The organism is Pseudomonas sp. TH21, assembly GCF_016651025.1.
GTDB classification, from domain to species: Bacteria; Pseudomonadota; Gammaproteobacteria; order Pseudomonadales; family Pseudomonadaceae; genus Aquipseudomonas; species Aquipseudomonas aylmerensis.
Genome location: NZ_JAEKEQ010000001.1, coordinates 1601098 through 1716058 on the forward strand (window position 1 = coordinate 1601098; position 114961 = coordinate 1716058).

104 protein-coding genes (2 of these 104 running past the window's edge) are annotated in these 114961 nt (G+C 58.5%); 67 read left to right on the forward strand and 37 right to left on the reverse strand.

What is annotated here, in order from left to right; translation table 11 throughout:
* Positions 1 to 1692: the 5' portion of a transglycosylase SLT domain-containing protein gene (locus JFU04_RS07160; protein WP_106804818.1), read on the reverse strand. Its footprint begins 237 nt before the window's first position; 1692 of the gene's 1929 nt are visible here — the first part of the coding sequence; the start codon lies at positions 1690 to 1692; its stop codon lies off the left edge, out of view.
* A 213-nt stretch (positions 1693 to 1905) separates the two neighbouring features.
* On the opposite strand from JFU04_RS07160, the gene JFU04_RS07165 reads away from it, so the two are divergent.
* Positions 1906 to 3828, forward strand: a complete 1923-nt coding sequence (locus tag JFU04_RS07165) for an ATP-binding cassette domain-containing protein (protein WP_201143744.1) — start codon at positions 1906 to 1908, stop codon at positions 3826 to 3828.
* Positions 3829 to 4009: 181 nt separating this feature from the next.
* Here JFU04_RS07165 and JFU04_RS07170 read toward each other — a convergent pair whose 3' ends face one another.
* On the reverse strand, positions 4010 to 4450 hold the full coding sequence (locus tag JFU04_RS07170) for a universal stress protein (protein ID WP_120447897.1): 441 nt from the start codon (positions 4448 to 4450) through the stop codon (positions 4010 to 4012).
* 105 nt (positions 4451 to 4555) lie between these two features.
* On the opposite strand from JFU04_RS07170, the gene JFU04_RS07175 reads away from it, so the two are divergent.
* The 7 genes from JFU04_RS07175 to JFU04_RS07205 all read left to right on the forward strand — a co-directional run bounded on the left by JFU04_RS07175 (position 4556) and on the right by JFU04_RS07205 (position 13332).
* On the forward strand, positions 4556 to 4993 hold the full coding sequence (locus JFU04_RS07175; RefSeq protein ID WP_065902016.1) for a hypothetical protein: 438 nt from the start codon (positions 4556 to 4558) through the stop codon (positions 4991 to 4993).
* A 530-nt stretch (positions 4994 to 5523) separates the two neighbouring features.
* A complete protein-coding gene (fadB, locus tag JFU04_RS07180) occupies positions 5524 to 7671 on the forward strand; it encodes a fatty acid oxidation complex subunit alpha FadB (RefSeq protein WP_065902014.1) in 2148 nt (715 codons plus the stop codon).
* A 29-nt stretch (positions 7672 to 7700) separates the two neighbouring features.
* Positions 7701 to 8876, forward strand: a complete 1176-nt coding sequence (gene fadA / locus JFU04_RS07185; RefSeq protein ID WP_065902012.1) for an acetyl-CoA C-acyltransferase FadA — start codon at positions 7701 to 7703, stop codon at positions 8874 to 8876.
* A gap of 97 nt (positions 8877 to 8973) precedes the next feature.
* Positions 8974 to 9210 carry a DUF1653 domain-containing protein gene (locus tag JFU04_RS07190; RefSeq protein WP_021490990.1) on the forward strand — a complete coding sequence of 79 codons (237 nt, stop codon included), beginning with the start codon at positions 8974 to 8976 and terminating at the stop codon, positions 9208 to 9210.
* Positions 9211 to 9324: 114 nt separating this feature from the next.
* Positions 9325 to 11946, forward strand: coding sequence for a type I DNA topoisomerase (gene topA / locus JFU04_RS07195; RefSeq protein ID WP_201143745.1), 2622 nt, complete (start codon positions 9325 to 9327; stop codon positions 11944 to 11946).
* 407 nt (positions 11947 to 12353) lie between these two features.
* Positions 12354 to 12875 carry a DUF6586 family protein gene (locus JFU04_RS07200; RefSeq protein WP_201143746.1) on the forward strand — a complete coding sequence of 174 codons (522 nt, stop codon included), beginning with the start codon at positions 12354 to 12356 and terminating at the stop codon, positions 12873 to 12875.
* A 223-nt stretch (positions 12876 to 13098) separates the two neighbouring features.
* Complete coding sequence (locus JFU04_RS07205; protein WP_010212068.1) at positions 13099 to 13332, forward strand: hypothetical protein; 234 nt, start codon at positions 13099 to 13101, stop codon at positions 13330 to 13332.
* Between the two features lie 412 nt (positions 13333 to 13744).
* Here JFU04_RS07205 and sulA read toward each other — a convergent pair whose 3' ends face one another.
* Together sulA and lexA are read right to left on the reverse strand one after the other, a co-directional pair.
* Entirely contained in the window at positions 13745 to 14218 is a 474-nt protein-coding gene (sulA, locus tag JFU04_RS07210; protein ID WP_065902006.1) for an SOS-induced cell division inhibitor SulA, read from the reverse strand.
* Positions 14219 to 14228: 10 nt separating this feature from the next.
* Positions 14229 to 14837 carry a transcriptional repressor LexA gene (gene lexA / locus JFU04_RS07215; RefSeq protein ID WP_003172575.1) on the reverse strand — a complete coding sequence of 203 codons (609 nt, stop codon included), beginning with the start codon at positions 14835 to 14837 and terminating at the stop codon, positions 14229 to 14231.
* Positions 14838 to 15100: 263 nt separating this feature from the next.
* Between lexA and JFU04_RS07220 the strand changes: the two genes are divergently transcribed.
* Positions 15101 to 15808 carry a TetR/AcrR family transcriptional regulator gene (locus tag JFU04_RS07220; protein WP_201143747.1) on the forward strand — a complete coding sequence of 236 codons (708 nt, stop codon included), beginning with the start codon at positions 15101 to 15103 and terminating at the stop codon, positions 15806 to 15808.
* A gap of 156 nt (positions 15809 to 15964) precedes the next feature.
* Positions 15965 to 16963, forward strand: a complete 999-nt coding sequence (gene nagZ, locus JFU04_RS07225; RefSeq protein WP_177410376.1) for a beta-N-acetylhexosaminidase — start codon at positions 15965 to 15967, stop codon at positions 16961 to 16963.
* 92 nt (positions 16964 to 17055) lie between these two features.
* On the opposite strand, the gene JFU04_RS07230 is transcribed toward nagZ, so the two are convergent.
* The 3 genes from JFU04_RS07230 to mfd are packed head-to-tail and all read right to left on the reverse strand — an operon-like array spanning position 17056 to position 23786.
* Positions 17056 to 19749, reverse strand: coding sequence for a DEAD/DEAH box helicase (locus JFU04_RS07230; RefSeq protein WP_106804814.1), 2694 nt, complete (start codon positions 19747 to 19749; stop codon positions 17056 to 17058).
* 9 nt (positions 19750 to 19758) lie between these two features.
* Positions 19759 to 20325 (reverse strand): CsiV family protein, encoded by a 567-nt coding sequence (locus JFU04_RS07235; protein ID WP_065901998.1) that lies wholly within the window; start codon positions 20323 to 20325, stop codon positions 19759 to 19761.
* Between the two features lie 11 nt (positions 20326 to 20336).
* Positions 20337 to 23786 carry a transcription-repair coupling factor gene (gene mfd / locus JFU04_RS07240; RefSeq protein ID WP_201143748.1) on the reverse strand — a complete coding sequence of 1150 codons (3450 nt, stop codon included), beginning with the start codon at positions 23784 to 23786 and terminating at the stop codon, positions 20337 to 20339.
* Positions 23787 to 24126: 340 nt separating this feature from the next.
* Here mfd and JFU04_RS07245 point away from each other — a divergent pair, with 340 nt between their 5' ends.
* Positions 24127 to 25590: a glyceraldehyde-3-phosphate dehydrogenase gene (locus JFU04_RS07245; protein ID WP_106804812.1), complete on the forward strand. Its 1464-nt coding sequence runs from the start codon at positions 24127 to 24129 to the stop codon at positions 25588 to 25590.
* Between the two features lie 172 nt (positions 25591 to 25762).
* On the opposite strand, the gene JFU04_RS07250 is transcribed toward JFU04_RS07245, so the two are convergent.
* Positions 25763 to 26296 carry a chalcone isomerase family protein gene (locus JFU04_RS07250; RefSeq protein WP_201143749.1) on the reverse strand — a complete coding sequence of 178 codons (534 nt, stop codon included), beginning with the start codon at positions 26294 to 26296 and terminating at the stop codon, positions 25763 to 25765.
* Between the two features lie 234 nt (positions 26297 to 26530).
* Here JFU04_RS07250 and sthA point away from each other — a divergent pair, with 234 nt between their 5' ends.
* The gene (sthA, locus tag JFU04_RS07255; protein ID WP_016975273.1) at positions 26531 to 27925 is read left to right on the forward strand and encodes a Si-specific NAD(P)(+) transhydrogenase; all 1395 of its coding nucleotides are present in this window, start codon (positions 26531 to 26533) and stop codon (positions 27923 to 27925) included.
* Positions 27926 to 27967: 42 nt separating this feature from the next.
* On the opposite strand, the gene JFU04_RS07260 is transcribed toward sthA, so the two are convergent.
* Both JFU04_RS07260 and JFU04_RS07265 read right to left on the reverse strand, forming a co-directional pair.
* Positions 27968 to 28690, reverse strand: coding sequence for a glycerophosphodiester phosphodiesterase (locus tag JFU04_RS07260; RefSeq protein ID WP_065901990.1), 723 nt, complete (start codon positions 28688 to 28690; stop codon positions 27968 to 27970).
* 43 nt (positions 28691 to 28733) lie between these two features.
* Positions 28734 to 29318, reverse strand: coding sequence for a PilZ domain-containing protein (locus JFU04_RS07265; RefSeq protein WP_201143750.1), 585 nt, complete (start codon positions 29316 to 29318; stop codon positions 28734 to 28736).
* Positions 29319 to 29412: 94 nt separating this feature from the next.
* On the opposite strand from JFU04_RS07265, the gene JFU04_RS07270 reads away from it, so the two are divergent.
* The 3 genes from JFU04_RS07270 (at position 29413) to JFU04_RS07280 (ending at position 32660) form a co-directional block, all read left to right on the forward strand.
* Complete coding sequence (locus JFU04_RS07270; protein WP_120447903.1) at positions 29413 to 30663, forward strand: lipoprotein-releasing ABC transporter permease subunit; 1251 nt, start codon at positions 29413 to 29415, stop codon at positions 30661 to 30663.
* A 7-nt stretch (positions 30664 to 30670) separates the two neighbouring features.
* Positions 30671 to 31354: a lipoprotein-releasing ABC transporter ATP-binding protein LolD gene (lolD, locus tag JFU04_RS07275; protein WP_162946070.1), complete on the forward strand. Its 684-nt coding sequence runs from the start codon at positions 30671 to 30673 to the stop codon at positions 31352 to 31354.
* Positions 31355 to 31415: 61 nt separating this feature from the next.
* Positions 31416 to 32660 carry a lipoprotein-releasing ABC transporter permease subunit gene (locus JFU04_RS07280; RefSeq protein WP_065901983.1) on the forward strand — a complete coding sequence of 415 codons (1245 nt, stop codon included), beginning with the start codon at positions 31416 to 31418 and terminating at the stop codon, positions 32658 to 32660.
* Between the two features lie 93 nt (positions 32661 to 32753).
* Here JFU04_RS07280 and JFU04_RS07285 read toward each other — a convergent pair whose 3' ends face one another.
* Positions 32754 to 34109, reverse strand: a complete 1356-nt coding sequence (locus JFU04_RS07285) for a heavy metal sensor histidine kinase (RefSeq protein WP_201146325.1) — start codon at positions 34107 to 34109, stop codon at positions 32754 to 32756.
* Positions 34106 to 34786 (reverse strand): heavy metal response regulator transcription factor, encoded by a 681-nt coding sequence (locus JFU04_RS07290; protein ID WP_065901979.1) that lies wholly within the window; start codon positions 34784 to 34786, stop codon positions 34106 to 34108. The genes JFU04_RS07285 and JFU04_RS07290 overlap by 4 nt, the downstream gene beginning before the upstream one ends.
* 157 nt (positions 34787 to 34943) lie before the next feature.
* Here JFU04_RS07290 and copI point away from each other — a divergent pair, with 157 nt between their 5' ends.
* Together copI and queF are read left to right on the forward strand one after the other, a co-directional pair.
* Positions 34944 to 35465, forward strand: a complete 522-nt coding sequence (gene copI / locus JFU04_RS07295; RefSeq protein WP_106804810.1) for a copper-resistant cuproprotein CopI — start codon at positions 34944 to 34946, stop codon at positions 35463 to 35465.
* Positions 35466 to 35531: 66 nt separating this feature from the next.
* Positions 35532 to 36362, forward strand: coding sequence for an NADPH-dependent 7-cyano-7-deazaguanine reductase QueF (queF, locus tag JFU04_RS07300; RefSeq protein ID WP_065901974.1), 831 nt, complete (start codon positions 35532 to 35534; stop codon positions 36360 to 36362).
* A 136-nt stretch (positions 36363 to 36498) separates the two neighbouring features.
* On the opposite strand, the gene JFU04_RS07305 is transcribed toward queF, so the two are convergent.
* Both JFU04_RS07305 and JFU04_RS07310 read right to left on the reverse strand, forming a co-directional pair.
* Positions 36499 to 36765, reverse strand: a complete 267-nt coding sequence (locus JFU04_RS07305; protein WP_065901972.1) for a DUF4404 family protein — start codon at positions 36763 to 36765, stop codon at positions 36499 to 36501.
* Positions 36766 to 36875: 110 nt separating this feature from the next.
* On the reverse strand, positions 36876 to 37484 hold the full coding sequence (locus JFU04_RS07310; protein ID WP_106804808.1) for a phosphatase: 609 nt from the start codon (positions 37482 to 37484) through the stop codon (positions 36876 to 36878).
* Between the two features lie 195 nt (positions 37485 to 37679).
* On the opposite strand from JFU04_RS07310, the gene JFU04_RS07315 reads away from it, so the two are divergent.
* On the forward strand, positions 37680 to 38369 hold the full coding sequence (locus tag JFU04_RS07315) for an MlaA family lipoprotein (protein WP_065901968.1): 690 nt from the start codon (positions 37680 to 37682) through the stop codon (positions 38367 to 38369).
* Positions 38370 to 38431: 62 nt separating this feature from the next.
* Here JFU04_RS07315 and JFU04_RS07320 read toward each other — a convergent pair whose 3' ends face one another.
* The gene (locus JFU04_RS07320; RefSeq protein WP_065901966.1) at positions 38432 to 38728 is read right to left on the reverse strand and encodes a PilZ domain-containing protein; all 297 of its coding nucleotides are present in this window, start codon (positions 38726 to 38728) and stop codon (positions 38432 to 38434) included.
* A gap of 276 nt (positions 38729 to 39004) precedes the next feature.
* Here JFU04_RS07320 and rssB point away from each other — a divergent pair, with 276 nt between their 5' ends.
* Together rssB and rssC are read left to right on the forward strand one after the other, a co-directional pair.
* Positions 39005 to 40186: a two-component system response regulator RssB gene (gene rssB, locus JFU04_RS07325; RefSeq protein ID WP_017737359.1), complete on the forward strand. Its 1182-nt coding sequence runs from the start codon at positions 39005 to 39007 to the stop codon at positions 40184 to 40186.
* Positions 40186 to 40668 (forward strand): anti-sigma factor antagonist RssC, encoded by a 483-nt coding sequence (gene rssC, locus JFU04_RS07330; protein ID WP_003172602.1) that lies wholly within the window; start codon positions 40186 to 40188, stop codon positions 40666 to 40668. The genes rssB and rssC overlap by 1 nt, the downstream gene beginning before the upstream one ends.
* A gap of 168 nt (positions 40669 to 40836) precedes the next feature.
* Here the strand turns inward: rssC and tal are convergent, their stop codons facing one another.
* The 3 genes from tal to JFU04_RS07345 all read right to left on the reverse strand — a co-directional run bounded on the left by tal (position 40837) and on the right by JFU04_RS07345 (position 44194).
* Positions 40837 to 41763, reverse strand: coding sequence for a transaldolase (gene tal / locus JFU04_RS07335; RefSeq protein WP_065901958.1), 927 nt, complete (start codon positions 41761 to 41763; stop codon positions 40837 to 40839).
* A gap of 380 nt (positions 41764 to 42143) precedes the next feature.
* Positions 42144 to 43139 carry a tRNA dihydrouridine(20/20a) synthase DusA gene (dusA, locus tag JFU04_RS07340; protein ID WP_201143751.1) on the reverse strand — a complete coding sequence of 332 codons (996 nt, stop codon included), beginning with the start codon at positions 43137 to 43139 and terminating at the stop codon, positions 42144 to 42146.
* A 392-nt stretch (positions 43140 to 43531) separates the two neighbouring features.
* Entirely contained in the window at positions 43532 to 44194 is a 663-nt protein-coding gene (locus JFU04_RS07345; protein WP_065901911.1) for a Wzz/FepE/Etk N-terminal domain-containing protein, read from the reverse strand.
* A 255-nt stretch (positions 44195 to 44449) separates the two neighbouring features.
* Here JFU04_RS07345 and JFU04_RS07350 point away from each other — a divergent pair, with 255 nt between their 5' ends.
* Positions 44450 to 44656, forward strand: a complete 207-nt coding sequence (locus JFU04_RS07350) for a hypothetical protein (RefSeq protein ID WP_065901909.1) — start codon at positions 44450 to 44452, stop codon at positions 44654 to 44656.
* Positions 44657 to 44694: 38 nt separating this feature from the next.
* On the opposite strand, the gene JFU04_RS07355 is transcribed toward JFU04_RS07350, so the two are convergent.
* Positions 44695 to 45882, reverse strand: a complete 1188-nt coding sequence (locus tag JFU04_RS07355; protein WP_106804803.1) for an MFS transporter — start codon at positions 45880 to 45882, stop codon at positions 44695 to 44697.
* Between the two features lie 493 nt (positions 45883 to 46375).
* On the opposite strand from JFU04_RS07355, the gene mqo reads away from it, so the two are divergent.
* Entirely contained in the window at positions 46376 to 48022 is a 1647-nt protein-coding gene (gene mqo / locus JFU04_RS07360) for a malate dehydrogenase (quinone) (protein ID WP_201143752.1), read from the forward strand.
* Between the two features lie 70 nt (positions 48023 to 48092).
* Here the strand turns inward: mqo and JFU04_RS07365 are convergent, their stop codons facing one another.
* The gene (locus tag JFU04_RS07365) at positions 48093 to 48929 is read right to left on the reverse strand and encodes a LysR substrate-binding domain-containing protein (RefSeq protein WP_201143753.1); all 837 of its coding nucleotides are present in this window, start codon (positions 48927 to 48929) and stop codon (positions 48093 to 48095) included.
* Between the two features lie 98 nt (positions 48930 to 49027).
* Here JFU04_RS07365 and JFU04_RS07370 point away from each other — a divergent pair, with 98 nt between their 5' ends.
* A complete protein-coding gene (locus JFU04_RS07370; protein ID WP_201143754.1) occupies positions 49028 to 49927 on the forward strand; it encodes a DMT family transporter in 900 nt (299 codons plus the stop codon).
* 131 nt (positions 49928 to 50058) lie between these two features.
* Positions 50059 to 50388 carry a YXWGXW repeat-containing protein gene (locus JFU04_RS07375; protein WP_157955096.1) on the forward strand — a complete coding sequence of 110 codons (330 nt, stop codon included), beginning with the start codon at positions 50059 to 50061 and terminating at the stop codon, positions 50386 to 50388.
* A gap of 55 nt (positions 50389 to 50443) precedes the next feature.
* On the opposite strand, the gene JFU04_RS07380 is transcribed toward JFU04_RS07375, so the two are convergent.
* From JFU04_RS07380 to JFU04_RS07390, 3 genes are all read right to left on the reverse strand, one after another.
* Positions 50444 to 50818: a hypothetical protein gene (locus JFU04_RS07380; protein ID WP_065901897.1), complete on the reverse strand. Its 375-nt coding sequence runs from the start codon at positions 50816 to 50818 to the stop codon at positions 50444 to 50446.
* A 71-nt stretch (positions 50819 to 50889) separates the two neighbouring features.
* Entirely contained in the window at positions 50890 to 51285 is a 396-nt protein-coding gene (locus tag JFU04_RS07385) for a PIN domain-containing protein (RefSeq protein ID WP_065901895.1), read from the reverse strand.
* Positions 51282 to 51539: an AbrB/MazE/SpoVT family DNA-binding domain-containing protein gene (locus JFU04_RS07390; RefSeq protein ID WP_065901893.1), complete on the reverse strand. Its 258-nt coding sequence runs from the start codon at positions 51537 to 51539 to the stop codon at positions 51282 to 51284. Before JFU04_RS07390 ends, JFU04_RS07385 begins: the two co-directional genes overlap by 4 nt.
* 145 nt (positions 51540 to 51684) lie before the next feature.
* Between JFU04_RS07390 and JFU04_RS07395 the strand changes: the two genes are divergently transcribed.
* Positions 51685 to 52077 (forward strand): RidA family protein, encoded by a 393-nt coding sequence (locus tag JFU04_RS07395; protein WP_201143755.1) that lies wholly within the window; start codon positions 51685 to 51687, stop codon positions 52075 to 52077.
* A gap of 1 nt (position 52078) precedes the next feature.
* On the opposite strand, the gene ppnN is transcribed toward JFU04_RS07395, so the two are convergent.
* On the reverse strand, positions 52079 to 53452 hold the full coding sequence (ppnN, locus tag JFU04_RS07400) for a nucleotide 5'-monophosphate nucleosidase PpnN (RefSeq protein WP_065901886.1): 1374 nt from the start codon (positions 53450 to 53452) through the stop codon (positions 52079 to 52081).
* A 151-nt stretch (positions 53453 to 53603) separates the two neighbouring features.
* Positions 53604 to 54428 carry an aspartyl/asparaginyl beta-hydroxylase domain-containing protein gene (locus JFU04_RS07405; protein ID WP_065901884.1) on the reverse strand — a complete coding sequence of 275 codons (825 nt, stop codon included), beginning with the start codon at positions 54426 to 54428 and terminating at the stop codon, positions 53604 to 53606.
* Positions 54429 to 54738: 310 nt separating this feature from the next.
* On the opposite strand from JFU04_RS07405, the gene fabV reads away from it, so the two are divergent.
* Positions 54739 to 55932 carry an enoyl-ACP reductase FabV gene (gene fabV, locus JFU04_RS07410; RefSeq protein ID WP_120447914.1) on the forward strand — a complete coding sequence of 398 codons (1194 nt, stop codon included), beginning with the start codon at positions 54739 to 54741 and terminating at the stop codon, positions 55930 to 55932.
* Positions 55933 to 55985: 53 nt separating this feature from the next.
* Here the strand turns inward: fabV and JFU04_RS07415 are convergent, their stop codons facing one another.
* Positions 55986 to 57218, reverse strand: coding sequence for an anthrax toxin-like adenylyl cyclase domain-containing protein (locus tag JFU04_RS07415; protein ID WP_201143756.1), 1233 nt, complete (start codon positions 57216 to 57218; stop codon positions 55986 to 55988).
* Positions 57219 to 57521: 303 nt separating this feature from the next.
* Here JFU04_RS07415 and JFU04_RS07420 point away from each other — a divergent pair, with 303 nt between their 5' ends.
* Positions 57522 to 58145: an HAD family hydrolase gene (locus JFU04_RS07420; RefSeq protein WP_201143757.1), complete on the forward strand. Its 624-nt coding sequence runs from the start codon at positions 57522 to 57524 to the stop codon at positions 58143 to 58145.
* Here the strand turns inward: JFU04_RS07420 and JFU04_RS07425 are convergent.
* Complete coding sequence (locus tag JFU04_RS07425) at positions 58142 to 59047, reverse strand: LysR family transcriptional regulator (protein WP_201143758.1); 906 nt, start codon at positions 59045 to 59047, stop codon at positions 58142 to 58144. The two genes, JFU04_RS07420 and JFU04_RS07425, sit on opposite strands and share 4 nt — an antisense overlap.
* Positions 59048 to 59150: 103 nt before the next feature.
* On the opposite strand from JFU04_RS07425, the gene JFU04_RS07430 reads away from it, so the two are divergent.
* Positions 59151 to 60320: an aspartate aminotransferase family protein gene (locus JFU04_RS07430; RefSeq protein ID WP_201143759.1), complete on the forward strand. Its 1170-nt coding sequence runs from the start codon at positions 59151 to 59153 to the stop codon at positions 60318 to 60320.
* Positions 60321 to 60359: 39 nt separating this feature from the next.
* Here JFU04_RS07430 and punR read toward each other — a convergent pair whose 3' ends face one another.
* A complete protein-coding gene (punR, locus tag JFU04_RS07435) occupies positions 60360 to 61274 on the reverse strand; it encodes a DNA-binding transcriptional activator PunR (protein ID WP_065901871.1) in 915 nt (304 codons plus the stop codon).
* A 122-nt stretch (positions 61275 to 61396) separates the two neighbouring features.
* Between punR and punC the strand changes: the two genes are divergently transcribed.
* The gene (gene punC, locus JFU04_RS07440; protein ID WP_201143760.1) at positions 61397 to 62587 is read left to right on the forward strand and encodes a purine nucleoside transporter PunC; all 1191 of its coding nucleotides are present in this window, start codon (positions 61397 to 61399) and stop codon (positions 62585 to 62587) included.
* 102 nt (positions 62588 to 62689) lie between these two features.
* On the opposite strand, the gene JFU04_RS07445 is transcribed toward punC, so the two are convergent.
* Positions 62690 to 63523: a nucleoside-binding protein gene (locus tag JFU04_RS07445; RefSeq protein WP_065901867.1), complete on the reverse strand. Its 834-nt coding sequence runs from the start codon at positions 63521 to 63523 to the stop codon at positions 62690 to 62692.
* Positions 63524 to 63681: 158 nt separating this feature from the next.
* Between JFU04_RS07445 and JFU04_RS07450 the strand changes: the two genes are divergently transcribed.
* Complete coding sequence (locus JFU04_RS07450; protein ID WP_201143761.1) at positions 63682 to 65184, forward strand: nucleobase:cation symporter-2 family protein; 1503 nt, start codon at positions 63682 to 63684, stop codon at positions 65182 to 65184.
* 100 nt (positions 65185 to 65284) lie between these two features.
* Here JFU04_RS07450 and JFU04_RS07455 read toward each other — a convergent pair whose 3' ends face one another.
* The gene (locus tag JFU04_RS07455) at positions 65285 to 66211 is read right to left on the reverse strand and encodes a proline iminopeptidase-family hydrolase (RefSeq protein ID WP_201143762.1); all 927 of its coding nucleotides are present in this window, start codon (positions 66209 to 66211) and stop codon (positions 65285 to 65287) included.
* 95 nt (positions 66212 to 66306) lie between these two features.
* A complete protein-coding gene (locus JFU04_RS07460; RefSeq protein WP_065901861.1) occupies positions 66307 to 67071 on the reverse strand; it encodes a LuxR family transcriptional regulator in 765 nt (254 codons plus the stop codon).
* 183 nt (positions 67072 to 67254) lie between these two features.
* On the opposite strand from JFU04_RS07460, the gene JFU04_RS07465 reads away from it, so the two are divergent.
* The 6 genes from JFU04_RS07465 to JFU04_RS07490 are packed head-to-tail and all read left to right on the forward strand — an operon-like array spanning position 67255 to position 73427.
* Entirely contained in the window at positions 67255 to 68142 is an 888-nt protein-coding gene (locus JFU04_RS07465; RefSeq protein ID WP_120447919.1) for a proline iminopeptidase-family hydrolase, read from the forward strand.
* Between the two features lie 3 nt (positions 68143 to 68145).
* Positions 68146 to 69093, forward strand: a complete 948-nt coding sequence (locus JFU04_RS07470) for an ABC transporter permease (protein WP_065901852.1) — start codon at positions 68146 to 68148, stop codon at positions 69091 to 69093.
* Positions 69090 to 69947, forward strand: a complete 858-nt coding sequence (locus JFU04_RS07475; protein ID WP_201143763.1) for an ABC transporter permease — start codon at positions 69090 to 69092, stop codon at positions 69945 to 69947. The genes JFU04_RS07470 and JFU04_RS07475 overlap by 4 nt, the downstream gene beginning before the upstream one ends.
* Positions 69944 to 70900: an ABC transporter ATP-binding protein gene (locus tag JFU04_RS07480; protein WP_106804788.1), complete on the forward strand. Its 957-nt coding sequence runs from the start codon at positions 69944 to 69946 to the stop codon at positions 70898 to 70900. Before JFU04_RS07475 ends, JFU04_RS07480 begins: the two co-directional genes overlap by 4 nt.
* Positions 70897 to 71931, forward strand: coding sequence for an ABC transporter ATP-binding protein (locus JFU04_RS07485; RefSeq protein ID WP_201143764.1), 1035 nt, complete (start codon positions 70897 to 70899; stop codon positions 71929 to 71931). Before JFU04_RS07480 ends, JFU04_RS07485 begins: the two co-directional genes overlap by 4 nt.
* Entirely contained in the window at positions 71913 to 73427 is a 1515-nt protein-coding gene (locus tag JFU04_RS07490) for an ABC transporter substrate-binding protein (protein WP_120447924.1), read from the forward strand. Before JFU04_RS07485 ends, JFU04_RS07490 begins: the two co-directional genes overlap by 19 nt.
* 133 nt (positions 73428 to 73560) lie before the next feature.
* Here JFU04_RS07490 and JFU04_RS07495 read toward each other — a convergent pair whose 3' ends face one another.
* The 4 genes from JFU04_RS07495 to JFU04_RS07510 form a co-directional block, all read right to left on the reverse strand.
* Positions 73561 to 74301 (reverse strand): YciK family oxidoreductase, encoded by a 741-nt coding sequence (locus tag JFU04_RS07495; protein WP_065901843.1) that lies wholly within the window; start codon positions 74299 to 74301, stop codon positions 73561 to 73563.
* 170 nt (positions 74302 to 74471) lie between these two features.
* A complete protein-coding gene (gene mupP / locus JFU04_RS07500) occupies positions 74472 to 75143 on the reverse strand; it encodes an N-acetylmuramic acid 6-phosphate phosphatase MupP (protein WP_201143765.1) in 672 nt (223 codons plus the stop codon).
* A 4-nt stretch (positions 75144 to 75147) separates the two neighbouring features.
* The gene (ubiG, locus tag JFU04_RS07505) at positions 75148 to 75846 is read right to left on the reverse strand and encodes a bifunctional 2-polyprenyl-6-hydroxyphenol methylase/3-demethylubiquinol 3-O-methyltransferase UbiG (protein WP_201143766.1); all 699 of its coding nucleotides are present in this window, start codon (positions 75844 to 75846) and stop codon (positions 75148 to 75150) included.
* Positions 75847 to 75910: 64 nt separating this feature from the next.
* Positions 75911 to 77242: a TRZ/ATZ family hydrolase gene (locus JFU04_RS07510; RefSeq protein WP_106804784.1), complete on the reverse strand. Its 1332-nt coding sequence runs from the start codon at positions 77240 to 77242 to the stop codon at positions 75911 to 75913.
* Positions 77243 to 77351: 109 nt separating this feature from the next.
* Between JFU04_RS07510 and mtnA the strand changes: the two genes are divergently transcribed.
* The 11 genes from mtnA (at position 77352) to JFU04_RS07565 (ending at position 90931) form a co-directional block, all read left to right on the forward strand.
* On the forward strand, positions 77352 to 78422 hold the full coding sequence (gene mtnA, locus JFU04_RS07515; protein ID WP_201143767.1) for an S-methyl-5-thioribose-1-phosphate isomerase: 1071 nt from the start codon (positions 77352 to 77354) through the stop codon (positions 78420 to 78422).
* Positions 78423 to 78846: 424 nt separating this feature from the next.
* The gene (gyrA, locus tag JFU04_RS07520) at positions 78847 to 81501 is read left to right on the forward strand and encodes a DNA gyrase subunit A (RefSeq protein ID WP_201143768.1); all 2655 of its coding nucleotides are present in this window, start codon (positions 78847 to 78849) and stop codon (positions 81499 to 81501) included.
* 243 nt (positions 81502 to 81744) lie between these two features.
* On the forward strand, positions 81745 to 82830 hold the full coding sequence (gene serC, locus JFU04_RS07525; RefSeq protein ID WP_201143769.1) for a 3-phosphoserine/phosphohydroxythreonine transaminase: 1086 nt from the start codon (positions 81745 to 81747) through the stop codon (positions 82828 to 82830).
* A complete protein-coding gene (pheA, locus tag JFU04_RS07530) occupies positions 82830 to 83924 on the forward strand; it encodes a prephenate dehydratase (protein ID WP_034096534.1) in 1095 nt (364 codons plus the stop codon). The genes serC and pheA overlap by 1 nt, the downstream gene beginning before the upstream one ends.
* A 9-nt stretch (positions 83925 to 83933) precedes the next feature.
* Positions 83934 to 85046, forward strand: a complete 1113-nt coding sequence (gene hisC, locus JFU04_RS07535) for a histidinol-phosphate transaminase (RefSeq protein WP_106804783.1) — start codon at positions 83934 to 83936, stop codon at positions 85044 to 85046.
* Positions 85047 to 85074: 28 nt separating this feature from the next.
* Positions 85075 to 87285, forward strand: a complete 2211-nt coding sequence (locus tag JFU04_RS07540; protein WP_201143770.1) for a bifunctional prephenate dehydrogenase/3-phosphoshikimate 1-carboxyvinyltransferase — start codon at positions 85075 to 85077, stop codon at positions 87283 to 87285.
* Complete coding sequence (cmk, locus tag JFU04_RS07545; protein WP_003172653.1) at positions 87282 to 87971, forward strand: (d)CMP kinase; 690 nt, start codon at positions 87282 to 87284, stop codon at positions 87969 to 87971. The genes JFU04_RS07540 and cmk overlap by 4 nt, the downstream gene beginning before the upstream one ends.
* Positions 87972 to 88090: 119 nt before the next feature.
* Positions 88091 to 89782 carry a 30S ribosomal protein S1 gene (rpsA, locus tag JFU04_RS07550; protein WP_065901832.1) on the forward strand — a complete coding sequence of 564 codons (1692 nt, stop codon included), beginning with the start codon at positions 88091 to 88093 and terminating at the stop codon, positions 89780 to 89782.
* A 160-nt stretch (positions 89783 to 89942) separates the two neighbouring features.
* Positions 89943 to 90230 (forward strand): hypothetical protein, encoded by a 288-nt coding sequence (locus JFU04_RS07555; protein WP_201143771.1) that lies wholly within the window; start codon positions 89943 to 89945, stop codon positions 90228 to 90230.
* 132 nt (positions 90231 to 90362) lie between these two features.
* Positions 90363 to 90659: an integration host factor subunit beta gene (gene ihfB, locus JFU04_RS07560; RefSeq protein ID WP_008437689.1), complete on the forward strand. Its 297-nt coding sequence runs from the start codon at positions 90363 to 90365 to the stop codon at positions 90657 to 90659.
* 29 nt (positions 90660 to 90688) lie between these two features.
* Positions 90689 to 90931: a lipopolysaccharide assembly protein LapA domain-containing protein gene (locus JFU04_RS07565; protein WP_201143772.1), complete on the forward strand. Its 243-nt coding sequence runs from the start codon at positions 90689 to 90691 to the stop codon at positions 90929 to 90931.
* Here JFU04_RS07565 and JFU04_RS07570 read toward each other — a convergent pair.
* Positions 90846 to 91175 carry a hypothetical protein gene (locus tag JFU04_RS07570; protein WP_201146462.1) on the reverse strand — a complete coding sequence of 110 codons (330 nt, stop codon included), beginning with the start codon at positions 91173 to 91175 and terminating at the stop codon, positions 90846 to 90848. The two genes, JFU04_RS07565 and JFU04_RS07570, sit on opposite strands and share 86 nt — an antisense overlap.
* An 834-nt stretch (positions 91176 to 92009) precedes the next feature.
* On the opposite strand from JFU04_RS07570, the gene wbpA reads away from it, so the two are divergent.
* From wbpA to JFU04_RS07665, 19 genes are all read left to right on the forward strand, one after another.
* Positions 92010 to 93323 (forward strand): UDP-N-acetyl-D-glucosamine 6-dehydrogenase, encoded by a 1314-nt coding sequence (gene wbpA, locus JFU04_RS07575; RefSeq protein WP_201143773.1) that lies wholly within the window; start codon positions 92010 to 92012, stop codon positions 93321 to 93323.
* Positions 93324 to 93403: 80 nt separating this feature from the next.
* Positions 93404 to 94354, forward strand: a complete 951-nt coding sequence (locus tag JFU04_RS07580; protein ID WP_201143774.1) for a Gfo/Idh/MocA family protein — start codon at positions 93404 to 93406, stop codon at positions 94352 to 94354.
* Between the two features lie 67 nt (positions 94355 to 94421).
* Complete coding sequence (locus JFU04_RS07585; RefSeq protein WP_342389433.1) at positions 94422 to 96308, forward strand: acyltransferase family protein; 1887 nt, start codon at positions 94422 to 94424, stop codon at positions 96306 to 96308.
* A 161-nt stretch (positions 96309 to 96469) separates the two neighbouring features.
* Complete coding sequence (locus JFU04_RS07590; protein WP_201143775.1) at positions 96470 to 97087, forward strand: acetyltransferase; 618 nt, start codon at positions 96470 to 96472, stop codon at positions 97085 to 97087.
* A gap of 53 nt (positions 97088 to 97140) precedes the next feature.
* Positions 97141 to 98319 (forward strand): aminotransferase class V-fold PLP-dependent enzyme, encoded by a 1179-nt coding sequence (locus JFU04_RS07595; RefSeq protein WP_201143776.1) that lies wholly within the window; start codon positions 97141 to 97143, stop codon positions 98317 to 98319.
* A 126-nt stretch (positions 98320 to 98445) separates the two neighbouring features.
* Positions 98446 to 100440, forward strand: coding sequence for a polysaccharide biosynthesis protein (locus JFU04_RS07600; protein ID WP_201146328.1), 1995 nt, complete (start codon positions 98446 to 98448; stop codon positions 100438 to 100440).
* Between the two features lie 123 nt (positions 100441 to 100563).
* Positions 100564 to 101646 (forward strand): glycosyltransferase family 4 protein, encoded by a 1083-nt coding sequence (locus JFU04_RS07605; protein WP_342389453.1) that lies wholly within the window; start codon positions 100564 to 100566, stop codon positions 101644 to 101646.
* A 14-nt stretch (positions 101647 to 101660) separates the two neighbouring features.
* Entirely contained in the window at positions 101661 to 102725 is a 1065-nt protein-coding gene (gene wecB, locus JFU04_RS07610) for a non-hydrolyzing UDP-N-acetylglucosamine 2-epimerase (protein WP_201143778.1), read from the forward strand.
* A 367-nt stretch (positions 102726 to 103092) separates the two neighbouring features.
* A complete protein-coding gene (locus JFU04_RS07615; protein ID WP_201143779.1) occupies positions 103093 to 103674 on the forward strand; it encodes an acyltransferase in 582 nt (193 codons plus the stop codon).
* Positions 103675 to 104757 (forward strand): DegT/DnrJ/EryC1/StrS family aminotransferase, encoded by a 1083-nt coding sequence (locus JFU04_RS07620; RefSeq protein ID WP_201143780.1) that lies wholly within the window; start codon positions 103675 to 103677, stop codon positions 104755 to 104757.
* Between the two features lie 107 nt (positions 104758 to 104864).
* On the forward strand, positions 104865 to 106112 hold the full coding sequence (locus JFU04_RS07625) for a lipopolysaccharide biosynthesis protein (protein WP_201143781.1): 1248 nt from the start codon (positions 104865 to 104867) through the stop codon (positions 106110 to 106112).
* Positions 106109 to 106720 carry an imidazole glycerol phosphate synthase subunit HisH gene (hisH, locus tag JFU04_RS07630; protein ID WP_201143782.1) on the forward strand — a complete coding sequence of 204 codons (612 nt, stop codon included), beginning with the start codon at positions 106109 to 106111 and terminating at the stop codon, positions 106718 to 106720. Before JFU04_RS07625 ends, hisH begins: the two co-directional genes overlap by 4 nt.
* Positions 106721 to 107467 carry an AglZ/HisF2 family acetamidino modification protein gene (locus JFU04_RS07635; RefSeq protein WP_201143783.1) on the forward strand — a complete coding sequence of 249 codons (747 nt, stop codon included), beginning with the start codon at positions 106721 to 106723 and terminating at the stop codon, positions 107465 to 107467.
* Positions 107468 to 107469: 2 nt separating this feature from the next.
* Positions 107470 to 108750 (forward strand): hypothetical protein, encoded by a 1281-nt coding sequence (locus JFU04_RS07640; protein WP_201143784.1) that lies wholly within the window; start codon positions 107470 to 107472, stop codon positions 108748 to 108750.
* Positions 108743 to 109894, forward strand: a complete 1152-nt coding sequence (locus JFU04_RS07645; protein ID WP_201143785.1) for an N-acetyl sugar amidotransferase — start codon at positions 108743 to 108745, stop codon at positions 109892 to 109894. The genes JFU04_RS07640 and JFU04_RS07645 overlap by 8 nt, the downstream gene beginning before the upstream one ends.
* Before the next feature lie 49 nt (positions 109895 to 109943).
* Positions 109944 to 111797, forward strand: a complete 1854-nt coding sequence (locus JFU04_RS07650) for a hypothetical protein (RefSeq protein WP_242485958.1) — start codon at positions 109944 to 109946, stop codon at positions 111795 to 111797.
* 20 nt (positions 111798 to 111817) lie between these two features.
* A complete protein-coding gene (locus tag JFU04_RS07655; protein WP_201143787.1) occupies positions 111818 to 113047 on the forward strand; it encodes a glycosyltransferase family 4 protein in 1230 nt (409 codons plus the stop codon).
* 8 nt (positions 113048 to 113055) lie between these two features.
* Positions 113056 to 113649 carry a sugar transferase gene (locus JFU04_RS07660; protein WP_201146330.1) on the forward strand — a complete coding sequence of 198 codons (594 nt, stop codon included), beginning with the start codon at positions 113056 to 113058 and terminating at the stop codon, positions 113647 to 113649.
* A 118-nt stretch (positions 113650 to 113767) separates the two neighbouring features.
* Positions 113768 to 114100, forward strand: a complete 333-nt coding sequence (locus JFU04_RS07665) for a ComEA family DNA-binding protein (protein WP_065901777.1) — start codon at positions 113768 to 113770, stop codon at positions 114098 to 114100.
* Between the two features lie 16 nt (positions 114101 to 114116).
* On the opposite strand, the gene JFU04_RS07670 is transcribed toward JFU04_RS07665, so the two are convergent.
* Complete coding sequence (locus JFU04_RS07670; protein ID WP_201143788.1) at positions 114117 to 114695, reverse strand: TetR/AcrR family transcriptional regulator; 579 nt, start codon at positions 114693 to 114695, stop codon at positions 114117 to 114119.
* A gap of 132 nt (positions 114696 to 114827) precedes the next feature.
* On the opposite strand from JFU04_RS07670, the gene JFU04_RS07675 reads away from it, so the two are divergent.
* Positions 114828 to 114961 carry the beginning of a GntR family transcriptional regulator gene (locus JFU04_RS07675; RefSeq protein WP_201143789.1) on the forward strand. Its footprint extends 511 nt past the window's final position, so the window shows 134 of its 645 coding nt (coding positions 1–134); it begins with the start codon at positions 114828 to 114830; the stop codon falls past the right edge of the window.

Genomic DNA, 114961 nt, shown 5'->3' on the forward strand with positions numbered 1-114961 from the left:
CTGGCTGTGTACCTGGCTCAGGTACGCGGCGCCGAGCTGGATGTTCTTGTCCGGGTCCAGTACCTGGGCCGGTGAGGCCAGCGGGATGCTGAACTTGCGCGCGGTGTCCTTGGCGGTGCCGGGCATCAGTTGCATCAGGCCGCTGGCGCCGACGCCGGAGCGCGCGTCATCCATGAAGGCGCTTTCCTGGCGGGTAATGGCAAACACCCAGCTGGAATGCAGGCCACGCACCTTGGCTTCGCGCACCAGGGTGTCGCGGTGGGCCATCGGGAAGCGGATGTCCAGGTCGTCCCAGTACTGCGCCTGGCTGATGGTGCGAATCGCCGGGAAGTACCACTTCATGTCATAGGCCAGCTTGGCCTGGGCGACCATTTCGTCGCGGTTGAAGTGACGGCTGACGTGGTACCACTCGCGGCGCCCGTCGACCACCTGGCCACGTGCGTAGAACTCCAGCGCACGGCGCACGCCTGGGGTGTTGCGCACTTTGTTGACCAGCGCCTGGCTCATCAGCAGTGGTTTGTTCTTCAACTGATACGGGGCCTTGGAGCGATCCGCGGCGAGGAAGCCATAGAAATCACGTTCCTGCGCGAGGTTCTTGTACAGCACCAGGGCTTGCGGGTTTTTCGGCTCGGCCAGTTCTAGGCTACGCGCCTGCCAGTAGCGCCAGCGGTTGGTGGTTGCCAGGTCTTGTGGGAGTTTGCGGGTCAGCTGGTAGGCATCTTCCCAGCGGGCCAGGCGCAGCAGCAGGCGCAGACGCCATTCCGACACAGTGTTGTCGCGCAGCTCCGGGTCGTACTTGGTCATCACTTCAAGGGCGCGTGGGTCGAAACGCTTGGCCAGGGTCAGGCCGATCTCACGGGCGATTGCCACTTTTTCGTCACGGGAGAAGTGCATGCTGCTGGCATAACCGTCGAGCAAGGCCATGGCCTTGTCGGGATCCTGGCGCGCCAGGCGGCGAAGACCCAGCCCGACCGCGTCAGACATGGCCTCGTTGGCTGGCAGGAAACGTGACGGATCGCTGAGCATGTCGGGCTTTTGCGCCACGTCCACCATCAGACGGCCCTGGGCGCCGAGGGTCGGCAGGGTTTTTACCAGGCTGTTGGCCAGCGCGTAGTTGCGGGCCTCGGCGGCCAGTTTGGCGCGGTCCCAGATCTTCTGTTCGGTGAGCTGGCCATCGGCGGCCCATTGGCCGAAGGTGGCGTCGCAGGCGGCCGGTTGGGATTTGCCGGTCATCCAGAGTTTTTCGGTGGTCTTGTACCCTTCGGCCTTCAGGTTGTGGGTGAGCTGGTACTGGCCGTGTAGGCAGTCCAGCTCGACGAAATTGAGCTTGGGGTCGTAGTACTTTTCAAAGGTCTGCCAGTCGCCACGGTCGGCGAGCCAGCGCAACCAGCGCAGCTTCATCCAGTTGGCCTGGGGCAGGTCGCCGTTCTTGGCGAGGAATTGTTCGATTTCCTCGTTGCTGGCGCTTTTCAGGCGCGCGGTCAGTTCGTCGTAGGCAAGGTAGGGCGTCAGCGGATAATCGGCCAGCGCCTGGCTGTATTGCATGTACGGGCCGGTATCGCCCTTGGCCAGCGCACGTTTGGCTTCATCGTAATATTGACGTTGGGTGGTGAGGTCCACGGCCTGGGCAGATTGAACGGCGGTGGCGGAAAGAAGCAGACAAGACAAGAAATTGAAAAGGCGACTGCGCATGAGACGTCCGTGCAGAGAAATCACGACTAGCACCGGCACCGCCGACACTGATTGCCCCTAGCTTAGCCTTTTGCCCGACGCCTACGAAAGCTTTGCCGGCCGGTTCGTTCAAGTTCGCGGCAAATGTCCTGCTGAACGTGTCAGCTGGGAAAATGCTGGCCGCATCCCCTCCTCAAGTCAGGTAGAATGCGCGCCCAGTTTTTGGAGAAGCGTATGACCCTGCTCAAATTCAGCGATGTGTCCCTTGCTTTCGGCGCTATGCCGTTGTTGGACAAGGTGTCCTGGCAGATCGCCCGTGGTGAGCGGGTGTGCATCATCGGCCGCAATGGCACCGGCAAGTCCAGCATGATGAAGCTGGTCAAAGGCGACCAGAAGCCCGACGACGGCTCTGTCTGGCGCGCCCCGGGCCTCAAGATCGGCGAATTGCCGCAGGAATTGCCGGTGGCCGACGGACGGACAGTCTTCGACGTGGTTGCCGAAGGCCTGGACGGCGTGGGCGCGTTGCTCGCCGAGTACCATCACCTGGCGCAGAACTGCGTCACCGAGGCAGACCTGGACAAGCTGATGCATGTCCAGCAAGACCTCGAGGCCCGTGACGGCTGGCGCTTGCAGCAACTGGTCGACAGCACCCTGAGCCGCCTGCAGCTGCCGGCCGACAAGACCCTTGCCGAGTTGTCCGGCGGCTGGCGTCGCCGCGTGCTGCTGGCCCAGGCCCTGGTCTCCGAGCCGGACTTGCTGCTGCTCGACGAGCCAACCAACCACTTGGACATCGGCGCGATTGCCTGGCTGGAAGAAGCCCTCAAGGATTTCCAGGGCGCCGTGTTGTTCATCACGCACGACCGCTCCTTCCTGCAGAACCTGGCGACCCGCATTCTTGAGCTGGACCGTGGTGGCCTGATCGACTGGAACGGCGACTACGCCAGCTTCCTGGTGCACAAGGAGGCCGCCCTGGCCGCCGAAGAAACCGCCAACGCCTTGTTCGACAAGAAGCTGGCCCAGGAAGAAGTCTGGATTCGCCAGGGCATCAAGGCCCGCCGCACCCGTAACGAAGGCCGCGTACGTGCCCTCAAGGCCCTGCGCGTTGAGCGCAGCGAACGTCGCGAGCGCACCGGCAAGGCCAATATCCAGCTGGATACCGCCGATAAATCCGGCAAGCAGGTGATGGTGCTGGAGAACGTCAGCTTCCATCACCCGGACGGCCCGTTCCTGATCAAGGACTTCTCGATGGTCCTGCAGCGCGGCGACCGCATCGGCCTGTTGGGCGCCAACGGTACCGGCAAGACCACCTTGCTCAAGCTGATGCTCAGCGGCCTGCAACCGACCAGCGGCACCGTGGAAGAGGGCACGCGCATCGACGTGGCGTACTTCGACCAGTTGCGTCACCAGTTGGACCTGGAAAAAACCGTGATCGACAACGTCGCCGAAGGTCGCGACTTTATCGACATCGACGGCCAGAGCCGCCACGTGCTGAGCTACCTGGGCGACTTCCTGTTCAGCCCGCAACGTGCCCGCACACCGGTGAAAGCCTTGTCCGGTGGTGAGCGCGCACGCCTGCTGCTGGCCAAGCTGTTCAGCAAGCCAGCCAACCTGCTGGTACTCGATGAACCGACCAACGACCTCGACGTGGAAACCCTCGAGCTGTTGGAAGAGGTGCTGCTGACCTTCAACGGCACTGTGCTGATGGTCAGCCACGACCGGGCATTCCTCGACAACGTGGTCACCAGCACCTTGGTCTTCGAAGGCGAAGGCAAAGTGCGTGAATACGTCGGTGGTTATCAGGACTGGCTGCGCCAGGGCGGCTCGCCGCGCCTGCTGGGCGTGACCGAGAGCAAGTCCGGCAAGGCCGACTTGACCTCCGCTGTGGTCACGCCAGTGGCCGCTGCGGCACCCGTGCAGGAAACCGCTGCGCCGGCAGCCAAGAAGAAACTCAGCTACAAGCTGCAGCGCGAGCTGGAAGCCTTGCCGGGTGACATCGATGCCAAGGAACAGCAGATTGCCGCCGTAGAAGCGGAAATGGCTGACGCGGGCTTCTACCTGCGTCCGGCAGCAGAGACAGCGAAGGTGATTGCTTCCCTGGAGACATTGAACCAGGAGCTGGAAGCGCTGGTTGAGCGTTGGGCCGAGCTGGATGCCTGATTGATTCGCGTGCATTAAAAAACCCGGTGTTCATTGAGTGAACACCGGGTTTTTTATATGAAGCACGATCCAAATGTGGGAGCGGGCTTGCTCGCGAAAGCGGTGTGTCAGTTACCAGATGCATCAACTGACAAAAAGCTTTCGCGAGCAAGCCCGCTCCCACATTTGATCTTCGTTAGGATTACGAGGCTTTGACCAGCTTCACCGCCAGCACATCACACGGCGCGCCGTGCAGCACGTCGTTGGCGGTAGAACCGAGCAGCAACGCCAAGCCGTGGCGGCCATGGCTGCCGACCACGATCAGGTCGCAGCCTTGTTCCTTGGCGAGGTGGTGGATTTCCTGGCGCGGTTGGCCGTAAGTGAGGTGGGAGTTTTTCTTGGTCACTTCCGGGTATTTGAGGATCAAGCGGTCCAGGCGCTCCTTGGCCTGGTCAAACTGCTGTTGCTGCAACTGGGAAAGATCCATGGGCACGTCACCGCCAAAAGCCATGGCCATCGGCTCGACGATGTGCACCAGGGAGAGTTTGGCGTTGCTGGCGACCGCGAAGGCGCGGGCGCGCTTGATCACTGGATCGCACTCTTCGGTCAGGTCGACAGCGACCAGAATATGTTCGTAGGACATGGGGCGTTCCTCCAGGGGACTGCAATAGATTCAGTATGGCTGCTTTCAAGCGGATGGGGTTGCGTCAGGTCAAATCCGCTCATCTAGAAATTCGGGAGTACACATATGACGGTCTGGATAGTGGTGTCAATCCTTGTGGTGGTTCTGAGCCCCCTCGCATGGCTGCGCCCGTCGCGCCATCAGAGCGGGCGCATGGCCCTGCGCATGGAGGCGCGCCGCATCGGCCTGGCCATGCAACTGGCGCCCCAGGAGTGGCCACACTGGCTCAAGCAGGAGCCGCCGAGCCCGTGTGCGCAGTACTGCCGGCCACGGCGCAGCAGCACGCCGACGATCTGGAGTTACTGGCAGTTGGAGCCGGGCGTGTGGGTCAACCAGTGGCGTGAGGTGTGCGTCGATGAAAAGTTGTTGCCGTATTTTGCAACGCTGCCGGCCAACGTCTACAAAGTCGAAGCCGACAAGCAGATGATCGCCTTGTACTGGGGCGAGAAGGGCGAGCCGAGTGTGTTGAAAGACATCGATGCGTTGCTCAAGGCGCTGGCCTGACACCTGTCCTCCCGGGCCTGGGCTCCTACGGTCGTCGTATTCGGGAGAAATAGCAGGCAATAAAAAGCCCGACATCATCATCGGGCTGGAGTTGGCCAGGCAGGCCGGTAAATCTGTGGTTCCCGCGACGGATGTTCATCCAGTCGCGTTACGGTTGTCGCTAGCCTAGCGGCATATCCCGTTCTGTACAGCCTTTTCCCACATCTTTTCTATTATTGATCTTGTGAACATTTGAATATTGACGAGTCGCCGGCTTAAGGTCGGGGTTCTGAAATGACTGGAAAGTCGCGTTTTTCCTAGCCTTTCGAGCGATTGACAATTGCCCGGAATTGGATGAAGGTGGCGTACCCAAATCAAACGGGCGTATGAATTGAGCGTTTGTCTGTCAGACCGCTCATACAGAATCCCGACTATCGCATTGGCGGGTGTGCCTGGCGGATTGGCATGAGCATTGACGCAACAGTCAGTGTCCAACCAGAGGCCAGCGTCCAGTGTGTACTGTTCAGCTTCCATATCGTGGAGATCAGTTGATGATTTACGAAGGTAAAGCCATCACGGTTAAGGCTCTTGAAAGTGGCATCGTCGAATTGAAATTCGACCTCAAGGGTGAGTCCGTCAACAAGTTCAACCGTCTAACCCTGAATGAATTGCGTCAGGCCGTAGACACCATCAAAGCAGATGCTTCGGTCAAGGGCGTGATCGTCTCCAGCGGCAAGGACGTGTTTATCGTCGGCGCTGACATCACCGAATTCGTCGACAACTTCAAGCTGCCCGATGCCGAGCTGGTGGCTGGCAACCTCGAAGCCAACAAGATTTTCAGCGATTTCGAAGACCTCAACGTGCCGACCGTGGCTGCCATCAACGGCATCGCGCTGGGCGGCGGCCTGGAAATGTGCCTCGCGGCAGACTTCCGTGTCATGTCGGCTACCGCCAAGATCGGCCTGCCTGAAGTCAAGCTGGGCATCTACCCGGGCTTTGGCGGCACCGTGCGCCTGCCGCGCCTGATCGGTGCCGACAACGCGATCGAGTGGATCGCCGCCGGTAAGGAAAACAAAGCCGAAGACGCGCTGAAAGTCGGTGCTGTCGACGCTGTAGTCGCCCCGGACAAACTGGCCGAAGCCGCGCTGAACCTGATCAAGGGCGCCATCAGTGGCGAATTTGACTACAAGGCCAAGCGTCAGCCGAAGCTGGAAAAACTCAAGCTCAACGCCATCGAGCAAATGATGTCGTTCGAAACCGCCAAGGGTTTCGTGGCTGGCCAGGCCGGCCCGAACTACCCGGCGCCGGTTGAAGCGATCAAGACCATCCAGAAGGCCGCGAACTTCGGTCGCGACAAAGCCCTGGAAGTGGAAGCGGCAGGTTTCGTCAAACTGGCGAAGACCTCGGCAGCCCAGAGCCTGATCGGCCTGTTCCTGAACGATCAGGAGTTGAAGAAAAAGGCCAAGGCCTACGACGAAATCGCCAAGGACGTGAAACAGGCTGCCGTACTCGGCGCCGGTATCATGGGTGGCGGTATCGCTTATCAGTCGGCGTCCAAAGGCACGCCGATCCTGATGAAGGACATCAACGAGCACGGTATCGAGCAAGGCCTGGCAGAAGCCGCCAAGCTGCTGGTCGGCCGCGTGGACAAAGGCCGCATGACCGCCGCGAAAATGGCTGAAGTGCTTAACGGCATTCGTCCTACGCTGTCCTACGGCGATTTTGGCCACGTCGACCTGGTGGTCGAAGCCGTTGTCGAGAACCCGAAGGTCAAGCAAGCCGTACTGGCAGAAGTGGAAGCCCAGGTCAAAGACGACACCATCCTGGCGTCCAACACCTCGACCATTTCCATCTCGCTGCTGGCCAAGGCCCTCAAGCGTCCGGAAAACTTCGTCGGCATGCACTTCTTCAACCCGGTGCACATGATGCCGCTGGTGGAAGTGATCCGTGGCGAGAAGTCCAGTGAGTTGGCAATCGCCACCACCGTGGCTTACGCCAAGAAAATGGGCAAGAACCCGATCGTCGTCAACGACTGCCCGGGCTTCCTGGTCAACCGTGTACTGTTCCCGTACTTCGGCGGTTTCGCCAAGTTGGTGAGTGCCGGTGTGGACTTCGTGCGCATCGACAAGGTCATGGAAAAATTCGGCTGGCCGATGGGCCCGGCGTATCTGATGGACGTGGTCGGCATCGACACCGGCCACCACGGTCGCGACGTAATGGCCGAGGGCTTCCCGGACCGCATGAAAGACGACCGCCGTTCGGCGATCGACGCGCTCTATGAAGCCAAGCGCCTGGGCCAGAAGAACGGCAAGGGCTTCTACGCCTACGAGGCTGACAAGAAGGGCAAGCAGAAGAAAGTGGCCGACCCGTCGGTGCACGAAGTACTCGCGCCAGTCATCTACGAACAGCGTGAGGTGTCCGACGAGGACATCATCAACTGGATGATGATCGCCCTGTGCCTGGAGACCGTGCGTTGCCTGGAAGACGGCATCGTCGAGACCGCCGCCGAAGCCGATATGGGCCTGGTGTACGGTATTGGTTTCCCTCCATTCCGTGGCGGTGCGCTGCGTTACATCGACTCGATCGGTGTGGCCGAGTTCGTTGCCCTGGCTGACAAATACGCTGATTTGGGCCCGCTGTACCACCCGACCGCGAAGCTGCGTGAAATGGCCAAGAACGGCCAGAGCTTCTTCGGTTAAGCGTCCCATACACTTGAGCGAGAATATTTATGAGCTTGAATCCAAGAGACGTCGTGATTGTCGACTTCGGTCGTACTCCGATGGGCCGCTCCAAGGGCGGCATGCACCGCAACACCCGCGCCGAAGACATGTCGGCGCACCTGATCAGCAAACTGCTGGAGCGTAACGTCAAGGTCGACCCGAACGAAGTCGAGGACGTGATCTGGGGCTGCGTCAACCAGACCCTGGAGCAGGGCTGGAACATCGCGCGCATGGCGTCGTTGATGACCCAGATCCCGCACACGGCCGCTGGCCAGACCGTCAGCCGCCTGTGCGGCTCGTCGATGAGCGCGCTGCACACCGCCGCCCAGGCGATCATGACCGGTAACGGTGATGTGTTCGTGGTCGGTGGCGTGGAGCACATGGGCCACGTCAGCATGATGCACGGCGTCGATCCTAACCCGCACATGTCGCTGTACGCGGCAAAAGCCTCGGGCATGATGGGCCTGACCGCGGAAATGCTCGGCAAGATGCACGGCATTACCCGTGAAGCCCAGGACGCCTTCGGCCTGCGTTCCCACCAGCTCGCCCACAAGGCGACCGTGGAAGGCAAGTTCAAGGATGAGATCATCCCGATGAACGGCTATGACGAGAACGGTTTCCTGAAACTGTTCGACTACGACGAAACCATTCGTCCGGATACCACCCTGGAAAGCCTGGCGGCCCTCAAGCCGGCCTTCAATCCAAAGGGTGGCACCGTGACAGCCGGTACTTCGTCGCAGATCACGGACGGTGCTTCGTGCATGATCGTGATGTCGGCGCAGCGGGCCCAGGACCTGGGTATCCAGCCGATGGCGGTGATTCGTTCGATGGCAGTCGCAGGTGTGGACCCGGCAATCATGGGCTATGGTCCAGTACCGGCCACACAAAAAGCCTTGAAGCGCGCAGGCCTGACCATCTCCGATATCGACTTCTTCGAGCTCAACGAAGCTTTCGCCGCACAGGCCCTGCCAGTGCTGAAAGATCTGAAAGTACTCGACAAGATGAACGAGAAGGTTAACCTGCACGGCGGTGCGATTGCCCTGGGCCACCCATTTGGTTGCTCCGGTGCGCGTATTTCCGGCACTCTGCTTAACGTGATGAAGCAAAATGGCGGCAACCTTGGGGTTGCTACCATGTGCATTGGCCTCGGCCAAGGCATCTCCACCGTCTTCGAACGCCTCTAAGCGTTGGGATGACGGAAGCCGGGGCCCAGTGCCCCGGTTTTTGTTTTTTGGAATTTTTAATATTTTTTTTCAACAAATTTTGTAAGAGGGCCAGAGCATGAAAGTCGAACCAGGGCTCTACCAACATTACAAGGGGCCGCAGTACCGCGTATTCAACGTGGCACGGCACTCCGAGACCGAAGAGGAAGTGGTGTTTTACCAAGCACTGTATGGCGATTACGGCTTTTGGGTACGTCCTTTGAGCATGTTCCTGGAGACCGTCGAAGTTGACGGCGAGCAGGTCCCGCGCTTTGCTTTGGTCCAGGCCGAACCCAGTCTTTTTTCAGGGCAATAACGGCAGGCCGCGCAGAATGCTGCGCTTGACCTCACCTTGTTGCCACTATATATAGCGTTGCCGCGACAGGCGCCAACTGCCTTTCACTTCTCGAATTCAGGAATTTTCCGATCCATGGGCAAATCGCTGGTCATTGTGGAATCCCCGGCTAAGGCCAAGACCATCAACAAGTACTTGGGCAACGAGTACGTGGTGAAGTCGAGTATCGGCCATATCCGAGACCTGCCCACCAGCGGTTCGGCTAGCGCCAGCAAGGAGCCAGCCGCCAAGCGCGGCAAGGCAACTGCGGGCGAAGGTCCGGTGCTCAGCCCTAAAGAGAAAGCGCGCAAGCAGCTGGTCTCGCGCATGGGTGTGGACCCGGAACATGGCTGGAAGGCCAAGTACGAAATCCTTCCAGGCAAGGAAAAGGTCATCGAAGAGCTGCGCCGGCTCGCCAAGGATGCTGACACCATCTATCTCGCGACGGACTTGGACCGCGAAGGGGAAGCCATTGCCTGGCACCTGCGGGAAGCCATCGGCGGTGACGACAGCCGCTACAAGCGCGTGGTGTTCAACGAAATCACCAAGAAAGCCATCCAGGAAGCCTTCTCCAAGCCGGGCGAGCTGGATATCGACCGCGTCAACGCCCAGCAGGCCCGGCGTTTCCTCGACCGCGTCGTCGGTTACATGGTTTCGCCGCTGCTGTGGGCCAAGATTGCCCGTGGCCTGTCCGCCGGCCGTGTGCAATCGGTCGCGGTTAAGCTGGTGGTGGAGCGTGAGCGCGAGATCCGTGCGTTCAACCCGGAAGAATACTGGGAAGTCCACGCCGACCTGGGGACTGCCAAGGGCGCCAATGTGCGCTTCGAAGTGGCCCGTGAAAAAGGCGAGGCCTTCAAGCCGCTGAACGAAGCCCAGGCCATGGCCGCGCTGGAGAAGCTCAAGGCCTCCAGCTACAGCATCGTCAAGCGCGAAGACAAACCGACCAGCAGCAAGCCGTCGGCGCCGTTCATCACCTCCACCCTGCAACAGGCCGCGAGTAACCGCCTGGGCTTCGGCGTGAAGAAAACCATGATGATGGCCCAGCGTCTGTACGAAGCCGGCTACATCACCTATATGCGTACCGACTCCACCAACCTGTCGGTTGACGCGGTGGCGATGGCGCGTACGTATATTGAAAGCGAATTCGGCAAGAAGTACCTGCCGGAGAAGCCGAACGTCTACAGCAGCAAAGAGGGCGCCCAGGAGGCTCACGAAGCGATTCGTCCTTCCGACGCGAACACCGAGCCGAGCAAGCTGAGCGGCATGGAACGCGATGCAGAGCGTCTCTACGAGCTGATCTGGCGCCAGTTCCTGGCTTGCCAGATGCTGCCGGCGCAATACCTGTCCACCACCGTCAGCGTGGGTGCTGGTGACTTCGAGCTGCGTGCCAAGGGCCGTATCCTCAAGTTTGATGGTTACACCCGCGTCATGCCGCAGATCGCCAAGCCGGGCGACGACGATGTGCTGCCGGACATGGCCCAGGGCGACACGTTGAAGCTGATCAAGCTCGACCCGTCTCAGCACTTCACCAAGCCACCGGCGCGTTATTCGGAAGCCAGCCTGGTAAAAGAGATGGAAAAACGCGGTATCGGTCGTCCGTCGACCTACGCCGCGATCATTTCCACCATCCAGGACCGTGGCTACGTCGCGCTGCACAACCGTCGTTTCTATTCGGAAAAGATGGGCGATATCGTCACCGAGCGACTGTCCGAGAGCTTCTCCAACCTGATGGACTACGGCTTCACCGCCGGCATGGAAGAGAACCTCGATGACGTGGCCCAGGGCGAGCGCGACTGGAAGAACGTGCTCGACGAGTTCTACGGCGACTTCAAGAAAAAACTCGAAGTGGCCGAAAGCCCCGAGAACGGCATGCGTGCCAACCAGCCGGTGATGACCGACATCCCGTGCCTGACGTGCGGCCGCCCGATGCAGATTCGTACCGCGTCTACCGGCGTGTTCCTCGGTTGCTCGGGCTACAGCCTGCCGCCGAAAGAGCGCTGCAAGGCTACCGTCAACCTTGTGCCGGGTGATGAAATCGCCGCCGACGACGAGGGTGAATCCGAGTCGCTGGTACTGCGTGGTAAGCACCGCTGCCCGATCTGCAGCACGGCGATGGATGCCTACCTGCTCGACGAGAAGCACAAGTTGCACATCTGCGGTAACAACCCGGATTGCGACGGCTACGAGATCGAGGAAGGCAGCTACCGCATCAAGGGCTACGAAGGCCCAAGCCTGGAGTGCGACAAGTGCGGCAGCGAGATGCAGCTCAAGACTGGCCGCTTCGGTAAGTTCTTTGGTTGCACCAACCCGACGTGCAAGAACACCCGCAAACTGCTGAAAAGCGGTGACGCGGCGCCGCCGAAAATGGACCCGGTGAAGATGCCTGAACTCAAGTGCGAGAAGGTCAACGACACCTACATCCTGCGTGACGGCGCTTCGGGCCTGTTCCTGGCCGCCAGCCAGTTCCCGAAAAACCGCGAGACCCGAGCGCCGCTGGTGCTGGAGATCGTGCCGCACAAGGATGAGATCGATCCTAAGTACCACTTCCTGTGTGAAGCGCCGAAGAAGGATCCCGACGGTCGTCCGGCCGTGATCCGCTACAGCCGCAAGACCAAGGAGCAGTACGTGCAGTCCGAAGTGGACGGCAAGCCTACCGGCTGGAAAGCGTTCTACGACGGCGGTAAGTGGAAGGTCGAAGACAAGCGCCAGGGCGCTTGATCGACGTGGTCGAGTAATACGACGGTCGCCTGAAACAGACTGAAAGCAAATGCCCCGACTTGTCGGGGCATTTGCTTTTGTGGTTATGCAAAAGGACTTTCCATTCAAGGCACGCAGGTTAGCTGTCAGAGAAATGAGTGACAGGTGACGGAACGTTCCCCATAAAGCTGACCACCTATTAGCCGGGTATTAGCCCGTCAATTATCTATAGGGCGCCATGTGAATGGGGTTGGAGACGCTGGTGATACCTGCAATTAAGGGCGCTGATGAGAAAGAGGTGTGCACCATCGTAGATAGTGTCTAAAGAGGGGCAGTGCCCGCCCTCTACTCCATGCTTGCAGTGTGGGCGGTTGATCCGTGACACTGTTAAGCCAGCATCACGCTTTTTCGTTGTGGAGACTGCCGTTATGGCCAACGAACTCTATACCCGTACCAACCAGAAAATTTACTTCGCGGGCTTATCCCTGGAAGCCCTCGGCCGCGCCGAGGAAGGGAAGGAGATGAATGCCATCGCGCTGGTCCAGGCGGGGCGTGAGGCGGCGTTGTTCCACCTGTACGGCGCGTTGCTGGGGCTGTGCCATGAAATCGCCGGGTTCTATCGCTTGCCCCAGGCGGGTTCGCCGCGCGCGGAAATGATCATGAACCGCGAAGTGCTGGAGGCCATGGCTATTCCTGAGCTGGCCGAGCTGGTGGAAATGGCCCAGAGCCCTGATAGCTGGGTGGCGCGCCTGCTCAAGGCGCATGCGGACATGTTCCAGCCACCGCGAATTCCCCACGTGCCCAAGGGTGACGTAACTCAGCCGTTGATCGTAGCGGTTGCGCTGGAAGAGGAAGAGCCCAAGCCCCTGAGTCGGGAAGAGCTGGAAGGCTGGCGCCAGGAGCTGAAAAAGATGGCCCTGCGCTTTCGTGAAGGCCTCAACGAGTGCTGAGGCGGCGTCACTGATTTACACCAGGACGGGCTTGCTCGCGAAGGCGGAGTGCCAGGCGTTTATAGGGCACTGATGCACCGCCTTCGCGAGCAAGCCCGCTGCCACATTTTAACCAAGGCATACCGGCACCATTCATCAAGCCGCAAAGAAACCTGGCCAGATCCTCAGCGATTCCGGGTGGATGACTGATATAATCCCGGCCTTTCGTGGAGAACAGACTTTTATGCCAACGTCCTTTCTGGAAATTGTTGAGTTGCCTGACGGCCGAATCGAGCTGCGCCGGGCTGAGGACGAGGGTTCTCTGGTTATTCTGGATTTTTCCGAGGACGCCAAGGTGTTCCTCCAAGGCCAGCACGTGGAAGTGGCTAAAGCCATGTTGAGCGTGGGCGTGCAGATGGCTGGTCGCCTGGCGGAAGGCGAGCCGGAGAAAGAAGACGGGCCGCGAGTGCTTCACTGAGTTCTGTTGTTAGCAGGCTTGTTGTGGCGGAGGCGGGTGTCTTGAGGGGCGCCAGATCTCTTGAGGTGAGTCAGGTTTGCTTTGGCGAGTAGGCTTGTTGAGGTGAATCGGCTTGCTGGTTAATCGGCGTGTTGTGGTGAGCTGGCTTGTGTGGCGAGCGGGCTTGCCTCGCGTTGGGCTGCGAAGCAGCCCTGGATGGATTCAACGCGATATATCAGGTATTCCACGGTGCTTGGTTTTGGGGCCGCTTCGCAGCCCAACGCGGGGCAAGCCCGCTCTCCACATATAAGCCCGCCCACCACATATAAGCTAAGCCCGGTTGTCACATAAGCCCGCTTGTCATAACAAGCCCGCCACTCATAGAGGTCGGCTCTTAAGATAAGCCCGCTCCTCACCAAGCTGAGTCTTCGTGTTATCCCAATCGAATATTCAAACTCTGCGCGTCGCCTGTGCGCGCTGCGCTGATCAGCTGTTGCTTGGCGGTGGCATTCAGTGGGTTCAGCCAGCTCACCACGGTGTGGCTACGGCCCAGGCGCAAGGCTTCGCAAGTCAGTTGCTGGGCGCTTTGCGTGCCGCGTGGCTGCAATAACAGGATGCGCTCGCGGTTGAGGCCCGCGTCCCGCAGCCAGGCCTGGGTCAGGCTGGCAGGCGGGGCGATCAGGGTCAGCCAGCGCGCGTCCTGTTCTTCGCTCAATTCGCGAAGGATCGGCGCCAGCAGGCTCAGGCAGCTCCCAGCTGCACCGCGCAACGACAATTCACTGAACGCCTCGGGTTCGGCACTCCAGGGCGCCTCGACCGCTTCCTTGAGGATCGGTGCAAGGGGTTGGGCCATGAAGGCCTCGAACAGCGACAGTTGTGTGTGTTGGGGGGTGTGCACGAGCTGCATGATGCCTCCTTTAGCGGCGAATGACGCCGACACTCAAGCCTTCGATCACCAGGTCCTGATCTTTCAGGTTCACTTCAATCGGGGCGAACTCAGGGTTCTCGGCCAGGAGCCAGACCTTGCTGCCTTCGCGCTTGAAGCGTTTGACGGTGACTTCATCGCCGATACGGGCGACGACGATCTGGCCATTACGGGCTTCGCGGGTGGTGTGGACGGCGAGCAGGTCACCATCGAAAATACCCACGTCCTTCATGCTCATGCCGTGCACCCGCAGCAGGTAATCGGCGCGAGGGTGGAAGAAGGTGGGGTTGATGTTGCAGGATTCCTCGACGTGCTGTTGCGCCAGGATCGGCGCACCGGCAGCGACGCGACCGATGATCGGCAGGGTCGATTCGTCGGCCTTGGCTTCGAAGCCAGGGATGCGAATGCCGCGCGAAGCACCCGGGGTCATCTCGATCGCGCCTTTGCGAGCGAGGGCCTTGAGGTGTTCCTCGGCGGCGTTAGGGGACTTGAACCCCAGTTCCAGCGCAATTTCCGCTCGTGTCGGCGGGTAGCCGTTGTCATCGAGGCAGCGCTTGATAAAAGCCAGAATCTCAGCTTGGCGTGGCGTCAGTTTTAGCATGTTGATCGCTCTGTCTTTTTATACAGTGACTGGGATTATATACAGTGAACTGCGCTTGGCAATCATCCTTTTCGGGCACTCCGCTGGACGGTCATTCGTCACCCGTCCTACAGGGCAGAGATAGCGCTGCCTACAGACCGGTAGGGATGTGATTAAATAGCGACGAAATAGATGACTACCCGGCCGGAAAGCGAACCCGCAGGCTTGACAAGACACACCCTGAAACGTATGTTTCAAACAAGTGTTTGTCAGGCGGAGTAGCCATGGCCCAGTCGGAAACCGTTGAACGCATTCTCGATGCTGCCGAGCAATTGTTCGCGGAAAAAGGATTTGCTGAAACTTCATTGCGGCTGATCACCAGCAAGGCCGGGGTCAACCTCGCCGCCGTGAACTACCATTTCGGCTCGAAAAAGGCCCTGATCCAGGCAGTGTTCTCGCGCTTCCTGGGGCCGTTCTGTGCCAGTCTCGACCGTGAGCTCGAGCGCCGTCAGGACAAGGCCGATCACAAGCCAACCCTGGAAGACCTGCTGGAAATCCTCGTCGAGCAGGCGTTGGTGGTGCAGCCGCGCAGCGGCAACGACCTGTCGATCTTCATGCGCCTGCTGGGGCTGGCATTCAGCCAGAGCCAGGGCCACTTGCGGCGTTATCTGGAAGACATGTACGGCAAGGTGTTTCGTCGCTATATGTTGCTGGTCAACGAGGCCGCCCCGCGTATCCCGCCGATCGAACTGTTCTGGCGCGTGCACTTCATGCTCGGTGCGGCGGCGTTCAGCATGTCCGGGATCAAGGCCCTGCGTGCGATTGCCGAGACCGATTTCGGCGTCAACACCTCCATCGAGCAGGTCATGCGCCTGATGGTGCCTTTCCTGGCCGCCGGCATGCGCGCCGAAACCGGTGTGACCGACCCGACGATGGCCGCCGCGCAATTGCGCCCACGCAGCAAATCCGCGCCGACCGTCGCCAAGGTTTGACCGCTTCGGGTGTGCGTGGCCGCTTGCATCCGCTAAGCTAGCCGCCATGCCGAATTCAGCTATTTACTCGCAACCCGTTGAGCTCACCGCGCCAGTCGCGCCGTGTGAGGTCGACGGGTTGTGTGCGTTATTTAAGGAAGGATTATGAGTGTTGCGCTGCAAGGTTCTTTGATGGTTGACGTGGCCGGTACCTGGCTCACGGCCGAGGATCGCCAGTTGTTGCGCCAACCCGAAGTGGGCGGCCTGATCATTTTTGCGCGCAATATCGAGCATCCACGCCAGGTGCGCGAGCTGAGCGCGGCGATTCGTGCCGTGCGCCCGGATCTGCTGTTGGCGGTCGACCAGGAGGGTGGTCGGGTACAACGCCTGCGCCAGGGCTTTGTGCGCCTGCCGGCCATGCGTGCGTTGGCGGATAACCCCAACGCCGAGTACCTGGCCGAGCAATGCGGCTGGATCATGGCCACCGAGGTGCTGGCGGTCGGCCTCGACCTCAGCTTCGCCCCCGTACTGGACCTGGACTACCAGCGCAGCGCCGTGGTCGGCACCCGCGCGTTCGAAGGCGACCCCGAACGTGCTGCGGTACTTGCCGGGGCCTTTATCCGGGGCATGAACAGCGCCGGCATGGCCGCCACCGGTAAGCATTTTCCGGGTCACGGTTGGGCTGAGGCGGATTCCCACGTCGCGATTCCCAATGATGAACGCAGCCTGGAACAGATTCGTGCGAATGACCTGGTGCCTTTCGCACGCCTGAGCCAGCAACTGGCGGCGGTGATGCCCGCGCATGTCATCTACCCACAGGTTGACCCGCAGCCGGCCGGTTTCTCGCGCCGTTGGCTGCAGGACATTCTGCGCGGCGAGCTGCAGTTCGATGGGGTGATTTTCAGCGATGATCTGTCGATGGCCGGGGCGCATGTGGTCGGTGATGCAGCCAGTCGCATCGAAGCGGCGCTGACCGCCGGTTGCGACATGGGCCTGGTGTGCAATGACCGCGCAGCAGCGGAGCTGGCTCTGAGTGCGGCGCAGCGCATGAAGGTGACGCCGTCGGCGCGGATTGCGCGGATGCGTGGGCAGGCGTTTGCCTCGACGGACTACAAGCAGGATCCACGTTGGTTGGCGGCGCTGACTGCGCTGCGGGATGCTCAGTTGATTGATTGAGACCGCGTCGCGCCCATCGCCGACAAGCCGGTTCCTACAGGCGAATGCGTTCCATGGTAGGAGCCGGCTTGCCGGCGATGGTCATCTGGCCGTCAACGTTTCTCTTGCTTGTTGGGCAACGGCGCAAACAGCGCCTCGATATCCTCGTTACCCAACTGCCAATCCCCGGTCGTACGCCCATCCAGCACGCCCGCCGCCAGATCGGATTTCTCCTTCTGCAGGTGTTGGATTTTCTCCTCTACCGTGCCCCGCGCGATCATCTTGTACACGAACACCGGCTTCTCCTGGCCGATCCGATACGCACGGTCGGTGGCCTGGTTTTCGGTGGCCGGGTTCCACCAAGGGTCATAGTGGATCACGGTGTCGGCTTCGGTCAGGTTCAAGCCAACGCCACCAGCCTTCAGGCTGATCAGAAAAATCTGCAGTTTGCCGCTCTGGAAATCCTTCACCGGTGTGCGCCGATCACGGGTCTGGCCGGTCAGCAGTGCGTAGGCAACACCGCGCTTTTGCAGTTCGACTTCAATCAGGCTCAGCATTGAGGTGAACTGGGAAAACAGCAGGATCCGCCGGCCCTCGGCAAACAATTCCTCGAGCATCTCCATCAGGCTGTCCAGCTTGCCCGAGCTGCTGCCACGCGCGGGCAGGGTGGCGTCGTTGACCAGGCGCAGGTCGCAGCACACCTGGCGCAACTTGAGCAGTGCTTCAAGAATGATGATCTGGCTGCGTGCCACACCTTTGCGGGTGATCTCGTCACGGACCTTTTTATCCATGGCCAGGCGCATGGTTTCGTACACGTCGCGCTGGGCCTCGTTGAGGTCGACCCAGTGGATGATCTCGGTCTTGGGTGGCAACTCGGTCGCCACCTGTTCCTTGGTGCGGCGCAGCAGGAACGGCTTGATCCGACCGTTGAGGTGCTGCAATCGCACATCACTGGCGCGTTTTTCGATCGGCACGCGGTAATCGCGATTGAAGCTTTTGACGTCACCCAGCCAGCCCGGCAACAGGAAGTGGAACAACGACCATAGCTCGCCCAGATGGTTTTCCAGCGGGGTGCCGCTCAGGCACAGGCGCTGCCGGGCATTCAGCTCGCGTGCCGCCTGGGCGGCCTTGCTCGTCGGGTTCTTGATGTACTGGGCTTCGTCCAGGATCAAGACGTGCAGGGGCAGGGCCGCGAGTCTCTCGATGTCCTTGGGCAACAGTGCATAAGTGGTCAATAGCAGGTCATAGTCCTGCAGGTTGGCGAAATGTTTTTTGCGTCCGGCGCCGTACAACGCCAGCACTTTGAGCTGCGGGGTGAAGTGCGCCGCTTCGTCCAGCCAGTTGGGGATCAGGCTGGTGGGCATCACCACCATGCATGGCCGATCCAGGCGCCCGGCGGCTTTTTCAGTAAGAATATGCGCCAGGGTCTGCAGGGTTTTGCCCAGGCCCATGTCATCCGCAAGAATTCCGCCGACATCCAGCTGGCGCAGTGACTGCATCCAGCTCAAGCCTTCCAGCTGATAAGGCCGCAGCGTGGCGTTCAACCCTGCAGGCGCGACGCTGGTGAAGTCCTTGATGTCGCGCAGGCGCTGGGCAAAGTTGCGGATCTTTTCACCGCCTTGCCACTGCAGCGGCAAGTCATCCAGCGGGTTGAGGCGGATCGCATCGGCCTTGGCCAGGCGCAGCGTGGTGGTGCCGGGTTCCTGCAGATAAAACTCGCCGAGGGTGGCCAGGACCGGTTTCAACCGGCCATAGGGCAATGCCACTTGCAGTGGGCCATGGCCGCCATTCGGCAAACCGGGGATATTCACCAGGATCAGTTCATCATCGCGGCGCCGCGCGAGTTTCTCCGGGTTGAGGATTTCGGTGTGGGAGCGCATCAGGTTGAGCAGGATCGGCAGCAGGCTCAGGCGCTCGCCATTGACGATGATCCCCAGTTCGAGGTCGAACCAATCGCGTTCGGGGCCTTCGTCGACGGTGGCATACCAGTCGTCCACCGGGCTCAGGTCGAAGCCGAAATCCTCATCGATCTGCAGCTCCCAGCCCTCGGCGCGCAGGGTGGGCGAGGCGTTGAGGGTGAAGTTCAGCCAGGCGCTGTCATTGACCATCTCGAACAGTTCGCCGGCGCTTTCCGGCAAGGCCTTGCTCTGGCGCGTGGCGATCTTGAAGCCCAGCAGGCGCAGTTGCTCGCGATAGGGCTGCTCCAGCTCTGGATGGCGCTTGATGCGCAGGCTCTGGGTTTCCTGGCGCACAATGATATCGGCGTTCTTCTGCCCGCTGACATAGTTGCCCAGGTAATTGAACGACAGCGCCGCGCGATGCTGGATATAGCGCTGCATTTTGCCGTTGCGCGGTTCAAACGCGCTGAACTCGACACTCGCCAGCCACAGGCGTGGCACCGGCGGCACGTCTTCCATCACCACCTGCGGTACCACCACGCGGTTATCCAGCACGGCCTGCAGCTTCTCGAGCAGCTCGGCATCCTGGGCGGCGGCCGGGTAGGCGAGGGTTTCCTGGACCTTGAGCAGTACTGCCGCGATGTGTTTGCAATTGGTGTGCACCGGGCAGGTACAGCGGCTGTCGACGAGGATCAACGTGCCCTTGGCCGATTCGCGCAACGAGATGGTCTGCCGATACACGTTGCCGCCCGAGCCTTCGCAACTGGCAACGATGGTGCTGTCGCCGGACTCGACGATGCGCACGCGGTTCTCCAGCGCATAACGCCGCCCGCGCTCCAGGCTCTGCTCTTTGAAGCGGTTGGCCCACGAAGGGGCCAGGGGTTTGGTCAACGACGACGTCAGGGGCATGGCGCTGGATCAGTCCTGAATGTCGGGCGGCGGCGCGCTGGGGGGCTTGGCGGTCAGCGAGGTGATCTTGATCAGCAGCGCCAGGTGGCCGCCGTCGAGGTAGTTGAGTTGGTTGTTCTTGGTGCGCACGTCGTGCTGGCTCAGGTGTTCGCTGGCAATCACGCTGCCGTTGGCGTCGAATTGATTGATCCAGAAATCCGCGTCTATATCGGTGAAACGCCCCAGTTGCAGGTTCAGCACGCCCTCGATGGGAAACTGGCCGAACTGCTCCTGGCCGTCGCTGATCGCGATCTTCACGGGCTGCTCGCCGAGGTTCTGCTCCCAGGCCTTGTGCGCGAGCACGGTGTAGCTAGAGTCGGCGCTGAGCTTGTCGACGATATTGCCCAGGCGTGGCGGGCTCATCCGCTCACCCAGCCGCGCGGCGCCAGCATCCCAGTTTTCCGGCGCGGGGCGGCTGTTGATCACCGGCTCGGCGTTCTGTCGCACCAGGATCATTTCCACCAGGTACGGGCTGTCGGCAAACGCCGAAGGTGCGAGTACCACCAACAACAGGCTCAGAATGCGGAACAGGCGCATGGGGGCGTCCTTCAAGCAGATTTCGGGATGAGGCGCTCAAACAGCGCCTCCAGGGTATTGAAGCGTTCTTCGGCACGTTCCATCGGCACCATGAACTTGAACAGCGTAGCCCCTTCGAACTTGTAGCGGTTGGGCTGGCCCTGGATCAGCTTGATCAGTACCAGCGGGTCGACCGGCGTCTGCGCCTCGAACTCGATACGCCCGCCCTGCGGCCCGGCGTCGACCTTCTTGATGCCCAACTGCTCAGCCTGCAGCTTGAGCAGGGTCAGGCGCACCAGGTTCTTGGTCGGTTCGGGCAACAGGCCGAAGCGGTCGATCATCTCTACCTGCAGGTCCTTGAGGCCTTCTTCGTCGGTGGCCGAAGCGATGCGCTTGTACAGGATCAGCCGTGCATGCACATCCGGCAGGTAGTCCTCGGGAATCAGCGCCGGCAAGCGCAGGTTGATTTCCGGGCCGCCGCCCAGGGGTTGGTCGAGGTTCGGTTGTTCGCCTTTGCGGATGGCTTTCACCGCGCGCTCGAGCATCTCCATATAGAGGGTGAAGCCCACGGCCTGGATCTGCCCGCTCTGGCCGTCGCCGAGCAATTCACCGGCGCCTCGGATTTCCAGGTCGTTGGTCGCAAGCACAAAGCCGGCGCCGAGGTCCTGGGTGTTGGCGATGGCTTCCAGGCGCTTTTCGGCGTCGCCGGTAATTTGCTGGCGCGGTGGCGTCAGCAAGTAGGCATAGGCCTGGTGGTGACTACGGCCAACCCGGCCGCGCAACTGGTGCAACTGCGCCAGGCCGAACTTGTCGGCACGCTCGATGATGATGGTGTTGGCGCTCGGGACGTCGATGCCGGTCTCGATGATGGTCGAGGCAATCAGCACGTTGAAGCGCTTGTGGTAGAAGTCGCTCATCACCTGTTCGAGTTCGCGTTCGCGCATCTGCCCGTGGCCGATGGCGATACGCGCCTCCGGCACCAGTTCGGCGAGGTCGGCGGCGCATTTCTCGATGGTCTTCACGTCGTTGTGCAGGTAGTACACCTGGCCGCCGCGGAGCAATTCGCGCAGCAGTGCTTCCTTGACCGTGCTTTTGTTCTGCTCCATCACGAAGGTGCGCACCGACAGTCGGCGCGCCGGCGGCGTGGCGATGATCGACAGGTCGCGCATGCCCGACACGGCCATGTTCAGCGTGCGCGGAATCGGCGTGGCGGTGAGGGTGAGGATGTCGACTTCACTGCGCAGGGCCTTCAGCTGTTCTTTCTGGCGCACGCCGAAGCGGTGTTCTTCGTCGATGATCACCAGGCCCAGGTTCTTGATCTTCACATCGTCGGACAGCAGCTTGTGCGTTCCGATCACGATGTCGATCTTGCCTTCGGCGAGGTCGGCGACGGCGGCATTCACTTCCTTGGCGGACTTGAAGCGGCTCATCACCTCCACGGTCACCGGCCAGTCGGCAAAGCGGTCGCGGAAGCTGTTGTAGTGTTGCTGGGCGAGCAGGGTGGTCGGCACCAGGATCGCCACTTGCTTGCCGCCGTGCACCGCGATGAAGGCGGCGCGCATCGCCACTTCGGTCTTGCCGAAGCCGACGTCGCCGCACACCAGGCGGTCCATCGGCTTGGGCGCGAGCATGTCGGCGCGCACCGCTTCGATGGTGGTTTGCTGGTCCGGGGTTTCTTCGAAGGCGAAGCCGGCGCTGAAGGTGGCGTAGTCGGCCTTCGGATCGGCGAAGGCGTAGCCCTCGCGTGCGGCGCGGCGTGCATAGATGTCGAGCAACTCGGCGGCGACATCGCGCACCTGTTCGGCGGCCTTGCGCTTGGCTTTCTGCCAGGTCTCGGAGCCCAGGCGGTGCAACGGCGCCAGCGCGTCGTCGCTGCCGGTGTAGCGCGCGATCAGGTGCAGGTTGGCCACCGGCACGTAGAGCTTGGCGCCCTCGGCGTATTCCAGGGTGAGGAACTCAGCTGCCTGGTTGTCGATCTCCAGCGTCTGCAGGCCCAGGTAGCGGCCGACACCGTGATTGATGTGCACCACCGGCGCGCCTTCGCGCAGCTCGGTGAGGTTCTTGATCACGGCGTCGTTGTTGGCGTCGGCGCGTTTTTCACGGCGCCGACGCTGCATCACGCGCTGGCCGAACAGTGGGCTCTCGGCGATCAGTGCCAGGGCTGGGTCATCCAGCAGCAAGCCTTCATCCAGCGGGGCAATGGTGATCGCCAGTCGGTCTTTGCCGGCGACGAAGTCTGGCCAGCTGTCGACGGTTTTCGGCCGCAGCTTCAAGCGTTCCAACAGCTCCAGCAGCACTTCGCGGCGCCCGGCGGATTCGGCGGTGAACAGCACGCGGCCGGGGAAGTCACCGAGGAAGTTGGACAGCGCCTCCAGCGGTTGCGTGGCTTTGGCCTGGATCGCCAGATCCGGCAGCGTGCCTGCAGGGAAACGCTCGCGGCCACTGCCGGCGTCCACGTCCTGTTGGCTGGCGACCACGCGCGGCCAGTTTTTCAGGCGCGCGAAGCAGTCTTCTACCGGCAGGAACAGTTCGGCAGGCGGTAATAAAGGACGGGAAGGGTCGACGCGACGCTCTTCATAGCGGTTGCGCACGTCGTTCCAGAAATTCTCGGCGGCCTGCTCGATGCCGGGCAGCGAGAACACTTGAGTGTCCTGGGGCAGGTAATCGAACAGGGTCGAGGTTTCGTCGAAGAACAACGGCAGGTAGTACTCGATACCGGCCGGGGTAATCCCGCTGCTGAGGTCCTGAAAGATCGGGCAGCGGCGGAAGTCGACGTCGAAGCGTTCACGAAAGCGCGCCTTGAAGCGCGTGACCGCATCTTTTTGCAACGGGAATTCACGCGCCGGCAGCAGCTTGATCGACTCGACTTTATCGATGGAACGCTGGTTTTCCGGATCGAAGGTACGCAGGGTTTCGATTTCGTCGTCGAACAGGTCGATGCGATACGGCAACTTGCTGCCCATCGGGAACAGGTCGATCAGCGCGCCCCGCACGGCAAACTCGCCGTGCTCGTACACCGTATCGACGCAGCGGTAGCCGCTGGCTTCCAGGCGCGTGCGCATCTGTTCGACATCAAGCTTCTGGCCGATATCCAGCACCAGGCTGCTGCCCAGCAGGAACTTGGTCGGCGCCAGGCGATGCAGGGCCGTGGTGATCGGCACCACCAGCACGCCGTGGGCCAGTTCCGGCAGGCGGTACAGGCTGGCGATGCGCTGGGAAATGATGTCCTGGTGCGGCGAGAACAGATCGTAGGGCAGGGTTTCCCAGTCGGGAAAATGCAGCACCGGCAAATCGGGGGCGAAGAAGCTCAGCTCCTGCTCGAGTCGCTCGGCACTTTGGCTGTCGGCGGTGAGCAGCAGGGTAAAGCGCTTGGCTGCGCTGGCAGCCTCGGCAATGGCCAGGCTCAGGGCGGCACCGGGCAGGTTGCCCCAGTGCTGTTTACCTGCCGCGGCAGGGAGAAGCGGTAGACGCAGAACGGGCACGGAAGGTTGAGCTCCAAGCGTTGCGACAAAGTCGGTAATTGTAACGGCCCGAGGTGCCGCCTGTCAGTTGCTGACTGAGCCTATTACGGTTTGTAGGAAATGTAGTGGCTAAGACAAACAATGGCGTGTTTTGACTCAATATGTAGTGCCATTTCGCGTGTATGTTTCGGAGGGTTACGGACAAGTCGGCGTTGCCGGCGAATAGGTGGCCTTCTGGAACCCGCGTATTTACTGGGCTGCAGCGCGGTGTTGGTTTTTGGCAAGCATTTTTTGTTGCCGGGCGCGCATTGCTCCGAGGGCGGTCGAGCGGCATAATGTAGCCCCTTTTTTCTGCCCCTACATGTGGAAGGTTCCCGTGACTCAGAAGCCCGACCAGTGTCTTGGTGAATGGATCGACCGTGAAGCACTCGCTGAAGCGATGATTCCGCTTATCGGTCAGCTGTACCGCAATAACAATGTGGTGAGCTCGATCTATGGCCGCAGCCTGATCAACCAATCAGTCATCGCGATTCTCAAGGCGCATCGCTTTGCTCGCCATCGCTCTGCCGACGACAGCGAACTCTCCGTCCACGAAACATTCCCCCTGCTCAAGGCCATGAGCGAGCTCAAGCTCGGCGCGGCTTCGGTAGACCTGGGCAAGCTGGCCTATAAATTCCGCAAGGAAGGTGCCGGCCGCAGCGCCGAGCAGTTCGTGCGTGAAGAAATGGCCGAAGTGGTTGGCCAGCAAAACGCCGCAGCCCGCAAAGGCACCGACGTCGTGCTGTACGGCTTCGGTCGTATCGGCCGCCTGCTGGCGCGCATCCTGATCGAAAAAACCGGTGGCGGCGACGGCCTGCGCCTGCGTGCCATCGTCGTGCGCAAAGGCGCCGAGAACGACCTGACCAAGCGCGCAAGCCTGTTGCGTCGTGATTCGGTACACGGTCCGTTCAACGGCACCATCGTCATCGACGAAGAAAACAACACCATCACCGCCAACGGTAACCTGATCCAGGTGATCTACGCGAAGAACCCGTCCGAGGTGGATTACACCCAGTACGGCATCAAGGACGCCCTGCTGGTGGACAACACCGGTGTCTGGCGTGATGCCGAGGGCCTGGGCCAGCACCTGGCCTGCCCGGGTATCGATCGCGTTGTCCTGACCGCTCCGGGCAAGGGCAAGCTGAAGAACATCGTTCACGGCATCAACCACGCTGAAATCACCGCTGACGACAAGATCGTGTCCGCCGCTTCCTGCACCACCAACGCCATCGTGCCGGTGCTGAAGGCTGTGAATGACAAGTTCGGCATCGTCAACGGTCACGTCGAAACCGTTCACTCGTACACCAACGACCAGAACCTGATCGACAACTTCCACAAGGGCGATCGCCGTGGCCGTAGCGCCGCGTTGAACATGGTGATCACCGAGACCGGTGCTGCCACCGCTGCTGCCAAGGCCCTGCCTGAGCTGGCCGGCAAGCTGACCGGTAACGCGATCCGTGTGCCGACGCCGAACGTGTCGATGGCGATTCTCAACCTGAACCTTGAGAAAGCCGCCACCCGTGAAGAGATGAACGAGTACCTGCGCTACATGGCGCTGCACTCCGACCTGCATAAGCAGATCGACTTCGTCAATTCGCAGGAAGTGGTGTCCACCGACTTCGTCGGCTCGCGCCACGCCGGTGTGGTGGACGCGGAAGCGACCATTACCCAGGACAACCGCGTTGTGCTGTACGTGTGGTACGACAACGAGTTCGGCTACAGCTGCCAGGTGGTTCGCGTGATGGAAGACATGGCTGGGGTCAACCCGCCTGCATTCCCGCGCTAAGCCTGTGCGCTGAATGAAAAAGCCCCGACTGGTTCGGGGCTTTTTTGTGCCTGCGAGGGCCTCTTCGCGAGCAAGCCCGCTCGCACATTCGACCGGGTGTCTTCAGGGCGCGCGCGGTTAAATGTGAGAGCGGACTTGCTCGCGAAGGCGGTCGTTCAGCCAGCGCAAATCTTCAATTGAGCAACTGGGTACGCAAGCGTTCGGACAGCCCATTGGGCGCCAGCCAGAGGCTCAGGTAGGTCCTGGCAAGCTCATCGTCACCACTGCTGAACACCACCTGCCCATTGATCTCCAGGTTCAAGCCCCGCCCCGGACGAAAATCCAGGGCATACCGATCGCCGCTGCGGATATCGCGAAAACTGGCGTGCAGTTTGTCTATCTCGGGCTTCAGTCGGGCGCTGGCCTGCTGGCGCTGCAGCGTGGCAGTGGCGGCTTTGATCACGTCGTTGCGGTCGATGTCGCGAAAGTAATACAGCGTCAGGCGCAACGCTTTTTGTTGCGACCAGGCCTGCTTGGCGCTCAGGTCGGACGGGGCATACAGCGCCGCCGCGTAGACATCCGCCCACAGGTAGGTAAGCACCGCCTGGTTTTTCAGCGCCAGTTCATGGGATTGCAGCGGAAAATCGGCTTGCCGGAGCCGATCCGCCTCACTCGCCTGCGCCGCCAGCGAAAAAATCATCATTAAACAGAAAACGACATGCCGCATAATGGCTCGTCCTGTAAAGGTGCGTGCCAGCAGTGTAATGCCTGTTTCGTGTTTCTGTAGTAAAGGCAAGACTGGCCTACGACGCGACCAAGGGTTAATGTGCGCGGCGTTGAGCCTTATATAGACTGTGCCCCGGTTCACACACTTGAGCCAAATTGTCCTTCATGACCGCTGGCCGCGGCATGATTTAGCCAGGCGTTCAACCGTGCGCCTGGCCTGTTCTGAGGAGTACGCATGGCTGTCTACAACTACGACGTGGTGGTACTGGGTTCCGGCCCGGCTGGAGAAGGTGCGGCGATGAACGCCGCGAAGGCAGGGCGCAAGGTGGCGATGGTCGATAGCCGTCGCCAGGTCGGCGGTAACTGCACCCACCTGGGTACCATCCCGTCCAAGGCCTTGCGTCACTCGGTGCGCCAGATCATGCAGTTCAACACCAACCCGATGTTCCGGGCGATTGGTGAGCCGCGCTGGTTCTCGTTCCCGGACGTGCTGAAAAGCGCCGAGAAGGTGATCTCCAAGCAAGTGGCTTCGCGCACCGGTTACTACGCCCGCAACCGTGTCGACCTGTTCTTCGGTACCGGCAGCTTCGCCGACGAGCAAACCATCGAGGTGGTATGCCCCAACGGCGTGGTCGAGAAGCTGGTGGCCAAGCACATCATCATCGCCACCGGTTCGCGCCCATATCGCCCGGCGGATATCGATTTCCACCACCCGCGTATCTACGATAGCGACACCATCCTCAGTCTGGGCCACACCCCGCGCAAATTGATCATCTACGGCGCCGGCGTGATCGGCTGTGAATACGCCTCGATCTTCAGCGGCCTGGGTGTACTGGTAGAACTGGTCGACAACCGCGACCAACTGCTGAGCTTCCTCGACTCGGAAATTTCCCAGGCGTTGAGCTACCACTTCAGCAACAACAACATCACTGTGCGTCACAACGAAGAGTACGAGCGGGTCGAAGGCCTGGACAACGGGGTGATCCTGCACCTCAAGTCCGGCAAGAAGATCAAGGCCGACGCCTTGCTGTGGTGCAACGGCCGTACCGGCAACACCGACAAGCTGGGCATGGAAAACATCGGGGTCAAGGTCAACAGCCGTGGCCAGATCGAGGTGGACGAGAACTACCGTACCTGCGTGGCGAACATCTATGGCGCCGGTGACGTGATCGGCTGGCCAAGCCTGGCCAGTGCCGCGCACGACCAGGGCCGTTCGGCCGCTGGCAGCATCGTCGACAATGGCAGCTGGCGTTATGTGAACGATGTGCCGACCGGGATCTACACGATTCCCGAGATCAGCTCGATCGGCAAGAACGAACATGAGCTGACCAAGGCCAAGGTGCCTTACGAAGTGGGCAAGGCGTTCTTCAAGAGCATGGCGCGTGCGCAGATCGCCGGTGAGCCGCAAGGCATGCTGAAGATCCTGTTCCACCGCGAGACCCTTGAGGTGCTCGGCGTGCACTGCTTCGGCTATCAGGCGTCGGAGATCGTCCACATCGGCCAGGCCATCATGAACCAGCCGGGTGAACTCAATACCCTCAAGTATTTCGTCAACACCACGTTCAACTACCCGACCATGGCCGAAGCCTATCGGGTAGCGGCCTACGACGGCCTCAACCGGCTTTTTTGAGCGGCTCCGGCCGGTGGCCTGAGCCGGCCGGGGAGACCGATTTCAGTAATTCTCGAGGGTGGCAGTGGCCAAACCGGGAAAGTCTGTAATCAGGCTATCTACGCCGAAGTCGGCGAGCCTGCGCATCAGCGCGGGTTCGTTGACTGTCCACACGGACACGTGCAAGCCCTGGCGCTGGGCTTTTTCCAGACGCTCAGGGGTGCACAACGTCCAGTTCAATGCCAGAAACTCACAGCCATAGTTCTGCGCGACCTTCAGCGGGTCGAGCCAGGCGTATTCGGCGACCAGGCCGCGTGACAGGTCCGGGGTCAGTTCAACCGCTGCCTTCAGCACTTCCCGCGAGCTTGAGGTCACGGTGACCTTGTCCATCAGGCCAAAGCGCACCGCCATTTCGCGGATGGCCAGTACGGTGGTTGCGGCGCGGGTGCGCGAGGCACTTTTGACTTCCAGTTGCCAGTGATCGAAGTCGCACTGCTCGAACAGCTCTTCCAGGCGTGGGATCGGGCACGGCTTGACCCAACCGGGGCCGCCTTTGCGCGCGTCCATCTTCACCAGGTCCGCCGCCGAATACTCGACGACCTTGCCGCGCCGGTCAGTGGTGCGCTTGAGCGTCGGGTCGTGGATGACCATCAGCTCGCCGTCCATGGACAGGTGCAAATCCAGTTCGCAGCGGCGTACACCGTGCTTGAGGCACTCCTGGAAGCTGGTCAGGGTGTTTTCCGGTGCTTCGCCTTTGGCACCGCGGTGGCCGTAAATCAGGGTCACAGTTGCTCCTATGCGCCAGGTCTGCTGGCGGGGTGATACGAATTCAGGTGTCTTGGGCGTCGCTCTGTTCCCGCGCCAGGCGCCGTTCCTGGGCTTGTTTCTGCAGGATGTAGCGCGCGAGCAGCTGGCGTTGGGCATCGGTCATGGATTCGAATTCCGTGCCCACATCAAAACTTGCGCCCTTGGGATCACAATGGGTGACCCGCGCGCGCAGCAACAGGCCGAGCGCCTGGGGCATCAGCACCAGCTTCACCGCCAGGTGCGCGCCGGTCGGCAGGGGCGTGGGATGCTGGAAGTCGATGCCGCCTTCGGAAATGATCACCGGCTGCGGCGCGCCGACTTCATCCAGCAGGCCGCGCGCCATGATCTGGCTGAGCAGGTCCAGGCGTTTGTTCTGCACGCGCAGGAAGGCGGCGAGGGTGCGGTCTTTCTCGCTGAGCTGGCGTAACAGGTGCTGGGCTTCGAACTCGCTCAGGTGCAGTTCACTGAGCAGATTGAACAATGGGGAATCATCCAGCAACACTTCTTTGCTCGCCGCTTCGGGGGCAGACAGGCTTTTGATTTGAAGTGCGATCATGTCGTCGATACGGTAGTATTCGCGGCGCTCTTCTTCATCTAATGTCGACATGGCGAACCCCAGGTAACGGTAATGGTCTGAGTGTAAAGCTGCTTACCAGACCCCGCCACCGGGACGTCTTCTTTTCCTCCGAACAAGCCCCGACATGTTCAGACCTCTCTTCGTATTTATCGGCACGCGTTATACCCGTGCAAAGCGTCGCAATCATTTTGTGTCGTTCATTTCCCTGACCTCGATGATCGGGCTCGCCTTGGGCGTGGTCGTGATGATCGTGGTGTTGTCGGTGATGAACGGCTTCGATCATGAGATGCGCACCCGCGTGCTGGGCATGGTGCCCCACGCGACCATCGAGGGCGATGCGCCCATCAACGACTGGCAAAGCCTGGCCGCCAAGGTCAAGCAGAACCCCAAGGTGGTGGCCGTCGCGCCGTTTACCCAGATGCAGGGGCTGCTGACCAATGACGGCAAGGTGCAGAAAATCCTGCTCAATGCCATCGACCCGGTCCAGGAGCGCAACGTCTCGATCATCGACAAGTTCATGCTGCAGGGCAAACTCGACGACCTCGCGCCCGGCAGCTTCGGCATCGTCATCGGTGACAAGGCCGCGGCGAAGCTCGGCGTGGGCCTCGGCGACAAACTGACCTTCGTCGCCCCGGAAGTCACCGTGACCCCGGCCGGGATGTTCCCGCGCATGAAGCGCTTCACCGTGGTCGGCACCTTCCACGTCGGTGCCGGCGAGATCGACGGCTACCTCGGCCTGACCAACCTCACCGACCTGGCGCGCCTGCACCGCTGGCAGCCGGACCAGGTGCAGGGCCTGCGCCTGAAGTTCAACGACCTGTTCGACGCCCCGCGCGGCGCCTGGGAAATTGCCCAGCACCTGGGCGAATCCCAGTACTACGCCCGCGACTGGACTCGCACCCACGGCAATCTGTACCAGGCCATCCGCATGGAAAAAGCCATGATCGGCCTGCTGTTGCTGCTGATCGTCGCCGTCGCCGCCTTCAACATCATCTCCACGCTGGTGATGGTGGTGAATGACAAGAAAGGCGATATCGCTATCCTGCGCACCCTGGGCGCCACGCCGGGGCAGATCATGGCGATTTTCATGGTGCAGGGCACCGTGATCGGCGTGGTCGGCACCTTGATCGGTACGGCTGTGGGAATCCTGGCCGCACTGAATGTGAGTGCGGCGATCGCCGGCCTCGAAACCCTGATCGGCCACAAGTTTCTCAACGCCGACGTCTACTTCATCGATTACCTGCCGTCCCAGGTGCAAACCCAGGACGTGCTGATGGTGGGTGGCGCCGCGTTGGTCCTGAGCTTCCTTGCCACCCTGTATCCAGCCTGGCGCGCGGCACGTACCCAGCCAGCACAGGCCTTACGTTATGAGTGAATCGGGCATGAGTGAAAAAGCAATCCTGAGCTGCCGCAACCTGGGCAAATCCTATGAGGAAGGCCCGGAATCGGTGGTGGTGCTGTCCAACCTGCAACTTGAGCTGCATCCGGGCGAGCGCGTGGCGATCGTCGGCAGTTCCGGCTCCGGCAAAAGTACCTTGCTCAACCTGCTGGGCGGCCTCGATACGCCGTCCCAGGGCAGCGTCTGGCTGGCCGGTGAAGAGCTGTCGGCCCTGGGTGAAAAAGCCCGTGGCCAGTTGCGCAACCGTTCGCTGGGCTTTGTGTACCAGTTTCACCACCTGTTGCCGGAATTCACTGCGCTGGAAAACGTGTGCATGCCGCTGTTGATCGGCAAGACTGCGATCCCGCAGGCGCGCGAGCGTGCCAAGGCGTTGCTGGAGCGCGTCGGCCTTGGCCATCGCCTGGAGCACAAGCCGGCCGAATTGTCCGGCGGCGAGCGCCAGCGTGTGGCGATTGCCCGTGCTCTGGTGAACAACCCGGGCCTGGTGATGCTCGATGAGCCGACCGGCAACCTCGACTCTCACACCGCCCAGGGCATCAAGGACTTGATGCTGGAACTGAGCACCCAGATGCGCACCGCGTTCCTGGTGGTGACCCATGACATGAGCATGGCCCGCCAGATGGACCGTGTGCTTCACCTGCAGGAAGGTCACTTGGTCGCCATCTGACCCGTTTCAAGCCCGGTGCCTATAGCGCCGGGTTTTTTCTTTTTTTCAACGGTGCCCGCGAATGTTCAGACCGTTATCGATTTTCATCGGCACGCGCTATACCCGCGCCAAGCGCCGCAACCGTTTTGTTTCGTTTATCTCGATGACCTCGATGATCGGCCTCGCCCTGGGCGTGCTGGCAATGATTGTGGTGCTGTCGGTGATGAACGGCTTCCAGCGCGAAATGAGCTCGCGCATCCTCGGCATGGTGCCCCACGCGACCATCGTCGGCGTGAACCCGATCGATGATTGGCAGCCGGTAGCGGCGGCGGCGATGAAAAATCCAGAAGTCACCGCCGCTGTTCCGTTCACGCAGATGGACGGCATGTTCTCCTACAAGGGCGCGATGCAGCCGATCGAGATCAGCGGCGTCGATCCGGCGCAGGAAGGCAAGGTGTCGATCGTGGCCCAGCACATCGTGCAGGGCAAACTCGACGACCTGAAGCCCGGCGAGTTCGGCGTAGTCGTCGGTGAAATCACCGCGCGGCGTTTTCGCCTGAGTGTGGGCGACAAGCTGACCCTGATCGTGCCGGAAATCAGCAGCGCCCCGGGCGGTATCACCCCACGCATGCAGCGCTTGAATGTGGTCGGCATCTTCAAGGTCGGCGCCGAGCTGGATGGCTCCATGGCCCTGATCCATATGGCTGACGCTGCCGAGATACAGCATTGGCAGCCGAACCAGGTGCAGAGCGTGCGCCTGGCGGTGAAGGACCTGTACGCAGCGCCCAAGGTCTCGACGGACATCGCCGGCAGCCTCGGTGCAGCCTACAAGGCGGATGACTGGACCCACACCCAGGGCAGCCTGTTCAGCGCGATGAAGATGGAAAAGACCATGATCGGCCTGCTGTTGCTGATGATCGTCGCCGTGGCCGCGTTCAACATCATCGCGACCTTGATCATGGTGGTGAATGACAAGGGCGCAGACATCGCGATCCTGCGCACCATCGGCGCCACGCCTCGGCAGATCATGGCGATCTTCATGGTGCAGGGCACGGTGATCGGCATCGTCGGCACCTTGATTGGCGGCGTGCTGGGGGTGATTGCGGCGCTGAATGTCAGTGAGCTGGTGGGCTGGCTGGAGCGCGTGACGGGGCAGCATATCTTCAGTTCGGATGTGTATTTTGTCAGCAACCTGCCGTCGGAGCTGCAGGGCGGGGATGTGTTGCTGATTTGCTCGGCGGGGTTTGTGTTGAGCTTCTTGGCGACCATTTACCCGGCGTATCGCGCGGCGAAGATTGAGCCGGCGCATGCCCTCAGATATTCGTAGCCGTTAACACCGCGATCGCAGGCAAGCCAGCTCCCACATTTTTGAATGTATTCACAAGCTGGCTTGCCTGCGATACGGCCTGCCCAGCTTGCCTCAATCCTCCTTCGGCAACTCAATCACAAACCGCGTCCATCCTGCCTGCGACTCACAATAAATCCTTCCGCCATGCGCTCGCACGATCGATTGGGTAATCGCCAAGCCCAGCCCCGCATGCTCGCTGCTGCCTTCGCGGCGCGCCGGGTCGACTCGATAGAAGCGATCAAACAGGCGCGGTAACAGCGCCGGTGCAATACCTTCACCGTTGTTCTCTACGGTCAGCGTCACCCCGCGGGCATCTTCTGTCATCCGTACCCGCACTTCGCCACCCGCCGGGGTAAACCGCAACGCGTTATCCAGCAGGTTCGACAAGGCTCGGCGCAGCATGCTGCGATCGCCGCGTGTCTGGGCAGCGCCTGCGCACACCAGGCTGACCTGCGCGTCTTCGGCCAGCAGCGTGAAGAACTCCAGCAACGCGTCGACTTCCTCCGCCAGCGCCAGCGGTTCGCGCGTGGGCACCAGCAAGCCGTGGTCGGCCTTGGCCAGGTAGAGCATGTCGTTGACCAGTTGCGCCATCCATTGCAGCTCTTCCAGGTTGCTGTGCAGCGCCTCGCGGTAGTCCTCCAGCGGGCGCGGCTGGGTGAGGATGACCTGGGTGTGGGTCAACAGGTTCGACAGCGGCGTGCGCAGTTCGTGGGCGATATCGGCGGAGAACGCCGAAAGGCGCTGGAACGCGTCGTCCAGGCGACCGAGCATCGCGTTGAAGACCTGCGCCAGTTCCGCCAGCTCTGGCGGCATGTGCTGCTCGGGCAGACGCTGGGTCAGGGAATGCGCGGAGACGCTGGCCGCCACATCGCCCATGCGTCGCAAGGGCCGCAACCCACTGCGCGCGGCCCAGGCGCCGAGCAATGCGGTGGCCAGGGCCGAGAGGCCGACAGTCAACCAGATCAGGTGCTGCATGCGCTGCAGGAAGTGTTGGTGGTGAGTGATGTCGAGTATCAGGCTCAGTTGCGGCGAGTCCGGCTGGCTTGGCGCCAGTGGCACGTTGTACACGCGGTAGTCGGTGCCGGCGTTCTGCAGGCGGTGCAAGCCCGGTGCCTCGGGCAAGCTCATGCCCGCCGCGCTGTCAAACCAGTGCTGGCCAGCGGCGCTGATGCGCAGCGTCAGGTCGGGTTGGCGAGTGAGTTCGGTGCGCAGTTGCGCTTCGCGCTGGGCAAACAGCTGCGGCGTGTCGACGCCCTGCAAGGTACTGCGCAAGGCGACTAGTTTGCCGTCGAGCAGTTGCTGGTCCAGCTCGATAAAGTGCGTTTCACTGGCATGATTGAACAGCACGCCGGCCAGCAGCGACACCACCGCAGTACAGCCGGCAAACAGCAAGGCCAGGCGGCTGGCCAGGGACAGGCGCGAGATCAATTGCACCGTGCCTCCAGCACATAACCCATGCCGCGCACGGTGTGGATCAGCTTGGTGGGGTAGTTGTCGTCGACTTTCAGGCGCAACCGGCGGATCGCCACTTCGATGATGTTGGTGTCGCTGTCGAAATTCATGTCCCAGACCTGGGAGGCAATCAGCGACTTGGGCAGCACTTCGCCCTGGCGGCGCAGCAACAGTTCCAGCAGCGAGAACTCCTTGGCGGTGAGGTCGATGCGCTGGCCGTCCCGTTCGACACGGCGGCGAATCAAATCCAGGCGCAGGTCGGCCAACTGCAAGGCGGTTTCCTGCGGGGCACTGCTGCCACGGCGCAACAGGCTGCGCACGCGTGCCAGCAGTTCGGAAAAGGCGAAGGGTTTGACCAGGTAGTCGTCGGCGCCGAGTTCCAGGCCGTGCACGCGGTCTTCCACGGCGTCCCGGGCGGTCAGGAACAGCACCGGAATATCCAGGCCGGCGCCGCGCACCGCTTGCAGGATTTGCCAGCCGTCGCGGCCGGGCAGCATCACATCTAGGATCAGCAGGTCGTAGTCGCCGGTCAACGCCAGGTGCTGGCCGCTGGCGCCGTCGGCCACCCATTCGGTGGTAAAGCCAGCCTCGGCCAGGCCCTGGCGCAGGTATTGGCCGGTTTTGGCTTGGTCTTCGACAATCAACAGTTTCATGGGCAGCTCTTGGCAAACAGGGCACGACCGGCTTTATACCGTGGGGGCCGGGGTAAGGGCGCAACCTGACAAAGTTGTAATCTAGCAGTCAGCTGGCTGGCAGCGGCGTCATCTTAGAGTGCTGATCCTGCGGTTTACATAGTTTCGGAGAAGAGAGATGGCGTTGCGTACTCCCCTGATGTTGGCAGGCTGCCTGTTGGCGCTGAGTTTCGGTGCGGCGGCTGACACGGCTCACACATACGCGTTCGGCCAGCCGGCACCGGCGAACCAGGCCACGCGCACCGTGCAAGTCACGCTGCAGGACATTTCCTTTTCACCCAAGTCCTTGGACGTCAAGGCTGGTGAGACGGTGCGCTTTGTACTCGTCAACAAAGGCCAGTTGCTCCATGAATTCAACCTGGGTGACGCGGCGATGCATGCCGAGCACCAGAAGGAAATGTTGCAGATGCAAGCCAGCGGCATGCTTACCGCCACCGGTATGGGCAAGATGGACCACAGTGCGATGGGCCATGGCGACATGGGCGGCATGAAGCACGACGACCCCAACAGTGTGCTGGTGGAGCCGGGCAAAACCGCCGAGCTGACCTGGACCTTTACCAAGGCCACCGGGCTTGAGTTCGCGTGCAACCTGCCGGGGCATTACCAGGCGGGGATGGTCGGCAAGCTGACCGTCGAGTAAGGCGGTTCTTAGAGGCGGGATCAAAGGCTGGTAGACTGGCTGGGTTTATTTAGCCAGGTTTCCGCCATGCATCCCGCAGCCGAACATTCGCCGCTGGGCAAGTCCAGTGAATACATCTCCACCTACACCCCCTCGTTGCTGTTCCCGATTCCGCGCGCCGCCAAATGGGCCGAGCTGGGCCTGAGCGCCGAGACCCTGCCTTATAAAGGCGTGGATTTCTGGAATTGCTTCGAATTGTCCTGGTTGTTGCCATCGGGCAAGCCGGTGGTGGCCATCGGTGAATTCAGCATTCCGGCCGATTCGCCGAACATCATCGAATCCAAGTCATTCAAGCTGTACCTCAATTCGCTCAACCAGAGCGCGTTTGCCGACGTACACAGTCTGGAAGCCACCCTGCGCACCGACCTCAGCGCGGCTGCCGGCAAGCCTGTGAGCGTGCGCGTGCGCAGTCTGGCCGAGGTTGAAGCCGAAGGCGTGCAGGCTTTGCCGGGTGTGTGCATCGACGATCTGGATATCAGCGTCAGCAACTACGAACACCCGCGCCCCGAACTCTTGCGCTGCGATGCTTCGCGTGTGGTCGAGGAGAGCGTGCACAGCCACTTGCTCAAATCCAACTGCCCGGTGACCAGCCAGCCAGACTGGGGCAGCGTGGTGGTGGACTATCGCGGGGCGGCACTCGATCACGCCAGTTTGCTCGAATACCTAGTGAGCTTTCGCCAGCATTCGGACTTCCATGAGCAGTGCGTGGAGCGCATCTTCCTGGACCTGCAGCGCTTGCTCAAGCCAGAGAAACTGACGGTGTATGCGCGGTATGTGCGGCGTGGCGGGCTGGATATCAACCCGTACCGCAGCACCGAGGATGTGGCGTTCCAGAACGTGCGCCTGGCTCGCCAGTAGCTATCACGCAAATCAAATGTGGGAGCTGGCTTGCCTGCGACTGCGGTGTATCAGTCACCTGATGGATGACTGAATGATCGCGATCGCAGGCAAGCCAGCTCCCACATGGGTTTCTGCGCTTGCCTTGGGGCCTGGTTCAGATCCCGATGTTGCCCAGGGTGATCATGATATTGCGCAATGTGCCGGAAATGACCGGATGATCGGCATCGAACTCTATGGCCGCTTGGTTCACATCATCGGAAATACTTGGCGTCTGAGTCGCCGGTTCGAGTTCGAGTTGTAATTCAAACTTGGCAATCAAGGCTTCCAGCGCTTCGCGTTTTTCTTCCGGCAGCGGCGGTTCCTGTTCCAACTGCCCGCGCAGGATCTCGACCTGTTCTTCCAGTTTTTTGCGATCAGGCATGACGTGGTTCCTTTTATCGATAGGCACTGGCATAGACCACGGCACGCCGAGAAAGGTCTACGAGCTGACCTGTAGATTAATCCACTGGCGCCCTCCGTGCATGATCTCGATCAGGGCTTCTCGCCCTTGAGCTGGCGCAGGCTGATGTCGGCCAGGCAACTGCCGAGCTCGCCCAGGTGGTCGATCACCGAGTGCACGCCCAGGCCATACAGGGCGACGGTGGCCTTGCCGCGCTTGTACTCGCGCTCCTGCTCGCTCAGCGCCTGCCATTGCTCGGGGGCCATGCCGCACAGCGAGCCGCACGAGGCCAGGCCGATAGTCCACAGGCCGGCGTTCAGCCCCGATTGCAGCAAGCGCGGCTCGCCGCTGACCAGCACGCAGCCTTCCAGGCGTTCGATATTCAGTTCCATCAAGGCTTGCCAGCACGCGTGGGGCGCCGGCCAGCGGATGGAGGAGGGCGATGCAGCCTTGAGCCACTCGGGGAGTGAGGCCGACAGCGCGGTGGTCACCGGGGGTGGCAATTCATCCAGCCAGGCACAGGGCACGCCTTGATCCTTCAGGCTGCGCAGGATTTTCAGGGCGCCGGGTGTGGCATGGGAGCCCAGCGTGGGGGAATCTGTGCGTGCCCGGGAACCGAAGTCCACCAGGCAGCCACTCAGGCCAAACAGAACTGCAGTCAAGGCAGGCGCGCTGGCGATGGCAATCTCGGCGTGAGGCATTTCAACATCCCTGAAATAGCCCTGACGCTAACGGGGCACGATGACAAGCCGATGACAGCAGGGTTAATTGTAGGAATTTTGTGCATTTCCCGTATGTCGTTTCCTGCATGCTGCCTAATTGGACACTTCCGTCATATACTGGCCGTCTTATTCAGGGCATAGCGCCCATGACAGACCATTCAAGGAGCAAAAGCTATGCGCTGGAGCCACTACTTCGCTCAGCTGTCGGTGTGTGCCACTGTGCTGCTGGCGCCGTTCGCCGCACAGGCCGCGTCCGAAGACGATCCATGGGAAAGCGTCAACCGCCCGATCTTTACCTTCAACGACACCGTTGATACCTACGCGCTCAAGCCGTTGGCCCAGGGCTATCAGTTTGTGACTCCGCAGTTCGTGCAGGACGGCGTGCACAACTTCTTCCGCAACATCGGCGATGTCGGCAACCTGGCCAACAACGTGCTGCAACTCAAGCCGCATGCGGCGGGTGTGGACACGGCTCGCCTGCTGATGAACACCACCTTCGGTGTGCTGGGCTTTATCGACGTCGGCACCAAAATGGGGCTGCAGCGCAGTGACGAAGACTTCGGCCAGACCCTCGGCTACTGGGGCGTCGGCAGCGGGCCTTACGTGATGCTGCCGTTGCTGGGCCCGAGCACCTTGCGTGACGCGCCGTCCAAGTACGTGGACAGCTACACCCAACCGTACCGCTACATGAACGATATCGGCTGGCGCAACAGCACCTTCGGCCTGAATATCGTGGACACCCGTGCCAGCCTGCTCGACAGCGAGAAGCTGATCACCGGCGACAAATATACGTTTATCCGCAACGCCTACCTGCAGAACCGTGAGTTCAAGGTCAAGGATGGCAAGGTCGTCGACGACTTCTAAGCCGTGACGTTTTGAAATGAAAAAAGGCGACCCTGGCGGTCGCCTTTTTTTGTGCGCACTTTTCAGTGCATTTTCAAGATCTTGAGGCCCAGTTGCTGCTCCTCACCGGTGGTCTTGGTCCAGACCACTTCGGTGTCCGCCTCCAACCCCTTGAGTGCGGCGTGCTCCGATTCGATGCGCACCGTCAGGTGGTCGCCTGCCTTGAATTGACGAGGCGCCTGGACCTGCATTCCGGAGCTTGAAAGGTCCACGCACACCCCGGCAATCTCCTGCCCGGCGTGGATAAGAGACACATCGGCATCCACGCGCATGCGGATGAAATCGCGTTTTTCGGCGTAGTCGCGCTCGTGTTCGCTCATGGGTTCCATCCTTACTTTGTGTTGTGGTCGTGCCCGTTCTTATAACTCCCGGTGATTTGCGGTGTAAAGACGCCCGGCGACCATCGGCATGAGCTTGAAACCCCTGGCGGATGGGAGTACCGTCTGCGCCTTAGAAGGGCACCTCTGCTTTACCGTTGTGCGTGGGCTAAAATCCCGTATGTTGTAGGACAGAGAGGCTAGAAAGCGAATCCAGTACGTGCGCCCGGCCATTGCCGAGCCACCTACGCCAACCTAATTCTGGCGCCGTTTGCCCACATGCAAAAAACCAGTGCCACGCTGCTGATAATCGATGACGACGAAGTAGTGCGCGCGAGCCTCGCGGCCTATTTGGAAGACAGTGGCTTCAGCGTCCTGCAGGCCAGCAATGGCCAACAGGGTCTCCAAGTGTTCGAGCGCGACAAGCCCGACCTCGTGATCTGCGACCTGCGCATGCCCCAGATGGGCGGCCTCGAGCTAATTCGCCAGGTGACCGAGCTTGCCCCGCAGACGCCGGTGATTGTCGTGTCCGGTGCCGGGGTGATGAACGATGCCGTCGAGGCCTTGCGCCTGGGCGCTGCCGACTACCTTATCAAGCCCCTGGAAGACCTGGCGGTGCTGGAGCACTCGGTACGTCGCGCCCTGGACCGTGCACGCCTGTTGTTGGAAAACCAGCGTTACCGCGAAAAGCTCGAAACCGCCAACCGCGAACTCGAAGCCAGCCTGAACCTGCTCCAGGAAGACCAGAACGCCGGTCGCCAGGTGCAGATGAACATGTTGCCGGTCAGCCCGTGGACCATCGACGAATTCCAGTTCGCTCACCAGATCATCCCGTCGTTGTACCTGTCGGGTGATTTCGTCGACTACTTCCGTGTTGATGAGCGGCGTGTCGCGTTTTACCTGGCCGATGTTTCCGGCCATGGCGCATCCTCTGCTTTTGTAACCGTGTTGTTGAAGTTCATGACCACACGGCTGTTGTTCGAATCCAAGCGCAATGGCACCTTGCCGGAGTTCACCCCCTCCGAGGTGTTGGGCCACATCAACCGGGGCTTGATCAGCTGCAAGCTGGGCAAGCACGTGACGATGGTAGGCGGCGTGATTGATGAAGAAACCGGTCTTTTGACCTACAGCATCGGCGGTCACCTGCCGATGCCGGTTTTGTACACTCCCGACAGTGTGCGCTACCTGGAAGGGCGTGGCCTGCCCGTAGGCTTGTTCAATGAAGCGACCTACGAAGACCACATCCTGGAGCTGCCACCGACGTTCAGCCTGACGCTGATGTCCGATGGCATCCTGGACCTGCTTCCAGAGCCTACACTCAAGGAGAAAGAAGCTGCCTTGCCCCAAAAGGTCAAGTCGGCGGGCGGCAGCCTGGATGGCCTGCGGCAGGTTTTTGGATTGGCCACGCTAGGGGAGATGCCGGATGATATCGCCCTATTGGTGTTGAGCAGGAATCTTTGATGAGTACCGGAAGAATCCAATTCGCCGAGCAAGACGGGACCTTCGTCCTGAAATTTGTCGGTGAAGTGCGCCTGACCTTGTGTTCGGCGCTGGATGCGACGATTGAGCGGATTTTCACAGCGTTGAATTTTTCGGCGATCGTGATCGATCTGACCGAAACCCGCAGCATCGATAGCACCACCCTTGGGTTGTTGGCCAAGTTGTCCATTCTGTCTCGGCAGAAGGTCGGCCTGTTGCCGACGGTTGTCACCACCCATGAAGACATCACCCGTCTGCTGCAGTCCATGGGTTTTGACCAGGTGTTCAACATCGTTGATCGCCCGATCCCATGCCCTGAATGCCTGACCGACCTGCCTTCCCAGGATCAGTCCGAGGAAGTGGTGCGGGTCAAGGTGCTGGAAGCGCACAAGATCCTGATGGGCCTGAACGAGTCCAATCGCGAAGCGTTCCACGACCTCGTGAATGCCCTCGAACGCCACTGACCTGGATTTTCAACGGTAGGCGCTGGCTTGTCAGCCTATCTGTTGCTGCTTCACCACACTCGCGAGCAAGCGTGCTCCTGCAGCTTGAACGGTGGCCGGCTCAAGATCGATGAAACACAAAAAAGGGCGGTACCCGCGAGGGTGCCGCCCTTTTTGCTACCGCCGCTTTTACAGCTTGGCAGTCAGCAACGCCTCCAGCTTCTCCTGGTCGCGAGCAAACTGACGAATACCCTCGGCCAGCTTCTCGGTGGCCATCGCATCCTCGTTGGACTCCCAACGGAACTGCGCTTCTGTCAGATGCACACGGGCTTCGCCGGCATGGCCTGGCGAAAGCTTGCGCTCCAGCTTGCCTTCATCGGCTGCCAGCTTCTCCAGCAGGTCCGGGCTGATGGTCAGGCGATCACACCCGGCCAGCTCTTCGATCTGGCTCAGATTACGGAAGCTCGCCCCCATCACCACGGTCTTGTAGCCATTGGCCTTGTAGTAGTTGTAGATGCGCGTTACCGACTGCACACCTGGGTCTTCGGCGCCGGTGTAGTCATTGCCATTGGCCTTCTTGTACCAGTCATAGATACGGCCCACGAACGGCGAGATCAGGAACACGCCGGCTTCTGCGCACGCTACGGCCTGGGCGAAGGAGAACAGCAGCGTCAGGTTGGTCTGGATGCCTTCTTTCTCGAGCTTCTCCGCCGCACGGATACCTTCCCAGGTGGAGGCGATCTTGATCAGCACGCGATCACGGCCAACACCTGCCTTGTCGTACAGGTCGATCAGGCGATGCGCACGCTTGAGCACGGCGTCGGTATCGAATGACAGGCGCGCATCCACTTCGGTGGAGATGCGCCCAGGCACCACTTTCAGGATCTCCTGGCCGACGGCCACTGCAAACCGGTCGCTGGCCAGGCCGACATCACCGTTGCAGTCCTTTACGCACTCATCCAGCAGCTTGGCATAGCCTGGAATCGAGGCGGCCTTGAGCAGCAGGGAAGGGTTGGTGGTGGCGTCTTGCGGCTTGAGCTTGGCGAGGGTTGAGAAATCGCCGGTATCGGCTACGACAGTGGTGAATTGCTTGAGTTGTTCCAGCTTGGAAGTCATGGGCGTGCTCTGTCCTATGGGTCTGATGACATTACCCGAGCGCTGGCAGGCGCTCAAGGGCGCAAATGCGTTCGATCGTTTGCGAGGGCAACATCCTGAAAACAGCCGTTTGAATGACTGATCTTGCTGGTAAATAGGAGGGCAAAACGGCCGGCAGGTTCAACCCAACTGCCCTACGGGCAGCGTAGCCCCGCGGAAGCCGTCTCCCTGTGGCGAGCAGGCTTGCCCTGCGTTGGGTCGCGCAGCGGCCCTAAAATCTTTGAACGCGTTCCAACTGAAAAATCGCATCAGTCCTACTGGGGGCGCTTCGCCCCCAACGCAGGGCAAGCCTGCTCGCCACAACAGCCCAGCCACTCAACATTTCCCTGGCGCCCAGCCCATCAGCGCCCCTCCAACAACTCCCCAGCCTGGTCCAGCAACGCCAAAGGGTCCGTGGCTTTATGAATGTCCACCGACAACAACTGCCGAAACTTGCGCGCCCCGGGGAAGCCCGTGCCGAGTCCCAGCACATGCCGTGTGATGTGATGCATCGAGCCGCCCGTGGCCAAGTGCTGCGCAATATAAGGCCGCAACTGCGCCAGCGCCTCAGCGCGGCTGATCACCGGCTGCGAGCTGCCATACAACTGCTGATCCACCTCTGCCAGCAAATACGGATTGTGATAGGCCTCGCGGCCGAGCATTACGCCGTCAAATGTCTGCAAGTGCTCGTGGCACTGCTCCAGCGTCTTGATCCCGCCATTGAGGATAATCTCCAGCTCGGCAAAATCCTGCTTCAACTGCGCCGCCACGTCATAGCGCAACGGTGGAATGTCCCGATTCTCCTTGGGCGACAACCCCTCCAGAATCGCGATCCGCGCATGCACGGTAAAACTGGTGCAGCCCGCGTCCTTGACCTGCCCGACGAAATCACACAGTTCGGCGTAACTGTCCCGGCCGTTGATCCCGATACGATGCTTCACCGTCACCGGAATCGACACTGCATCGCGCATCGCCTTCACACAATCGGCCACCAGGGCCGGGTGACCCATCAGGCAGGCGCCAATCATGTTGTTCTGCACGCGGTCGCTGGGGCAACCCACGTTCAGGTTCACCTCGTCATACCCCGCAGCCTCAGCCATGCGCGCGCACGCAGCCAGATCCGCCGGCACACTGCCGCCCAACTGCAACGCAAGCGGGTGCTCGGCTTCGTTGTGACGCAGGAAGCGTTCGTGATCGCCGTGCAGGATTGCGCCGGTGGTGACCATCTCGGTGTAGAGCAGGGCGTGCTTGGAGAGCAGGCGCAGGAAGTACCGGCAGTGGCGGTCGGTCCAATCCATCATCGGGGCGACGGAAAAGCGGCGTGACAAGGGTTGCGATAAAGCGCTGGTCAGGGACATTGGACAATCTGAGTGGGTAAGGCAGAGGGGGCGAGTTTATCAGGAATCAAGGGCAGGATTCGTGCTCTGCCTGCCCTGGTCCAGGATGCCCGGCTTCAATCATTGGGTCACGACATTCCCTTGATGAAAAATCTTGCGCTTGGCGAGGCGGCTGGTGGTTGCACGCCGACTTGCCAGTCGACCGAAGAGAGGGGATCTGCTCGTCCCTCGACCGCAAAAATCACGGTGAAAAAAGAGTCGTGCAGTGTAATAATGGCTCCAGGCCATCAACTGCTTTCTTATAAGTACTATTAATGAAAACGACATTTTCTGCGAAATTGTTTATTGTTTTTGTTGCGTCGCTATTGGTCTGCATTATCTATTTTCTGGTTGAAGCATTTCTGTAGCGCACTTCACGTTCGGCGGGCGTGTTGGTGTTGCTGTATGAGAAATCTACTGATCACAAACAGGCTGCCCAATATCAAGCCTAAAAAGCCACCTAGCAAAGTGAATTTTTTTGAGGGTGTGGTATTGGTGGCTTTTACGTCGTCGATGGCGTTGAACGCTCGCACGTTATCACCAGGAGTCAAGGCAGGTAAGTTCAGCGCGATGGCGTCCGTGTTCGCTGCATCCAGGGCGGATTTGAGTTGGGATCGCGCCAGCGCTTCAGTTGTAGCAGTGGCCGATGCGACATACAGAATAGCCTCGTTTTTACCTGTCTTCGGCGTAGTTTCCTTCACGTTAACCGACTGCGCCGCCATCACGCCCATGGCCGTATAGAACATGTCGTTTTGTATGGAGCTGTAGAGCTCGGTTTCCTTCAGTGGTGGATTCGCTTGGGTGCTTGCATCGTTGTCTTTAATTTCTTTATATAAGCTGTAGAGCGACGACTTGGTGATGTAAGTACTGGCAGTCCATTGTTCGGGAGCCGTTGCATTGATTGCAAATGAGACAGCCGCGCCCGCGAGCGTGGTGGCTATGATGGTTTTCTTACTTGACCACAAGGCGAGGAGAAGTGGAATCAGGTCTATTTCATCATCTGTGGAACGCGGTTTTGAATTCGTTGAAATGCTCACGAAAAATTCCTTTATTTACGTTCCCGGATTGTAGAGAAAAAACCGACATATGACATGTATTAATCCCAACGCGATTAAATGCGAATAGTTCCTGTTTGTTGTGGCGGGTGTTGTTTCAATCGACTGTTCGCGCTTTGATTGCAGTTTGAACTGCAGCTGGCACGTACAGAAGTTTCATGATGCCTGGCAACACACTGGCATAGGATCACTCGCACGACCGATTCGTTCACGCTTGAGCCGCCAGGGATCTGAAAAATGCGCTTGAACCTTATAAAAACCATGCTTATTGCCGGTGTTGTGCTGCTCAGTGGTTGCGCGGGCGTCAGCACCAGTACATGCCTTTCCGAAGGCTGTCAGTCGTTCGATGGCCATGGCGCCGCAAATGCGACCAAGGTGAACGTTGGCGGGAGCGGGTTGGGCAGTAGTTTCAGCCAGTACAGCTCAGGCTTGCTGCACGATTAAACCCGTGATCGGGGCAGAGTTACCTGCCCCTTTTTCGTTCAATGACCGCCCTGCATCCGTCGCGCGATCAGGTAAACGCCCAGCCCGACCAGCGCCGTGGCCGCGCCGATATAACCGGTGCTGGTCCATCCCAGCCCCGCTGTAATCGCCATGCCGCCAAACCACGGGCCCAGCGCGTTGGCCAGGTTGAACGCAGCATGGTTGGACGCAGCCGCCAGGCTCGGTGCTTCGTGCGCGATGTCCATCAGGCGGATTTGCAGCGGTGCGGCCAGTGACACCATGGTGCCGACCAGGCCGATGCCCAGCAGCACGCCCCAGAGCGACCCGGCGGCGAATGGGAAGAACAGCAGCACCGCCATCGACCACACCAGAATCAAACCCACCGCCCGAAATTGCAGGCGATCAAACAGCTTGCCGCCGGCAATGTTGCCGATAATCCCGCCGACGCCAAAGGCGGCCAGCCCGAACGGAATCCATTGCGGTGACACCTTGGTGACTTCAAGCATCGTCGGCGCCAGGTAGCTGAACACGCAGAACATCCCGGCAAAGCCGATGGCGCCAATGGCCAGGGCCATCCACACCTGGGGTTTGGTGAAGGCCCGCAGTTCCTTGCGCGGGTCGCTGCGCGGTTCATCGCGGCGATCGGGGACGTAGCGCCAGACCAGCGCAATCGTGCACACGGCGATGGCACTGACCAGTGCAAATGCCGAACGCCAGCCCAGATACTGGCCGAGGAAGGTGGCAATCGGGTTGCCCAGCAGCATCGCCAGGGTCAGCCCCATCATTACCCGTGCGACGGCGCCGGCGCGTTTGTCGGTGGGCACCATGCTGGAGGCGACAACGGCAGCGATGCCAAAGTAGGCACCATGGGGCAGGCCACTGATAAAGCGGAAAGCCACCAGTGAACCAAAGGTCGGGGTGAACGCCGTGGCCAGGTTGCCCAAGGCATACAGCCCCATCAACAGCAGCAACATATGTTTGCGCAGCAGTTTGGCGCCGAGGATTGCCAGCAGTGGCGCGCCGACCATCACGCCTAGAGCATAGGCACTGATGGCGTGGCCGACCTGGGGTTCGCTGAGGTTGAGGTTGTGGGCAATGTCGGGCATCAGGCCCATGATGGCGAATTCGCCGGTACCGATAGCGAAAGCGCCCACGGCCATGGCCGCTTCCATTTTGGCGGCACTGCGCGCGGGCAGCACGTGCCCGGGAGTTTGGTGGATAGACATGGATCGCTCTGTTTGGATGAATGGCACGAAGGAGAGCCGCCGATGCTACGCAAGCAGCGACGAAGGTGTCTAGAACAGCCTTTTTCGGCAGAGTTCCATCGCCCTGGCCACCCTGTGACCCCACGTCGCGCCCATCGGGCTTGACAGTAAAGCGTTAAAACCCGCGTTTTAGAGCTGTCAATTGGCCAAACAGCGCATAACCGCTGTTTGGCGTGATATTCTGCGCGCCGTCTTGGTCTAGTCTTTCTCCGGTGCGTACACCCGTATACGTCCCGGTGATTGGCTGTCGCCCAGGTAGCTGAAGCCAATAATGATAAGAAGTCAGCGCAGAAGGGACATAAAAGTGAGGTCGACACGTCGGCCTTGTGTGCCCACCCTGCGGTCCCCGAATGAATGTGCACACCCCGCGATGCGTTGCCTGGCGCAGCGTGATTGAGGGGTGCCCATGATCCGGGTCGGCAGGGCGGATGGCGTTTTATCATAGGTGCTACTGATGTTTAAAAAAGTAAACACTGCCCTGCTGGGGCTGGCTTTGTCGCTGGGGATAACGTCCGTTCACGCGGAAGAGGCAAAGAAAGTCGATGTGCTGCTGATCGGCGGCGGCATCATGAGTGCGACCCTGGGTGTATGGCTCAATGAGCTGCAGCCGGACTGGTCGATGGAAATGGTCGAGCGCCTCGACGGCGTGGCCGAAGAAAGCTCCAACGGCTGGAACAACGCCGGTACCGGTCACTCGGCCCTGGCTGAGCTGAACTACACCCCCGAAGACAAGAACGGCAACGTTGAGATCCCTAAAGCGGTCGAAATCAACGAAGCGTTCCAGATCTCCCGTCAGTTCTGGTCCTGGCAGGTCCAGCAGGGCGTGCTGAAGAACCCGCGTTCGTTCATCAACTCCACGCCGCACATGAGCTTTGTGTGGGGCGATGACAACATCAAGTTCCTCAAGAAGCGTTACGAAGCACTGAAAGCCAGCCCGCTGTTCGCCGGCATGCAGTACTCCGAAGACCCGGCGCAGATCGCCAAGTGGGTTCCGCTGATGATGGAAGGGCGTGACCCGAACCAGAAAATCGCGGCCACCTGGACCCCGATCGGTACCGACGTGAACTTCGGCGAGATCACCCGCCAGTTCGTCGCTCACCTGCAAACCACGCCGAAGTTTGATCTGAAACTGTCGAGCGAAGTGCAGGACATCACCAAGAACGCCGACGGTTCGTGGCGCGTCAGCTACAAAAACCTGAAAGACGGCACCAAGACTGAAACCGACGCCAAGTTCGTGTTCATCGGCGCTGGCGGCGGTGCCTTGCACCTGCTTCAGAAGTCGGGCATCCCGGAAGCCAAGGAATACGCCGGCTTCCCAGTGGGTGGTTCGTTCCTGGTGACTGATAACCCAGCCATCGCCGAGCAGCACCTGGCCAAGGCCTACGGCAAGGCTTCGGTTGGCGCGCCACCGATGTCGGTTCCGCACCTGGACACCCGCGTGCTTGATGGCAAGCGTGTAATCCTGTTTGGCCCATTCGCGACCTTCTCGACCAAGTTCCTGAAAGAAGGCTCGTACCTGGACCTGCTGACCAGCACCACCACCCACAACATCTGGCCAATGACCAAAGTCGGTATTCGCGAATACCCACTGGTCGAGTACCTTGCCGGCCAACTGATGCTGTCGGATGACGACCGCTACAACGCGCTGAAAGAGTACTTCCCGAACGCCAAGAAAGAAGACTGGCGCCTGTGGCAAGCCGGTCAGCGCGTGCAGATCATCAAGCGTGACGAAGAGCAGGGCGGCGTCCTGAAACTCGGTACCGAAGTGGTCAGCTCCGCCGACAACACCATCGCAGGCCTGTTGGGTGCTTCGCCAGGCGCGTCCACCGCGGCTCCGATCATGCTGACCGTGCTGCAGAAAGTGTTCAAGGACAAGGTCGCGACCCCTGAGTGGCAGGAAAAACTGCACCAGATCGTACCGAGCTACGGCACCAAGCTGAACGACAGTCCTGAGGCTGTTGCCAAGGAATGGGCGTACACCGCCGGTATCCTGCAACTGACCCCACCGCCTGCGATTCCGCAGCTCACCGCTCCAACGGCCACCGAGGCTGCCAAGCCTGCGGCTGAGCCGAGCAAGCCGGCTTCTGACCTGGCGCTGTAAGCCGAGTACCGAGCCTGTGTAAAAGCCCGCTGAACCGGTAACGGTCAGCGGGCTTTTTTGTGCGCAGTGTCTACACCTTGAAGTGCCTGACCTGCTCGTGCAGGTGCAACGCCAATGCATTGCCGGTATCGCTGAGGAGGTACAGGTGCTGCGCCGACAGCGGCGGCAGTTCCGTCATGTGTTTCAACCCTTCGCCCATGCGACTTTTTTCCATCAGGCCTACCGCCACGCCACTGCGCACACAGGCTTCAACCGCTGATGAGTTGGGGCTCTCCAGCAACACACGGTGGTAAACCCCGTGATCCTTCAACGCCTGCAAGGCCGCCGCGCGGTAGGGGCAGCCGGCGACAGGCACGGTGATCGGCAGTGCCGCATTCGACGCACAGCTAAAGCCCTCGGCCGCAACCCACAACGGTTTAACCGACCCCAGGCGTTCACCCTGTGCCAGCGGTTGTGCGCTCACGGTAATGGCCAGGTCCAGCTGGTTTGCCATGAATAAATTCAGCAATTCACCACTGGTACGTGCTTCTACTTCCAGTTCGAGCAGCGGGTTGTCGGCGATCAAGTCGGGCAGGAATTCCTGCATGAATGCCGGTGCGTAGGTGTCGGGAATGCCCAGGCGGATTTTGCCCTGCATGCGCTGGGGCATCAGCGTGATCAGCAGGCGGTCGTGGCTCTTGAGAAATTCGGTGGTTTCGCCGAGGAGTTTCAGGCCGTACAGCGTCAGTTCCACACCCTGGTTGCTGCGGCTGAACAGGCGTTGGCCGACTTGGTCTTCGAGTTTTTGAATCTGCGTGGTCACGGTCGACGCGCTGCGGTGCACATGTTCGGCCGCCTCGTTGAAGCGCCGAAAGCGCGCCACGGCGTGGAAGGTGCGTAACAAGTCGATATTCAATTGTCTGGCCATGATTCCACTATTACGGATTGGTAGTGCGGGTTATTCAAATATACAGAATCATGCGTGGCCCTTAGCCTTTCAGTCAACGTGCACTGACCGGAGGCTTCATGACGCGATCAACCTTAAAGCGGCTGCTGTTGCAGGTGGCGTTCGTGCTGTCGTGGAGCTCAGGCTATATCGGCGCCAAATTGGGCACGCAGGGTAGTGGTGCGTTCAACTTGCTGTTCTGGCGTTTCCTGTTGGTCTCGGTGTGCCTGGGACTGTTCCTCAATGTGAGGTTACTGCGGATCTCGTGGGCACAGGTTCGCCATTACGCCGTGATCGGGTTTCTCTCGCAGTTCCTGTATCTGAGTTGTCTCTATGTCGCGATTCAGAATGGCTTGCCGCCCGGCATCGCGGCGATCATCGCCGCGTTGCAGCCGTTGATGACGGCGGCATTGTCGACCGGCAGCGCTACCGAGCGCAGTGGGGGCTGGCAGTGGATCGGCCTGATGATCAGCTTCGCTGGCGTTTCCATTGTGATAGCTGGGCAGCATGGCAGTGATGCGGGCAGCGTCGGCTGGGTCATGTACGTGTTGCCACTCGCCGCGGCACTGGGGCTGACGCTGGCGACCCTGTATGAGCGCCGCACGGTGCAAAAAACCGACGCTGGGTTGGTGTTGCCGCTGTTCATCCAGTCGCTGCTGACCTTGATCGGCTTTACCGGCGCCGTGCTCTACACCGACACGCTGAGTATTCCCCACGACCCTGACGTGTTGATCTCAATCGTCTGGCTCACCGTGTTCTCGACCTTCGTCGCCTATTTGAGCCTGTGGATGCTGCTGCGCGTGATGACCGCGACCCACGTGGCCGCGCTGGTCTATCTGGAGCCACCGGTCACCCTGGTGTGGGCGGCACTGATGTTTGGCGACGTGATCCATGCGCCGACCTACGCCGGCATTGCTGTGGTCGCCGCCGGGCTGCTTTTGGTGCGCCTGAAACGACCGACCGTCGCGTGCAGCACTTGAGGGCTGTGGGTTCAGCAAGCTGACAGACATCTCCTGTTAAAAAGTACCCAGGGCCAAGCAGGAGCGTGGCTGCAACAAGGGGGCATTTTTCAGCGATGCAGGTACTGGGCGCCAGCGCCCGAGGATTGTTTATGTGGCTACGTTATGCGGCACTGGCGGCCATGGTCGTCGCGGCATCCGGGTGTGTGCAAGAACGCGTTGTGCATGAGCGCAGGCCGGTGCAACGTGAGTATGTCGAAGTCGTCGCGCCGCAACCGCCGCCGGTGCAGGTGATTGAAGTCGAGCCGCCGGTTCGCTACGGCTATATCTGGTCACGCGGTTACTGGCGTTGGGAAGGCGGGCGCTACGTCGCGGTGCACGGCCACTGGGAGCCGGTGCGCGAAGGTTATCGCTATGTGCATCCGCATTGGGTGCAGCGCAATGATGGGTATCACTGGCAGGCGGGTGGTTGGGTTCGCTGACCCCGGCTGAATCGGTAGCGTTTTTGCAGGCGCAAGCTTGCGCCTGCAAAAAACCTTAAATCGGCTTCTGGGTACCCAGCAGCCGAACTTCCCGCAACAGCGCCGCGCCCAATTGATCGGTGCCCAACTCCCTATAACCCACCGCCTTGACCTCGCCATTCTCCTCTGCCTGGATGAGGATCACCGGGGTTTCCTTGCCGGTGGCTTCGTCCACATGCATGGCGTACTGGGGAATATCCAGCTTGATCGGTGTACCCGCCGCCTGGCCTTTCACGTTGATCAGGAAGGCGGCGCAACCGGTATCGACATCCATGCTGGTGGCGGAGCGGCCGCTGACAAAGCAGCTCTTCGGCAGGTCGGGCCAGGTGATGGTGTCGGCCAGGACGGGGGTCGGGGCGATGGCCAGGGCGGCGAGTAGAAACGTGCGCACGTCGGTCTTTCTCTCGATCAAGGTTAGAAACGGTTTTTACCAAAGCCCGCTCGCTGTCGCAACGCTGTGGTTCAGCCCAGGCGTTTCATGCCCGTTGTCTTGATCGCGTTGAGGTCGAAGGTGGCCGTGTACTTGCAACCGGCGGCATGGGCGCAGCGTTCGATCAGGCAGTCTGCGAAGTCGGCCTTGTTCGCCACAAACTTGCGCAGTGCCTGCCAGATGATCTCCCCATGCTCCACGGTCAATTCGCGGGTGCGTAGCAGGGTTTCCAGTACCGTCACCACATCGCTCTTGGCCGACTGGTAGCAGCTTTGCAGTACCCACACCAATTCCACGATCGATACCATACTGACGAAGCCGGGCGAGGCGGTGGTCAGCGATTCGATCAGCTCGGATGCCTTGGCGGATTGAACCGGATCATCCTGGGTGACGTAGCGCACCAGCACATTGGTATCCAGTCCGATCATCCGGCTTTTGCCCCCTGTGCTGCGATGGCCTGGTTCATCTCCTCGATGGAAACGGCCTTGGCAGGTTTGCGTATCAAGCCCTTGAGGTCCTGAACCCTGTGGCTCGCGGCAATGATGGAAAACTGCCCGTTTTCCATTTCAACAAACTCGACCCGGTCGCCTGTTTCCAGGCCAAGGGCTGTCCTGACTTGGACAGGAATGGTGATTTGACCTTTCGAGGTCAGTGTGGCGGTCGCCATAGTGAAGATCTCCATCGTTATATTCCTTACCTTAGGGTAAGGAGTGACAGAGGACAATATCCGTTGGTCCATAGGTCGCTCATCTGGTGTGGGTTAGTCGGAACAGGTAAAACACTAGTCCGAACTGTTCCCGCCCACAGGGTTTAAAGAGATACAAACCATGACCGACCGCTTTCTCATCATTCCCCCTTCCATGCACCCCATCGTCGAGCGCGCCGGCTACGTGCCGGCGGTCAAGGTCGGCAAGACGTTGTACTGCGCAGGCCAGGTCGGGCGGACGGCTGCATTGGCGGTGATCGAGGACCCCGAGGCGCAGTTCGTCGCGGCCTGGGAGAATCTGCGGGAGGTTCTGGAGGAGGGCGGCTGCACCTTCGACGACGTGGTGGACATGACCACCTACCACGTCAACATGAGCCAGCACATGGCGGTTTTTCGCGACGTGAAAAACCGTCTGTTCCCACGCGGGCATTGCGCCTGGACCACGATCGGAGTGTCGGAACTGGCACACCCCGGTCTGCTGGTGGAAATCAAATGTGTGGCGGTACAGCGCTAACTCATTGCACCACGCGGTAGCACGGTACGTACGCCGCGCCGCCCGGTAGCTTCATGCGGTGCTGGGCGACGAAAGCCTGCAACAGCTCGTCCAGCGGTTTCATGATGGCCGGGTCGCCGTGGATCTCATACGGACCATGCTGCTCGATCAGGCGGATGCCCTTGTCCTTGACGTTGCCTGCCACGATCCCCGAGAACGCGCGGCGCAAGTTGGCGGCGAGTTCGTGGGGCGGCAGCGCGTGGCTCAGTTGCAGGCTGGCCATGTTGGCGTGGGTCGGGTCGAACGGGCGCTGGAAACCTTCGTCGATTTTCAGCAGCCAGTTGAAATGGAACGCGTCATTGCGCTCGCGACGGAACTGTTTCACCGCCTTGAGACCCGCGGTCATCTGCCGCGCCACTTCGGCCGGGTCGTCGATGATGATCTGGTAGTGCGCCTGTGCGGCCTCGCCCAATGTAGCGCCGACGAAGGCATGCAGTTGTTGCAGGTACGGCGCGGCGTGCTTCGGCCCGGTGAGGATGACCGGGAACGGCAGGTCGCGGTTGTCCGGGTGCATGAGGATGCCCAGCAGGTACAGGAATTCTTCGGCCGTGCCGGCACCGCCCGGGAAGATGATGATGCCGTGGCCGACACGCACGAAAGCTTCCAGGCGCTTCTCGATGTCCGGCAGGATCACCAGTTCATTGACGATCGGGTTCGGCGCTTCGGCGGCGATGATGCCCGGCTCGGTCAGGCCCAGGTAGCGGCCGCCGGTAATTCGTTGTTTGGCGTGGGAAATGGTCGCGCCTTTCATCGGACCTTTCATCACGCCAGGGCCGCAACCGGTGCACACGTCCAGACTGCGCAGGCCGAGTTCGTGGCCGACTTTCTTGGTGTATTTGTATTCTTCGGTATTGATCGAGTGCCCGCCCCAGCACACCACGATTTTCGGCTCGACACCCGGGCGCAGCGTGCGCGCATTGCGCAGCAGGTGGAACACGTAGTCGGTGATGCCCTGGGAGTTGCTCAGGTCGATGCGCTGGCTGTCCAGCTCGTTCTCGGTGTAGACGATGTCGCGCAGGGCGCTGAACAGCATCTCGCGGGTACTGGCGATCATCTCGCCATCGACGAAAGCGTCGGCCGGTGCGTTCAGCAGCTCCAGGCGCACGCCGCGATCCTGCTGGTGGATGCGCACTTCAAAATCTTTGTAGGCGTCGAGGATGGTCTTGGCGTTGTCGATATGCGCGCCGGTGTTGAGGATCGCCAGGGCGCATTGGCGGAAGAGGGTGTAGATGCTGCCGGTACCGGCTTCGCTCAGTTGCTGGACTTCACGTTGCGACAGGGTTTCGAGGCTGCCCTTGGGGCTGACGGAGGCATTGATGACTTGACGTTGGGGCATTCTGATTCCTTGAAAGCACAGCCACCGCGCCCGATAGAACTGCGCGATGGCTTGAGAATGATGGGCGCCGAAAACGGTCGCACGAGACGATTATTTACCTCAGGCATGCCGCCGAGTGCAAACACCGTCCAGCACCATCATGCCGCAGAAGTTACTGAATCAGCTTCCAGTTTTTGTAGAAAACCCGACGCAGGGTAAAGACCAGCCCGGCAAACCCCGCGATCACGGCGTTCAATACTGAAGGCAGCGGAGTCGGCCGTACGATATCGATAAACAGGCAGTAGCGTTTTGCATCATTCTTGTTGAAGGACGCGTGCATCAACGTGTCATCGAAGATAAACAGCGGGTCGTCGTGCCAGTAGTGCTTGTGCTTGCCCACCTGGATGTAGACGCCGTCGTGATGGGGCGCCGGTGCCATGTTGTAGAGCACGCGAAACATCATGCGCAGCGGGCCGAAGTGGAAGGAGGTCGAACGGTTTTCGTTGAACACCGATACGCCGATAGTCTTCACGAACGGCAGCTTCTCCCGCAGTTGCGGAATGTTCAGCGTGGTTTCGATCGGCCGTCCGTACCATTGGAAAAACAGCATGCCGCGCTTCTTCTCGGCCATGCGTTCATCCAGGTAACCGATGATTTCATCCTTGTGAGCCATGGCATCACTGATCACCTGCTGCAGGTCTGCGCGCCAGGCGGGCGGCAGGTCGTCCATCGTATACACGTGACGGTTGCGCGAACTCAGCAGGTCGAACAGCGTGTTGAACGGCGCCAGCAGCCAGGTGTTACGACCGCTGCCGATAAAGTATTTCTTGATGGTGGGCGCGTCATACAAGCCATTGCGCAGGAAATCGTAAATGCCGCAGACCAGCACCAGGCCGAGAAACACCAGGGTGGTTTCGGGGAAGACCGCAATAATCAGCAATACGCCCAATACCCAGGCGATCGATACGGCCTTTTTATGCAACGCAGACTTGTTCATGACACTCAGCTCCAGCAGGACGCCATTCGACAGGTCCGGATCCGTGGCCGCGAGTGGTGGGGGTTTGAAACATATTGAAACAACTGCGTCATGATAAGGCGTTCAGTGCCGGAGAGGCGTTTTAAATCGTGCAAAATTGTGAAGGCTCTACACCGTTTTTAACCGTTGCCCCGCGTGAGTGGATTGGATTTTGTAAACGGAAGATTTGCGACTATCGTGACGCTTCGGTTTTTCAGGCGTCATAGACCGGTACGATTGAAGTTGAATGGCCACCATTGGCCTTCGGCACCTTGGAAGAGGCAGAAATTTTATGATCATCAAACCGCGGGTTCGTGGCTTTATCTGTGTGACCGCTCACCCTGTTGGCTGTGAGGCGAACGTCAAGGAACAGATCGACTACGTCACCCAACACGGCGCCATCGAAGGCGGCCCGAAGAAGGTGCTGGTCCTCGGCGCTTCCACCGGCTACGGCCTGGCCGCGCGCATCAGTGCTGCGTTTGGCTGCGGCGCCGACACCCTGGGCGTGTTTTTTGAAAAAGAAGGCGAAGAAGGCAAGCTCAGCTCTGCCGGCTGGTACAACAGCGCCGCATTCGAGAAGTTTGCCGTCGAAAAAGGCCTGTACGCCAAGAGCATCAATGGCGATGCGTTCTCCGACGAGATCAAGCGCCTGACCATCGAAACCATCAAGAAAGACCTGGGCAAGATCGACCTGGTCGTCTACAGCCTGGCGGCGCCACGTCGCACCGACCCGCAGGGCGTGGTGCACAACTCCACCCTCAAGCCGATCGGCAAGGCCGTGACCCTGCGCGGGATCAACACCGACAAGGGCGTTGTGGTCGACACCACGCTTGAGCCGGCGACCCAGGAAGAAATCGACGGCACCGTCAAAGTCATGGGTGGCGAAGACTGGCAGCTGTGGATCGACGCCCTGCGTGACGCCGACGTGCTGGCCGAAGGCGCCAAGACCACCGCGTTCACCTACCTTGGCGAGAAGCTGACCCAGGATATCTACTGGAACGGCTCCATCGGCGAAGCCAAGAAAGACCTCGACAAGAAAGTCCTGACCCTGCGCGACAACCTCGCCGCACTGAAGGGCGACGCCCGTGTATCGGTGCTCAAGGCCGTGGTCACCCAGGCCAGTTCCGCGATCCCGATCATGCCGCTGTACCTGTCGTTGCTGTTCAAGGTGATGAAAGAGCAGGGCACCCACGAAGGTTGCATCGAGCAGGTCTACGGCCTGTTCAAGGACAGCCTGTACGGCGCCGAGCCTAAGCTGGACGCCGACGGTCGCCTGCGCGCCGACCTGGCCGAGTTGGAGCCAAAGGTCCAGGACGCGGTAGCAGCCCTGTGGAACCAGGTTACCGACGACAATGTCAACGAGATCAGCGATTTTGCCGGCTACAAGGCTGAATTCCTGCGCTTGTTCGGCTTCGAGATCGATGGCGTGGACTACGACGCTGATGTAAACCCTACCGTGAAGATCAACGGCCTCATTAACGCGTAAGCGCAGTGAGTAGCAGCCTCGATCATCTGAATATCGAGGCTGCCGCCTGGCGCTCAGCTCCGGTCAAAGGCTCGCGCCAGGCGCGCCTGCGCTTGGATGAAGCCTGGGCGTTTGACACTGATCACTTCTTTTTCCCACAGCGGATTCAGGGGCACGTGATAGCCGCTGTCTTTTGCGGTCCTTACCAGTTCTGCCATTTCCTTGCTGTTATTGATCAGGCAGATTTCGTCGAATTGGCCCAACTTGGCCGGCAGAAAAAAAGTCGCCGGATAGTTGGTCGCCACATCTGCAGCGGGGCTGCCTGAATCCGCGTTGTGGTGGACCACTCGCTCTGCATCGCCCACCAGCTTTTGGTTGATGAGCTCGATCATGTGCTTGATGCGCGGCGTGGCGTTACCGAGGTCGGGATCTTCTTTGCTATAAAAGTGGCCTGCGCTGTCAAAATCCGCGCGCAACGCTTCTGGCACTTGATAGTCGTCTACATCGGCGTGGCGATGCTTGTAGCTGTTGATGCGGTCTGTGTAAACACTATGAGCGATATCGGGTACGGGGAGTCTGTCCTGGCGACCGTAGTCGCTGATATGGGGCGCGATCGTGTGCAGGTCATAGTCTGCCGTCAATGCCTTGCCCTCCGGACTTTTCGCCAGCACTTGCAAGGGCTTGCCCTCTTGGCTGATGACATAGCGCTCGTCTGAAGACGAAGCGCGCTTGCCTTCGAATACATACTGCTGCTGGCTGGGCCCCAGGGCCTTGAGGTGGATAGTGCCGTCGTCGTCGGGCAGCGTCAGCTCAGAGAGCTTGCCCAGGCCGAGCAATTCATCCAGGCGGGCGCGGGAGATCTCCAGTGGGACGCTTACTGCATGGCCATCGCGAATGCATGCCTGTATTTGCTCGTTGGCGCGTGCGACTTTCTCCGGCGCCAGTGTTGCAGACTTCTCGAGCTTGCTAAGTGCCTGGTCCGCGCAGATCAGACCCGCCTGCGGCCCCCAGTCAGCGCTTTTTCCTTTGATATGGAAGTCCTTGGTGGGGTGTCCTTCCCGTATCAATCCGGTGGCGACGGATTCCACCGGGCGGATACCAATGATGGTGTTGGTCTGTGTTGCGAGGCTTTGCAAGGGAATCAGGTGGTCCGACAGGATTCCGGTCCCGTCCTGGGCACGTGCTGCCGCCGCTTCCACTGAATTCAACGCCGATTGCGCGTGACTCTGCGGACTGGAAGGGCGGGGCTCCAAGGGCGCCTGATTGCGGCTGGACGCAGAGCGATGGGCGTTGATCACGTTTGTCATGGGGAGCTCCAACTCAGGTTTCAGCATACCGTTGGATAATCCTTTCCAGGCTGTGGCATTCCCTCCTTTGCACGTCGGACCCTAAACAGATCGGTTGGCCTGGGCTAAATAAAAAATATGACTACTTGTATGCCCTACACTCGCGCGAGGGAGTTCAAGGCGCGATTGCCGGGGATGCAGGCGCAGTTTATCTGTAGGTAAGCTGCGAAATTCCCAGAAGATTCCTACGTTTCTTTGTTCTCCTAGAAGCATGCCAGCATGCCAGACTGGTGTGCCTGTCACGCCACACTGAGGGGAGACCCCATGACCATTCGTGCAGTAGTTTTTGATTTCGGCGGTGTCTTGTTCGACTGGAACCCGCAGCACCTCTACCGCCAGCTGATTGCCGATGATCACGAGCGGCAACACTTTCTCGACACTGTCTGCACCCAGGCCTGGAACACCGAGCAGGACGCCGGCCGCAGCCTGGCAGAAGGCACTCGCCACCTGGTCGAGCAATACCCCGAACACGAACCCTTGATCCAGGCCTATTACGCCCGTTGGCACGAGATGCTGCGTGGCTCGTTGCCAGAAGGCGTGGCGATTCTCGAAGCGCTGCATGCCGCCGATATGCCGCTGTTCGGGCTCACCAACTGGTCCGCCGAGACCTTCCCTTATGCGCGGGCCAACTATCCGTTCCTGCAACGCCTGCGCGATATCGTGGTGTCGGGAGAGCTGAAGCTGATCAAGCCGGATGCGGCCATTTATCACGCGAGCCTCGCCCAGGTACGGGCGCATCTGCCGGATATCCAGCCCGGTGAAGTGGTGTTTATCGACGACGTTGCCGGCAATATCGACGCTGCGGTCGCCTTGGGCTGGCAGGGTATTCACCATGTGTCGTCCGAGCGCACAGCAGCGCGCCTGCGCGAATTGGGCGTGAGCTTCTAGCGCGCCCATTTTTCCATGGCGAAATCCACAAAGGCGCGCAGTTTGGGCAGGCGGTAGCGATCCTGTCTGTAAAGCAGGTGCATGGGGCGCGAGGGCAGTTGGTAGCCGGGTAACAGGGCCACCAGCTTGCCGCTCTCCAGGTCCGGTTGCACCAGCGCATCGGCCAGCATGATGATGCCCATGCCGTTGACGGCGGCCTGGCGCAAGCCTTGCGAGCTGTTGATGGTCAACGAGCCGGACACCGGCACCTCCACCTCGCCTTCCGCGCCGGTCATGCGCCAGAGTTTGTCGGTGTCTCGCCAGTTGTCGCTGGCTGGGTAGGCGAACGCCAGGCAGTCGTGCTGCTGCAGGTCTTCGGGTGTCTGCGGCGTGCCGCGACGCGCCAGGTACGCAGGTGATGCACACAGCGTGAGGGTGTAGGCCTGCAGGGGCCTGGCGATCAGGCTGGAAGTCTCCAGCTCGCCGAGGCGGATCGCCACGTCGAAGCCGCTGTCGACCAGGTCCATGCGCTCGTTGCTCAGCACCACGTACAGGTTGATCTGCGGGTAACGTTGGGCAAACTCGCTCAGGGCGGGCGTCAGGCGTTCGGTGCCGAACACCGGTGGCGCAGTGATGCGCAGGCTGCCTTTGGGGATTTCGCTGTGGGCCTGCTCCGCCAGTAGCTCGGAGTCGGCCACCAGGCCCAGCACCTCCAGGCAGCGCTGGTAATACTGGCCGCCAAATTCCGTGAGGCTTTGCTTGCGGGTGGTGCGCTTGAGCAGGCTGACGCCCAGCCGCTGCTCGAGGGCGCGCAGGTGATTGCCGACCATGGTAGTCGACATCCCGCATTCGTGCGCGGCGGCCGTCATGCTGCCGGTCTCCACCACTTTCACGTACACCGACATTGCCTGGAACAGATCCATTATCAAGCCCTGGTTTAAAGTTATTGCAGAGTTGCGCAGTTTATCCAGCTCAGATGGCTAACGATACTGCAGGCATCCCAACGATGCACTGGAGCCCGCCACCATGACTGCCGCCTGCCTGATGACCACCTACCAACCCATGGCCCTGAGTTTTACCCGCGGCCTGGGCACGCGCCTGTGGGACCAGCAGGGGCGCGAATATCTGGACGCGGTGGCGGGTGTGGCAGTGACCAATGTCGGGCATTCCCACCCCAGGTTGGTGGCGGCCATCAGCGAGCAGGCCGGTTTGCTCTTACACACGTCCAACCTCTACAGCATCGACTGGCAGCAACGCCTGGCCCAGCGCCTGACCCAGCTGTCAGGTCTGGATCGCGCGTTCTTCAACAACTCCGGCGCCGAAGCCAACGAGACGGCGCTGAAGCTGGCGCGGTTGCACGGGTGGAAAAAAGGCATTGAAGAGCCGCTGGTGGTGGTGATGGAGAACGCTTTTCACGGCCGTACGCTGGGGACCATGGCCGCGAGCGATGGTCCGTCGGTGCGCTTGGGTTTCCAGCGTTTACCGGGAGATTTCCTCAAGGTGGGCTTTGGGGACCTGGCGGCGCTGGAGGCCATCACCCGGACGTTTGGGGCGCGTATCGCGGCGGTCCTGCTCGAGCCGATCCAGGGCGAAAGTGGCGTAGTGCCGGCTCCCGCCGGCTACCTCCAAGCCCTGCGTGATCACTGCACACGCCATGGCTGGCTGATGATGCTCGACGAAATCCAGACCGGCATCGGCCGCACTGGTGCCTGGTTTGCGTTCCAGCATGAAGGCATCGTGCCCGATGTCATGACCCTGGCCAAAGGTCTCGGCAACGGAGTGCCCATCGGCGCCTGCCTGGCCCGCACCGCAGTGGCCCAGCTGTTTACCCCGGGCAGTCACGGCAGCACGTTTGGTGGCAATCCACTGGCCTGCCGGGTGGGCTGCACCGTGCTGGATATCATCGAAGAACAGGGGTTGTTGCAGAACGCTGCGCTTCAGGGCGAACGCTTGCTGGCGCGGTTGCGCGTGGAGTTGAGTGAACACCCGCAGGTGCTGGCGATTCGTGGGCAGGGCTTGATGATCGGGATCGAATTGGCGACCCCGTATCGCGACCTGTCGCAGCGGGCGGCCCAGGAGCATGGCCTGCTGATCAATGTCACGCGGGGCAAGGTCATTCGCCTGCTGCCGCCGCTGACGCTGGACGCCAAGGAGGTCGAGATGATCGTACGCGCCATTAGCCGCCTATTGGATTGAAACGAGATCCGCTTTTTTAGGAGCGGATCTTCATCATCCTCAGAGGTCGTTTCCGTTCAGCCACTCCTGGTTCATCGTTTCGGTATCTCCCAGGTATTCCAGCAACCAGGCCATGGCCGGGGACAGCTTGCCCTGTGCCCAGGCCACGCACGACGGGCTGGCCGGGAAGGGCCGCGACAGGTGCAGCGCCACCAATTCACCGCGTTCGATCCACGGCAGTACCTGATGCGCCGGTGCCATGCCGACGCAGAGGCCGTCGCGCAGGCAATCAATGGCGGAGGCCCAGTTGGGCACCACCAGGCGGCGTTGGTTATCCAGAGTCCAGGTGTCGCGCTTGGGCAGGTTGCGAGAAGTGTCGGTCATGCACAACGAGGCGAATGGGCGCAGTTGGTCGTCATTGAGCAACCCTTGCATGGCCGCCAATGGATGTTTCGCGCTGACCACACACAGCCAGTTCAACAAGCCCATGTCGCGAAAGGTGAAGTGGCTGGCCACCGGCACCGCGCTGGTGGCACCGATGACGATATCGGTGCGCTCATCCGCGAGGGCATCCCACACGCCGTTGTACACCTCGTATTCCAGCAGCAATTCCACTTCAGGAAATTGCCGGTAGAAGTCCAGCACCAGTTGCCGACAACGCTGGGGTTTGACGATGGAGTCCACGGCCACCTTCAGCTGGCCGCTCCAGCCATTGGCAACCTGCTGGCACAAACGCCGGGTGCCGAGCATTTTTTTCATCACGCCGCGAGCTTCGTCGATAAACAGGCGGCCGGCGGGGGTCAGCTCGACGTCACGGTGGCGCCGTACAAACAATGGAACCGCCAGCCACTCCTCAAGCTGACGCACCGTATAGCTGATGGCCGACGGCACGCGGTGCAGTTCCTGGGCAGCGGCGCTGAAGCTGCCGTGGCGCGCCACGGCATCGACCACATCCAGGGAATATTCGGACCACATGGCGGCTGCCTTCAAAAATATTGATAAGAGTGTCCAATTATTATCGCTTCACACAAAAACTGTCAGCTTCATAATGGGCGCCAGTCAGCAAATAGTTTGATGGCAGGATCTACAAGGCTTCAATGAAAAATTCTTTTGGTTTTACCGGGTATCTGGCGGGGCTGAGCATGCTCGGCTATTTGGCGATGGACATGTACCTGCCTGCGTTCGGCGCCATGGGCGAGCAGCTGCAGATCAGCGCAGGCGCGGTCGGCGCCAGCTTGAGTATTTTCCTCGCGGGCTTTGCGCTGGGGCAATTGTTGTGGGGGCCGTTGTCCGATCGGCTGGGGCGCAAGCCGATCCTGCTCGCGGGCCTGAGCCTGTTCGTGCTCGGCTGTGCGGGAATGTTCTGGGTCGAAACGGCGCCGCAGTTGCTGGCCTTGCGGTTTATGCAAGCGGTGGGTGTGTGTGCCGCTGCCGTCAGTTGGCAGGCGCTGGTGATCGACCGCTACCCGGCCGACAAGGCTCACCGCGTGTTTGCCAGCATCATGCCGCTGATGTCGCTGTCGCCGGCCCTGGCGCCGTTGCTGGGCGCGATGGTACTGAATCACTTGGGGTGGCAGGCCATTTTCGGCGTATTGCTGGGGGTGTCGGTGTTGTTGCTGGTGCCGACCTTGTTCCTGCGCAGCCTGCCGAAACGTCCGATAGAAGAGGGCGAACCTACGCGTCTGGGGTATGGGCAATTGCTCACGTCCCGCGTGTTTACCGGCAATGTGATGATCTTTGCTGCGTGCTCGGCCAGCTTCTTCGCCTGGCTGACCGCTTCGCCGTTCATCCTTGGGGGCATGGGCTACAGCCCGAACGATATCGGCCTGAGCTACGTGCTGCCGACCCTCGCGTTCCTGATCGGCGGCTACAGCTGCCGCAGCGCCTTGCAGCGCTTCCAGGGCAAGACGCTGTTGCCGTGGCTGCTGCTGGCTTATTGCATCAGCATGGTCGCGTTGTACCTGGTCGCGACATTCACCGTGCCGACCCTCACCACGTTGCTGATTCCATTCTGCCTGATGGCGCTGGTCAACGGTGCCAGCTACCCGATTGTGGTAGCAAATGCACTGATGCCGTTTGCGGAAAACTCCGGCAAGGCGGCGGCCCTGCAAAACACCCTGCAACTGGGCCTGTGCTTTCTCAGCAGCCTGCTGGTGTCGTCGATGATCGATGAGCCGCTGATGATCACCGTGATCGTGATGCTGGCGACCGCACCGTTGGCGGTGCTGGGTTACTGGCTGGCGCGGCCGAAAACCGTCCATTCAGCGCTGGCGCCGGATCTGGAGTGACACCCCGGTCAAGCTGTAGGCGCTGGCTTGCCTGCAATGCGGACGACTGGGTGTATCAGGTACACCGAGGCGATGCGGTCGCAGGCAGGCCAGCGCCTGCCGTCAGAAGGTGATTTCCAGGTTCACCGTCGGCGTTGAAGTGCGGCTGCCCCGGCCGCCGTCCACGCCGAACTTGTTATGCCAGTACTCATAACCCACCCCGAGGTACAGGTTCGGCTTCACGCTTTTACCCGGTCGCACCGCCACCATCAGTGCAGTGCGCATCAGCGCTTCCGGGGCCGTGTCACGGCCATGGTAGTCCTCGCCTTTTTCCCCGACGTAATTGATGAACCCCTGGAATTTCGCCGCGTGGTTGGCGATCTCGAAAGGACGCATCCACGTCAGGTTGAGCATGTAGGTGTCATCGAAGGTGTGATTGGACTCCTGCGCGCCGGGGATGCCGGTGTGATTGCGTTCCTTGTAGTACATCAGGCTCAGGTCCAGCACCCCCACGGTGTTGAATTTCAGGGTCGGGCCGATCACCAGCGCACGTTTTTTCGCCGACGCGAAGTTGTTGTTGCGGTTGGCGTCGAAGCCCAGGGTCAGCGCGTAGTCCTTGATCAGGCCAGTGCCCAGCGGCCTATCGAACACCCGTGATGCATACAACTGGTGCCGGTACACCGCGTACACCTCGCTGCCCCCGTGGTCGGTACCCTTGCGCGGGTCGCGGCTGTCGGACAGGAACACATCCAGATTCAGAAAATTACTGCCGTACGTGTAGCCGCTGGCATGGGTAAAGCTGTAGATGCGCTTACTGAATTCGTCGGGGTTATTCGGGTTGGTGAACTGCTGGCCGTAGCGAAATCCTACGCTGTTGTTCATCCATTCCACCGCGACAGCCTCCCCGCCGCCGAGGAGGGTGAGTGCGACGGTTGCTCCCTGTAGGGCTTTTTTCATTGTTATCGGTCCTTGGGCGTTCTGGCTCATCACGGCCGGATTATTTTTGTAACGCCGATGGAGGGTATCTTGTTCGGCGGATTGTATACAACTCTATGGACATCCACTCCAAAGATTGCATACAGTGTCCGCACAACAAAAACAGAGAACCCCTCACCATGACTATCCCGAAGGCGTCACCGCAGCGGCCAGAAGATGAGAATCTCGGCGTCGCCGCCAACATGGCTTACGGCCTGCAGCATGTGCTCACCATGTACGGCGGCATCGTCGCGGTACCGTTGATCGTCGGCCAGGCAGCCGGGTTGTCGCCGGCAGATATCGGTCTGTTGATCGCTGCATCGCTGTTTGCCGGCGGCCTCGCAACGTTGCTGCAAACCCTGGGGCTGCCGTTTTTTGGCTGTCAGTTGCCGCTGGTGCAGGGCGTGTCGTTTGCTGGCGTGGCAACCATGGTTGCGATTGTCGGCAGCGACGGCGCTGGCGGGGTGCCGGCGGTTCTCGGCGCGGTGATGGCCGCGTCATTCATAGGCCTGCTGATCACCCCGGTGTTCTCGCGGATCACCCAGTTTTTCCCGCCGTTGGTCACAGGCATCGTGATCACCACCATCGGCTTGACGCTGATGCCGGTGGCGGCGCGCTGGGCCATGGGCGGCAACAGCCGCGCGGCGGATTTCGGCAGCATGCCCAATATCGGCCTGGCGGCACTGACATTGGTGCTGGTGTTGTTGCTGAGCAAAATCGGCAGCGCGACCATCTCGCGCCTGTCGATCCTGCTGGCGATGGTGATCGGCACCGTGATTGCAGTGTTCCTCGGCATGGCCGACTTTTCCGGTGTTACCCAGGGGCCGATGTTCGGCTTCCCCACGCCTTTCCATTTCGGCATGCCGACGTTCCATGTGGCCGCGATCATTTCGATGTGCATCGTGGTGATGGTGACCCTGGTGGAAACCTCGGCAGATATCCTGGCGGTGGGTGAGATCATCGACACCAAGGTCGACTCCAAGCGCCTGGGCAACGGCCTGCGCGCCGACATGCTGTCGAGCATGTTTGCGCCGATCTTTGGTTCGTTCACCCAGAGCGCGTTTGCCCAGAACGTCGGCCTGGTGGCGGTCACCGGGGTGAAAAGCCGCTTTGTGGTGGCCACCGGCGGACTGTTCCTGGTGATCCTCGGCCTGCTGCCCTTCATGGGGCGGGTGATCGCCGCGGTGCCGACTTCAGTGCTGGGCGGTGCCGGGATTGTGCTATTCGGCACGGTGGCGGCCAGTGGCATTCGCACCCTGTCGAAGGTCGATTACCGCAACAATATGAACCTGATCATCGTCGCCACGAGCATCGGTTTCGGCATGATCCCGATTGCCGCGCCGAGTTTCTACGACCACTTCCCCACCTGGTTCGCGACCATTTTTCACTCAGGCATCAGTTCGTCGGCAATCATGGCGATCTTGCTGAACCTGGCGTTCAACCATTTCACCGCAGGCAACTCCGACCAGCAGTCGGTGTTCGTGGCGGGGACTGAGCGCAGCCTGTGTTTCCACGACGTGGCGGCCTTGCGCGAGGGGGATTACTTCAGCGGCGGCAAGTTGTTCGATGCCGAGGGCAAGGAGATTCCGATGGTGGCGGATGTGCCGAGGAAAATGACAAAGCCCGAAACCAGCCACGTTTAACCCTGTGGAAGCGGGCTTGCTCGCGAATGCGGTGGATCAGTCGAAACATAGACCGGCTGACAGACCGCATTCGCGAGCAAGCCCGCTCTCACATGGAGATTCAACTGGCCTTAAGCACTTGGTGCGAACACACCTCATCCAGAAACTTCACCACCGTGCCCATGCACGCCTGGCGCTCTTCCACATGGGGCATGTGGCTGGAGTCTTCAAACAGCGCCCAGCGCACATCGGCGATTTCATCCAGGAACGGCTTGACCACCAGCGGGGTGGCCTCGTCATGCCGGCCGGAAATCACCAGGGTCGGGACATTGATTGCCGACAGGCGGCCAATCGACTTCCAATCCTTCAAACTGCCGATCACGTGGAATTCAGTCGGGCCGCTCATGGCGTGGTACACCGTGGGGTCCGAATCGACTTGGGCGAAGGTGCGCGCGACTTCTTCCGGCCATGGGTTGACCCGGCAGACGTGGTGGTCATAGAACACCCGCGAGGCGGCGAGGTATTCCGGGTCCTGATAAGTGCCGGCGGCTTCATGCTTGAGCAGGGTTTCATGCACACCTTCGGGCAACAGCTTGCGCAGGCGGTTGGCCTCGCTGACCCAGGTGCGCATGCACGTCGGTGAGTTGGCCGGGATAAACGCCCGCAGGCCCTTGGGTTGCAGGATCGCGTGTTCACTGCCGAGCATGCCGCCCCAGGACTGGCCGAGGATCGCGTAGTCGTCGCTGATCTGCAGGTGGTCCAAGAGGTTGTTCAGCTCTGCGAGAAACAGGTCGACCGTCCAGAAAGAGCGGGCTTCGCCGGGCAGGTGGGTCGAGCGGCCGTTACCCAGTTGGTCGTAGTGGATGACGGCGTGGCCGCTGGCCGCGACATCCTTGAACGCGTCTACGTAGTCATGGGTGCAGCCGGGACCGCCGTGAATGACCACCAGCGGGGTGAGGCCGCTGGAGAGGTCGCCGGTGACGCGGTACCAGGTCTGGTAGGCACCAAACGCCGCATAGCCTTCGCGGATTTTTTCGATGAATTCCATTTCGTACCCTGCTCTCTTTGAAAAAGGATCAGGGACACGATAATGCGTGCGCGAAATTTAAGTAACTAGCAAAACAGCTAGGTTTTGCCCAGGGATCAATCTTCGAGCAGGCGGTAATGGGTGGCACGCACCACCGCCTGCACACGGTTCTTGGCCCCCAGCTTGTGCATCGCCGAGGCCAGGTGCAGGGTGACCACGGCCAGTGAGCGGCTCAGTTGCGTGGCGATTTCGGCGGCGGTCAGGCCTTCGGCTGCCCATTTGAGGCACTCGCGCTCGCGCTTGGTCAGATGAATATGCGGGTAAGTGCGCAGTTCCTTGCTGAACAACGGGTAGGCCGCTTCCTGCAATGCGTGGGAAATCAGGCTGAAGTCCGACAGGGTCTGCTGCGCATCCTGCAACACGGAATGTGCTGTGCCGGTCCGCAGGCCTGTGAGCGAGGCGAAGCCGCCACGGGGCAGGTGGATCGGCACGCTGACACCGCAGGTCAGTTGCTGGTCGTGCAGGTAGGACGAAACGGGGGCGTGGCAGGGGTCGATGATGGTTTGCAGGGCGGTGTCGGCCTTGGCTTCGTAGGACCACACGAACGCCGACACCGTGCGCAAGGCCAGGTGTTGCACCGGGTCGATCTGGTAAAACCCTTTGCTGCACCACAACGCATGCCAGTCGGGCGGGGTGTTGCGCAGTTCCAGCACCGAGGGGGTGATCAGTGCACCATCCTGGTCAATCGGCACCGGGGTGTAGTCATACACCAGCGCGTCGAAACCCAGCTGTTGGGCGAGGATAAAAGTGTTGTCCATCTGCTCGTCCAGGCTCCTGCCCGGCATCAGACGCTGATTGAAGGCAGTTAGCTTGGCCAGCATCCGTTCTGCTCCCGAATTCATTTGAATCTCGATTTGCTGCAAGTAGAATGCCACGCCCCGGCGAAGGACAGCCAGGCCAAACCTATAAGAAATGCTAGGTTATGGACGCGCGGCATCCTCGGTAGTGTTGGCCCGACAAAAGGCCGCTACCTGCCAGGCCGACACAACACAAGGAATGTATGCATGTGGCGTGAAATTGCCCCCGACCAGCAGTACAACGTGCAAGTCGACGGCCATAACCTCGTGGCCTACAGCTTTGGCGAAGGCGATGAGGTGCTGCTGTGCCTCAATGGCGGCCCGGGCCTGCCGTGTGACTACTTGCGCGACGCCCATGGCTGGCTCAAGGAGCAAGGCCTGCGAGTGGTTGCATTCGACCAGCTTGGCACGGGCGCATCAGCCAGACCGACCGATGTTTCGCTGTGGGAAATCCGCCGTTATGTCGAAGAAGTTGAAACCGTGCGCCAAGCCCTGGGTCTGGGACGCGTGCACCTGCTCGGGCATTCCTGGGGCGGCTGGCTCGGTATCGAATACGCCATCCATTACCCCGACGCCCTGAAAAGCCTGATCCTCGAGAACACCGTCGGCGACATTCCCCACCTGTCCCAGGAACTCGAACGCCTGCGCGGCGCGCTCGGCAGCGAAACCGTGGCCATGATGCAGCGCCATGAGGCCATGGGCACCCTTGACCACCCGCAGTACCAGGCCGCGATCACCTTGCTCAACTACCGCCACGTCTGCCGCCTGGACGAGTGGCCCGAGCCGGTCAAGCGCTCCCTGGGCGACTGGAACATGGGGCCCTACGAAACCATGCAGGGGCCCAACGAATTCCTCTACATCGGCAACCTCAAGGACTGGAACCGCCTTCCTGAAATGGCCGCGTTCAAGATGCCGATCCTGATTACCACCGGCCAGCACGACGAACTCACCCCGGCCTGCGCCATGCGCATGAAAATGGCGGCCCGGCACGCCGAATTGCACGTATTCCCCAACAGCAGCCATATGCCATTTTATGAGGAGCCCCAGGCGTATTTCCCCGTGCTGCTGGACTTCCTCGCTCGCCATCGAGGTTGACGGATGAACCTGGCGCGCTACCGTTTTGTGCTGTCCCGGCCGCTGCAATTGCTGCCGGTGCTGTTTGGCATCAGCCTGATTACCTTCGTGCTGGTGCGCTCGATTCCGGGCGACCCGGCGCGCGCCTTGCTGGGGTCGCGCAGCACACCCGATGCGTTGCTGAAGATCCGCGCCCAGTACGGCCTCGACCAGCCGCTGTGGCTGCAATATTTCTACTTCCTGAAAAACCTGCTCAAGGGCGACCTCGGCCAATCGCTGCTGTACAAGGTCGACGCCTTGAAACTGATCGTCACCCGCATCGAGCCGACCCTGGTACTGGTGCTCGGCAGTGTGGTGCTGGCGCTGCTGATTGCGCTGCCGCTGGCGAGCTGGGCCGCGCGTAACAAGGGCGGTTGGGTGGATAACCTGATCCGCGTGTTTACCACCGTGGGACTGGGCATGCCGGCGTTCTGGCTGGGCTTGATGCTGATCCTGCTGCTCAGCGTGCAATGGGGCTTGTTCCCGGTGTCCGGCTACGGGCGGACCTGGTTGGACAAGGCCCACCACATGGTTTTGCCGTGCCTGACCATCGCCCTGGCATTGTCGGCGGTGCTGGTGCGCAACCTGCGGGCGAGCATGTTGATGGAGTTGCAGGCCGACCACGTCACCGCCGCCCGAGCGCGCGGGCTATCGGAAGCGGCGGTGTTTCGCCGCCATGTGTTGCCCAACTCCCTGGTACCGGCGGTCAACCTGCTGGCGGTGAACATTGGTTGGCTGATCAGCGGTACGGTGGTGATCGAAAGCCTGTTCGCGATTCCCGGTATCGGCCAACTGCTGGTGCGCGGCATTTTCACCCGCGACTACATGGTGGTGCAGGGCGTGGCCATGGTGCTGGCGTGCGCGACGGTGCTGGTCAACTTTGTCGCGGACGTGGTGACGGTGGCCCTCGACCCACGGGTAAAAATGCAATGAGCAGCCGCCCATTGATTGCCCCGTGGCGCTTGCGTCTGCGTTTGGGTTTGCGCAATGGCCGGCTGACGGCCGCGTGGGGGCTGCTGGTGCTGCTGCTGTGGTTGGCCCTGGCGGTGTTTGCGCCGTGGATCGCGCCGTATGACCCGATTGCGCAGAACACCGATATCAGCTTGCTCGGCCCAAGCCTGGCCCATCCATTTGGCACGGACAACTATGGCAGGGATATCCTTTCGAGGGTGATCTGGGGCGCGCGTATCGACCTGCAACTGGCGATCATCGGCGTGATCTTCCCGTTCATGATCGGCACCTTTGTCGGTGCGGTGTCCGGTTACATCGGCGGGCGCTTCGACAGCGTGTGCATGCGCGTGATCGACGTGATTCTGGCGTTCCCGTTCCTGGTGTTGATGCTGGCAATCATGGCCATCCTGGGGCCCGGCCTGAAGAGTTTTTATATCGCCATGGCATTGGTGGGCTGGGTGTCGTACGCGCGGCTGATCCGCTCGCAGATCCTGGTGCTCAAGGAAAGCGACTTCGCCCTGGCCGCCAAGAGCCTGGGCTTTGGCCATGGGCGCATTCTGTTTCGGCACTTGCTGCCCAATGCGCTGTTTGGCTCGATCGTGTTTTCCATGTCCGATGCCGTGTTGGTGCTGCTCAACGGCGCCGCCGTGAGCTACCTCGGCCTGGGGGTGCAGCCACCGACGGCCGAGTGGGGGACGATGGTCGCCGAAGGCCAGGCGTTTATCACCACGGCCTGGTGGATCTGCACCTTTCCCGGCCTGGCCATCGTCACCCTGGCCATGGGCTTCAGCCTGCTGGCCGATGGGGTGGCGCAAGTGTTGGGGGATCGCGCATGAGCCTGTTGCAGGTGCGTGACTTGAGTGTGATCGCCAACAACGCCGGGCACGATGTGACCCTGGTGGACCGGGTGTCCTTCGACCTCGCCGAAGGTGAAGTCCTGGGCCTGGTGGGCGAGAGTGGGTCGGGCAAGACCATGGCCTGCCGTGGCCTGATGCGCCTGTTGCCGTCGCCCAGCCTGCGCGTGCAAGGCGGTGCCGTGCACCTGGCTGGCCGTGATCTGCTGCAACTCGACGATGCCGGCATGCGCGCCGTGCGGGGTGGGCAACTGGGCATGATCTTCCAGAACCCCAGCAGCCACCTCGACCCCTTGATGCGCATCGGCGCGCAGATCGCCGAGGGCGTGCGCCTGCATCAAGGCGCATCGAAAAAAGACGCGCACCGCCAAGCCATCGAGGTGTTGCGCCAGGTCGGTATTCCCGATCCCCAGGCACGGGTCGACAACTATCCCCACGAATTTTCCGGCGGCATGCGCCAGCGCGCGATGATCGCCGTGGCCTTGGGTTGCAACCCGAGGGTGCTGATCGCCGACGAGCCGACCACTGCCCTGGATGTGACGGTACAGGCGCAAATCCTGCGGCTGTTGCTCGACCTGCGCGACCAGCGCGGCCTGTCGATCATCATGATCACCCATGACCTCGGCGTGGTGGCGCAGACCTGCGATTCCATCGCGGTGATGTACGCCGGGCGCCTGTGCGAGCACGGCAGCAAATACGCGCTGCTGGCGCATCCGCAACACCCGTACACCGCCGGCCTGATCGACTGCCAGCCGGCCCACAGCAGCGGGCATGCCTTGTTGCGCACCATTCCCGGCCAGCCGCCGTTGCTGGATGCGCTGCCGGCGGGCTGCCGGTTCAACCCGCGCTGCCCACAGGCCGGCGCCCTGTGTACCGAAGTGTTGCCCGAAGGTGCGCGGGTGGCGTGTCACTATCCGTTGGGAGCTGGCCCATGAGCCTGTTGCAGATCAAGGATCTGGAGGTGCGCTTTGCGGCGTCCGGCACGGGTGTGTTCGGCCTGAACAAGCAGTGGGTGAGGGCGGTGAACGGTGTATCGCTGAACCTGGCGGCGGGCGAGACCCTGGGGCTGGTCGGCGAGTCCGGCAGCGGCAAGAGCACGCTGGGGCGGGCGATCCTGCACCTCAACCCGATCAGCGCCGGGCAGGTGTTGTTCGATGGCGTCAACATGGCCCACGGCAGTGCGATCGACATCGCCCGGCTACGTCACGAAACCGCGATGATTTTCCAGGATCCGTATGCCGCGTTGAATCCGCGCCATACCATCGGCGAGACCATCGCCGAGGTCTTGCGGGTACAGCGCAAGGTCACGCCGGCGCGGATTCCCGACCGCGTCGCCGAGTTGCTCGAACTGGTCGGCCTGCGCCCCGAACTGGCCGGCCGTAAACCCGCCTCCCTCAGCGGTGGCCAGTGCCAGCGCGTGGGGATTGCCCGGGCGCTGGCGGTGGAGCCGCGCCTGATCATCGCCGATGAATGCGTGGCGGCGCTGGACGTGTCGATCCAGGGCCAGATCATCAATCTGTTGCTGGAACTGCAACAGCGCATGAACCTGGCGATCCTGTTTATCGCCCACGACCTGGCCATCGTGCGCCGCCTGTGCGACCGCGTGGCGGTGATGTACCTGGGCAAGATTGTCGAGGAAGGCCCGGTGGAAGCGGTGTTTACCACGCCGCGTCATCCCTACACGGCGGCCTTGATCCAGGCGATTCCCGAGATCGATCCGTATCGGCCGTTGCCTGCCGAGCCGTTGCCTGCCGAGCCGTTGCCCGGCGAACCCCCGAGCCCGCTGAATTTGCCTGCGGGCTGCGCCTTTCACCCGCGTTGTCGGCATGCCCGGGCCATGTGTTCCGTGGTGTTGCCGCCGACTCATTTCCTGCACGAGCATCGGTACAGTTGCGTGCTTGAAGAACCGTTGACCCTTCCTGCCCATCATGAACAAGGAGTTATGACATGCAATCGCGCCACTTGAAGTTGCTTGCCGCCGCCACGCTGACGGCCTGGTCGCTGACCGCCGGTTTTGCCCAGGCCGCCGGCGTCCTGACCATCGGCTGCCGTGAAGACAGCACCACGTTCGACCCGATCAAAAGCGCGCAAAACCGCGACACCTGGGTGTTCGCCAACGTTTACGACACCCTGGTGCGCGTGGATAACCTGGGCACCAAGATGGAACCTGGGCTGGCAGAAAGCTGGGACATCTCCAAGGACGGCCTGACCTACACCTTCAAGCTGCGCGATGCGAAATTCTCCGATGGCTCGCCGATCACCGCCGACGACGCCGCGTTCAGCCTGCTGCGCATCCGCGACAACAAAGCCTCGCTGTGGGCAGACCCTTTCAACCTGATCAACACGGCCAAGGCGGCTGACGCGAAAACCCTGGTGGTCACGCTGAAGACCCCGGCGGTGGCTTTTCTCTCGCAACTGGCGTCGCCGACGGTGTCGATCCTGTCGGAAAAGGCCATGACCAAAATGGGCGAGGACGCCTACTCGGAGAATCCAGTGACCTCCGGTGCGTTCACCGTCGACGAGTGGCGCAAGGGTGACCGGGTGATTCTGAAAAAGAACCCGAACTTCTGGCAGGCCGGGAAGGTGAGCCTGGACGGCGTCGAATGGGTGTCGGTGACCGATGACAACACGCGCATGCGCATGGTGCAGAACAACGAACTGGACACAGCGATCTTCGTGCCGTTCTCGCGGGTGGAAGAGCTGAAGAAAGACCAGAACGTGGTGATCCACGCCGACCCGTCCACCCGTGAAGATCACCTGCTGATCAACCACGAGCACGGCCTGCTGGCCAAGCCGCAAGTGCGTCAGGCGTTGGACATGGCGATCGACAAGCAATCGCTGGTCAAGACCGCCACGTACGGTCAAGGCACCGTGGCTTATTCCTACATCCCGAAAGGCTCGCTGTACCACTACGCCAACAACCTGCAGCGCCCGTATGACCCGACCGCCGCCAGGAAACTGCTGGACGAGGCGGGGGCCAAGGACTTGAAACTCAACTACGTGGTCAACGCCGGCAACGAAGCCGACGAGCAGATTGCGGTGATCATCAAGGATCAACTGGCCAAGGTCGGCGTCACCGCCAACCTGCAGAAGGTCGACCCGACCCAAAGCTGGCAGATGCTGGTGGACGGTGACTACGATATTTCGGTGATGTACTGGACCAACGACATTCTCGACCCGGACCAGAAGACCACCTTTGTACTGGGTCACGACACCAACCAGAACTACATGACCCGCTACAAGAACGACCAGGTCAAGGCACTGGTGGCGGCAGCGCGGATCGAGGCCGACCCGGCCAAGCGTGAGCAGATGTATATCGACCTGCAGAAACTGGCGAAACAGGATGTGAACTGGATCGACCTGTACTACAGCCCTTACATCAACATCTCACGCAAGAATGTGAGCAACTTCCTGCAAAACCCGCTGGGTCGCTTCACCCTTGAGGAAGTGGTGAAGAACTAAACCTCAGCTACACCGAACATCAACTGTGGGAGGCTTGCTTGCGATAGCGGTCGGTCAGTTGGCATGTGTGCTGGCTGACACTGCGCTTTCGCAGGCAAGCCAGCTCCCACATTTGCCCTGCGGTGTTTCAGGGTTATTGCGCGTCAAACGCCTGCCCGTTGATCCCGGCACTGTCCGGTCCCATCAGGTACAGGTATACCGGCATGATCTCTTCCGGCGCCGGCCGCTCCATCGGGTTTTCACCCGGATACGCCTGGGCGCGCATGCTGGTGCGTGTGCCGCCGGGGTTGATGCTGTTGGAACGTACCGCTGCCACATCCTCGAGTTCGTCGGCCAGGGTTTGCATCAAACCTTCCGTGGCAAACTTCGACACCCCATACGCCCCCCAATACGCCCGGCCCTTGCGCCCGACGCTGCTGGAGGTGAACACCACCGACGCATCCTGGGACAGCTTGAGCAGCGGCAGCAAGGTGCTGGTCAGCATGAACATCGCGTTGACGTTCACGTGCATCACGCGCATGAAGTTTTCACCGGACAACTGCTCGATCGGCGTGCGTGGGCCGATGATCGAGGCGTTGTGCAGCAACCCGTCGAGGTGGCCGAAGGCCTTTTCGATCATCGCCGCCAGCTCATCGTATTGATGCGGCAGTGCCGTCTCCAGGTTGAACGGGATCACCACCGGCTGCGGGTGGCCTGCGGCTTCGATCTCGTCGTAGACCTGGGCCAGGTTGGCTTCGGTCTTGCCCAGCAGCAGCACCGTGGCGCCATGGGCCGCGTAGGTTTTCGCCGCCGCCGCACCAATCCCGCGACCGGCACCGGTCACCAGGATGACGCGGTCTTTGAGCAGTTCTGGACGTGCGGAGTAATCAAACATAAATAGCCTCGACAAAATTCAACAGATTGCTAACACCACGCTTGAAAATAGTGAAGATCCCCTGGGGGAGCGGGCGTGCTCGCGAAGGCGGTGGGTCAGTTGACACGTTCATTGACTGCCACGCTGCCTTCGCGAGCAAGCCCGCTCCCACATTTAGATCTTCATTGGCCTCAGCAGCTGCACAGCGCGTTATCCAGCACCTTGCGCAGCTCCAGCGGGTGATCCACCACCACATCGGCGCCCCAGTGGCGCGGGTTGTCATCCGGGTGGATGTAGCCGTAGGTCACCGCCGCCGTGCGCGTGCCGGCGTCGCGGCCGGACTCGATGTCGCGCAGGTCATCGCCCACGAACAGCACGCTGGCCGGGTCCAGGTCGAGCATCTTGCAGGCCAGGATCAGCGGCTCCGGGTCCGGCTTGCTGTTCTTCACATGGTCCGGGCAGATCAACAGCGCCGAACGCTCGGCCAGGCCCAGTTGCTGCATGATCGGCTCGGCAAAGCGCACCGGCTTGTTGGTGACCACGCCCCAGATCAGCTTGGCTTTCTCGATGTCTTCCAGCAGTTCTTCCATGCCATCGAACAGCTTGCTGTGGATCGCGCAGCCCTTGAGGTAGCGCTCCAGGAACTCCTGGCGCAACGCTTCAAAACCTGGCGATTCGGGGTCCATGGAAAAGGTCACGGCGACCATGGCGCGGGCGCCACCGGAGATTTCATCGCGGATGTGCTGGTCGTTGATCGGCGCCAGGCCGCGATCGGCACGCATCGCCTGGCAGATGGCGATAAAGTCCGGCGCGGTGTCCAGCAGGGTACCGTCCATATCGAAGAGAACCGCTCGCAACTTCACAGGCTTACTCCTCGCGCAGGGTCTGGATCATGTAGTTGACGTCAACGTCGTTGGCCAGCTTGTAGTGCTTGGTCAACGGGTTGTAGGTCAGGCCGATGATGTCCTTGACGGTCAGCCCGGCCTGGCGGCTCCAGGCACCCAGCTCGGAAGGACGGATGAATTTCTTGAAGTCGTGGGTGCCGCGCGGCAGCAGCTTCATGATGTATTCGGCGCCGATGATCGCGAACAGGTAGGCCTTGGGGTTGCGGTTGATGGTGGAGAAGAACACCTGGCCGCCCGGCTTGACCATGCGGAAGCAGGCGCGGATCACCGAGGACGGGTCTGGCACGTGCTCGAGCATTTCCAGGCAGGTGACCACGTCGAACTGCTCGGGCATTTCCTCGGCCAGGGCTTCGGCGGTGATCTGGCGGTATTCCACGCTCACGCCGGATTCCAGCTGGTGCAACTGGGCCACGGCGAGCGGCGCTTCGCCCATGTCGATCCCCATCACGCTGGCGCCGCGCTGGGCCATGGCTTCGCTGAGGATGCCGCCGCCGCAACCGACGTCCAGCACCTTCTTGCCGGCCAGGTTGACGCGTTCGTCAATCCAGTTGACCCGCAGCGGGTTGATGTCGTGCAGGGGCTTGAACTCGCTCTCGCGGTCCCACCAGCGGTGGGCGAGGGCTTCGAATTTGGCGATTTCGGCGTGGTCGACGTTGCTCATGGTGGATCCTCTAAACCTGATAAATCGTGTGGTCGGTGCCTGGCGCGCACGCCCGGCACCGGCGTTATTCGTGGTGTCCGCTGATGCGTTGGCCCCAGGCAATGGCCGTGGCGGTCAACTGTTGTTCATCCATGCGGGTCAATTGCCGGTCGTCGAGCAACTGCTTGCCGGCGACCCAAAGGTGTTTCACGCAATCGCGTCCGGTGGCATATATAAGCTGTGAGACCGGATCGTAGATCGGTTGTTGCGCCAGCCCGGAAAGATCAAAGGCCACCATGTCCGCGGCCTTGCCGACTTCCAGCGAGCCGATTTCGTTCTCCAGGCCCATGGCGCGCGCGCCGTTGAGCGTCGCCATGCGCAGTGCACGGTGGGCATCCAGGGCGGTGGCCGAGCCGGCGACAGCCTTGGCCAGCATCGCCGCTGTACGGGTTTCACCCAGCAGGTCCAGGTCATTGTTGCTGGCGGCGCCGTCGGTGCCGATGGCCACATTGACCCCAGCCTGCCACAGGCGCTCCACCGGGCAGAAGCCACTGGCCAGTTTCAGGTTCGACTCCGGGCAATGGATGATGCTGGTGTTGCTTTCTACCAGCAAAGCCAGGTCGTCCTCGCTGATTTGGGTCATATGAACGGCCTGGAAGCGCGGGCCGAGCAGCCCGAGGCGGCCCAGGCGTGCCAGCGGCCGTTCGCCGGTCTGCTCGACGGCCTGTTGGACCTCGAAGGCGGTTTCGTGCACATGCATATGGATCGCGGCGTCCAGTTCCTCGGCGATCACGCGGATCTTTTCCAGATTGGCATCGCACACGGTGTAGGGCGCGTGGGGACCGAAGGTGATCTTGATGCGCGGGTGGTGCTTGAGGTCGCCGAACAGCTCGATACCCTGGCGGATCGCCTCATCGGCGCTGCTGGCGCCGGGAATCGGGAAGTCGAGGATCGGAATCGCGATCTGCGCGCGCATGCCGCTGTTGTGCACGCAATCGCTGGCGACCTTGGGGTAGAAATACATGTCGGAGAAGCAGGTGATGCCGCCCTTGAGTTGCTCGGCGATGGCCAGGTCGGTGCCGTCCCGCACAAAGGCCTCATCGACCCATTTGGCTTCGGCGGGCCAGATGTGCTTTTCCAGCCATGTCATCAGCGGCAGGTCATCGGCCAGGCCGCGAAACAGGCTCATCGCCGCGTGCCCGTGGGCGTTGATCAGGCCCGGGCTGAGCAGCATGCCCGGCAACTCGCGGACCTCGGTGGCCGCCAGTTTCAGCGCGGCGGCCCGTGGGCCGATAAAGGCAATGCGCCCATCGCGGATCCCCAGGGCATGCTCCTTGAGCACCACGCCGGCAGGTTCGACAGGCACCAGCCAGGTCGGCAGGAGTAATAAGTCGAGCGGGGCGGCAGTGGCGGTCATCGCAGGCTTCTTCCGGGGCAGCTATAAAAGAAGGGCGAAGTATACCCGAGCGTCCAGGCTGGCGGATCGCTATAATCGGCGGCTTTTGTTGATGAGTACGGGGTGAGGGATGCGCGATCGACTGTTGGCAGCGGAGAAAGTGAAGGCCATCGATTGGCGTGATGGCGCACTGCACCTGCTCGATCAGCGTGTTTTGCCCTCCCGCGAAAGCTGGGTGGTGTGTTCGACGGTCGAAGACGTCGCCGCTGCCATCCGCTCGATGACCGTGCGTGGTGCGCCGGCCATCGGCATCAGCGCAGCCTACGGCCTGGTGCTCGCCGCCCGTCGACGCATTGCCGAAGGCGGTGACTGGCAGGCGGCATGGGAAGAGGACTACGCGTTGCTGGCCGATTCGCGTCCGACAGGGTCGAATCTGTTCTGGGCCCTCAAGCGCATGCGTGACCGCCTCGACCGTCTCAAGAAGCACGCCGACCCGGCCGCGGTGCTGGAAGCCGAAGCCATCGCGATCCACGAAAGCGACCGTGAAGCCAACCTGAGCATGGCGCAGCTGGGCCTTGAGCGGATTCGCAAGCACCAGGGCAATGCCCAGGCGATCCTCACCCATGGCAATGCTGGCGCCCTGGCCACCGGGGGGGTCGGCACGGCCCTCGGGGTGATCCGCGCCGCCTTCCTGGAGGGGTTGGTCGAGCATGTCTACGTCAACGAAACGCGCCCCTGGCTGCAGGGCTCGCGGCTGACGGCCTGGGAGCTGGCGGGCGAGGGGATTGCGACCACCGTCAATGCAGACTCGGCCGGCGCGCATATCCTCAAGACCAAAGGGGTGACCTGGGTGGTGGTCGGCGCCGACTGCATCGCGGCCAATGGTGATGTGATCGGCACGATTGGCACTTATCAGCTGGCGGTGTGTGCCATGCACCATGGCGTGCGCTTCATGGTGGTGGCGCCGAGTTCGACGCTGGACCTGATGATGGCCACTGGCGAGGACGTCGCCCTGGAAGAGCGCGACGCGGGCGAGTTGCTGGAAGTCGCCGGGCAGCGTTTGGATGCAGCGGCTTTCAACCCCGTGTTCGACGTGACTCCCGCCGACCTGATCGATGTGATCGTGACTGAAAAAGGCATCGTCGAGCGACCTGACACCGCCAAGCTGGCCAAGTTGATGTGCCGTAAACGATTGCATTAAGGGCGTTGCGGCCTTCGAGATTGCTATCGCTGGCAAGCCAGTTCCTGCAGTGGCGGTGCGCACTGTGCAACATTGTAGGAACTGGCTTGCCGGCGAACCCCCTCAAATGTCAACAAAACCATTGGATCCATACGCAAAAAATAGCACCAAGGCATCTCTGAGCCCCTCTCGTCGCCCTCAAGCCTGTCATCCGTCAACTTACTATGCTCCATGCGCATCAGGGGGATAGGTGCGTGGCGGCGATTGTGATAACATCCGGCGGTTTCCAGGGCTGCCCCGAGGGGTGGCCTATAACGTGCAGATCCGTGTCATAACTCGTTGATTTGTCGTAAGTCGTTGTCAGGCACTGTGCCGGCAGCGGCGAGCTTCGTTCGTCCCATATGGATGTGACGAAGTTTCACCCGAAAAAGGAATCAGGCTTCTCATGGGCGAACTGGCCAAAGAAATCCTCCCGGTCAATATCGAAGACGAGCTGAAACAGTCCTACCTCGACTACGCGATGAGCGTAATTGTCGGTCGGGCACTGCCTGATGCGCGCGATGGCTTGAAGCCCGTGCACCGGCGTGTGCTGTTCGCGATGAGCGAGCTGGGTAACGACTGGAACAAGCCGTACAAGAAATCTGCCCGTGTTGTCGGTGACGTGATCGGTAAGTATCACCCTCACGGCGACACTGCGGTGTACGACACCATCGTTCGGATGGCCCAGCCGTTTTCCCTGCGCTACCTGCTGGTAGACGGCCAGGGCAACTTCGGTTCGGTCGACGGCGACAACGCCGCGGCCATGCGATACACCGAAGTGCGCATGACCAAGCTGGCGCACGAGCTGCTGGCCGACCTGCATAAAGAAACCGTGGACTGGGTGCCGAACTACGACGGCACCGAAATGATCCCGGCCGTCATGCCGACCAAGATTCCAAACCTGCTGGTCAACGGCTCCAGCGGTATCGCCGTGGGCATGGCCACCAACATCCCGCCACACAACCTCGGTGAAGTCATCGACGGTTGCCTGGCCCTTATCGACAATCCTGAGCTGACTGTCGATGAGCTGATGCAATACATCCCCGGTCCGGACTTCCCGACCGCTGCGATCATCAACGGTCGCGCCGGTATCATCGAAGCCTACCGCACCGGTCGCGGGCGCATTTACATGCGCGCCCGCTCGATCATCGAAGACATCGACAAGGTCGGTGGCCGCCAGCAGATCGTCATCACCGAACTGCCGTACCAGCTGAACAAGGCGCGGCTGATCGAGAAGATCGCAGAGCTGGTCAAAGAGAAGAAGCTCGAAGGCATCACCGAGCTGCGCGACGAGTCCGACAAAGACGGTATGCGCGTGGTGATCGAGCTGCGTCGTGGCGAAGTGCCTGAGGTTATCCTCAACAACCTCTACGCCCAGACCCAGCTGCAAAGCGTGTTTGGTATCAACGTGGTAGCACTGATCGACGGCCGCCCGCGCATCCTGAACCTCAAGGATCTGCTCGAAGCTTTCGTTCGTCACCGCCGCGAAGTGGTCACCCGCCGTACCGTGTTCGAGCTGCGCAAGGCCCGCGAGCGCGGCCATATCCTGGAAGGCCAGGCAGTTGCGCTGTCGAATATCGACCCGGTGATCGCCCTGATCAAGGCCTCGCCAACCCCGTCTGAAGCCAAAGAGGCGCTGATCAGCACCCCTTGGGAATCCAGCGCCGTGGTGGCCATGGTTGAACGCGCCGGCGCCGACTCGTGCCGTCCGGAGACCCTGGACCCGCAATACGGTCTGCGCGAAGGCAAGTACTTCCTGTCGCCGGAACAGGCCCAGGCCATCCTGGAGCTGCGCCTGCACCGCCTGACCGGCCTGGAGCACGAGAAGCTGCTTGCCGAGTATCAGGAGATCCTCAACCAGATCGGCGAGTTGATCCGCATCCTCAGCAGCGCCGTGCGCCTGATGGAAGTGATCCGCGAAGAACTGGAAGTGATCCGCGCCGAATACGGCGACGTGCGCCGCACCGAAATCCTCGATGCGCGTCTCGACCTGACCCTGGGTGACATGATCCCGGAAGAAGAGCGCGTCGTGACCATTTCCCACGGTGGTTATGCCAAGACCCAGCCCCTGGCTGCGTACCAGGCCCAGCGTCGTGGTGGTAAAGGTAAATCGGCTACCGGCGTGAAGGATGAGGACTACATCGCTCACCTGTTGGTCGCCAACAGCCACACCACGCTGCTGCTGTTCTCCAGCAAGGGCAAGGTGTACTGGCTCAAGACCTACGAGATCCCGGAAGCCTCGCGTGCCGCCCGTGGTCGTCCGTTGGTCAACCTGCTGCCGCTGGACAGTGATGAGTACATCACCACCATGCTGCCGGTCGAGGAATACACCGAAGGTCACTTCATCTTCATGGCGACCGCCAAAGGCACCGTGAAGAAGACCCCGCTGGAATCCTTCAGCCGTCAACGCAGCGTGGGCCTGATCGCCCTGGAGCTGGACGAAGGCGACGTACTGATCTCCGCCGCCATTACCGATGGCGAGCGTGAAGTCATGCTGTTCTCCGACGGCGGCAAGGTCACGCGCTTCAAGGAATCCGACGTCCGCGCCATGGGCCGTACCGCCCGCGGTGTGCGTGGCATGCGTCTGCCGGAAGGGCAGAAGCTGATTTCGATGCTGATCCCGGAAGAAGGCAGCCAGATCCTCACGGCTTCCGAGCGTGGTTATGGCAAGCGCACCGCCATCAGCGAGTTCCCGGAGTACAAGCGTGGCGGCCAGGGCGTGATCGCCATGGTCAGCAACGATCGCAACGGCCGCCTGGTCGGCGCGGTCCAGGTGCTCGACGGCGAGGAGATCATGCTGATTTCCGACCAGGGCACGCTGGTACGTACCCGTGTGGCTGAAGTGTCGAGCCTGGGCCGTAACACCCAGGGCGTGACGCTGATCAAGCTGGCCAAAGACGAAAAACTGGTGGGCCTGGAGCGTGTGCAGGAGCCATCGGAAGTCGAAGGCGAAGAGCTGGAAGGTGAGGAATTCGACGGCGAGGTGATCCCGGCAGGCGATGACAACGTCGACGAGCCAACCCTCGACGCTGCCGCAGACGAAGAAGAACCGCAGGAATAAGCGGACACACAGGGGGCGGATGAAGATTCGCCCCCTTGTTGTTTGTCCCTTGTGAAATAACACGTCCTTTGGCTGGACGCGCTCAATGTGGGAGCTGGCTTGCCCGCGATGGCAGCGCCACGGTATCACTGCGCTACCGAGGTGCCCTTGTCGCAGGCAAGCCAGCTCCCACAAGGGTTCGCTCCAGAGAAAGGTTGTTGCCGAACATGATTGCAGCCCCACCAGATCAGAGTGAGATTGGATGTGAGCAAGAGAGCCTATAACTTCTGTGCCGGTCCCGCGGCGCTTCCTGAAGCAGTCCTGCAGCGTGCGCAGGGTGAACTCCTCGACTGGCATGGAAAAGGCCTCTCCGTGATGGAAATGAGCCATCGCAGCGATGAGTTCGTGTCCATTGCCACCAAGGCCGAGCAGGATCTGCGCGACTTGCTGGACATCCCATCCAACTACAAAGTGTTGTTCCTGCAGGGCGGCGCCAGCCAGCAGTTCGCCCAGCTGCCCCTGAACCTGCTGCCGGAAGACGGCACCGCCGACTACATCGACACCGGTATCTGGGGCCAGAAGGCCATTGAAGAGGCTTCGCGCTACGGTCACGTCAACGTTGCCGGTACCGCCAAGCCCTACGACTACTTCGCCATTCCCGGCCAGAACGAGTGGAAGCTGTCGAAGGACGCGGCCTACGTGCACTACGTAGCGAACGAAACCATCGGCGGCCTGGAATTCGACTGGGTACCGGAAGTAGGCGACGTCCCGCTGGTGTGTGACATGTCCTCGGACATCCTCTCGCGCCCGATCGATGTGTCCAGGTACGGCATGATCTACGCCGGCGCGCAGAAGAACATCGGCCCGAGCGGCATCCTGGTCAACATCATCCGCGAAGACCTGCTGGGGCGTGCCCGTTCGCTGTGCCCGACCATGCTCAACTACAAGGTCGCGGCCGATAACGGCTCGATGTACAACACCCCGCCGGCGTTCGCCTGGTACCTGTCCGGCCTGGTCTTCGAGTGGCTCAAGGAGCATGGCGGCGTGGCTGCCATGGGCAAGCTGAACGAAGAGAAGAAGCGCACCCTGTACGACTTCATCGACGCCAGCGGCCTGTACAGCAACCCGATCAACCTGACCGACCGCTCGTGGATGAACGTGCCGTTCCGCCTGGCCGATGACCGCCTGGACAAGCCGTTCCTGGCCGGTGCCGACGCGCGCGGCCTGCTGAACCTCAAGGGCCACCGTTCGGTCGGTGGCATGCGCGCCTCCATCTACAACGCTGTCGACATCCACGCCATCAACGCCTTGGTGGCCTACATGGCAGAGTTCGAAAAGGAACACGGCTAATGTCTGAGCAAGAACTCAAGGCCCTGCGCGTGCGCATTGACAGCCTGGACGAGAAAGTCCTGGAGCTGATCAGTGAGCGCGCGCGGTGCGCCCAGGAAGTGGCACGGGTAAAGATGGCCTCCCTGGCTGAAGGCGAAGTGCCAGTGTTCTACCGGCCTGAGCGTGAAGCCCAGGTGCTCAAGCGCGTGATGGAGCGCAACAAGGGCCCATTGGGCAATGAAGAGATGGCGCGGTTGTTCCGTGAAATCATGTCTTCCTGCCTGGCGCTGGAGCAGCCACTGAAAGTGGCTTACCTCGGGCCTGAAGGCACCTTCACCCAGGCGGCGGCCATGAAGCACTTCGGCCACGCGGTGATCAGCAAGCCAATGGCTGCGATCGACGAAGTGTTTCGTGAAGTGGCGGCTGGTGCCGTGAACTTTGGCGTGGTGCCGGTGGAAAACTCCACCGAAGGCGCGGTCAACCACACGCTGGATAGCTTCCTCGAGCACGACATGGTGATCTGTGGCGAAGTCGAACTGCGCATCCACCATCACCTGCTGGTGGGCGAGAACACCAAGACCGACAGCATCAGCCGTATCTACTCCCACGCCCAGTCGCTGGCCCAGTGCCGCAAGTGGCTGGACGCGCATTATCCGAATGTCGAGCGCGTGGCAGTGTCCAGCAACGCCGAGGCGGCCAAGCGGGTCAAGGGTGAGTGGAATTCGGCGGCCATTGCCGGTGACATGGCTGCAGGCCTGTATGGCCTGACGCGCCTGGCCGAGAAAATCGAGGATCGCCCGGACAACTCCACGCGGTTCCTGATGATCGGCAACCAGGAAGTACCGCCGACCGGCGACGACAAGACGTCGATCATCGTCTCCATGAGCAACAAGCCCGGCGCGCTGCATGAACTGCTGGTGCCGTTCCACGACAACGGGATTGACCTGACGCGTATCGAGACTCGTCCTTCGCGCAGCGGTAAATGGACTTACGTGTTCTTTATCGACTTCGTCGGCCATCACCGCGACCCACTGGTCAAGGGTGTGCTCGAGAAAATCAGTCAGGAAGCCGTGGCACTCAAAGTGCTGGGCTCTTACCCGAAAGCGGTTTTGTGAGGCTTTAACATGAGTGGCAACTTCCTCGCCCTGGCTCAGCCGGGCGTGCAACAACTGTCGCCTTACGTTCCAGGCAAGCCTGTGGACGAGCTGGCGCGTGAGTTGAACCTGGATCCTTCGAAGATCGTCAAGTTGGCCAGTAACGAAAACCCGCTGGGCCCAAGCCCCAAGGTGTTGGCGGCCATTCGTGAGGAGCTGGCCGAGCTGACCCGTTACCCCGATGGCAACGGCTTTGCGCTCAAGTCCCTGCTGGCGCAGAAGTGCCGGGTCGAGCTGAGCCAGGTGACCTTGGGCAATGGTTCCAACGATATTCTCGAGCTGGTCGGCCGTGCCTACCTGGCGCCGGGCCTCAACGCGGTGTTCAGCGAACACGCGTTTGCGGTCTATCCGATCGTGACCCAGGCGGTCGGCGCTGATGCGCGCATCATTCCTGCGAAGGAGTGGGGCCACGACCTGCCGGCCATGCTGGCGGCCATCGACGCCCAGACCCGTGTGGTGTTCATCGCCAACCCGAACAACCCGACGGGCACCTGGTTCGACGCGCAGGCGCTGAACGACTTCCTGCAGGATGTGCCGGAGCACGTGCTGGTGGTGCTGGACGAGGCCTACATCGAGTACGCCGAAGGCAGCGACCTGCCGGACGGCCTCGACTTCCTGGCGGCCTACCCGAACCTGCTGGTCTCGCGCACCTTTTCCAAGGCCTATGGCCTGGCGTCGTTGCGGGTGGGCTACGGCCTCTCCACGGCGGTCGTCGCGGACGTGCTGAACCGCGTGCGCCAACCGTTCAACGTCAACAGCCTCGCGCTGGCGGCGGCCTGTGCCGCCGTGCAGGATGCCGAATACCTGGAAGAGGGCCGGCGCATCAACGAAAGCGGCATGCTGCAGTTGCAGGCAGGCTTTCGCGAACTTGGCCTGGGCTGGATTCCGTCCAAGGGCAACTTCATCTGTGTCGACCTCGGCCAAGTGGCTGCTCCGGTATTCCAGGGCCTGCTGCGCGAAGGTGTGATCGTGCGTCCGGTGGCTAACTACGGTATGCCGAACCACCTGCGTATCACCATTGGTTTGCCGGCAGAAAACAGCCGCTTCCTGGAGGCGTTGGCCAAGGTTCTGGCTCGTGGTTGATGTCACTGCATTGCAACCTGTTGTGCCTATGATCGGTCGCCTGGTGGTGGTCGGTCTGGGGTTGATCGGCGGCTCCTTCGCCAAAGGCCTGCGTGAGAGTGGGTTGTGTGGCGAAGTGGTCGGTGTGGACCTGGACCCGCAATCGCGCAAGCTGGCGGTCGAGTTGGGCGTGGTGGATCGCTGCGAAGCGGACCTCTCGCTCGCATGCCAGGGCGCTGACGTGATCCAGTTGGCGGTGCCGATCCTGGCCATGGAGAAATTGCTGGCGGTATTGGCGGGCATGGACCTGGGGCAGGCGATCCTGACGGACGTCGGCAGCGCCAAGGGCAACGTAGTGCGCGCGGCGCAACAGGCGTTTGGCGGCATGCCCGCGCGCTTCGTGCCGGGGCATCCGATTGCTGGGTCCGAGCAGAGCGGGGTGGAGGCATCGAATGCGCAGCTGTTCCGGCGCCATAAGGTGATCCTGACGCCGCTCGAGCAAACCGATCCTGCGGCGTTGGCCGTGGTTGACCGGCTGTGGCGTGAGCTGGGCGCTGACGTGGAGCATATGCAGGTCGAGCGCCACGACGAAGTGCTGGCGGCGACCAGTCACTTGCCGCATCTGCTGGCATTTGGCCTGGTGGACTCGCTGGCCAAGCGCAATGAAAACCTCGAGATTTTCCGTTACGCCGCCGGTGGCTTTCGCGATTTCACGCGGATTGCCGGCAGCGACCCCGTGATGTGGCACGACATCTTCCTCGCTAACCGCGAAGCAGTGTTGCGCACCCTGGACACCTTTCGCAGCGACCTCGACGCCCTGCGCGACGCGGTTGATGCCGGGGATGGCCATCAGTTGTTGGGCGTGTTCACCCGTGCGCGGGTGGCGCGTGAGCATTTCAGCAAGATCCTGGCGCGCCGGGCCTATATGGAAACTGCCGTGAACGCCGATGACCTGACCTTCCTCGCCAATCCGGGCGGCCGCTTGAGCGGACGTATCCGGGTGCCGGGTGACAAGTCGATCTCGCATCGCTCGATCATGCTCGGCTCGTTGGCCGAGGGTGTGACAGAGGTTGAAGGTTTCCTCGAGGGTGAAGACGCCCTGGCGACCTTGCAGGCTTTTCGCGACATGGGGGTCGTCATCGAAGGTCCGCACCATGGGCGCGTGACCATTCATGGCGTGGGCTTGCATGGCTTGAAAGCCGCGCCGGGGCCGATCTACCTGGGTAACTCCGGCACATCCATGCGGCTGCTGTCGGGGTTGCTGGCGGCGCAAAGCTTCGACAGCGTGTTGACCGGCGATGCGTCCCTGTCCAAGCGTCCGATGAGCCGCGTGGCCAAGCCGCTGCGGGAAATGGGCGCGGTGATCGAGACCGGTCCGCAAGGGCGTCCGCCATTGACCATCCGCGGCGGCCAGGTGCTGAAAGGCCTGGCCTATTCGATGCCGATGGCCAGTGCACAGGTCAAATCCTGCCTGTTACTGGCCGGGTTGTACGCCGAGGGCGAGACTTCGGTGACCGAGCCCGCGCCGACCCGTGACCATACCGAGCGCATGTTGCGCGGTTTTGGCTACCCGGTGGCGGTGAGTGGCGCGACCGCGTCGGTGCAATCGGGTCATGCACTGACCGCTACCCATATAGAAGTGCCGGCGGATATTTCCTCGTCGGCGTTTTTCCTGGTGGCGGCGTCGATTGCCGAGGGTTCCGAATTGTTGCTGGAGCATGTCGGCGTCAACCCGACGCGGACCGGGGTGATCGATATCCTGCGGCTCATGGGCGCAGATATCACCTTGGAAAACCCGCGTGAAGTAGGCGGCGAGCCTGTCGCGGACTTGCGTGTGCGTGCTGCGGCCCTGAACGGTATCGAGATCCCCGAGGCTTTGGTGCCGTTGGCGATCGACGAGTTTCCAGTGCTGTTTATCGCGGCGGCCTGTGCCAAGGGGCGCACCGTGTTGCGCGGGGCGCAGGAGCTGCGCGTGAAGGAATCCGACCGTATCCAGGTCATGGCCGACGGTCTGTTGGCGTTGGGCGTGAAGTGTGAACCGACTTCCGATGGGATTATCATTGACGGTGGCCCGATGGGCGGTGGTGAAGTGCACGCCCAGGGTGATCACCGGATTGCCATGGCGTTCAGTGTGGCTTCCCTGCGGGCGACAGCACCTATTCGTATCCGTGACTGCGCCAATGTTGCTACGTCTTTTCCGAACTTTCTTACACTGTGTGCCCACGTCGGCATCCGTGTTGCCCAAGAGGCTCAATTGTGAATATCAAAGCACCGGTGATTACCATCGACGGGCCAAGTGGCTCGGGCAAAGGCACGATCGCCGGCATCCTGGCCAAGCGCCTGGGCTGGTGTCTGCTCGATTCCGGCGCGCTGTACCGCCTGCTGGCGTTTGCCGCACGCAACCATGGCGTCGACCTGACCAACGAAGAATCGCTGAAGCTGCTGGCGGCGCATCTTGATGTGCAGTTTGTCGGGGCGACGGAAGGTCATCCCCAGCGCATCATCCTTGAAGGCGATGATGTGACCGATGACCTGCGCAATGAACAAGTCGGTTCCTGGGCCTCCCAGGTTGCCGCGCTGCCGGCCGTGCGCGATGCCTTGCTGCAGCGTCAGCGGGCGTTTCAGGAGCCGCCGGGCCTGGTCGCCGATGGTCGCGACATGGGCACGGTGGTGTTTCCGGAGGCCCCGCTGAAGATTTTCCTGACCGCCAGTGCCGAGGAGCGGGCGCGCCGCCGCTACTTGCAGTTGAAGGGCAAAGTCGATGGTGTTAGTCTGTCGAGTCTGCTAGATGAGATCCGTGCACGCGATGAGCGTGATACCCAGCGCGCAGTAGCCCCGCTAAAGCCGGCGGCTGATGCCATACAGCTGGATTCCACGGAGTTGTCCATCGAGCAGGTGCTGGAACGCATCTTGAGCGAAATCGCCATTCGCGATATCGCCGGGTGACCAAGAAGGCCGCAGGGGACCAGTCATAGTCCTGGGGCGCTTCTTCTAATTGAAACTAACCCACACCGTCTGGGGTGTGGAGATGGGCGTATTCTTCGCCCTTATCAACAGGAATTAAAATGAGCGAAAGCTTTGCGGAACTCTTTGAAGAAAGCCTAAAAACCCTGAACCTTCAGGCAGGCTCCATCATCACCGGTGTTATCGTTGATATCGATTACCAAGCTCGCTGGGTAACCGTTCACGCTGGTCTGAAGTCTGAAGCTCTGATCCCGCTGGAACAGTTCTACAACGATGCTGGCGACCTGACTATCAATGTCGGTGACGAAGTTCACGTTGCTCTGGACTCGGTTGAAGACGGTTTCGGTGAAACCAAGCTGTCCCGTGAAAAAGCCAAGCGCGCTGAATGCTGGATTGTTCTCGAAGCAGCCTTCGCAGCTGAAGAAGTGGTCAAGGGCGTTATCAACGGTAAGGTTAAAGGCGGCTTCACTGTCGACGTTAACGGCATCCGTGCGTTCCTGCCAGGTTCTTTGGTCGACGTTCGTCCAGTGCGCGACACCACGCACCTGGAAGGCAAAGAACTCGAATTCAAGGTCATCAAACTCGACCAGAAACGCAACAACGTTGTCGTTTCCCGTCGCAGCGTCCTGGAAGCAGAAAACTCCGCCGAGCGTGAAGCTCTGCTGGAATCCCTGCAGGAAGGCCAACAAGTCAAAGGTATCGTCAAGAACCTCACCGATTACGGCGCATTCGTCGATCTGGGTGGCGTCGATGGCCTGCTGCACATTACCGACATGGCTTGGAAGCGTATCAAGCATCCTTCCGAAATCGTCAACGTTGGCGACGAGATCGATGTCAAGGTTCTGAAATACGATCGCGAGCGCAACCGTGTTTCCCTGGGCCTGAAGCAACTGGGTGAAGATCCATGGGTTGCTATCAAAGCCCGTTACCCAGAAAGCACTCGCGTGACCGCGCGTGTTACCAACCTGACCGACTACGGCTGCTTCGCAGAGCTGGAAGAAGGCGTGGAAGGCCTGGTACACGTTTCCGAAATGGACTGGACCAACAAGAACATCCACCCTTCGAAAGTCGTACAAGTCGGCGACGAAGTGGAAGTTATGGTTCTGGACATCGACGAAGAGCGTCGTCGTATCTCCCTGGGCATCAAGCAGTGCAAATCTAACCCATGGGAAGATTTCTCTGGCCAGTTCAACAAGGGCGATAAAATCTCCGGCACCATCAAGTCGATCACCGATTTCGGTATCTTCATTGGTCTGGACGGCGGCATCGACGGCCTGGTTCACCTGTCCGACATCTCCTGGAACGAAGTGGGCGAAGAAGCTGTTCGTCGTTTCAAGAAGGGCGACGAGCTGGACACCGTTATCCTGTCGGTTGACCCAGAGCGCGAGCGTATCTCCCTGGGTATCAAGCAGCTGGAAAGCGATCCGTTCTCCGAGTACGTTCAAGAGAACGACAAAGGCGCAATCGTTAAGGGCACTGTGAAAGAAGTTGACGCTAAAGGCGCCATCATCACTCTGGCCGACGATATCGAAGCGACTCTGAAAGCCTCCGAAATCAGCCGTGACCGCGTTGAAGACGCGCGCAACGTTCTGAAAGAAGGCCAGGAAGTAGAAGCCAAGATCATCAGTGTTGACCGCAAGAGCCGCGTAATCCAACTCTCCATCAAGTCGAAAGACGAGATCGAAGAGAAAGAAGCCATCCAGAGCCTGCGCGACAAGCCAGCCTCGTCGGATGCTCCAGTTGACACCACTCTTGGTGCTCTGCTGCGTGCGCAAATGGAAAAACAGAACTAAGTTCTGTCAGACCATAGAAAAAGGGCGACTTCGGTCGCCCTTTTTTGTGCCTGAAATTCGTTGAATCAACATCGAGAACCAAGACGCGCAGCTCACTGTCAGAACTGACTATAGTCTTCATGAAAGCTGTTCCAGCGTTGTTGTTTTGATAAGGATTTAAATGAACAGGCTTATCGTGCTATTTGCAGTGCTAGTAGTGCTGGCAGGTTGCTCCAGTACCAGCGTCAAGACCCACGCCAAGCGTGGAGTCAGCGGCATCGAGATCGATTGCTCGGGCTTGGGCAACAAATGGGAGAAGTGCGAGAAGCGCGCCGCCCGCGAGTGCAAGATGCAGGGCTACAAGGTGATCACCCGTTCCAGTGATGCCAAGGACGAAGAGGGCGACTACCTGTTCGGCTGGAACCCTGCTGGCGCCGTAACCCGTACCATGCTGGTGATCTGCAATTGATGGCGTCGCGCCGGCCAGACAGGCTTCCATCTATCCCGCAGATAAGTTGCCGCGCGGGCTGTTCAAATTCATCAAGTCATGCTAAAACCTTCGAAGCGCTTTTCCTAGCTGCTTGAAAAAGAAGGGAAAAATATGACGAAGTCGGAGTTGATCGAACGAATTGTCACCCATCAAGGGCTGCTCTCATCCAAGGATGTCGAGCTGGCCATCAAGACCATGCTCGAGCAAATGTCCCAGTGCCTGGCTACCGGGGATCGGATTGAGATCCGTGGGTTTGGCAGCTTCTCCCTGCACTACCGCGCACCGCGAGTGGGGCGGAACCCCAAGACTGGGCAGTCGGTGAGTCTGGATGGGAAGTTTGTGCCTCATTTCAAGCCGGGGAAGGAGTTGCGGGATCGGGTGAATGAGGATGAGGAAGAAAGCGTCTGAGTGTTTTTAAGAGAGGGAGGGTCAAAAGTATGCGCGGAATTAAGCGTATTGTTGCGGTATTGACAGTGTTGCTCATAGCCTTGATGGTTTTGGCATTCATACTTGAGAACCAGCAGAAGGCGACGCTTTCGGTGTTGGGCTGGTCCACATCGCAAATGCCTGTTTCAGTCTTTGTAGTATTAGCGCTTATCGCTGGTTTGCTTGCTGGTCCCGTATTGGTTTTATTGTTTCGCCGAAAATCGCATAAGCAGTCTTTTTCGTCCGCGAGTTAGTTGTGGGGCGTGTGTTGAAGGCGGCGTGGTCTGTCGCAAGGCGATATGCAGTCTGCCTGGTTTCCGGTGTGGTGCCGGTGTCAGTGTAGGTGTGATCATTGCCGGATAAGTAGCCTTCGACGAGAGTGGCTGTCCATCCAAAAAATGAATCTGATCTCGCTTTGCTTTCTGCAGGGCATTCAGGTTCTTCAGCGTTGATGAATAGGCTGGAGTTCATCAATTTATCAATGCCACTGTCTTGCATGCGCTATATTTTTAGCCGGGATGGTGAGTTGATTTAGATATAAAGCCCCTAGTCTGAGTTTCTATCGAGTGCGCGGCGCTTTCTTTCGGGAAACTATGCTCTCGGTGTTGGCGATCGCCGAGTTCTCTTCGTCCTTCTCTGCATGTCATGAGGTTTGTTGCCGCGCTTTCCGTGGGGAAGAGATCTTTAGCTGTTGTTAGAGAGAGCTTGGTGTGTTTATTAGAGCGTGTATAAATATTAAAATGCCGCGTCTATATTAAGGGTGGCACTGGCAAGTTATAGGTGTTACAACTATTTCAGAGTGTGTTGGCCGTGTTCGTTCCTGTGTGCGATGGATGTAGCGCCTTCATGTGATGAGGGGAGTTCAGTGGATGTATCGAAAAATGCGATAGGCTTTACAGTTCGCTTGATGCTGTCCATTTTCAGAATGGGAGCAGATCAACTAGGAATGGATTGGCCGCAGATTTTTCTCTATCCCGAAAAGCGCCTTCGGTGAACCCCGAAGCGAACCGGGGCAGGTGCTGCCGTGAGGGCGGCTGCCGGCATCGGTGAGTGAAGGCTCCGACGTATCTATCACGGTGCCGGGCCCTCACGCCGGAATCTTTATGCGGATTTTGGGGCGAAGCTATGATTTAATTCGTGCCATGTCTGATACGAAGCGACTCGCTTTCGGAAAGCTACCCTTGGTACACCATGCACCATGATTGTCTGTCCGCAAAAAGGATAGGTGTGTATCCGGTCGCCGTCGGGCGGTGGACCGATTTGAGGGAGGTCGCCATTTGAAGGGCCACAAGCTGACTTTCAAATTTATATAGTTTAATTGGAGCGTTACTGATGCACCTGCAGAAGCTGGCCAGTGTTACCAAGTTCAAAAATAAGGAAGCGTTGATCGGGATTGTTGGCCTTGGGTATGTCGGTCTGCCTTTAATGCTTCGTTACAATGCGATTGGCTTTCGCGTGCTTGGCATTGATATCGATGTGGAGAAGGTCGACGACCTTAACGCCGGTAAGAGTTATATCGAACATATTTCTTCCGCCAAGATTGCCGCCGCGCGTAATTCGGGGTTTGAAGCAACAGTTGATTTTGCCCGAGTGGCAGAGTGTGATGCGTTGATCTTGTGCGTACCCACGCCCTTGAACAAGTATCGCGAACCTGACATGAGCTTCGTCATCAACACCACTGATGCGATCAAGCCTTATCTGCGTGCTGGTCAAATCGTATCGCTTGAGAGTACCACTTACCCTGGTACGACCGTTGAGGAGCTGCTGCCCCGCGTTCAGGAAGGCGGTCTTGTAGTGGGCGAGGATATCTTCCTGGTGTATTCACCAGAGCGCGAAGACCCGGGGAATCCAAATTTCGAAACCCGTACGATCCCGAAAATTATCGGCGGTGACACAGCAGCATGCCTGGAAGTTGGGACGGCGCTTTATGAGCAGGCGATCGATCAGGTTGTGCCTGTCAGCTCGACCAAGGCAGCAGAAATGACCAAGCTGCTGGAAAATATTCATCGCGCCGTCAACATTGGCCTGGTCAACGAGATGAAAGTCGTTGCCGACCGCATGGGGATCGACATTTTTGAAGTGGTGGATGCCGCAGCCACGAAGCCATTCGGCTTCACCGCTTATTACCCAGGCCCGGGCCTGGGGGGGCACTGCATTCCGATCGACCCGTTTTATCTGACGTGGAAGGCGCGTGAGTATGGCTTGCATACCCGCTTCATTGAGCTTTCCGGGGAAGTCAACCAGGCAATGCCTGAGTATGTTGTCAGTAAGCTTGCAGATGGCCTCAATGAGCGTGGTAAGCCGCTCAAGGGCAGTAAAATCCTGGTGCTCGGGATCGCCTACAAGAAAAACGTGGACGATATGCGTGAGTCGCCATCGGTGGAAATTATGGAGATGCTCCAGGCTAAAGGCTGCACCATTGCCTACAGCGATCCGCATGTTCCGGTTTTCCCCAAGATGCGTGAACACCATTTTGATCTCGGGAGCGTAGAGCTGACGTCAGAAACGTTGGCAGGCTTTGATGCGGTTGTGTTGGCAACTGATCATGAGAGGTTCGATTACGAGCTGATCAAGACGTCCGCCCAGCTGATTGTGGACAGTCGCGGCAAGTACCGTGAAGCAGCGCCTCATATTGTGAAGGCATAATCTGCCATCTTGATTGATACGCCCTCCCAGCCCCCCGACAAGGGTGTGCTGGGACTCCTCGAATGCTTTAGGAAGACTCAATGAAAAATTTCGCTCTTATCGGTGCAGCCGGATATATCGCGCCCCGCCACATGCGCGCGATCAAAGACACTGGCAACGTGCTGGCTTCGGCGTATGACATCAATGACTCGGTCGGTATCATCGACAGCCTATCCCCAAACAGCGAATTCTTTACCGAGTTTGAGCGTTTTCAAGAACATGCTTTTCGCCTGAAGCGGGATCCAAATACCGCACTCGATTACGTCGCTATCTGCTCGCCAAATTATTTGCATCACGCACACATTGTTGCCGGCTTGCGTCTTGGGTGCGATGTCATTTGCGAGAAGCCGCTTGTACCGACCACTGAGATCCTTGATGAGCTTGCTCGTGTAGAGGTGGAGACCGGTAAGCGCGTATTTAATATTCTTCAGCTTCGCCACCATCAAGCCATTCTCGACTTGAAAGCAAAGGTTGCCAGCGAAAAGAGAGAAGATAAGTACGAAGTAGAGCTTACCTACATGACATCGCGTGGCAAGTGGTATATGGAAAGCTGGAAGGGCGATCCGCGCAAGTCATTTGGTGTTGCGACCAATATCGGTGTCCACTTTTATGACATGTTGCACTTCGTTTTTGGCAAGCTGGAACGCAACGTCGTGCACTTTGTTAGTGAATACAAGGCCGCAGGTTACCTGGAGTACGAAAAGGCAAAAGTACGTTGGTTCTTGACCATTGACGCTAATGATTTGCCGGCCTCCGTTAAAGGCAAAAAATCGACCTATCGCTCTATCACCGTAGAGGGTGAAGAGTTGGAGTTCTCGGAGGGATTCACCGATCTTCATACCACGAGTTATCAGGAAATATTGGCCGGTCGTGGTTACGGGATAGAAGACGCTCGCCATTGCGTACAGACAGTCGAGGCGATTCGTGCTGCCACCGTTGTGAGGCCCGAAAATGGAGAGGGTCATCCGATCCTTTCTGAATTACTAAAATAACATCGACCTGATGGATGGCTGGTGAAGCCATCCACTTCTACTCCTGTTGAGAAGTTGAGCAAGCTTAGTGAACCTGATTGGAACGAGAAATGCGCCTGGTTTCGTTGCTGAAGCAGGACTCTCTGACGCGAAGCTCAAATTCCGCGGTGATGTGCAGGGATTGCGAGCTATTGCGGTCCTTGCAGTAATAATTTTCCATGCGCAAAGAAGTTGGCTTCCTGCTGGCTTTATAGGCGTAGATATTTTTTTTGTAATTTCCGGTTTCTTGATTTCTTCTATCATTATTGAGCGTGAAAAAGCTTTTAGTTGGAGCGGTTTTTACTGGCAACGGGTCAAGCGCATCGTGCCCGTGTATATTGCCATGCTTGTGGTCGTGACCTGTATCTCTTCGATTTTATTTATTCATAGTGATTTCTCTTACTTTAAGAAATCTGTGGTTTCGGCCTTTTTTTTCCGAAGTAACCAATATTTTTCCGTTTTCGGCAGCTATTTCGCTCCGGGGGCGCATGAGCTCCCCTTACTGCATACATGGTCGTTGGCTATTGAAATGCAGTTCTATGTTTTCTTGCCGGCCCTGATTTTGTGGACGCCACGCAAGTGGCGGGGTCCGTTGTTGGGTGGGATGTGTGTTGCTTTTTTTGTCTACGCAGAATGGGCGCTGAGCCTTCCGGAAAACTCAAAGCACGTCTATTTCTCGCTTGCGGCGCGAGTGCCTGAGTTTCTGGTAGGTGCGTTCATTGCCGTTGCAGGTGTTGGTAATCGTTGGTCATCCCAGGTTGCCTCCGTGGTTTCGGTTGCCGGTTTAGCCTTGCTGGGTGCTTGCTTCGTTTACATAGACGAAAAGCATTTCCCTGGGTTTTCTGCTGCCTTGCCGTGCTTGGCAACCGGCATGCTGATTGCGGCAAAAGGCAGTTTCGTTAGCCAATTTATTTCCACGCGGGCTTTTGTGTGGTTGGGGGCCCTCTCTTATTCGCTTTATCTCTGGCATTGGCCGGTCTTGGCGTTCATGCGTTATTACCTGGGTCATGATGAGTTACCGGGTGTGTGGTTGTTCAGTTTTGTCGTCATCACTTACTTGCTTTCTTGGATGTCCTTCCGGTGGGTGGAAGAGCCTGCGCGGAGAGGGCGTGGAATGTGGGGGCGTGCCTCGGGGGCGGGGGTTGTTATGCTTGTCGCCACGCTCGTCTACATTTTGAGTTCACGGCTCAATGGTTCTGTTGAGACACCCCTGCCCGTGGAGATGACCCGTTATGCATCCGGCGCGGAAATATGCCACGGGCAGATCGTGGGTGACTGTGTGCGAGGAGATCATGCCGAAAAGCCAAGTGTGCTGGTGCTTGGTGACAGCCACGCTGCACAATTGAATGAGTTTTTTGACGTCGTCGGCGAAAAAAACAAGTTTTCTGCGAGAGTTATTACCGGAAGCAGTTGCGTACCGATTCCTGGGTTTGATGTAGAGCGGTTACCCGAGTTTGCCCAGGCCTCTTGTCGCTCCCAGATCTCTGCGCTGGCGCCCTATGTGGAGCAGGCCCGAATTATTGTTGTCGCTGCAATGTGGCAATGGCAGGCCCCAAACACGGCATTCATGACTGCGTTTTCGAATTTTCTGGAGCAGACAAATAAACGCAATGTGCGCGTCATTGTACTTGCTCAAGTGCCGATGTTTGATGTCAGTTTGCTTCGGGTGCGACGTTTTAAAGCGCTTGGCTTGCCTACTCGTGTCAGTGAAGACAAGGATTGGCGGCAGGAGAATGCGAAGGTCGCCGCTGTTGTCGGCCACTACAAGGGGGCTGAGTTTTTAGATTTATCCCGCAGCGAGTTTTTTGCAGACGCTCCCTATCATCAAGGCCAACTTATTTACATGGATAATAGTCATCTCAATGAAATAGGTGCTCGCGCGTACGGCGTATTTGCTACGCCGCTGATCGAAACATTGTTAGTACCTAGGCTCTGAATGGACTATCAGGTATGGCTTATGTTTTCTGATCGTGATTTTTCAGTTATCGGATACGTTCCGAAGAGGCCTGAGCGCATTATTTGCGATTGTGCCGTCGTTGCCTTTCGAGGCATAAGGGACAGCGAAATCAGGCTATCAAATCGGAAAGGAGGCGTGCATTGAAGCGGCTAGCCATTTTGGGAGCGGGGGGGCATGGAAAGGTGGTGGCTGACACTGCCGAGTCTTGTGGTTGGCAGTGCATAGAGTTCTTCGCAGATGACTGGCCCGCGCGCACGCTAAATGGCTATTGGCCGATCACCGGTGACACGACCTCGCTGCTAAGTAGAGTCGGGGAGTTTGATGCGGTCATAGTTGCGATTGGAAACAACAGCGTGCGCCTTGCTAAAGTAGAGGCCTTGGAGGCGGCGGGAGGGCAGTTGGCTACCTTGGTACACCCTTCGGCAGTGATCAGCCCTCGTGCATTGGTTGGTGCCGGCTCAGTCGTGTTCGCGGGCGTCGTGATAAATGTGGATGCGCGGGTGGGTCGAGGGACTATCCTTAACACCGGATGCAGTGTTGATCATGACTGTCAGTTGGGAAACTTTACTCACATAAGCCCTGGCGCCAGACTCGCCGGTGGTGTTCAGGTGGGTGATCTGAGTTGGGTTGGTATCGGCGCGAGCGTGAAACAATCGATACAAATTGGTCAAAAAGTAATTGTCGGTGCTGGCTCTGTAGTGGTGAGCGACATCACTGACTCACTCACCGTGGTCGGAGTGCCTGCAAAGGCCTTGTAAATGGGGGCGCACGTACAGCGTCTTAATTTTTCGGATTTCATAGGTACTGCGTTGTGCTGAATACTTCTTTCTCCCCTTGGCCTTCTTTTACCGTAGAAGAGGCTGACGCCGTGCGAGACGTGATTCTCTCGAATAAAGTCAACTACTGGACCGGCACCGAGTGCCGGGAGTTCGAGAAAGAGTTTGCCGCCTGGGTGGGGACTGAATATGCAATCGCACTTGCTAACGGCACCGTGGCGTTGGATCTGGCGTTGCAGGCCCTGGGCATTGGGGCCGGAGATGAGGTGATTGTCACGTCGCGGACCTTCCTTGCTTCGGTTTCCAGCATCGTCAACGCGGGGGCCATCCCTGTGTTCGCTGACGTGGATCCGGACTCGCAGAACATCACGGCTCAGACCATCGAGGCGGTATTGACTCCTCGAACACGTGCGGTCGTTTGCGTACACCTCGCCGGCTGGCCGTGCGACATGGACCCCATCATCGCGCTGGCTCAACAACATGGCCTGAAAGTGATTGAAGACTGCGCCCAAGCTCATGGTGCTACCTATAAAGGGCGTGCTGTCGGCTCTATTGGCGACATTGGCGCATGGTCGTTCTGCCAGGACAAAATCATGACCACGGGAGGCGAGGGTGGCATGGTCACCACCAGTGACCGTAAACTTTGGCTGGCAATGTGGGCGTTCAAAGATCATGGCAAGAGCTGGGAGGCCGTTTATGAGCGCGAGCACCCACCGGGGTTCCGATGGGTGCATGAGGGGTTCGGGACCAACTGGCGCATGCTGGAGGTCCAAGGCGTCGTGGGGCGAATCCAGCTACGACGGATGCCTGCCTGGCGCGAGAGTCGCGTAGCTAATGCGCAACGCATCTGGGAGTGTGCAGCGGGTTTGAAAGGGGTGCGAGTTCCTGTTGTACCGTCGGATTACGTTCACGCTGCCTATAAATGCTATGTTTTCATTGAGCCTGCACAACTTCGACCCGACTGGAGTCGTGATCGAATCCTATCGGAAATGGCTGCGCTCGGCGTGCCGTGTTTTTCTGGCTCCTGCTCAGAGGTGTACCTTGAGAAAGCCTTCGATGGTACAGGCTGGCGGCCTGCTGAACGCCTACCTGTCGCAAAGGTACTCGGTGAAACCAGTTTGATGTTTCTGGTTCATCCCACGCTCAGCTCGGCGGAAATAGATAAGACCTGCGCTGTATTGAAAAAGGTAATCGAGGCGGCGACAGGCGCCTGAGCCTTGCTTCTCTTAATAGGCAGCATTCTCGATTCAAGTTTGAAGACACATAATGGTGCGTAGTCCATTGGCACGTACCGTCAATGATGTAGGTTGCAGGAGCAGCAAAAGGTGTTCGAAGGGGTTATGGGGAGATTAAGAACGTTGCTGCTGGCGTTGCCACGCCATCAGAAACGTCTGATTCAAGTGACTACAGACGTCGTGCTGGTCTGGATAGCGCTTTGGATGTCGTTTTTGGTACGGCTGGGTATTGACGATATTGCCAACCCGATCATCTCGCATCCCTGGTTGTTCTTCAGCGCTCCCTTGGTCGCCATTCCACTGTTTATCCGGTTTGGGATGTACCGAGCAGTCATGCGTTATTTCGGTAACGACGCCCTGATCGCGATCATAAAGGCCGTGAGCCTGTCATCCTTGATTCTGGGAATTATTGTTTACTGGTACGGCACTCAACAAAGTGTGGTACCGCGCTCCATTATTTTCAATTATTGGTGGCTAAGCCTCATCATGATTGGCGGGCTAAGGCTTGCCATGCGCCAATACTTTCTCGGAGATTGGTTCGAAGCGTCTCAGCATGTGCCTTTTACAAATCGTGAAGATGGCCTTCCCCGCGTGGCCATCTACGGTGCCGGCGCGGCCGGAAACCAATTGGTCGCTGCACTGCGTATGGGCCGATTGATGCGCCCGGTCGCGTTTATCGATGATGATGTCGGCATTTCTGACCGAGTGATCTCTGGCTTGATGGTTTACAAGCCAAAAAATATCCAGCGAATGATCGATTTGACCGGTGCGCAAGAGATTCTCCTCGCGATCCCGTCATCCAACCGTGCGCGCCGCCGGGAAATTCTCGGATTTCTCGAGGGGTTTCCGCTTCACGTGCGCAGCGTACCTGGTTTCATGGATCTCGCGAGTGGGCGAGTAAAAGTCGACGATATTCAGGAAGTTGACATTGCCGACCTGCTGGGACGAGATGCCGTCCCCGCTCAGAGCGAGTTGCTTGAGCGCTGTATCAAAGGCAAAAGCGTCATGGTGACCGGCGCAGGGGGATCGATTGGTTCCGAATTGTGCCGCCAAATACTGTCGTTGCAGCCAACCACGGTGTTGTTGTTCGATCACAGCGAATTCAATCTTTACACCATACTGTCGGAACTGGAGCAACGTATCAGCCACGAGTCCTTGCCTGTTCGATTGCTGCCGATACTGGGCTCAGTGCGCAATCAAGGTAAACTCCTCGATGTTATGAAAACCTGGCGCGTAGACACGGTATATCACGCGGCGGCTTATAAGCACGTGCCTATGGTCGAGCACAACATAGCTGAAGGTGTATTGAACAACGTCATGGGGACACTCAATACCGCTCAAGCAGCACTGCAGGCCGGTGTTTCCAATTTCGTACTGATTTCCACAGATAAAGCGGTGCGCCCAACCAATGTGATGGGAAGTACTAAAAGACTTGCAGAGTTGACGCTTCAGGGCCTCAGTCGCGAAATTGCACCTGTGTTGTTTGGCGAGAAGTCGAATATTTCCCGTGTCAATAAAACACGCTTCACCATGGTTCGGTTTGGCAATGTGCTGGGATCCTCTGGATCCGTTATTCCCCTGTTCCATCGGCAAATTAAATCCGGGGGGCCGCTCACCGTCACCCATCCGAAAATCACTCGTTATTTCATGACAATTCCCGAGGCTGCGCAGTTGGTAATCCAAGCGGGGTCCATGGGGCAGGGCGGAGACGTTTTTGTTCTTGATATGGGCGAGCCGGTCAGGATTGTCGAGCTGGCCGAAAAGATGATTCACCTGTCAGGCCTGAGTGTGCGATCCGAAAAAAATCCCCAAGGGGATATTGCTATTGAGTTCACAGGGTTGCGCCCAGGAGAAAAACTGTACGAAGAGCTGCTGATCGGCGATAACGTCGTTGCGACGCAGCACCCCATGATCATGAGTGCCAATGAAGATCATCTGGACTGGGAAGTTCTGAAGTCCAAGCTGGTGGAACTCATCGCCGCTGTGGATCAGGATGACTACTCCCGTGTCAGGCAGTTGCTGCGTGACACTGTCAGTGGTTATGCCCCTGACGGTGAAATCGTTGATTGGATCTACCTGCAGCGCCGTCTCGAACCCTAGGCGTGCCTCCCGTGCATTTCCCATTAGGGATTGACGGCTCCTGGCGACTAGGCGCGTAACCACGGTTTAAACTTTAGTAAATCACTACAATTACCTGGAGGTAATTTGTTAAAAGTAGCTCATGTGACCTCGGCGCATCCGCGATACGACATACGCATTTTTCGAAAGGAATGCAGGACGTTGGCAGAACACGGATACGATGTCTCCTTGATTGTTGCTGATGGCAAGGGAGATGAATGTATCGAGGCTGTACGCATCGTTGATGCGGGGTTACTTCCAGGGCGTTTGAATCGAATCTTTCGCACGACTCGCAATGTCTTTAAAAAAGCATTGGACATCAATGCCGATATATACCATCTGCATGACCCAGAATTGTTGCCGATTGGCCTGAAGTTAAAAAGACAAGGTAAAATCGTCATCTTTGACTCGCACGAAGATGTTCCAAGGCAATTGCTCAGCAAACCTTACCTTCATCCTGTGTTTCGACGATTGATATCAGGTGTTTTTTCCATTTACGAGCGTTATGTCTGTTCGAAGCTCGACGGCGTTGTCACGGCGACACCCTTTATACGTGATAAGTTTCTCACCATGAATTCGGTAGTGCTTGACATCAATAATTATCCGATGATTGGTGAGCTTGATGCTGAAGTTCCGTGGGAAAATAAACAGCATGAAGTCTGCTATGTAGGCGGCATTGCTTCCATCCGCGGAATAAGCGAAGTCATCAAGTCCTTGTCGTTAATAAAAAGTGCCGTGCGCCTCAATCTGGTCGGCGAATTTTCGGAGAGTGAGGTCGAAACGGAAGTAAAAAAACTAGCTGGCTGGACATCTGTCAACGCCTGCGGGCAGCTAGGCAGAAGTGAAGTGCGAGAGGTGCTGGGGCGCTCAGTCGCGGGGCTGGTCACGTTTCATCCGCTTCCGAACCACATAGATGCGCAGCCTAATAAAATGTTCGAATACATGTCCTCGGGTATTCCCGTCATTGCCTCAAATTTTCCGTTATGGCGGGATCTCATAGAAGGCAGTGACTGCGGCGTGTGTGTCGATCCGTTGAATCCACAGGCTGTCGCTGACGGAATTGATTACCTCATCAATAACCCTGAACGCGCCAAACAGATGGGGCGTAACGGCCAGCAGGCGGTTTATACACGTTATAATTGGGATGTTGAAAGTAAAAAGTTGATCGAGTTTTATGAAAAATTCTAGCGTGGGGTGACAGATTGAAAATCTTTACTATTATTGGTGCGCGCCCACAGTTTATCAAAGCCAGCGTGGTTTCAATGGCAATTGCGCAACGCTCGGAGTTGGACGAAGTTATCGTACACACGGGGCAGCACTTCGACTCGAACATGTCTGATATCTTTTTTGAGCAGTTGGGTATCCCGCGGCCTGACTATCAATTGGATATCCATGGCGGTTCGCATGGTGAAATGACCGGGCGAATGATGATCGAGATCGAGCAAGCCATGATTAAGGAAAAACCTGATCGGGTCTTGGTTTATGGCGATACCAATTCGACGTTGGCAGGTGCCTTGGTTGCTGCAAAGCTCCATGTGCCCGTTGCGCATATTGAGGCGGGATTGCGCAGTTATAATATGCGCATGCCCGAAGAAATAAACAGGATTGTTACCGATCAGGTAAGCGATATATTATTTTGCCCGACGCAGACTGCTGTCGACAATCTGGCGCGGGAGGGGTTCTCCAACAAGCCCGTCCACGTATTGAATGTAGGTGACGTTATGCAGGACAGCGCGCTGTTTTTTGCGCAACGAGCCTGCTCGCCAAAAAACTTCACACACAGTAGCGGCTTCGTACTTGCGACCTTGCACAGGGCAGAAAATACCGATGACCCTGAGAGACTTACTGCCCTTGTCACCGCGTTGAATGCCGTGCATCGAACCATTGCGCCGGTAGTGTTGCCGTTGCATCCGCGTACACGGGCTGCCATTCAAAAGGCTGGTTTGACGCTGGAAGTGAATTTGATTGATCCAGTTGGCTACCTGGAAATGATCTGGCTTCTACAAAGGGCGGGCCTGGTACTCACAGATAGCGGTGGTGTACAAAAGGAAGCGTTTTTCTTCAATAAAGCATGTGTCACGGTACGTGAGCAAACAGAATGGGTCGAGCTTGTCGACCTGGGTGCCAACGTGTTGGTGAGTGCAAATGAGGAAGCCATCGTCCACGCCGTTTCCAGCCACCTTAACAGGGTCGTGACCGACAGCGATCAGCTTTACGGTGGAGGGACAGCATCCTTCAGAATCGCGGAGTACCTCGCGAAGTCTTGAAAGGTTGGCGTTGCCTTGTTGAGCGCAATGCTGATTCCCCCCGCAAGCGTTCGCGAGACGTCCAGTTCGGCTTCTGAGGCGTGCTGGACGTCTCGCGAACTCGGTGAGTGCCCCCCCCGTGTACGAAATCGGGCGCGCCTCGTTGGATTTCCTGAAGAAGCGGCGTGCTCTTGAGCGGAGCGCGCATTTTCCATGGGGCCGCGAATCCTGTACCTTAGGCATCTTATTTATCTAATCAGCATGTGTTTGCAGGGGCGTGTAGGTCCCGCTGTCAGCTAACCGCTTTAGAACGGACGGTGGAAGACGGGTTACTGAGGCGCTATCCTAAATTTTCCGTGTTATTGATGACTATTTATTGAGTAAGACGATGGAATATACCGCTCACCCAAGTGCTGTCATAGATGATGGTGCCAAAATTGGTCGTGGATCGCGCGTTTGGCATTTTGTGCATGTCTGTGCGGGGGCTGTTATCGGCGAAAACGTATCGCTGGGTCAAAATGTATTCGTGGGTAACAGTGTAATTATCGGCGACAAGTGCAAGATTCAGAATAATGTTTCTGTATATGACAACGTGACATTGGAAGACGGTGTTTTTTGCGGTCCCAGCATGGTGTTCACAAATGTCTATAATCCGCGCTCGTTTGTTGAGCGTAAAAATGAATACCGTAATACGCTTGTTAAAAAAGGCGCAACGCTGGGTGCGAATTGCACGATTGTCTGTGGTGTAACGATTGGTGAATTTGCTTTTGTCGGCGCAGGTGCTGTCGTCAATAAAGATGTGCCGGCATATGCACTGATGGTTGGTGTTCCTGCGCAGCAAATTGGCTGGATGAGTGAGTATGGAGAGCGGCTCGATCTGCCGTTGAGCGGCGAAGCCGTGGCTCGCTGTCAGCATACGAATGTGAGCTATGTATTGTCTGGTAATCAATTAAGGCACGTGGGAATTTAAATGATTGAATTCATTGATTTGAAGTCTCAGCAAGCGCGGATAAAAGACAAGATCGATGCGGGTATCCAACGGGTTCTCGCGCATGGGCAATATATACTTGGGCCCGAGGTCGTTGAGCTTGAAGGCAAGCTCGCGGAGTTTGTAGGTGCAAGGTTTTGCATTACCTGTGCCAATGGAACAGACGCCCTGCAGATTGCGCTGATGGCCTTGGGCGTTGGTCAAGGAGACGAAGTTATTATCCCCGGGTTCACCTATATTGCAACGGCTGAAACGACAGCATTATTGGGTGCCAAGCCGATCTACATAGACGTTGATCCCAAGACTTACAATCTAGATCCCAAGCAACTTGAAGCGGCAATCACTCCTCGTACAAAGGCAATTATTCCTGTTTCTCTTTATGGTCAATGCGCCGACTTTGACGAGATTAATAGTATCGCGGAAAAATATGGCGTCCCGGTAATCGAAGATGCTGCGCAGAGCTTTGGTGCCGTCTATAAGGGGCGGCGTTCGTGCAACTTGAGTACCATTGCATGCACCAGTTTCTTTCCAAGTAAGCCGTTGGGCTGCTATGGGGATGGCGGAGCGATCTTTACCGATGATGAAACCCTGGCGCTGATAATCAGGCAAATATCGAGGCACGGTCAAGACCGGCGCTACCATCATGTTCGTGTGGGCGTCAACAGCCGGCTGGATACGTTGCAGGCGGCTATCTTACTTCCGAAACTCGAGATTTTTGTAGAAGAGCTGGCGATGCGTGACCGCGTTGCAAAGAGATACGACGAGCTATTCGCTGCCAGTGGTGCATTCATGACACCTTATATAGAGCCTTTCAATAGCAGCGCTTGGGCTCAATATACAGTGTGCGTTGACGCGCGTGACCATTTGCAACAGAAGCTCAAGGCGGCTGAAATTCCCACTGCGATTCACTATCCAATACCGCTCAACAAACAGCCTGCGGTAGCTGATCATAGTGTGCATTTACCCGTGGGTGATCGGCTTGCAGAGCAAGTCATAAGTTTGCCGATGGGGCCCTATTTGAGTGCAGAAGACCAAGAGAGAATTGTCGAAGTTGCCACGGGTTGAGGGCTGTGGGTTTAACGCGTATTGACGCGTAACAGTCATTCACCAGTGAAAATTATTGTTCTTCATATATTTCAGGTGGATGGGAGCGGCGTGGTGAATTTCTTATAATGAGGGTGAATATAAAAAACGACTACTGGAAGAGCATAGCCTCGGTGCTGACCGGGTCGGCGGTTGCTCAAGCTATTCCTATTATCGGTGCGCTGATTCTCGCGAGAATATTCTCGCCTGGTGAATTTGGTGTGTATGCGTCGTGGTTGGGCGTAGTTGTTTTTATTAGTGTCATCATAACCGGCAGATTTGAAACTTCGCTGGCCATTGAGGCCGATGGTGATCCTCGAAGGTTGGCGTTTGTATCAACACTGGTGACTGCTGGTATTGCATCATTCTTCCTCTTGGTTCTGTTGGTGGCTGCTACAGTCCTGTTTCCCGCGATCCAGCAAAAGTTAGCCCTCCCGCTGTTGCTTTGTACCCTGCCCACGGCGATGACCATTGCCATTGTGCAGTCCTGGCAATCTTGGGCGGCGGCGGAGGGGGCTTATAGAAAGCTCACGGTCATGAGGGTTGCCAATGCAGGTGCCATAACAGTTTCACAGATTATCATTGGTCTTTTTCAGCCGGATGCAGTTGTGTTAGCGCTGGGCTATTTAGTGGGAGGCATGCTCGCATGTGCCTTATGTACTACGCTGATGCCTATTGGAAAGCTACCGGTTGAATATAGAAAATTTGAGTCGGTTAAGGCTTTTTGGTACAGGCAGCGTCGGTTTCCCTTGCTTTCTCTGCCTGCCGATGCAATCAACACGGCCGCCGCACAATTACCAATCATCATTGTCGCTAGTCGTTATGGTGCCGAAGTGGCAGGTCTGCTTGCAATGACCCTCCGTATCCTCGGGGCACCATTGGGGTTGCTGGGCAAGTCTGTACTTGATGTCTTCAAGCGCCATGCTGCCACTCGTTATCGTGAGTATGGCGAGTGTCGCGATATCTACCTTCAGACATTCAAGGTGTTATCAGGTGGTTCGATAGTGTTTGTCGTTGCAATATTGTTTCTGAGTGAAACGCTATTCGTTATTGCTTTCGGAGAGCAGTGGCGTGTTTCAGCTGCTATTGCAATATGGATGTTGCCTTATTTCTCATTGGCCTTCATCGCAAGCCCTTTGAGCTACATGGTCTACATCGCGGGAAAGCAGCACGTGGATTTATTTTGGCAGATAGCGCTGTTAATAATGACGTTTGTGTGTTTGACAGTACCCACTCATTACGAGAGTGCGCTGAAATTTTATAGCGCTGGGTATGCCTTGCTTTACGTCGTCTATATAATCATGTCCTATCGCTTTAGCTTAGGGGCAAAAAAATGATCGCCATCGTTGACTATGACATTGGTAATATCGCCGCCGTGTCTAACATGTTGATGCGTTTGGGGATCCGCTCCGTGGTGACTTCAAGCGCGCAGGAGATCGAGCAGGCCCACAAGATCATTCTGCCGGGAAACGGCTCCTTCGATGCATGCATGAAAAATCTGCGCGAGAGTGGCCTGGTGCCTGTCTTGGAGGAAAAGGTGCTGCGCCAAAAGACACCCCTCCTGGGCATTTGTGTAGGTGCGCAGATGTTGGGTGCAAAAAGTGCCGAGGGTGAGGAATCGGGTTTGGGTTGGCTGGATATGCAAGTGAATAAGTTTCCTGACATGGACGGCCTGCGTGTACCGCACATGGGGTGGAATGAGGTGTGGGCAGATAATAGAACGAATCCGTTACTTCAGAATATGGAGGAAGACGCGCGTTTTTATTTTGTGCATAGCTACTATATGGAGCCTCACAATCCAGAGGATATTATGCTACGCGCTAAATATGGCATTGAATTTGCTGCTGGGGTCAGCAGGGGTAATATTGCCGGTGTACAATTTCACCCAGAAAAAAGTCATCGTTTCGGCAAACAATTGCTGAACTCTTTTGCCCGAGGTCTTTAAATGCATCGCGCGCGCATTATTCCTTGCCTGCTGATTCGGGGGAACGGGTTGGTCAAAACAAAAAAATTCAAGGACGCCGTTTATATTGGTGATCCTGTGAATGCGGTGAGAATATTCAGCGACAAGGAAGCAGACGAAATTGTCGTGTTGGATATAGATGTTTCAAAAAATGGCGGCGAAATCAACTATCAATTGATTGAAGAAATGGCCGGTGAAGCATTTATGCCCATGGCCTACGGCGGTGGGGTAAAAACGCTTGCCCAGATCAGGCAGCTCATCCGGCTTGGTATCGAGAAAGTTGTCATCAACACAGCAGTTGCAGAGTCCAGTAATATTATACGTGAAGCTGCCGATGTATTTGGTAGCCAAGCTATTGTCGGTGCAGTTGATATAAGAAAGAACTTGTTCGGCGCCTATAAGGTGTGTGTAAAGTCAGCGACCGTCGATGTCAAGCGAAGCCTTGATGATCACATAGGTGATTTGGTCGCCGCTGGTGCCGGGGAGATATTTATAAATAATGTCGATCGTGATGGGACCATGATTGGCTATGATTTAAAACCCATACTCAATATCACCAGCAACGTTAATGTTCCCGTAGTGATTTGCGGCGGTGCCGGCTCAATGGATGACTTGTCATACGCCATCCGTGAAGGTAAGGTGTCTGGCGTCGCGGCGGGAAGTATGTTTGTTTTCCATGGGAAACATAGAGCAGTGTTAATAAATTATCCGACAGACATCCGGCTATGATAGTGAATGCTCCACAGGGAGTTAAAAGAAAATTGTATCACCAGTTGGTGTTGCTGGTGATCGCATTTTTTATAATGCTCTCTTATGTCGTGCAGTTGCAGGAGGCGAACGCTTATATGGGATATGCTCCCATTTCGCTGGGTATTGGTTTCATCGTCTGCTTTGCGATAGGTTTTTTACTTATTACAATGATGGTGCCGGCTAAAATAAATAAGCCTTCGGATTTTTTCTGTTTTTTCTACGGTTTTTTTGTATTGCTTCCTTATTCGCTATTGCATTCGATAAGAGGAGAGGTAGCGTTTGAAAGTTTTGCGATCTACTTTGTGATTTTATTTTTTCCTTTATTGTTCGTCAAAATAATTTTATTGAAGCTGCCAGTTTTTCGATTTCCGGGTCTAATCAGTCAAAGTAGTATCATTCTGTTTTTGTGTGTTTTGATTGTTGTGGGCGTCGTTATGGTACTCCTAAACCCAACGCCCTCTGCCGGTTTTGAATTGTCTACATCGTATGATCGACGGTTGGAAGGTCGCGAGATATTTGTCTCGGGGTCTTTTTTCTCTTACTTTAGTACAGCGATCATTAATGGCTTTGCACCATTAGTTGCTTTTTGGGCTTGCTGGAAGAAAAAGTCATGGTTAATGATTGTTCCATTTTTATGTTGGCTGGCTTTTTATTATCTTTTAGGGTTGAAGGCGCCGATATTATTTATCACGGTTGCTGCGCTGCTTGGTTATGCTGCGCGAGTTCGTAAAATTGAATTTTTCCTTGCTTGTATATATCTATTGCTGGTTTTAGCGTTTGTGGTGTTTGTGTTTGAATATACCGTAACAAACTATTCTTACGTGGCGGATTATTTCCTCAGGAGAGCATTTACTGTTCCCTCTTGGGTGAACGCCTCATTTTTCGAGTTTATGACGTCGGAGTCGGTGAAATGGTCGGCATTAACGGGAATAGACGGGGGCAAGTCTATTAGTTTTGTGGTCGGGGAGGAGTATCTAGGCTTTGAAGGTCTGAATGCCAATACGAATGCATTTATGTATGCACTTGGCTCTGGTGGGGTTGTTCTCTACCTGTTGACGATTTTCTTGGTTTCTGCGGTGTTTTTTATTTTAGATTCTGCTTATGTCAGAAAGAATAATCCAATTTTTATTTATATAGGCTTCTCTTACTCTGTTCTAATAATAGAACAGGCTGCGACTACCGCCTTGCTGTCATCGGGTATCGGGTTGCTTATCGGACTCATGGTCTGCGCCAGGAAAAACCAGGACAATAGTTATGTTTGAAAAAAGCGCTGAATACAAGATCTGCACTAAATGTGTAATGGATACGTCAGATGAGCAGATTGAGTTTAACGCTGAAGGCGTGTGCAATCATTGTCTGAAATTCGAACGTGTCGCCAAGACAAGCTGGTTTCCTGGTGAAGAAGGGAAGGAGAAGTGGCAAGCGATAGTCCAGCGGATTAAAGCCTCTGGTGAGGGTAAGGAATACGACTGTATTTTGGGGCTCAGTGGCGGCGTCGATAGTTCGTATTTAGCTATTAAACTTAAAGAGTGGGGCTTGCGCCCGCTTGTGGTACATGTGGACGCAGGATGGAACAGTGAATTGGCCGTGGCTAATATTGAAGCTATCGTCAAGTACTGCGGTTATGACTTGCATACCCACGTGGTAGATTGGGAAGAGATGCGTGACTTGCATTTATCCTACCTTCGTGCGGGCATTTCCAATCAGGACGTACCACAAGATCATATTTTCTTTTCCAGTCTCTATCATTTTGCGATAAAAAATGGAATCGATTGCATTTTGTCAGGTGGTAATCTCGCGACTGAAGGCGTGTTTCCTGATTCTTGGCACGGCACGGCGATGGACGCGATAAACTTGAAAGCCATTCACAAGAAATATGGCACGAGTAAGATTAAAAACTACAAAACTATCAGCTTCTTTCAATATTATATTTGGTATCCGTTGTTCAAAAAGATGCGGACGGTAAGGCCGCTGAACTACATGCCTTATGATAAGGAACTGGCGCTGGAAGAGTTGAAGAAGACCGTCGGTTATAAACCCTATGCGCGAAAGCATGGTGAGTCTCAGTTTACCAAGTTGTTCCAGAATTATTACTTGCCGGTCAAGTTTGGGTATGACAAACGTCGGCCACACTACGCGAGTTTGATTGTATCGGGTCAGATGACGAGGGAGGCGGCACTCGAGAAGCTCAATGAACCTCTTTACGACGCCGATCAGTTGGAGTTGGACATCTCATACTTTTGTAAAAAGTTGAGGATTTCGCGTGCCGAGTTCGATGGCTTCATGAGTGCTCCCATTCATCATTACACTGATTTTCCGAACTGGGAAGGGCGGTATCGCGTTCTGAAGTGGTTGCAGAGTTTTGTGGCTCGCATCACGGGAAAACGCTTGAGCGTCTATTCCTGAATGGGCATTGGTTAAACAGGATTCCGATCACAAGGCCGTTTAGGCCTTGATGGTTTCAGATTACACAGGATTTATTATTATGTGCGGTATATTCGGTCTCATCTCTTCATCTGCTGTCGTCAAAAGTGACCTGGAATATTTGGCAAGACATGCAATGCAGCGCGGCAAAGACTCCAGCGGTTTGCTGACCTATGACACGGCGCGCTACAGCGTAGTTCGGGCTGACTACGACGTGGTAAAGCTTTTAAAGCGTACGCCTATCGCCAACGCTACGCTTGTCGTAGGCCACAGTCGGCTAATTACCAATGGGCTTTCGGATAATCAGCCTGTTGTACGTGAGGGTATCTGTGTTTTTCATAATGGCATCATCGTCAATGATGCGGAAATCTGGAGTGAGATAAAACCCAAGCGACAGCTTGAAATTGACAGCGAAGTGATTGCTGCTATTACCGAACAGTATCTACAAGAGAATGCCGACGATTTACAAGGACTGGCCGGTCATGTCCTTGCCTTGTGTAAAGGCGTTGTCGCTTGTGCGATAATCATTCCGCGGCTGAGTAAGGCTATTATTTTTTCAAATAACGGTAGCTTATATTTGGGGCGAACCAATAACAGCACTTGTTTCTCTTCGGAAAGTTACCCGTTGTCTCAAATTGGCTGTGCTGACATTGTTCAGGTCAGGGAAGAGGCGGTTATTCTTGATGTACCACAGGGCACAAATATTGCCATTGCTGATGACAATAAGCGTTCTCATAACATCATTCCTCCTTTTAAATACAACCAGGCCGAAGAGAAATTACTGACTTACTATACGCCTGACATTCGTCGTTGCACTAAATGCATCCTTCCTGAAACGATGCCGTTTATCTCTTTCGATGCAAGTGGTGTGTGCAACTACTGCCATACCTACAAGCCACGTAATATTCCAAAGCCAAAAGAAGAGCTTTTCAAGCTGGTTGAACCTTATCGTCGTAATGGCGCGCTTGACTGTATCGTTCCATTTTCGGGTGGGCGAGACAGTTGTTATGGTCTGCACCTCATTGTCAAAGAGCTGGAGATGAATCCAGTGACGTACACTTACGATTGGGGCATGGTCACTGACTTGGGGCGCCGCAACATCAGTAGAATGTGTGCGGAGTTAGGCGTCGAGAACATTATTGTTGCTGATGATATTGATAAAAAACGCCGCAATATTGCCGTAAATTTGGAAGCATGGCTTAAATCTCCACACCTCGGGATGATCAGTATCTTGACGGCGGGCGACAAGCATTTTTTCCGTCACGTCGAAACGGTGAAGCAACAAACAGGTGTCGGTTTGAATCTGTGGGGCGTCAATCCGCTGGAAGTAACGCATTTTAAGGCCGGTTTTTTAGGTATTGCACCGGATTTTGAAGAAAAACGCGTTTACATGCACGGCTGGCAGAAACAGCTCGAGTATCAAAGCCTACGTTTCAAAGCAATGTTGAAGAGCCGTGGGTACTTCAACTCGTCACTCTGGGATACGCTGTCCGGCGAGTACTATCGCAGTTTTACCGAGAAAAAAGACTATTACCACATCTTTGATTACTGGTGCTGGGATGAACAGGTCATCGACGACACATTGATTAATCAATATGATTGGGAAACAGCTGTCGATACCAGCACCACTTGGCGCATCGGTGATGGTACAGCGGCGTTTTACAATTATATTTATTACACCGTTGCTGGTTTCTCTGAACATGACACTTTTCGGAGTAATCAGATTCGCGAAGGCGCGATGACGCGCGAGAAAGCGCTGGAACTGGTAAAAAATGAAAACCAGCCACGGTACCAGAATATTCGATGGTATTTGGATGCTCTGGGCATGGATTTCGATAGAGTGATAAAAGTGGTTAATTCGATTCCAAAACTTTATAAAATCTGAAGAGGTTGGATTGCTTTCAGATGAAAAAGACTATTTGGTATATTACGAAATATTTTTCACCCAAGACCGCGTCCAGCCCTGGTGGGCGCGGCTGGTTTCTTATCGAGGAAATGAGCAAGGCCGGCTGTGAGACCGTTGTCATTACCTCTGACTCCAATAATCTGGTTGATGTACCTGATTTGGAGCGTCGAGTCACAGAGCAGACGGTCTCTGGTGTAAAGATTATCTGGCTGAAAACACTAAAGTATTCCGTTGCGAAGTCCGTCACGCGAATTTTAAGTTGGTTTCACTTTGAGTGGAATCTGTTTTTTCTGGATAAGAAAGCCTTGCCGCGCCCGGACGTAATTATTGTTTCAAGCCTTTCGTTGCTGACCATCATCAATGGGTTGTTGTTGAAACGTAAATACAAATGCCGCCTGGTTTTCGAGGTACGGGATATATGGCCACTTACAATTGTGGAAGAGGGTGGATTCAGTAACGGGAATCTGTTCGTGAAGGCGTTATCTGTTCTCGAGAAGCTCGCCTACAAAAGGTCGGATTTGATCGTGGGCACTATGCCTAACCTTGCAGAGCATGTGCGTACTGAGACGGGCGTGAGTCGTCCAGTATTCTGCATCCCCATGGGCGTCAGCGACGAGCATCTGAGCGAAGCCAAAGAGCTGCCAGATGAGTACGTGCAACAGTATTTTTCGACGCCTAAGTTTAGGGTTGTTCATGCCGGTACGATTGGTATCACCAATGCGTTGGAGGTTTTTTTTGAAGCCGCTGCGTTGATGCGTGATCACACCGACATCGAGTTTTTGATGATTGGCGACGGTGCGTTGAAAGAGCACTACCAAACGAAGTACGGTCACTTGGCTAACCTCACTTTCGCCCCTAAAATTTCGCGGGACAGGGTCCAGTCAGCGCTTGCCAAGTCTGATCTGCTGTACTTTTCGGTCTATGCATCCAAGGTCTGGCACTACGGGCAGTCCCTCAACAAAGTGATCGACTACATGCTTGCTGGCAAGCCAGTCATTGCATCCTATAGCGGTTATCCATCGATGATAAACGAGGCCGAGTGTGGGGTTTATGTGCCTGCCGGTGATGTCGAGGCGCTGGTAGCTGGAATATTGGAAATGAAGTCCAAGAGCGCTGAGGAGCGTGCGCAAATGGGCGCGCGTGGCCGAGAGTGGCTGCTGGCTAACAGGAACTATCCAAAGTTGGCGCAAGACTATATGGCGTTATTGTTCGAGGATGCCGGTCGTTGAAACGATTGATGGATATTCTCCTTTCCGCACTGGCGTTGATTTTACTTTCTCCGGTCATCGCGTGGACGTCTTGGAAAGTCCGTAAGCATCTTGGTGCTCCTGTTGTGTTTCGGCAGTCGCGTCCCGGTTTGAACGCGAAGCCCTTCGAACTGGTCAAGTTTCGCAGCATGCGTGACGCCACAGACTCCGCGGGTAACCCGTTGCCCGACGCCGAGCGTATGACACCCTTTGGTCATTTTCTACGGGCCAGTAGCTTGGATGAACTTCCGGAACTTTGGAGCGTTCTCAAAGGCGACATGAGCTTGGTGGGCCCACGTCCATTATTAAACGAGTACTTACCACTTTATAGTGCGGAGCAAGCGCGACGTCATGACGTCAGGCCGGGTATTACCGGCTGGGCGCAGGTGAATGGACGAAACTCTTTAAGCTGGGAGGAGAAATTTAAACTGGATGTCTGGTATGTGGATAACCATTCTGTTTGGCTGGATATCAAGATACTTTTCATGACCGTCAAGAAAGTTTTGATTCGAGAGGGTATCAGTGCTGAGGGTGAAGTGACGATGTCAAAATTCTCCGGATCGAAAAAGTCTGATACAAACTAAGTTCTTATTCACACTCTGTAACTTTCCCATTTTTGACTCTTTCCAGACATCGCCTAAGTTAGAAAGGCAGCTTCGGAAAAGCTGCTTTTTTCTCTTACGCATGTCATGGAGCGTCAAAATGCAAAACACCTACCTTACTTCCCTGATCTTCGCTTTCCTCACCACTCTCTCCGTCACCACTACTGCCGCCCCCTCCATCAAGGCCGAAGCCCCAGCCCCCATCACTGCTCAAGTCGTCAATGCCGAGCAAGCCGCCAAGGTCAATCTGAACGCCGCCGACGCTGAAACCCTGCGTCGCGACCTCTTTGGCATCGGTGCAGCAAAGGCGAAAGCGATCATCGCTTACCGTGAAAGCAACGGCCCGTTTACGGCGGTGGATGAGCTGCTGGAAGTGAAGGGGATTGGCAAGGCGCTGATGGAGAAGAATCGCGACAGGTTGGTAATCAACTAAGCCACAAAGAGGCCGGTCATTGACCGGCCTTTTTATCGTCCAGGAGGAGCGTCTTCAGGCTTTCTCGCACGACTTCCATAATCCGCAAGCCCAACGCTGAATCTTCGACACTCCTGGCCAGCACCAATGCTCCCACCAGTGTCGACATTACCATCAGGCCAGCAGCATCGCCGCGCCCGTCACCCAGGGCCGTTTCAATCTGCTTGAGCCTTGCTCCGAGTACCGCATCCGTCGTCGCACTCGGTTGGCCTCTCAGCCCGAGTTCGGCCGACATCGTCGGCAGCGGGCATCCTTCTCCGGGTGAGGTCTGGTGCCACGGCGACAGATAATTATCAATGAAGGCTTCCAGCGGGCGCTCCTGGCTGAACAGCATCTCGCAATGGGCATCCAGCTGAGCCCCTGCGGCCTGCAGCGCCTTCTCCACCAGTTCGTCCTTGGATGTGAAGTGGGCGTAAAACCCGCCGTGCGTGAGGCTCAGCGCGTTCATCAGCGGCTGCAGTCCGGTCGCGCCGATGCCGTCGCGGCGAAAGCGTACCGAGGCTTCCTTGATGATGCGCTGTCGGGTCTGGGCTTTGTGGTCTGGTGAATAGCGCATAGGACTGCCTCGTGGTCAGGTCGGTATTTAACCATCTCACACGGCTTTACACACTTACCCCCACGTTTGAAGGGTTGGCATGAAACGTGATTACGTCTACAGCAAAGATTGTTCAACAATCGTGAGGTGTTGATGGTACTCAGCCTGTCTTTAGCCGACCAGATTGCCCTCGAACTGCGCGCCGACATTATCGGTGGGCGGCTGTTGCCAGGTGTTGCGCTGGTCGAGGGGGAGTTGGTGAAGCACTACAACGCATCGCGCAATAC

Excerpts from the sequence above, each read along its gene's own strand:
- JFU04_RS07165 (WP_201143744.1), top strand. The coding sequence starts at position 1,906 with ATGACCCTGCTCAAATTCAGCGATGTGTCCCTTGCTTTCGGCGCTATG.
- JFU04_RS07170 (WP_120447897.1), bottom strand. The coding sequence starts at position 4,450 with ATGTCCTACGAACATATTCTGGTCGCTGTCGACCTGACCGAAGAGTGC.
- JFU04_RS07175 (WP_065902016.1), top strand. The coding sequence starts at position 4,556 with ATGACGGTCTGGATAGTGGTGTCAATCCTTGTGGTGGTTCTGAGCCCC.
- fadB (WP_065902014.1), top strand. The coding sequence starts at position 5,524 with ATGATTTACGAAGGTAAAGCCATCACGGTTAAGGCTCTTGAAAGTGGC.
- fadA (WP_065902012.1), top strand. The coding sequence starts at position 7,701 with ATGAGCTTGAATCCAAGAGACGTCGTGATTGTCGACTTCGGTCGTACT.
- JFU04_RS07190 (WP_021490990.1), top strand. The coding sequence starts at position 8,974 with ATGAAAGTCGAACCAGGGCTCTACCAACATTACAAGGGGCCGCAGTAC.
- topA (WP_201143745.1), top strand. The coding sequence starts at position 9,325 with ATGGGCAAATCGCTGGTCATTGTGGAATCCCCGGCTAAGGCCAAGACC.
- JFU04_RS07200 (WP_201143746.1), top strand. The coding sequence starts at position 12,354 with ATGGCCAACGAACTCTATACCCGTACCAACCAGAAAATTTACTTCGCG.
- JFU04_RS07205 (WP_010212068.1), top strand. The coding sequence starts at position 13,099 with ATGCCAACGTCCTTTCTGGAAATTGTTGAGTTGCCTGACGGCCGAATC.
- sulA (WP_065902006.1), bottom strand. The coding sequence starts at position 14,218 with ATGCAGCTCGTGCACACCCCCCAACACACACAACTGTCGCTGTTCGAG.
- lexA (WP_003172575.1), bottom strand. The coding sequence starts at position 14,837 with ATGCTAAAACTGACGCCACGCCAAGCTGAGATTCTGGCTTTTATCAAG.
- JFU04_RS07220 (WP_201143747.1), top strand. The coding sequence starts at position 15,101 with ATGGCCCAGTCGGAAACCGTTGAACGCATTCTCGATGCTGCCGAGCAA.
- JFU04_RS07230 (WP_106804814.1), bottom strand. The coding sequence starts at position 19,749 with ATGCCCCTGACGTCGTCGTTGACCAAACCCCTGGCCCCTTCGTGGGCC.
- JFU04_RS07235 (WP_065901998.1), bottom strand. The coding sequence starts at position 20,325 with ATGCGCCTGTTCCGCATTCTGAGCCTGTTGTTGGTGGTACTCGCACCT.
- JFU04_RS07245 (WP_106804812.1), top strand. The coding sequence starts at position 24,127 with ATGTGGAAGGTTCCCGTGACTCAGAAGCCCGACCAGTGTCTTGGTGAA.
- JFU04_RS07250 (WP_201143749.1), bottom strand. The coding sequence starts at position 26,296 with ATGCGGCATGTCGTTTTCTGTTTAATGATGATTTTTTCGCTGGCGGCG.
- sthA (WP_016975273.1), top strand. The coding sequence starts at position 26,531 with ATGGCTGTCTACAACTACGACGTGGTGGTACTGGGTTCCGGCCCGGCT.
- JFU04_RS07265 (WP_201143750.1), bottom strand. The coding sequence starts at position 29,318 with ATGTCGACATTAGATGAAGAAGAGCGCCGCGAATACTACCGTATCGAC.
- JFU04_RS07270 (WP_120447903.1), top strand. The coding sequence starts at position 29,413 with ATGTTCAGACCTCTCTTCGTATTTATCGGCACGCGTTATACCCGTGCA.
- lolD (WP_162946070.1), top strand. The coding sequence starts at position 30,671 with ATGAGTGAAAAAGCAATCCTGAGCTGCCGCAACCTGGGCAAATCCTAT.
- JFU04_RS07280 (WP_065901983.1), top strand. The coding sequence starts at position 31,416 with ATGTTCAGACCGTTATCGATTTTCATCGGCACGCGCTATACCCGCGCC.
- JFU04_RS07290 (WP_065901979.1), bottom strand. The coding sequence starts at position 34,786 with ATGAAACTGTTGATTGTCGAAGACCAAGCCAAAACCGGCCAATACCTG.
- copI (WP_106804810.1), top strand. The coding sequence starts at position 34,944 with ATGGCGTTGCGTACTCCCCTGATGTTGGCAGGCTGCCTGTTGGCGCTG.
- queF (WP_065901974.1), top strand. The coding sequence starts at position 35,532 with ATGCATCCCGCAGCCGAACATTCGCCGCTGGGCAAGTCCAGTGAATAC.
- JFU04_RS07305 (WP_065901972.1), bottom strand. The coding sequence starts at position 36,765 with ATGCCTGATCGCAAAAAACTGGAAGAACAGGTCGAGATCCTGCGCGGG.
- JFU04_RS07310 (WP_106804808.1), bottom strand. The coding sequence starts at position 37,484 with ATGCCTCACGCCGAGATTGCCATCGCCAGCGCGCCTGCCTTGACTGCA.
- JFU04_RS07315 (WP_065901968.1), top strand. The coding sequence starts at position 37,680 with ATGCGCTGGAGCCACTACTTCGCTCAGCTGTCGGTGTGTGCCACTGTG.
- JFU04_RS07320 (WP_065901966.1), bottom strand. The coding sequence starts at position 38,728 with ATGAGCGAACACGAGCGCGACTACGCCGAAAAACGCGATTTCATCCGC.
- rssB (WP_017737359.1), top strand. The coding sequence starts at position 39,005 with ATGCAAAAAACCAGTGCCACGCTGCTGATAATCGATGACGACGAAGTA.
- rssC (WP_003172602.1), top strand. The coding sequence starts at position 40,186 with ATGAGTACCGGAAGAATCCAATTCGCCGAGCAAGACGGGACCTTCGTC.
- tal (WP_065901958.1), bottom strand. The coding sequence starts at position 41,763 with ATGACTTCCAAGCTGGAACAACTCAAGCAATTCACCACTGTCGTAGCC.
- dusA (WP_201143751.1), bottom strand. The coding sequence starts at position 43,139 with ATGTCCCTGACCAGCGCTTTATCGCAACCCTTGTCACGCCGCTTTTCC.
- JFU04_RS07350 (WP_065901909.1), top strand. The coding sequence starts at position 44,450 with ATGCGCTTGAACCTTATAAAAACCATGCTTATTGCCGGTGTTGTGCTG.
- JFU04_RS07355 (WP_106804803.1), bottom strand. The coding sequence starts at position 45,882 with ATGTCTATCCACCAAACTCCCGGGCACGTGCTGCCCGCGCGCAGTGCC.
- mqo (WP_201143752.1), top strand. The coding sequence starts at position 46,376 with ATGTTTAAAAAAGTAAACACTGCCCTGCTGGGGCTGGCTTTGTCGCTG.
- JFU04_RS07365 (WP_201143753.1), bottom strand. The coding sequence starts at position 48,929 with ATGGCCAGACAATTGAATATCGACTTGTTACGCACCTTCCACGCCGTG.
- JFU04_RS07370 (WP_201143754.1), top strand. The coding sequence starts at position 49,028 with ATGACGCGATCAACCTTAAAGCGGCTGCTGTTGCAGGTGGCGTTCGTG.
- JFU04_RS07375 (WP_157955096.1), top strand. The coding sequence starts at position 50,059 with ATGTGGCTACGTTATGCGGCACTGGCGGCCATGGTCGTCGCGGCATCC.
- JFU04_RS07385 (WP_065901895.1), bottom strand. The coding sequence starts at position 51,285 with ATGATCGGACTGGATACCAATGTGCTGGTGCGCTACGTCACCCAGGAT.
- JFU04_RS07390 (WP_065901893.1), bottom strand. The coding sequence starts at position 51,539 with ATGGAGATCTTCACTATGGCGACCGCCACACTGACCTCGAAAGGTCAA.
- JFU04_RS07395 (WP_201143755.1), top strand. The coding sequence starts at position 51,685 with ATGACCGACCGCTTTCTCATCATTCCCCCTTCCATGCACCCCATCGTC.
- ppnN (WP_065901886.1), bottom strand. The coding sequence starts at position 53,452 with ATGCCCCAACGTCAAGTCATCAATGCCTCCGTCAGCCCCAAGGGCAGC.
- JFU04_RS07405 (WP_065901884.1), bottom strand. The coding sequence starts at position 54,428 with ATGAACAAGTCTGCGTTGCATAAAAAGGCCGTATCGATCGCCTGGGTA.
- fabV (WP_120447914.1), top strand. The coding sequence starts at position 54,739 with ATGATCATCAAACCGCGGGTTCGTGGCTTTATCTGTGTGACCGCTCAC.
- JFU04_RS07415 (WP_201143756.1), bottom strand. The coding sequence starts at position 57,218 with ATGACAAACGTGATCAACGCCCATCGCTCTGCGTCCAGCCGCAATCAG.
- JFU04_RS07420 (WP_201143757.1), top strand. The coding sequence starts at position 57,522 with ATGACCATTCGTGCAGTAGTTTTTGATTTCGGCGGTGTCTTGTTCGAC.
- JFU04_RS07425 (WP_201143758.1), bottom strand. The coding sequence starts at position 59,047 with ATGGATCTGTTCCAGGCAATGTCGGTGTACGTGAAAGTGGTGGAGACC.
- JFU04_RS07430 (WP_201143759.1), top strand. The coding sequence starts at position 59,151 with ATGACTGCCGCCTGCCTGATGACCACCTACCAACCCATGGCCCTGAGT.
- punR (WP_065901871.1), bottom strand. The coding sequence starts at position 61,274 with ATGTGGTCCGAATATTCCCTGGATGTGGTCGATGCCGTGGCGCGCCAC.
- punC (WP_201143760.1), top strand. The coding sequence starts at position 61,397 with ATGAAAAATTCTTTTGGTTTTACCGGGTATCTGGCGGGGCTGAGCATG.
- JFU04_RS07445 (WP_065901867.1), bottom strand. The coding sequence starts at position 63,523 with ATGAAAAAAGCCCTACAGGGAGCAACCGTCGCACTCACCCTCCTCGGC.
- JFU04_RS07450 (WP_201143761.1), top strand. The coding sequence starts at position 63,682 with ATGACTATCCCGAAGGCGTCACCGCAGCGGCCAGAAGATGAGAATCTC.
- JFU04_RS07455 (WP_201143762.1), bottom strand. The coding sequence starts at position 66,211 with ATGGAATTCATCGAAAAAATCCGCGAAGGCTATGCGGCGTTTGGTGCC.
- JFU04_RS07460 (WP_065901861.1), bottom strand. The coding sequence starts at position 67,071 with ATGCTGGCCAAGCTAACTGCCTTCAATCAGCGTCTGATGCCGGGCAGG.
- JFU04_RS07465 (WP_120447919.1), top strand. The coding sequence starts at position 67,255 with ATGTGGCGTGAAATTGCCCCCGACCAGCAGTACAACGTGCAAGTCGAC.
- JFU04_RS07470 (WP_065901852.1), top strand. The coding sequence starts at position 68,146 with ATGAACCTGGCGCGCTACCGTTTTGTGCTGTCCCGGCCGCTGCAATTG.
- JFU04_RS07475 (WP_201143763.1), top strand. The coding sequence starts at position 69,090 with ATGAGCAGCCGCCCATTGATTGCCCCGTGGCGCTTGCGTCTGCGTTTG.
- JFU04_RS07480 (WP_106804788.1), top strand. The coding sequence starts at position 69,944 with ATGAGCCTGTTGCAGGTGCGTGACTTGAGTGTGATCGCCAACAACGCC.
- JFU04_RS07485 (WP_201143764.1), top strand. The coding sequence starts at position 70,897 with ATGAGCCTGTTGCAGATCAAGGATCTGGAGGTGCGCTTTGCGGCGTCC.
- JFU04_RS07490 (WP_120447924.1), top strand. The coding sequence starts at position 71,913 with ATGCAATCGCGCCACTTGAAGTTGCTTGCCGCCGCCACGCTGACGGCC.
- JFU04_RS07495 (WP_065901843.1), bottom strand. The coding sequence starts at position 74,301 with ATGTTTGATTACTCCGCACGTCCAGAACTGCTCAAAGACCGCGTCATC.
- ubiG (WP_201143766.1), bottom strand. The coding sequence starts at position 75,846 with ATGAGCAACGTCGACCACGCCGAAATCGCCAAATTCGAAGCCCTCGCC.
- JFU04_RS07510 (WP_106804784.1), bottom strand. The coding sequence starts at position 77,242 with ATGACCGCCACTGCCGCCCCGCTCGACTTATTACTCCTGCCGACCTGG.
- mtnA (WP_201143767.1), top strand. The coding sequence starts at position 77,352 with ATGCGCGATCGACTGTTGGCAGCGGAGAAAGTGAAGGCCATCGATTGG.
- gyrA (WP_201143768.1), top strand. The coding sequence starts at position 78,847 with ATGGGCGAACTGGCCAAAGAAATCCTCCCGGTCAATATCGAAGACGAG.
- pheA (WP_034096534.1), top strand. The coding sequence starts at position 82,830 with ATGTCTGAGCAAGAACTCAAGGCCCTGCGCGTGCGCATTGACAGCCTG.
- hisC (WP_106804783.1), top strand. The coding sequence starts at position 83,934 with ATGAGTGGCAACTTCCTCGCCCTGGCTCAGCCGGGCGTGCAACAACTG.
- JFU04_RS07540 (WP_201143770.1), top strand. The coding sequence starts at position 85,075 with ATGATCGGTCGCCTGGTGGTGGTCGGTCTGGGGTTGATCGGCGGCTCC.
- rpsA (WP_065901832.1), top strand. The coding sequence starts at position 88,091 with ATGAGCGAAAGCTTTGCGGAACTCTTTGAAGAAAGCCTAAAAACCCTG.
- JFU04_RS07555 (WP_201143771.1), top strand. The coding sequence starts at position 89,943 with ATGAACAGGCTTATCGTGCTATTTGCAGTGCTAGTAGTGCTGGCAGGT.
- ihfB (WP_008437689.1), top strand. The coding sequence starts at position 90,363 with ATGACGAAGTCGGAGTTGATCGAACGAATTGTCACCCATCAAGGGCTG.
- JFU04_RS07565 (WP_201143772.1), top strand. The coding sequence starts at position 90,689 with ATGCGCGGAATTAAGCGTATTGTTGCGGTATTGACAGTGTTGCTCATA.
- JFU04_RS07570 (WP_201146462.1), bottom strand. The coding sequence starts at position 91,175 with ATGCAAGACAGTGGCATTGATAAATTGATGAACTCCAGCCTATTCATC.
- wbpA (WP_201143773.1), top strand. The coding sequence starts at position 92,010 with ATGCACCTGCAGAAGCTGGCCAGTGTTACCAAGTTCAAAAATAAGGAA.
- JFU04_RS07580 (WP_201143774.1), top strand. The coding sequence starts at position 93,404 with ATGAAAAATTTCGCTCTTATCGGTGCAGCCGGATATATCGCGCCCCGC.
- JFU04_RS07600 (WP_201146328.1), top strand. The coding sequence starts at position 98,446 with ATGGGGAGATTAAGAACGTTGCTGCTGGCGTTGCCACGCCATCAGAAA.
- JFU04_RS07615 (WP_201143779.1), top strand. The coding sequence starts at position 103,093 with ATGGAATATACCGCTCACCCAAGTGCTGTCATAGATGATGGTGCCAAA.
- JFU04_RS07620 (WP_201143780.1), top strand. The coding sequence starts at position 103,675 with ATGATTGAATTCATTGATTTGAAGTCTCAGCAAGCGCGGATAAAAGAC.
- JFU04_RS07625 (WP_201143781.1), top strand. The coding sequence starts at position 104,865 with ATGAGGGTGAATATAAAAAACGACTACTGGAAGAGCATAGCCTCGGTG.
- hisH (WP_201143782.1), top strand. The coding sequence starts at position 106,109 with ATGATCGCCATCGTTGACTATGACATTGGTAATATCGCCGCCGTGTCT.
- JFU04_RS07635 (WP_201143783.1), top strand. The coding sequence starts at position 106,721 with ATGCATCGCGCGCGCATTATTCCTTGCCTGCTGATTCGGGGGAACGGG.
- JFU04_RS07645 (WP_201143785.1), top strand. The coding sequence starts at position 108,743 with ATGTTTGAAAAAAGCGCTGAATACAAGATCTGCACTAAATGTGTAATG.
- JFU04_RS07650 (WP_242485958.1), top strand. The coding sequence starts at position 109,944 with ATGGTTTCAGATTACACAGGATTTATTATTATGTGCGGTATATTCGGT.
- JFU04_RS07655 (WP_201143787.1), top strand. The coding sequence starts at position 111,818 with ATGAAAAAGACTATTTGGTATATTACGAAATATTTTTCACCCAAGACC.
- JFU04_RS07660 (WP_201146330.1), top strand. The coding sequence starts at position 113,056 with ATGGATATTCTCCTTTCCGCACTGGCGTTGATTTTACTTTCTCCGGTC.
- JFU04_RS07665 (WP_065901777.1), top strand. The coding sequence starts at position 113,768 with ATGCAAAACACCTACCTTACTTCCCTGATCTTCGCTTTCCTCACCACT.
- JFU04_RS07670 (WP_201143788.1), bottom strand. The coding sequence starts at position 114,695 with ATGCGCTATTCACCAGACCACAAAGCCCAGACCCGACAGCGCATCATC.